Here is a 115,343-nt window from a genome sequence, read left to right as displayed (position 1 = left end):
TGCATTGACTTTATCAGGTATTCCTTTCTTGGGTCCAATTGCAGGTTGTCGCGTTGGTTATAAAAATGGCGAGTACATTTTAAACCCAACGTTATCCGAAGTTGAAGATAGTGAACTCGATTTGGTGGTTGCTGGTACAACTGAAGGCGTTTTGATGGTTGAATCAGAAGCTAAAGAATTAAGTGAAGAAGTGATGTTGGGTGCGGTTAATTTCGGTCACCAAGCAGGACAAGCTGTGATTGACGCGATTATTGCATTGGCTGAACATGCAGCGCGTCAACCTTGGGATTTAATTGAACCTACTGCTGAAGAGAAAAAATTAAAAACACGTGTTGATAAAGTCGGTCGTAAGATTTTAGCAGATGCTTATAAAGAAAAAGAAAAACAAAAACGATATGCTGCCCTTGGTGAAGCTCGTGCTAAAATTATTGAGAAGATCACCGAAGAAGAGTTGGATGCAGAAAAAGCTGTTTCTGTGATTGATAATCTTGAAGCAGATATCGTTCGTACATCAGTGTTAAAAACAGGTATTCGTATTGATGGCCGTGATTTAACAACGGTTCGCCCTATTATTGGTGAAGTTGGTATTTTACCAAGAACACATGGTTCTGCACTATTTACTCGTGGTGAAACGCAAGCATTGGTGGTCACAACATTGGGTACTGCTCAAGATGAGCAAATTGTTGATGCATTAGAGGGTGAACATCGTTCTAACTTTATGTTGCACTATAATTTCCCTCCATACTCTGTTGGTGAATGTGGCCGTATGGGTGCGCCTGGTCGCCGTGAAATTGGCCATGGCAAGCTTGCTTGGCGTGCAATTCGCCCTTTACTCCCTAATAAAGAGCAATTCCCATATACAATGCGTGTTGTTTCAGAAATTACCGAAAGTAATGGCTCATCTTCTATGGCAACCGTTTGTGGTACATCCTTATCCTTGATGGATGCTGGGGTTCCTATGGCTCGTCCAGTTGCAGGGATTGCAATGGGGCTGATCAAAGAAGATAAAGGCGTTGCAGTCTTAACCGATATTCTTGGGGATGAAGATCATCTTGGGGATATGGATTTTAAAGTTGCAGGAACAGACCAGGGTATCACCGCGTTACAGATGGATATTAAAATTACGTCTATTACGCCTGATATTATGAAACAAGCATTGGCACAGGCCAAAGACGGTCGTATGCATATTCTTAGTGAAATGGCTAAAGCATTAACGGAAAGCCGTGCTGAAATTTCTGAAAATGCACCTCATGTTATTATTATGAATATTCCAAAAGAAAAAATCAGAGATCTGATTGGCGCTGGCGGAAAAACTATTCGTGAGATTGTTGAATATGCGGGTTGTAAGATCGATATTGAAGATGATGGTACGATAAAAATTGCGGTTACTTCAAGTGATCAAGAAGCAAGAGCAAGAGAACGTATCGAAGCGATTGTTGTTGAGCCAGAAGTCGGTCGTGTTTACTCTGGTAAAGTTGTAAAAGTTGCTGATTTTGGTGCTTTTGTAAACTTTATGGGTGCACGTGACGGGTTGGTTCATATTTCTGAGCTTGCAGAAGGTCGTGTTGCCCGTACCAGCGATATTGTTAAAGTTGACGATATTGTTAAAGTTAAAGTGGTTGGTTTTGATGATCGTGGTAAGATTAAACTTTCTATGCGAGAAGTTGATCAAGAAACTGGAGCTGATATCAGCGAAAGCCTCCCTCCACGCGCGCCATCACCAAGCCGTAACAGAACAGATCGTCCTCAAAGAAGGTCATAAAATTAAAAAACTGGTGGGAAAAGGAATGAAAGTTTTTCTTTTTTCCACTAGAAAAAAATATTTTATATGAGTAAAAGACTTTACTTTAAGAATTTATGTTAGGTATTTGCATTGTGAGCTGGAGCAGTAATGAAATCAGTTAATCCAATTCTCATGGGTGGTAAAGAAGTTTTACCACTAATTGAAGGGGGCAAAGGGGTCGCAATTTCCACAGGTGTCTCTGCAGGGCATTGGTCTGCTGCTGGTGGTGTTGGTACTGTTTCTATCGTGAATGCAGATAGCTATGATGTTCATGGACATATTATTCCCCAGGTTTATCACAAAAAAACACGACGTGAACGTCATGAGGAATTGATACAATACGCAATTTCTGGTGGTATTAGCCAAGCTAAGATAGCACGTGAGATTGCAGGGCCTGATGCTCCTATTCATGCCAATGTAATGTGGGAAATGGGTGGGTGTGAGCCTGTTATTTCAGCAGTATTAGAGCAAGCCAAAGGAACGATTACGGGTGTTACCTGTGGTGCTGGTATGCCGTTCAGATTATCTGAAATTGCATCTCAATATGGTGTATATTATTACCCGATTATTTCTTCTGGCCGTGCGTTTAATGCGTTATGGCGCAGATCTTATAAAAAAAATCCTGAATGGTTGGGTGGGGTTGTGTATGAAGATCCTTGGCGGGCTGGCGGACATAATGGACTATCAAATAGTGAAGATCCATTAGTACCTCAAGATCCATTCCCAAGGGTTTTAGAGTTGAGACGCGTCATGCGTCAATATGGATTGGATAATACGCCTATTATTATGGCAGGAAGTGTTTGGTGGTTGTCAGAATATGAGGATTGGATCGATAATCCAGATCTTGGCCCGATTGCTTTTCAATTTGGAACGCGGCCTTTGTTAACCAAAGAAAGTCCTATTCCACAAGCATGGAAAAATCGGTTACGCACGCTAAAACAAGGTGATATTTATCTTAATCAATTCTCGCCAACTGGGTTTTACTCTTCTGCGGTTAAAAATAGCTTTTTGTTGGATTTAAAAGCACGTTCAGAACGTCAGGTTTCTTTTGCCAAAGAACCAGAAGGAGAGATGACTGTTCCTTATGAATATGGTGCACGTGGTCGTGTGATTTATGTGACCTCTACGGATCGTGAATATATTGAGCAATGGGAACAACAAGGGTTTACCCAACTTTTGTTAACCCCAGACAATACTTATGTTTTTGTAACGCCTGAACAAGCGAAATCTATTCAAAAAGATCAAGCTGATTGTATGGGTTGTTTATCCATGTGTCGTTTTTCTAATTGGTCACAACATGGCCCAGAATATACAACAGGGAATCGTCCAGATCCTCGATCCTTTTGTATTCAAAGAACATTGCAAGATATTGCACATGCTTCTGGTGACAATGCAGATTACATCGTTGATAATAATTTGATGTTCAGTGGAACTCAAGGTTGGCGTTTTGGTTCTGATCCATTTTATGCGAATGGATTTACCCCGACCGTCAAAGAGTTAGTTGACCGTATTTTAACGGGATATTAAAAACGTTTGCAAAGCCCTCTAATAATTTAGAGGGCTTTTTTGATATCGAACAATAAATTTGGCATTTAGGAAAAATAACTTTTTATTAGGGTAAAAAAAAGATAAATATATTTAAAATAAGTTCGATAAAATGAAGTTTATTACAGATAACACTTTTTCATTAAAACCTATTTTGAAATGGAACGGTTCATTTAGTGAGAAAAGTCGTGTTTTGATCAATGGACATCATACTCGTTATAAAGTTTATGGAGAAATTTTATATAAGTGCATTCAAGTTTATTCTTATTATTTATTATTTATAACTTATGAAGAGGATATGATATATGTATCGAATGTTTATTTGTTTAATAATAAAGAAAAGAAAATAGATAAAGCCAAAATTTATGCTTCTTATTTACAAGATGATTTAAATGCTCTTTTTGGTTTAATAGATGAAGACACATATTCTGGAGAGTTAACAGATTTTAAGTTTGTATCTTCTAATGAAATGACTTTTAAGTTTTTTAAAAGTATTTGGAAGTTAGAAATTTTAGAAAAACCACGTTGTTATTTATATTCAGATATGGATGATAGATCCTGTGGTCGTTTATTAGAAAGACCACCAGGATTAAGGACATATCTAAAATTTAATATTGTTCACAATTAATCCCTTTAGTTTTGCCTACAAACTGTATTTTAGTTCATAGGCAATATTAAAAAAAAAAGTAATTATTTTCTTAACGCGCGATTACCAATATCATTGCGCCAAATGCCATCTTTCCATTCAATTTTACGAACAGCTTGATAAGCAATCTCTTGGGCTTTAGCTAGATCATCGTGTAAGACAGAGACGCATAATACACGTCCCCCCGCAGCACAAAGTTCGTTATTATTCATAGTCGTTCCAGCGTGAAATACTTTGACATTCGGTAAAGCTTCTGCTGCTTCTATATTGGAAATAACACCACCTGTTGTTGGGGTTCCAGGATAGCCTTTGGCAGCCATGATAATACAAATCCCAGCTTGATCGGAAAATTTGATTTCTGATTGTGCAAGTTTGCCTTGGCTAAGGTTAAAGAGGATTTCCAGTAAATCAGATTGTAAACGGGGTAATAACACTTCGGCTTCGGGGTCACCAAAACGTGTATTATATTCGATAAGATATGGCCCTTTATCAGTCAGCATTAGTCCAGCAAAAATTACGCCACGGAACGGCGTTTCTCTTTGGCTCATTTCTTTGAGCATCGGACGCACGGTCAGATCAAGTGCGTGTTCTTGAGCAGCTTTATCAAAGAAAGGTGGAGGAGATACCGCACCCATTCCGCCTGTATTGGGGCCAGTATCGTCATCACCAATACGTTTATGATCTTGCGCAGCACCAATAAGCACGGCTGTTTCTCCATCACAAAATGCGAATAGGGAAACTTCTTCACCCGTTAGGAATTCTTCAATAACGACCTTGTGCCCAGCTTGTCCGAAAGCAGAGCCTCCCAGCATATCTTTAACTGTTTGTTCGGCTTCTGTAAAATCAGCGGCGATAATAACACCTTTACCTGCGGCCAAGCCATCAGCCTTGATAACAATTGGGAAAGTTTGTGTTTTAAGATAGGAAATTGCGGCATCACAATTGGTAAATTCTTGCCATTGAGCTGTTGGTATATTGGCAGCATCACAAACGATTTTAGTAAAGCTTTTACTGCCTTCTAATTGTGCGGCTTCTTGCGTAGGCCCTGCGCAGAGTATATTGACAGCATTACACGCATCGGTTAACCCTTTGACAAGTGGTAATTCTGGGCCAGGAATGACAAGGTCAACATGATTTTCTTGTGCAAATTTTATTAAATCAGTGATATTATCGACTTTGATATCAATATTTTTACCATATTGAGCAGTACCTGGATTTCCTGGTGCGATAAATAGCTCTGTAAGTTTTGGGGAACGGGCAATAGCCATGGCAATGGCGTGTTCTCTGCCTCCTGAACCGACCAGTAAAACTCGCATTGTGATTTCTTTCCTTTTTTATATTCTTTACTTAAGTAAGGTTTATCATATTTTATGTCTATGAATGACCAACTTTCTGATTCGATGACTGATAATATACCAGAATTTACCGTAGGGGATATCTCTACAGCGATTAAACGTATTTTAGAAGGGAATTTTTCACGGGTAAAAGTTCGTGGAGAAGTTACAGAGTTAAAGCAATATCCTTCGGGTCATATTTATTTTTCATTGAAAGATGAGCAAGGGAAACTGACCGCAATTATTTGGCGCTTTACAGCCGCCAAATTGAAAATGCAGCTGGAAAATGGAATTGAAATTGTTGCCACAGGTAAAATCTCTTCTTATGGTGAGCGTTCTTCGTATCAGTTGATTGTGGATCAAGTCGATTATGCAGGTGAGGGAGCAATGCTTGCCCGAATCGAAAAGCTGCGTAAAAAATTAGAAGAAGAGGGACTTTTTGCTCAGGAACGAAAACGGTTAATTCCTTTATTGCCTCAAACGGTTGGTGTGATTACTTCTCCCAAAGGGGCGGTTTTACATGATATTAAAACAACGATTGCACGGCGCTTTCCCAGAGACATTATTATTTGGCCTGTTGCTGTTCAGGGGGATGGAGCTGCAGAGCAAATTGCTTTAGCGATTGAAGGGTTTAATCAGTTTAACTCGGAAACGCCAATTTCTCGTCCGGATATTCTTATCGTTGCCAGAGGGGGTGGTTCTCTTGAAGATTTGATGGCGTTTAATGATGAACGCGTCGTCAGAGCGGCTGCGAACTCGCAAATTCCGTTGATTTCTGCTGTGGGGCATGAAACAGATACAACTTTAATTGACTTTGCGTCTGATCGTAGAGCACCAACACCGACGGCTGCTGCTGAAATGGCTGTGCCATCAAAAGCGGATATGATCGCAGGATTGATGCAATATACCACACGGTTAAGTAAAGGATTGATTCATCTTAATCAGGCTTATCGTTTGCAGCTTAATAAAGCAGTTGCTAAACTTCCTGATATTCCTACCTTACTGGCACAAAGTCGGATGCGTTTGGATGATCGTTCATATCGCTTGGATTTGGCATTGCCTGCTTTGGTGATGAAACGCCGTCATCGCTTATCGGCTATAAAACCTGTAGATCAATATGTTGTTGGTTTAATTCATCGTTTTAAAAATTATCTAGAAATGAATAAGATGCAAATGGCGTCCTCTTGGCGACATTATGTGCAACAGCAGAAAAGCGCACTTCCATTTTTTTCTGTATCAACTATTAAAACATTATCTAGAGAGAAAACCTTGCGTTTGGAAGGTTTATCTGCACGTTTAGAAGCGTTATCACCTCATGCTGTGCTGTCGCGCGGTTATGTGTTTGTTAAAGATAAACATGGGAATACGGTTACTCAAGCTAGGAAATTGAGGGCAGGTTCTGAACTAAACTTGATTTTTTATGACGGAGAAAAAACAGTTCGGGTTGTTAAAGAGCAAGATAAACGTCAAGAAATGTTAGATATATAATAATTATTTGATGTAATTTAGGACAGGTAATTGATTGATTAAGTGATCTTAAGAGGACAAATATAATTTTAATTTATATTATTTTGTTATAAAAGATTATTTTAAATCATACATATCCGATTAGATAATAAAAAAGCTCTTTATTTAAATCTGGAATTGTATAGTACATATAAAAGATTGAGATTATATTTTTGGTGTTAATAAATAAATAATATGGAAACATACTGGCAGGAACTATCTCTTGAGCAGATGGATAAAGAGCAATGGGAGGCTCTGTGTGATCGTTGTGGTCGCTGTTGTTTGCATAAATTACGTGATGAAGACACAAATGAAATTGCTTATACCAATGTTGCGTGTCGATTATTAGATACGCAAACAGGGCAATGTTCGGATTATTGTCGCAGAAAAATTCGTATTCCTGATTGCATTCAGCTGACTCAAGAAATGCTATCTGAAATTGATTGGTTGCCTCCTACATGTGCGTATCGTCTTGTTTCAGAAGGAAAAAATTTGCCTGAATGGCATTATTTGCGTTCTGGAAGTTTTGATACAGTCCATAGCTCAGGAATTTCCGTTAAGGGGCGCGTAATTAACGAACGAGATGCTGGTGATATAGAGGATTATATTGTTGATTGGCCAGCACAAGAATCGTAAGTTAAAGCAACATAAAGTGGCGGTTTAACCTTTACCCTTTGAAAATTTTAGTTTTTTTAATAGCAATAAAAAAAATTGTTTTTTTTGCAATTATTTATTTGACCTTTTAGATCTTCATGCTATTAATACCATACAAACATCAAGAGCGAGCTTGGCGGAATGGTAGACGCTCAAGACTTAAAATCTTGTGTCCAATTGGACGTGTGGGTTCAAGTCCCACAGTTCGCACCATTGATGTTTGTTTTAATCCATTGATAATACTAGTTTCATCAGGTTATACATAACCTAAGCTTGGGTTTTGTCAGATCAATTTATAAAATACGAAAATTCCGATATTTGCAAAAAGATCTCAAATAATTTCCTATATTAAAAAAATTTCTCATTATATTAAATAGTCGGAAAAAGTGTAATTCATTTTTTTAGTTATAAAAAATGACAAAGTTGCTGATAATTTAATATTGAACCTTATCGTTTAATGAATGAATAATTTGAAAGATTAAGACCTATATCAATCAAAGTAATGAAATTGATAACGATATTATAATATCATTCGAGGAATTACTGAGTTTTGTGGTGAAAAAGAACCTCATTATTCAACAGGGCTGGGCGCAAGAAATTGTAAATAGTTGATTGAGTAGCTGCCTGACAATAATGGCAGCAACGCAAAAAATAAAAAAAAGTATATTTACGATATTAAAATAAAAGAATTTTATAATAAAGCTGCCAATGTTTAAGATTAAATGGGGTCGCCTATTATAAAAAACAGTAATCTATACCCCATAATCTATTGTTAAAACTTAAATCTAGAATCTAAAATCTAGGGTTTCCATAACAAAAGCACCATTTTTTGCACCAGCATTTCTTATTGATTTAGACCCAATAAACCCTGCAAAATCATTCGTTAAAACAAGATGAGGCGCAATGGCATAAGCAAAGGTAAATTGAGGTAAAGCACCAACAAATCCGCCTGAAAAATTTTCTCTGAGGGGATAATTAATACCAATACCATAAATCGTATCATTAGTGCTTGCTCTCCACATCACAGGAGCATGAAGTTTAAGTAAAGTTTTTGGTGTTGGGTTATAAGTAATTAAAGGCCCTGTACTAATAACGTTAGATAAATTCATATAAAGAGTCATATCTTGATAATTGGCTGTTGGGAAATAAGGGGAGGCAAAATTATGAATAGCACCTTTTGTTTTTTTATAATTTCCCCCAGAGTAATAGTCACTTTGTAACCCTAGGGTTGGTTTACCTGCAATGTTTGTAAAAGTGTAAGAAAACAACGTATTGAATGCAAAAGCACTTACAGGGCGTGAATCTCCTCCTTTTGCAGGTCTGAATTCTCCTCCTTGATAGATACCAATGATTTCAAGGTTAATATCTCCAATATTTCCACCTATTCTTCCACCAATATTATCTCGGCGGCTTGATCCCTTTTGCCAACCTCCAATACTTGATGTTGGAATAGAGGCCGGTGTTCCACTGTATAAATATCCCATAAAGAAACTATCAACATAAAGCTGGCTTTTTTTCCCAAAAGCAGTAAATGTTGGTAGGGCTAAGCTTGCATATCCACCATAAAGTCGAGCATTCCAGCTGGGACCGTATCCAAAAATTTTTCTATCGGTTAAATCTGTTTGCCAAAAATCAAAAAGGTCAACGCGAAAACGCTCCCATATGGCGTAACCTCTGACTCCATCCCAACTTTGCCTGACGTTTGTAATTTCGCGTGGTGAGGTTAGAGATAGTGGAGCATCCACAAAAAATTGTCTTCCCCCCATAACCCCCATCTTAGCCCCAAGCAAGTTTACTTTTAACTCTAAAAAACCTTGTTGAAGATCAAGCCTTTTACGTTGAAAACCTGTTTGATATCCAAAAGTATTGCTGCCTCCAGCAACGGCATTAATAAGCTCGGCATATGCACGAACATGTTGGCCAATATGTAGATCAGCACCATATAAACTGCGTAAAAGAAGCTTATTAGAATTCTTTTTGGTTGTATATCCTAGATAAGGCTGAGAATCATAAACATAACGTAAACGCTCATTTCCATTTAAACTTAGCCAAATTGTACCAGAATCATTAAGAGGAATATATTTTAAGCGATTAAACCAATCTTTGTTTCTATTGGGGTCATTGCATAATCCACTCCAGTCTTCAGCCCAGCGCGCTTGTGCATATGGTGCATTATTTCCAAAACCATACCATGAATAGTTACCGACGGCACCAAAACCAGCAGCAGCTCCTTTATTATTGTTAAAGGCACTTCCCCAATCTGGATGCCTGCTTTCTCCATATTTTCCTGCAGCAGTAACAACTTTTTTACAACGCTTATCAATCAATGTGTTATCATCAATGGAACTATTAGCAGAGGAGCTTATTTTTGTAACGGTTTGTGCAAAGCTAGGTGAAAAAGAGATAAAAGTACAAGATAGCAATAAAGTGATTGTTTTTAATTTTTTATAAATAAGCATTTGGTTATCATTCATGATATAACGTCGCTTTTTAATTAGAGTAACTTTATCTTATCTTATCTTTTTAAATTTTTAATCCTATTGGCTTGAAGTGTATAAATTATAGTTATTGAGCACAGACAAACTATATACTTTTGAATAATACGAACTACCTATTTTAGTAATAGAATATTCAAGAAAAAAAAGACTATAATTAAATTTTTATTTTTATAGTAATAACCAAATGGATGATTCTCAATTAATACGATATAGCCGACATATATTATTGCCCCAAATTGATTTAAAAGGGCAACGAACGCTATTGAACAGTAAAATACTCATCATCGGCTGTGGGGGATTAGGGTGTGCTGTTATTCCTTTACTAGCAGCTGCGGGTATTGGGGGTTTAACTTGTGTTGATGATGACAAAGTGGATTTATCAAATTTGCAAAGGCAAACACATTATATACATGCTGATATTGGGAAATATAAAGCAGAGGTAATGAAAGCCTTTATACAAAAGCAAAATCAAGATGTACAAGTCCATACCATAACTCAAAGATTAATCGTAGATGACTTGATTTTATTATGTAAACAGCATGATATCGTAATTGATTGCAGTGATAATTTACAAACTCGACATAATGTTAATCAGGCGGCTTTTACCAGTAAAACTCCACTGGTATTTGGCTCAGCACTTCGTTTTGAAGGACAGTTAAGCGTTTTTAATAGTCGCAATATATCGTCTCCATGTTATGCTTGTTTATTCGATGGACAGGATAATGGGCAAGATAGTTGTTCTTTTTCAGGTGTTTTTTCGCCGCTGGTCAGCGTTATTGGTTCAATGCAAGCTGCAGAAGCTTTGAAAATTATTTTAAATATTGGCGATATTGTTACAGGAAGATTACTTCATTATAATGCATTAAATGCACAGTTTTACCAAGTTGCTTTTGATCGTAATCCTAGCTGTAAAATCTGTGGTCATTAATTTATATTTTATTAAACCCGTGTTCAAGTGCAAAAACAGCTGCCTGAACGCGGCTATGTATATTTAATTTGCGTAAAATATTTTGCACATGCAATTTGATTGTGCTTTCGGACAAATTAAAAAAACGAGCAATTTCTTTATTGCTGACACCTTTGGTTAACCATGCCAGAATTTCTTTTTCTCTTGGCGTTAATGTTTCGTACAGGTTATAAGGTTCATCATTATGTTGTTTTGAGGATTTAAATTGCCCAATTAACTTCGTTGTCATTTCAGGGGATAAGATATTATTGCCCTCTAATGTTTTGCGAATGCTATTTAATAAAAAATCGGTATCGATATTTTTTAATAGATATCCTTTGGCTCCAATTTTCATACATTCCAACAAATCTTCATCATCTTCAGAAACAGTTAAAATTAATATTTTTAAAGTAGGATCAGTATTTAATAATTGTTGTAATGTTTCTTTACCAGCCATAACAGGCATGTCAAGGTCAAGTAAAATAATATCTGGATGGAGGGCTCCAGCAAGTTTTACCCCTTGCAGGCCATCTTGTGCTTCACCAACGATTTCAAAATCTTTTTCAGTTTCGAGTAAAAATTTTAATCCCGAGCGAAAAAGAGCATGATCGTCAATTAATAAAATTTTGATTATAGGATGGGTCATAGTTATTTCCATTATTGTTGTGGAATTATTAATTCAATGGTTGTTCCATGTTGTAAAATAGAGGTTATATTAATGATTCCACAGGCTTTTTCAGTTCTTTCTTTCATGATAGATAAACCTACATGACTTAATTTTTTCTTTTTAATTATCTCTATATCAAAACCAATACCATCATCTTCGATACGCATAATAAAGTTTTTTCCATTTTCAAAAGTAACTTTTGCTTGGCTGCAAGAGGAGTGTTTGCGGATATTGGACAATGCTTCTTGCAAAATAAAAACAACTTGTAATTGTTGTTGTTGGGTTAGAAAAAAATGTTGATTTAGATTATTGGTTTCAATTGGTATTGAAGTTTGAGCTTTAAAACGTTTTAAGACTTTTTGAACGACTTCTTGAAAATTTTCAGTATGGTTGATTTTAGTTCTGAAATTTAAAAGGAGCTCTCTGACATCTTCATAGGATTCTTGGATACCTTTTTGTATGAAATTTAGATTTTGTAGAATTCTATTATAATCTTTTTGATTAATTGCTTTTTCTAGCATTTGCGTTTGTAAATTCAAAAAGGAAAGGGATTGCGCTATACTGTCATGTAAGCCTTGTGCAATCATATTTCTTTCTTCGAGAATAGCAAGTTGTTTTTCTTTTAGTGTAAGTTGTTGATTTTCTATAGAAATTGCTAATTGCTTGGTTAGTGTTTTAATTAAATAATGATTTTGATTTTCTTTTTCAGAAGAAGTTCTTGGATTCTTAAAATACAAAACAACCATTCCTATTTCATTATTATTATGCCAAATAGGAAAAATAACAAAATGGTCAAAAGCTGCTTCTATACAATTTGGAATTGAAAGGTCTAATTTATTTTGTTGTTTGGTTTGAATATATATAGGGTTTGGATTTTTAGGTAATACAGTTACATCAAAAAAACAATGTGAAGAAAAATAGCATTTTTTTACAATGTCTGATTGTTTTGGCAGTCCTTGACTATATAGAAAATCAAGAGAGGTCTTATCCTTATTAAGAACCCCGATAAAACCACCATCTGCATATCCTAGTGAAATGATTTTATTTAGAAAACTTTCTAAAATAGTATCTTGCATATGACTTTCATGTAAAAAAATTGTCATATCATACAGAATCGCAAGTTCGTGGTTTTTTTCTTCTAATGCAATTGTTTTTTGAGATACTTTTTGTTCAAGATTATTATATAAATCTTGTAAATTATCTGCCATTTTATTGAAACCAGCTGATACAACGCTAAACTCATCTTTGTTTGTAATAACGATACGTTCAGATAAATTGCCAATGCTTAATTGTTGAATGGCATTTTGTAAGCGTGTTAAGGGACTTATTACAAACTTATATAAAAGATAAATGGCAGAAAAAGCAGTAAAAATAACCATAATAATTAAGATGGTTTGTATAAATCTTAACCAAATAATATTTTGAGTATTTTGATTTTCAATTAATTTTACGAGTTGATTAATATACCCTACAAACTGATCTGCAACTTGTAACTCTTTTGGGGATAAAATAGTATTAAAAGCATAGGGCTTGTTTAGTAAGGGTAAGACATTTTTTTGATAATATTGTTCTATAACCTCTATTTGTTTATCAATTTTGGCATTATTTGGAAAAATAAAATTATTTCTGTCTGATTTTAACAAATTATTCAGAATAAATACAAAATCATTTTGTTCAGATTGTAATGCTTTTTGATGATCAGGTTGAGAAACTAAGGTAATCATATGATAGATTTTCATGCGTAAACTACCTGCATAATTAATATCTTTACCTGCATTTTCTAGCTGCCAAAGTAAGGTAAGAGCATATCCCGTAAAAAAAATAGCTCCTGTTACCCATACAATAATTGAAATGAGTAATTTAAGAGAGAGGCTATGTCGTCTTGATATTTTTTTCATCTCATTTTTTGTATGGTTAATTTTTTGAGTAACTGTCATATTTTATTTGATATAAGTGTTCGTCAGTATATTTAAAGTCAAGTTTCGATGTAAATTGATGTGTTCACGTTAATTATGTATCGGTATTAATAGAACCTGTTGGATCTTGGTCTTTTCTTTATTGTGGAGAATAAGGCAATAGCATAAGCAATTTTTTTTATAGATTACAAGATACCAATAAACCCAATAAAAAATTAATTAATAACTGAGAGATATTGTTACTCTTAATTTATTTTATACTTTTCCAACCATTATACTAAATATGAATTTTAATCTATAACATTAAAAACAATAACAAAAACTAGTCCGAAAGTACTAGATAATACCTAGCCAAGTATATGGTTTTTTTTGCCCCTTAGTTGAATAGGTTTACAATTTCAAATGTATTAAATTGATATGTAATTTTAAGCCAGAATAAGAAATATTAACTATATTGAATCTTTTATTTGGCAAATTACACAAGAAATTATCTTGTAATAGGAAATTATACATGTCCAAATATATAACCAACTGGGAGCCAGAAAATAAAGATTTTTGGCAAAAGCAAGGGAAAAAGATAGCAACAAGAAATCTATGGATTTCAGTACCAGCACTTTTACTTGCTTTTGTCGTATGGTCTTTGTGGAGTGTAGTTGTTATTTACTTACCCAAACTGGGGTTTAAGTATGATGCAAATCAGTTGATGTTATTAACTGCTTTACCTGCATTATCTGGTGCAACATTACGAATATTTTATGCATTTATGGTGCCTATTTTTGGTGGCAGAAAATGGACTTTTTTCTCTACTGCAACTTTGTTAATTCCCTTGGTATGGTTTGGAATAAGTGTTCAAAATCCAGATACAAGCTTTACAACAATGGCGATTATCGCCTTACTATGTGGTTTTGGTGGAGGGAATTTTAGCTCATCCATGGCCAATATTGGATATTTTTTTCCAAAATCAGAAAAAGGATATGCAACAGGGGTTAATGCTGGTTTAGGTAATATTGGGGTTTCCGTATTGCAATTTGCAGCACCTTTAGTGATCGGTATGGGTATTTTTGGTGCTTTTGGTGGTGATGCTAAAGCAATTGTACAGAATGGCCATGATACTTCTATCTGGATTCAAAATATTGGCTTTGTTTGGGTTCCATTAATTGTATTAGTTTTATTTTTTATTTTCTTTGGAATGAATGATCTTGCTTCTGCAAAAGCATCATTTTCAGATCAATCTGTTATTTTTGGTCGCAAAGATAATTGGATTTTATGTTGGTTATACTTAGGCATGTTCGGGTCTTTTATTGGGTATTCGGCTGTATTTCCAATGTTGGTTAAACACGAGTTTGCTAATATTGACCCACTAAAATATGCATTTTTAGGTCCGTTATTAGGATCGATTTTTAGAGTTGTTGGTGGAATGATTTCTGACAAAATTCGTGCCACTATTGTTACGCAGATTGCTTTTGTTGGTGTGGTTGTATGCACATTAGCTGTTTTATATTTCCTACCAGATCATGGGCAAGATGGAAATTTCATGGGCTTCTTTATTAGCTTTATGTTTGTTTTTGTTTTCGTTGGTTTAGGGAACGGATCTGTGTTTGCACAAACCCCTGTTGTGTTTGGTATATTTCATCGTAAGCTTGCAGCTCTCACAAATCAAAATACTGAAGAATCTGCCAAAAATGCTATTAAAGAAACAGGCGCTGTTCTTGGGTTTATGGGTGCAATTGGTGCTTATGGCGGGTTTATTATTCCAAAACTTTGCGGAACAACAGTAGCTTATACAGGATCTTTCTATTTAGCTTTTTGTTGTTTTATTGCTTATTACTGCACTTGTTTGTTGGTAAATTGGTGGTTTTACCTTCGTAAAAGCGCAGCAAGCGCATGTTAATTGGTATTATAGCTTAAGAATTGGAAAAAATTATGAGTCACTTATTAGATCGTTTATCCTTTTTTAAAAGAACTAAAAGTAATTTCGCCAATGGTCATGGTGCTGTTGTTCAAGAAGATAGAAAATGGGAGGACGCATACCGTCAACGTTGGCAACATGATAAAATTGTTCGTTCAACACATGGTGTGAATTGCACGGGTTCTTGTAGCTGGCAAATTTATGTAAAAAGTGGATTGATTACATGGGAAACGCAACAAGTAAACTATCCTCGCACGCGCCCTGATTTACCCAATCATGAACCCAGGGGATGTCCTCGTGGTGCTTCCTATAGTTGGTATGTTTATTCAGCTCAACGCGTAAAATATCCAATGTTAAGAGGGAGGCTTGCTCAATTATGGCGTGAGGTTCGCAAGAGTAAAGATCCAATTGCAGCTTGGGAATATATTAGTCAAACTCCAGATATTGCGAAATCTTATAAATCTCGTCGTGGTTTGGGAGGGTTTGTTCGTTCTAACTGGGATGAAGTGAACGAGATTATAGCAGCTGCTAATAGTTTTACAGTCAAAGAATTTGGTCCTGATCGTGTTGTTGGTTTTTCTCCAATCCCTGCAATGTCAATGGTTAGCTATGCTTCTGGTTCCAGATATTTGTCTTTAATTGGTGGTGTTCCTTTATCTTTTTATGACTGGTATTGTGACTTACCTCCTGCTAGCCCTCAAGTTTGGGGAGAGCAAACGGATGTTCCAGAATCTGCAGATTGGTATAATTCTACTTATTTAATGGTTTGGGGATCAAATGTTCCTATGACCAGAACCCCTGATGCTCATTTTTATACAGAGGTTCGTTATAAAGGTACGAAAACTGTTGCTGTATCTTCTGACTATGGTGAAATGGTTAAATTTGGTGATATTTGGCTTGCTCCTAAACAAGGTACAGATGCTGCCCTTGCTATGGCAATGGGGCATGTAATTTTTAAAGAGTTTCACTTAGATAAGCCTTCAGAATATTTTACAAATTATTGTCGCCAATATACAGATATGCCTATGCTGGTTATGTTGGACAATAAAGGCGACCATTACTTACCAAATTATTTCCTAAGAGCTAGTCATTTAGATGACAATTTAAATGAAAAAACGAACCCAGAATGGAAAACCCTAGTTATTGATGGTGCAACAGGGAATATTGTTGCTCCCAAAGGATCTATTGGGTTTAGATGGGGTGATGATGGTAAATGGAACTTGCAAGAGCAAGATAGTCAAGGAAGAGCTGTTGAAGCACAACTTTCCCTTTTAGATATGCATGATCAAGTTCTGGATGTTGCTTTTGATTATTTTGCTGGTGAGGGAAATAATGAGCAATTTGTGCGTAAAGTTCCTGTAAAAAAAATCAAATTAGCAGATGGGTCAGAAGCTTTTGTAACCACTGTTTTTGATTTGATGGCTGCAAATTACAGTATTGATCGTGGATTAGGAGATGGGGCAAAGGATTATTTTGATGATGTTCCTTATACACCTGCATGGCAACAAAAACATACTGGGGTAAAGCCAGAGCTTGTTATTCAAGTGGCTCGTGAATTTGCACAAAATGCAGACCAAACCCAGGGTAAAAGTATGGTTATTGTTGGGGCAGCCTTAAACCATTGGTATCATATGGATATGACCTATCGTGGTATTATCAATATGTTGATGATGTGTGGTTGTATTGGACAAAGTGGTGGGGGTTGGTGCCATTATGTGGGACAAGAAAAGTTAAGACCACAAACAGGGTGGACACCGCTTGCTTTTGGTTTGGATTGGTATCGCCCAGTACGTCAAATGAACGGAACCTCATTCTTTTATAATCATACCAGCCAATGGCGTCATGAAAAATTACATCTTGATGAAATTACCTCTTCAACAGCATTGAGTGATTTTGAAGGATTATCATTAATTGATTGTAATGCCAAAGCTGAACGGATGGGGTGGTTACCTTCTGCGCCACAATTAACAACCAACCCGTTACAAGTTACGCAACAGGCAATTGCTGCGTCAAAAGATCCAATTGCTTATGCTGTTGATGGGTTAAAAGATGGTTCATTGGACATGTCTTGTAATGATCCTGACAATCCAAAGAATTTTCCAAGAAATATGTTTGTATGGCGCTCAAATATATTGGGATCCTCTGGAAAAGGACATGAATATTTTCTGAAATATTTACTAGGCACACAAAATGCAGTGTTGAGTGAAGAGACACAATGTATTAAACCACAAGAAATCACAGTAAGACCTGCTGCTGAAGGCAAGTTAGATTTGATGGTTGTACTTGATTTCCGTATGTCCACGACGTGTTTATATGCTGATGTGATTTTACCAACAGCAACTTGGTATGAAAAAGACGACTTAAATACCTCAGATATGCATCCTTTTATTCACCCATTAAGTGAAGCTGTACAACCTTTATGGCAAAGCAAAAGTGATTGGGAAATCTTTAAAGGGATTTCCAAGAAATTCTCTGAATTAGCAGAAGATTACTTGGGTGTTCAAAAAGATTTAGTTTTAACCCCGTTAATGCATGATACGCCTCAAGAGCTCGGACAGCCTTTTGATGTTAAAGATTGGAAGAAAGGTGAATGTGATCCTATTCCAGGAAAAACAATGCCGGCAATGACGGTTGTTGAACGCAATTATAGTGCTGTTTACCAACAATTTACGTCTATTGGGCCTTTGCTCGAAAAAATAGGGAATGGTGGTAAAGGAATCAGTTGGGATACAAAACACGAAGTAGAAGTTTTACGTGGGCTAAATAAAACTGTTTCGGAAGGAATAGCCAAGGGGCAACCTAAGCTGGATACAGCAATTGATGCTGCAGAAATGATTTTGGCGCTGGCACCTGAAACAAATGGTCATATTGCGGTGAAGGCATGGGGTGCTTTGTCTAAGATTACAGGCTTAGATCATACACCATTGGCTTTACCCAGAGAGCATGACACTATTCGCTTTAGAGATATACAAGCACAACCTCGTAAGATTATTTCTTCTCCTACTTGGTCTGGTTTGGAAAGTGAAACTGTCAGTTATAATGCTGGTTATACCAATGTTCATGAGTTAATACCCTGGAGAACTATTACAGGGCGTCAACAATTTTATCAAGATCATCAATGGATGCGTGCTTTTGGTGAAAGCTTATGTGTATATAAACCTGCTGTTGATCTCAAGACGACAAAACAAGTATTGGGCAAACATGGAAATGGCAATACCGAAATTGTATTGAACTTTATTACACCACACCAAAAATGGGGCATTCATAGTACTTATTCTGACAATATTAGAATGCTTACTTTATCACGTGGTGGGCCTCATGTTTGGATTTCTGAGATTGACGCTAGAAAAGCTGGAATTGTTGATAATGATTGGATTGAGGCCTTCAACCTAAATGGCACTTTAACTGCAAGAGCTGTGGTCAGCCAACGTGTTCCAGAAGGAATGACCTTGATGTACCATGCTCAAGAAAAAATTATTAATGTTCCAGGCGCTGAAGTTTCTAAAAAACGCGGCGGTATTCATAATTCTGTGACGAGAACTGTTTTGAAACCAACGCATATGATTGGTGGTTATGCTCAGCTTTCTTATGGATTTAACTATTATGGAACGGTTGGTTCTAATCGTGATGAATTCGTGGTTATTCGTAAAATGAAAAATGTTGATTGGTTACAAGAAACCGCTGATTTAGCTCAACAAAATGTCAAAGCGTAATAAGAGGTCAGTATTATGAAAATTAGAGCACAAATTGGTATGGTGTTAAATCTGGACAAATGTATTGGATGTCATACTTGTTCAGTAACTTGTAAAAATGTTTGGACCAGCCGTGATGGTGTTGAATATGCATGGTTTAACAATGTTGAAACAAAGCCTGGTGTTGGTTATCCAAAAGAGTGGGAGAATCAAGATAAATATAATGGTGGATGGGTTTTAAAAAATAATAAGTTAAAACCTCGCCAAGGGGGTAAGTTAAAAATTATGGCAAATATATTTGCCAATCCAGACTTGCCTCAAATTGATGATTATTATGAGCCATTTACGTATGATTATGAACATCTACAAAATGCTCCTGATATGAAAACCCCACCAACGGCACGCCCTGTTTCTGTCTTAACTGGCAAAAAAATGGATAAGATTAAATGGGGGCCAAACTGGGAAGATGATCTTGGAGGTGAATTCTCTAAAAGATCAAAAGATGCACTGTTTGAGGGCATTCAAAAGGAAATGATGTCCACATTCGAAAATACATTTATGATGTATTTACCAAGATTGTGTGAACATTGTTTAAATCCAGCTTGTGTTGCAAGTTGTCCTTCTGGATCTATTTATAAACGTGAAGATGACGGTATTGTTTTGATCGATCAAGATAAATGTCGTGGTTGGCGTATGTGCGTTTCTGGATGTCCATATAAAAAAATTTATTATAACTGGGTTTCTGGAAAATCTGAAAAATGTATTTTCTGCTATCCAAGAATTGAGGGCGGTCAACCAACAGTTTGTTCTGAAACTTGTGTAGGACGTATTCGTTACCTTGGTGTTTTATTGTATGATGCTGATAAAATTGAAGATGCAGCTTCTGCTGAAGATCCAAAAGATTTATATCAATCTCAATTAGATTTATTTTTGGATCCTAATGATCCAGAAGTGATTGCTGAAGCATTGAAGCAAGGAATTCCACAAAGTTGGTTGGACGCTGCAAAGAAATCACCTGTTTATAAAATGGCAGTGGATTGGAAAGTTGCTTTCCCACTACATCCCGAATATCGTACATTACCAATGGTTTGGTATATTCCACCTCTATCTCCGATTCAATCAGCTGTTGAACAAGGCGTCATTGGGGAAAAAGGAATTATTCCTGGTATTAAAGAGCTACGTATTCCTGTTCGCTATCTTGCTAATCTATTAACAGCTGGCAAAGAAGAACCAATTGTTGAAGCATTAGAAACAATGATTGCAATGCGTCGTTACATGCGTAGCAAATCAGTTGGTTCTCAAGCAGATTTATCAACAATAGAAAATCTTCATGTATCTGAAGAACAAATTAATGAAATGTATCAAATTATGGCGATTGCCAATTATGAAGATCGTTTTGTTATTCCCTCCTCTCATAAAGAAATGGTTGAGGATGCGTTTAAAGATAAAGCTTCTTGTGGTTTTTCTTTTGGAAACGGATGCTCTGATGGCGTTAGTAAAGAAAATCTATTTGGTAAAAAACAATCTCCTATTATTTTCACAGATATGATGAATGATCGTAACCATAACAAAGAAAAAGAAAGTAATAGCTAATGGAAATTTTTAAAATCCTTTCAGTGCTTCTTTGTTATCCAGAGCAAGATCTTATTGATGCTGTTCCTGAGTTGGTTGCACGCTTGGAAAAACTAAAAATAGATCCTAATTTTCTTTCTCCTTTACTAAAAGAGTTAGGCGAGCAAGATTTGCTTGTTTTACAAGAAAATTATGTAAATATTTTTGACCGTAGTCGTAATCACTCTTTACATATGTTTGAGCATATTCATGGAGAGGATCGCATTCGCGGACAAGCTCTGGTTGATTTAATGAACGAATATAAAAATCATGGGTTTGAGCTTTCTGTGATAGATGAGCTTCCTGATTATTTACCTTTATTTTTGGAATATTTATCTGTTTGTGAAAAAAAACAAGCAATAGAACTATTAACATCAGCAATTGATGTCATTGGTCATATTGGTAAAAAGCTGCAAGAGACAAAATCTGCTTATATTGGTATTTTTTCACTCTTAGAGCAATATTCAACAGCAAAACCAGTTCCCTTGGTAACTCCTCCTATTCGAGATATGGATGAGGCATTAGAAAAATTTGGACCGAACATAGAAGGTGTAGAGCCTTTATTACAACCAAATGCTTGTAAAATTTGTCCAACCTATGATCAAAATAAAGGAGGAAGTCATGGATTATCTAGATAAATTTATTTTTGGAATTTATCCCTATATTGTATTAGTAATTTTTGTTGTTGGCTGCCTTGTTCGGTTTGAACGTGAACAGTATTCTTGGAAAAGTGATTCCAGCCAGTTATTATATCGTGGGCAATTACGTGTTGGCAGTATCTTATTTCATGTAGGCATATTAGGTTTATTTTTTGGTCATCTCGTAGGGTTATTAACCCCAGTGATTGTATGGGATACATTAGGGGTCAGCCACTCTTTAAAACAAATGGTGGCAATGACTGCTGGTGGAATTATGGGCAGCATGTGCTTTATTGGGTTGGTTATCTTAATACACAGACGTTTTTCTGTAGATCGATTGGTACAAAACAGCAACTGGCGTGATAAATTATTACTTTTATGGTTGTTTGTTACGTTATGTCTTGGGCTATCAACGATTGTTGTTTCTGCTCAACATTTAGATGGTCATGAAATGGTGCGTTTGATGACATGGGCACAACATGTAGTGACAGTACGTGGGGATGCAGCAAATTATGTTATGAACGCTTCTATTATTTTTAAAATTCACTTATTTATGGGAATGAGTTTATTTGCTATTTTCCCATTTACTCGACTAGTACATATTTTTAGTGGATTTGGGATGGTCACCTATATTACACGTAAATGGCAATTGGTAAGGCCTCGTTAATGTAAAGAGCAAATGAAAATTATGAAAAAATACTATTTTCTCCAAAGGGTTGTTCGACAATTTTTAGTTATAGCAACTATTCTTTTTAGTGGGTTACATTATGCGAAAGCAAATGAAATTAATGTTTCAGCTGCAATCAGTCTCAGTAATGCTTTTAAAGAAATAGCTGCTTTATATGAGGCAAAACACCCTATGGATAAAATTTTATTTAACTTTGGTGCTTCTGGCAGTTTGCTTCAGCAAATTGACCAAGGCGCACCAACGGATATTTTTGCTTCTGCTGATGAAGAAACCATGGATCAGGCTGTAAAAAAAGGCCTGATTATAGAGAATAGTCGAAAAGATTTTACTAATAATAGTCTTGTATTGATTGCTCCGATTCATAGTAATTTAGATATACACAATGCAGGAAATTTATTACAGCCTACCGTTCAAAAAATTGCTGTAGGTCAGCCAAAGATTGTTCCAGCAGGTAGATATACACAAAAATTTTTACAACAAAATCAGTTGTGGGATAAATTGCAAAATAAGTTAATTATTGGGCAAAATGTCAGACAAGTTTTGGATTATGTTGCGCGTGATGAGGTAAATGTTGGATTTGTTTACCACAGTGATGCTACGATTTTATCGAATAAGGTTAAAATCTTGCTAGATTTTCCTTTAAGCCATTCTATCCGCTATCCAATTGCATTGGTTAAACAAAAGACAGAAAATACAAAAGCTCAAGGGTTTATTGATTTTATTTTATCCTCTACAGGGCAAAATATTTTAAATAAATATGGTTTCACCAGTGTTTCTCGATAGAAAAATATAATGAATTTTGCTTGGGGTGCATTGTTTTTATCATTAAAAGTTGCTGGATGCTCAGTTGTTGTTAATTTTCTGATTGCTGTTCCAATTGGTTTTTTACTTGCTCGTAAAAAATTTGTTGGTAAAGAATTTTTAGATACAATTTTAACATTGCCTATGGTAATGCCGCCAACCGTTTTAGGATATTATTTATTGGTTCTTTTAGGTCGGCATGGCTGGGTTGGACAGATTTTAGAGATTTATTTTGATATTAATTTAATTTTCACATGGCAAGGGGCGGTAATCGCCGCAACAATTGTTACTTTTCCGTTGGTTTTTAAACCAACTCGAACCGCTTTTGAAAGTGTAAATCCTTGTTACGAGCAAGCGGCAAGAGTGCTTGGAGTATCAGATATTTCTATTTTCTTTCGAATTACCTTGCCACTTGCTTGGCGAGGAATTTTTGCAGGATTATTATTATCTTTTGCCAGAGCTTTGGGAGAATTTGGAGCAACCTTAATGGTCGCAGGAAGTATTCCAGGAAAGACAGAAACATTATCCATATCCATTTATGAAGCAGTTCAAGAGGGAAATGATCATGCTGCAAATATAGCTGTGATTATTTTATCTTTTGTTTGTATTGTTGTTTTATTTATTGCCAAAAAACTAACTGGCTATAAGATATTTTATTAAAGATTTAATATGAATTTTAATTGGAATATTCAAAAAACATTGTTGACCAATCAATCTTCTTTTCAATTAAACCTTGAATATGCTTCATCTTGCCAATCTATTGCGATTTTTGGTCCATCAGGTGCAGGAAAAACAACTTTAATTAAAATAATAGCAGGGTTAATGATCCCTGATGCAGGGTCTATTACAATTAAAAATAATGTTTTTTTTGACGATAAACAAAAGATTAATTTAAAACCACAACAAAGAAATTTAGCGTATTTTTTTCAAACTTATAGTTTATTTCCTCATTTGACAGTGCAACAAAATATTGCATTTTCTCTTAAAAAAGGGTTTTTAAATCCAGGCAAACACCGATATAATACAGAGGTTTCTGAGTTATTAGAACAGTTTGAATTATCGAATTTAGCGCATCAATATCCTCATGAATTATCGGGTGGACAACAACAAAGAGTTGCCTTGGCAAGAGCATTAATAACTAAGCCTAAACTTCTCTTACTTGATGAACCTTTTTCAATGTTGGATTATCAGTTACGCCAACGGTTACGTGTTGAAGTAAAATACATTCAACAGCAAATAAATTGTTTATTACTTATTATTTCTCATGATCCAGAAGATATAAATTTTTTTGCTGATGACGTTTTGTCTTTAAAGAATGGAAAAATGGAACGTTAAAGATTAAATACTTAGTGTGAAAATGTAGAATATATATAATTTTAAAATATAGTTTTGAGAACGGTCTGTATGATGCTCATAGATGATTTTGGTAGAAAAATAGATTACTTAAGAATATCTGTTACAGATCGTTGTAATTTAAGATGTAATTATTGTATTCCTAAAGGTTTTAAGGGGTTTGAAGCCTCTGATAATTGGATATCTACTGAAGAAATTTTAAGAATTGTTTATAATTTCTCTGTATTAGGAACACATCATTTTCGCCTGACAGGTGGAGAGCCTTTACTTCGCAAAAATATTGTCGAATTGGTGCGTGATATGAAGGCAATGGATCAGGTCAAAGATTTGTCTATGACAACCAATGCGACTTTATTGGCAGATAAAGCCGAATCATTATTTGAAGCAGGTTTGGATCGATTAAATATTAGTCTTGATTCTCTTAGCTCTAAACATATGGAGGAAATAACAGGAAGTAATTGTTTAGATACTATTTTGGCTGGGTTATCTGCAGCTAAAAAAGCAGGGTTTCAAAAGGTTCGCATTAATATGGTTGTGATGCCAGATCGTAACTTTGATGAAGTCGAGGAAATGCTACGGTTTTGTATTCAACATCAATATATTTTATGTTTGATTGAAGTCATGCCGATGGGCGAAAGTGGGCGGAGTACAGCTTCTGTCTATTTGCAAGAGAGCGTTAAAAAACTAGAAATAAAGTTTAACCTACAGCCAACAACCAAGAAAATCGGGAATGGGCCTGCTCGGTATTGGGAAACAGCAAGCGGGTTTGTTAATTTAGGATTGATTACCCCATTATCTCAGCATTTTTGTGAAACTTGTAATCGTGTTCGATTAACGGTAGATGGCACGTTATTGATGTGTTTAGGGCAAGACAATAGTTTTCAGTTGAAACCTTTTCTAAGAAATCAATGTAGCGATGAGGAATTACAAAATGCTATAATGCAAGCCATCAAGTTAAAACCTCAATCTCATGATTTCCTAGAAAAGCCAAAAAAAATCAACCGTATAATGTCAATGACAGGGGGCTGATTTATATTTTAGGTAAAAAGGCTTTGACGATTTTTTCGTCTGTTTCCATTCTTGGGCCGCCAATGACCTCTATGCACATTGGAACAGAAGCAAAAACACCATGAATTTTTATTTTGCCATTGTCGTCTTTAACGCCCTCTAAGGTTTCTTTGATAGCATTTGGACGACCAGGAAGATTCAAGATTAAGCTTTGCTTACGAATAACCCCAACTTGTCTGGATAGAATTGCTGTTGGCACGTAATATAAGCTTACTTGGCGCATTTGTTCACCAAATCCTGGCATAACTTTATCTGCAACAGCTAAGGTTGCATCTGGTGTTACGTCACGAATATAAGGGCCAGTTCCACCTGTTGTTAATACAAGAGGGCATTTTTCTTGGTCAACCAGTTCAATCAGTGTTTTCTCGATAAGATCTTGCTCATCTGGGATTAGATGCTCAACATATTCTTTGTCGTTTAAAACAGCAAGATCTAACCAATCTTTAAGTGCAGGGAGGCCTTTATCTTCGTAGATGCCTTTGCTGGCTCTGTCGCTGATAGAAATAAGACCAATTTTAATTTTTTCCATAATAAATACTCAGATGATTTTAAGTGTTAAAATTGTAAGAAAGAGGATAGACTTTGATATAGTCATTTTCATGCACCAGAGTATTTTCTGGTATTTCTGCCAAAGCATCAGCTTGTGTGAATGCGGAGAGCATGGCAGACCCTTGATGTGAAAGCAGCTTTACATAAAGTCCAGTTGCACTCGGTTGTAATTGAACCCTAAGAAACTCTTTGCGGCTTTGTGTTTTCTTGGTAGAGAATGTTGCTTTGGCCATGATGGCTTTTGGCATACATTGTTCAATATCAATTCCTGATAATCTTTTTAGGGCTGGAACGACGAGCTGTTGGAAAGTCACAAAGGTACTGACAGGATTTCCAGGAAGCATAAAGACCGTTGTGTTATCAATCTCTCCCCATGCGAAAGGTTTTCCTGGTTTGATAGCAAGTTTCCATAAAGTAAGCTTACCTAATTTTGTAATCGCTGTATGGACGTGATCTTCCTCCCCAACAGAAACACCACCTGAAGTGATAATAATATCTGCTTTTTGACTGGCATCACTTAGCGCTTGTTCTGTTGCTTCTTTGTTATCAGGTAAAGTGCCTGCATCAATGATCTGGTGAGGCGTTTGTTTTAACCATGATAACAATAAATAGCGATTAGCATCGTAAATTTTTCCAGCAGTTAGAGGTTCTTCTGGATTTAGCAGTTCATTTCCTGTTGAAAATACATAAATTGTTAATGGTTTAAATACAGGGATTTCAGCGTATCCTTGACTCGCCAGTAGTGCAATAACTGCAGGGGTAATATACTGGCCAGAAGATAGGAATACATCTCCTTTTTTTAACTCTTCGGCTTGATAGCGAATATTCTGCCCTTTTCTAAGTGTTGAAGTAACGGTTAAAATATTACCATTAACTTCAGTATTTTCTTGTTGAATAACAGCGATTGTTCCCTCTGGGATGGGGGCTCCTGTAAATATTCTTGCTGCTTCGCCAGTTTTTAAAGTCATTGATTGTGCTGTATCGCCTGCTGCAATACGATGAATGATTGTCCATTCTTGACATGCGTCAATATCACCGCCTAGAGCATAACCATCCATTGCACTATTGCTAAAAAAAGGGGTGTCATATTGGACGGTTAAATTTTCAGCTAAAATAAGGCGATCCGCTTCGGTTAAAGGAACAGTTTGTTTTGTTAAAGAAGGGGTGTTTTGGGTTAATAAATTATGGAGTGCTTGATAATAATCGAGCATGATAGGTTCCTATTGGTTTTGGTGAAGTGTTTTCATGTCATTCATATTTGTAAATGCATGCTCATCTTCAAAAACAGTTTTAATTGCATTATGTTTAAAAATCCAAGATTTCAAACTATAGTGTTGTTGCCTTAGATGCTCTGCTAATTGATTGTTAATTGTTGGCTTATATAAAAAGATGCTGGGGTGAATTTGGGATGGCGTTGCAGCATACGCGATCTCATGTTCTGCTTGATTATATAAAGCATTTGTTAATGTAGATACTAGATGAATGGGTAGGAAAGGGGTATCACAAGGTACAGTTAGAATGGCATCAGTATCTTGGGGAATAAAAGGAGTGGTGCTGAGAATACCAGCAAGAGGTCCTTTGTTTTGCCATTCAGTTTGATCCGAAATAACAGGAAACCCAAAGTTTTGATATGTTGAAATGTCCTCATTAGCACTGATGATGATGTGATCTAGTTGAGGGCGTAATTGTTGAATAACATAGTGAATAAGAGGTAAGTTATTGAAAGGAATGAGCCCTTTATTTTTCCTTCCCATACGTTGTCCCTCACCGCCTGCTAGGATAATGCCTGTAATAACAAGTTTTGGTTTCATGACGGAAGTTGCCAGCGTTTTTTTTGTTCTATGTCTGACTCTTTGGCTTTAACCCAACGAGATGTTTCATTTTGAAAAAATTCCTTTTTCCAGAATGGTGCTTCTGTTTTTAAATAATCCATAATAAATTGAGATGCTTCAAAGGCCGCTTTACGATGAGAAGCCGCAACCATAACCAGCACAATGCTTTCCCCTATGTTTAGTCTGCCGACACGGTGGATTACAATTGCACTTTCTATTGGCCAATATTCTTTTGCTTGTTGTAAAATACGTTCAATTTCCTGTTCGGTAACTCCAGGAAAATGTTCCAAATAAAGGTGGCTTAATGGTTCTTGTTCATCATACCCACGGACAATGCCTTTAAAACTGACGATTGCGCCACAATTATTAATTTGGATTTGTTGATCTAGAACTGGAATTTCTGCATCAAAAGGGGACTCTTGGATTTTTACCCAAAACATTTTTATCCTCCTGTAACGGGAGGGAGGATAGCGACTTCATCTCCTGAAGAAATGGGGGAAGTCTGATAAATAATTTTTTGATTAATGGCCAAGCGGAAAATATTTTGTTCAGAAAGGCTTTCTGCCCAAAAATCGCTGCGGGATCTTAAATAGGTTAATAAAGCTTGTGAATCGCCCTGTGGCCATTCTATTTGTTCTTCTTCAAGGTTTAAAATTTCTTTTAAAAATCCAAAATAACGAATTTTAATCATGGTTTCCTTCGTATCATATGTTTATGATGGTTAAAGCAAATTATAATAGGAAAAACACATGACTAAGTTATCTCATTTTGATGCTTCAGGGCAAGCGCATATGGTCGATATTGCGAATAAAGAAGCAACAAAACGTACAGCGATTGCTACTGGTACAATTATAATGTGTGCAGAGGCATTTCAATTATTAGAGTTTAATGCCAGCCATAAAGGAGATGTATTGGGGATTGCTCGTATTGCAGCAATTCAGGGGACAAAGATGACTGCCACTATTATTCCTTTATGTCATCCTTTGTCTTTAAGTCATGTGCATGTTGAGTTTTACAAAGATGAAATCAATTCAAGCGTCACCATTGAGGTCACTGCTGAAACGGTTGGTAAAACAGGTGTTGAAATGGAAGCTTTAACAGGAGCGTCTGCAGGGTTATTAACAATTTATGATATGTTAAAAGCAGTAGATAAAAAAATGATCATTCAAGATATTCATTTAGTTAAAAAGCAAGGGGGAAAAAGTGGAGAGTTTAATTTTTAAATTAGAACGCTGCACCTAATATACAAATCTCAATTTAACATAGAAATTCCGTCCTTGCTCTGGGTATCCTGCGGCGAGTTGATAGTTTTGATCAAGCAAGTTTTTAGCACCAACCCCAAGCTCTAGTTGATCTGTGACTTGATAGAGAGCATTTATGGATAGATTCACATAATGACCTGTTTTAAAGTAATCTATCCCTGTGCTATCAGTAGTCCAACGATTTGAGGCGATATCCAACGTGGGTAAAAATTGTAATTTCTTAATGGGTTTCCATGTCGCATAAACAAAGGCTTTATGTTTTGGCACATCAGTAGGGTGATAATTTTGAATATTGGGATCATTCAAGTTGCGATGAATATAGGTATAGTTACCACCCACTGATAAATTCTTTAAAATTTCAATTTCGGTAGAAATCTCGAACCCATAATAATCTCCGTGTCCTACATTACGGTTTTGGTTGACTGAAACACCTTCGTACAGCATCGGAAAAGCAACAATTGCATTGGTTAATTGAGAATAAAATAAAGCTGCTGTAATGTTAACTCGATTGAAATTATGACTTATTCCAATTTCATAATTTTTGGCTCGTTCTGGCTTTAATGCTGGGTTGGAAACTGCGCCACCAAAACGCGTGCTGAATCGCTCAAACAAAGAGGGAAATCTTACCCTATCGGAAAAACTGATATAAGAACTAGTTTTGGTATTTATTTGCCATGCTAATCTTGCCTGACCGTTCAAAGCGCCTTTGTTTTTGGTTGGATAAGAAATAATATTTTTTGTATCTGAGGAGAAACCCTCCGCTTGATCTAACTTTCGCCAATCGTAACTGCCTCCTGTAGTTAATTTTAACTCTGGTAGAATATAGAACGTATTTTCAAGGGCAGTACTATAACTTTCTTCGATTGATTTTTGGTTTGGTTGATTATATCCCCCAGGAAAATTTTGAGTATGTTCGTTATGTTGATCCAGACGGCCATAAAATGCAAAATTAAGTGAATCTCGCTGGCTGATATCCCATGTTAAACGTGTGTCCCCACCATATCCTACATCGTAGTAATAGCTGTTAAATGATTTTTTCATATTTTGAGTAGTCTGAGAAATATTATCAAAACTACGTAAAAGATTGTCAAATGTATTTCGATAAAGGCGGAATTTAAGGGTTAAATTATCTTTTAATTTTGTATTCGTCATAATTGATAATGAATCGATATTCCAGGTTGGCCATGACCAAACCTTTTGATATGACGGCGGGTCGATCGTGTTTAATGGAGCGTTTTTTTGTCCTTCTTGCCTAGTATAACTTAATACATACTCGTCGGTATCATTGGGGGTAATACCAATTTTTGTATTAATTCTCCAATCCAAAGAATCAGACAGTAATCGCCTACCTTTGCCTTGTGAGGCAGTTGGGGTATATTTAGATGATACATCTGTATGATCAATATTATTCTCATCAAAGCTGAATTGAGTATACCATTTTTCCTGACGAGTACCGATAAAGCCAAAAACATTATATCCACCATATTCAGCGTTATGGCCAAGATTGACGTTGCTTCGAACTTCGGCATCAATTTCCTTTTTTGGCTTACGGGTAACGAGGTTGATTAATCCGCCCATGCCATCTGGTCCATCAATGACTGAGGCATATCCTTTGCTAATTTGAATTTCACTAATATCAGGGGTTACGAAACGACCAAAATCTAGTCGATTATCATAAGGTAAATAAATCCTAATTCCATCAAGTAGCAAAGGGACCTGCAAACGACTGAAACCACGTACATAAATTGTACGTTCATTACGTGAGTTTCCTGTTGATCCTATATTGACACCAGGCAAAATATTAACAGCTTCATCTAATGTGTTTAAGTTCAGCTTATCCATAGCCTTTTGTGTTACAACAGAGTTACCAATGAGTGTTTTATTCTGTTTTCCATAGACTGTTATTTCCTCAGAAGATGGTTGTGGGAAATATGTCTTCACATCAGAAATATTTTTGTACTGATCATTCGAGGGAATTAATTTTTTATTCTTTTCTTTTGTTGATACAGAATCTGTATCTTTAGATCTTGTAGTTTCTTCTGCGATTGCATTAGAGGATGCAATTAAAAATAATGAACATGTCGAAATACAAAAAAATCTAAAAGTATTATTCATAATAATTCTACGTTCAAATAATTCGTTGGTGCATACTCTGAGATGTAATGAATATTATGTATATGGTTTCAGTCAATACACCAAAAGGATTAGTCCAAAAGGGGTATTTCCTATATTCATATTTTTTGTAAAATCGTTTTATATAAAAATATTGAAGGGTTTTTTATGTCATACCGTCATTATCTATTTTTACTTGTTTCATTCACAACTTATTTAGCTATAGGTTCTGCAACTGTATATGCTCATGAAGATCATTCTTGTACGCCACTTACTGGAAATTTGGCATCATGGAATAAACCTCTTATAGTAAAAACCTCTCAAACGATTGCAAATTTAAAACAAGCAAATCCTGTTCCTATTTCACAAACTGTTGAAGCCTCTTTGTTTCCTGCACGTTCAGTAGAATTTCCTGTTTCACCACAAGAGCGTGGAGGAAGTGTGAGTTTTGCGGGAACTTTAAAATTCGATATTACTAAGAAATCAACCTATCGCATTATTACTAATGGTCGTCCTTGGGTAGAAATTGTTCAAAATGGTAAAATTATAGACTCTAGTAAACATCAGCATGGTGAAAAATGTTGGGGAATGGAAAAAGTATTAGATTTTCCTCTTACTCCTGGTCGTTATGTGATTGAATTAACAGCTAATGGTAAAGAGACTATTAAATTCATGATTATCCCAGTCACTCAATAACCATTAAAAAAGCTAGCTTTGTTACAATGAACCTCAAAATAATATTCGCAACTTTTTGTATCATAGGCACAAGCACAGGCGCTTTGCTTTATGCACAACCAAGAAAAACAGAGATTCATTCAGCACAGGTTCCTGCTGCTCAAGAAAAAATAAAGCTGGGGCGTTATCTGTTTTATGATGGTGATTTGTCTAAGGATGGCAGCATGTCATGTGGCACCTGTCACAGGCAAAAACACGCCTTCACTGATGGAAATAAAACACATCCCGGAGTGAATAATGATGAGGGGATTTTCAATGTTCCTACATTGGGAAATATAGGTGAGTTCAATCATCTTACATGGGAAAATCAAAATGTAAGAACTCTTGAACAACATGCTGTTATTCCAATTACAGGAACTATTCCTGTTGAAATGGGAATGAATCAACAAGAAAAAGAAATTGAACGGCGTATTGCTGCTAATCCTTGTTATGTTGAATTGTTTAATAAGGCTTTTCCTGATGCTCAAGGGGATAGTAAAAACAAGGTTACCATAGATCACATTATACAGGCCATTAGTGATTTTGAGCGAACTTTAATTACAAATCAGAGTATTTGGGATACAAAAAAAGGATTCTCCTTTGAAATGCAACAGGGTGAAACAATCTTTTTTGGTAAAGGACAATGTACAAATTGTCATACGCCACCCCTTTTTACAGATCAAAAATTTTATAAGATTAATGATCACATAAAATCAGAAATTCGCACTCCAACTTTACGTAATATTGAATTAACGGCTCCATATTTTCACGATGGCTCTATAGCAACGATACAAGAGGCCATTATAGGTCACAGCCCAAGCAAAACGAATGTCCCAAAACTTTCTCAGCAAGAAATAAATGAATTAATCGCGTTTTTAAACTCTCTCACTGATCAGAAATTTATTACCAATCCTAACTTTTCACTTCCTCCAGCTGTTTGTGAAAAAACAAAAAGTAGTAAATAAAAAGTAATAAATAAATTGAGTGGGTCTATTATGATTGTTCTTTGTTAAAATAGTTACGTTTAAATTGTAAAGCGACAATTACCAATAAAATAAGAGCTGAGAGCTCTACAAAGGGCCTGATTACAGTTTTAAACGCAACAGAAGAGCTTAATCTAAATGTTGCAATTGCAACGGCTAAAGCAAGCTCAAAATTATTTACTGCTGCTCTAAAAGAAATTACAGTGGTAGTGGAGTAAGTCGCTCCTTTCCATTTGCTGATAAAAAACTTATTTTAAACATGGTGACAAAGCAAATAATTAAAGGTGTAGCAAGCCGTATTACCTCTAAAGGTAAGAGAATAACCCCATTGCTCTTGAAGGAAAACATAGCGACAAATCAGAATAAAAGGGTATTAAGGCTGAGTTGGGCCTATTTTTGGAATAATGTGATTTTGATACCAATGCTTGCATTTATAATTGATTAAAACCCTTTTCAATGCCTACAGAGTTATTATTTTGTCTTGTCTGGATTTAACTTGTTCCAGCGTATGGAGGTGAGCAAAGCAAGGATAATGAAAGCAGCCCCAATTAAGCCCGTTACAACTTCAGGGATTTCTTTACAGACGCTGGCGAACATTAATCCTGACAAAGCCAAGATCGCCCAAAAAGCACCATGTTCTAAATAGCGATATTTGGTTAAGGTATTTAACTGTACTAACATAATGGTCAAGGATCGTACAAACATTGCTCCAATACTGAGACCCAGTACAATAATAAATAAATTATTAGACAATGCAAACGCCCCAATAACCCCATCAAAGCTAAAGGATGCATCAAGGATTTCAAGATAAATAAATGTTCCTAAGCCAGCTTTGGCAACTGTCGTTGTTGTGTTTTCTTTTTCAAGTAAAACTCCCAAAGCTTCAACCAACACAAATACGATAATTCCAAAAATACCCGCAGTGATAAAAGTCAGAGCTTCTTCATTGGGGATGAATTTTGCAACCCCTAATAGAGACAAAAGTACAACGACGACTTCAATAGATTGGACTCTTGAAAATTTTGTTAAAAATTGCTCGATATATGCAACCCAATGTACATCTTTCTCTGCGTTAAAAAAGAATTTTAATCCGACTAGTCCTAAGAAAGAACCTCCAAATCCCATAATACCAATATGTGCCCCAGACAAAATCTGAGCATATTGACTAGGTTGTTCAATAGCGAGTTTTAAAGCGGAAATTGGATTAAGATGTGCTGCAATCCCCACGATAATCAATGGGAATAATAATCGCATTCCAAATACAGCAATTAAAATCCCCCAGGTTAAAAAACGTCTTTGCCATAATGGGCTCATATCTCTTAAAACCGTAGCATTCACCACCGCATTATCAAATGATAATGAGACTTCTAAGACACCTAAGATTGCACAGATAAACACGGTTGATAATGTACCTGATAACGTGCCCGTCATATTGTATCCAAGCACTGCGGCCAAGCCCAGGCAAATAAATGTAAAGACAAAAGAGCCTTTAAAATATTTCATTTGTGAATATCCAGTAAGTGAGGTCGATAAAAGTTGGTAATAAGCGTTTATTAATGAAATTACCAGCATTATTCACAATTTCTATCGTAATAGAATATTAAAGACGATTATTAAATTATAGAGAAATATAAAGATTTTGTATTTGTTTCTTATAATTTACATCTTATATACTATTTAAGAAGATTGAAAGAAAAGGTAAAATGGAAGATTATTTTTTATTAAAAAGCTTATCTCATGCTTTAATTGCATTACTACTAGGTATTATTTTAACTTTTACAGATCTTGTGTATATAGCAATGCATATTTATGTAGATGGTTATTCTTTGACTATTCCAATTATTCTAACAATTATAGGAATTGTTTTAATTGCTTGGTCGAGTTATCGGATTGCAATTATGGGGCGTGATAACGAAATATAATCGTTATCAGTGCTGTTATTGTTTAATAGCCTTTGCCCATATATTTTGTTGTTCCAAAGTAACCGGCAGTTCTGTTTTAGTGATATCCACTCCTTGCCATCCTGCACCTAATGCAGTGAATAAGTTAACAGCATCTTGGAAGCGATCTAAAATTGCAACTGCTTCTGCATTGGCAGCTGTGGTAGCTGTTCTTTGAGAGGTAAGAACGTCCAAATATCCTGTCAAACCCGCTTTATAAAGTTTTTGAGCGCGCTCTAAAGCTAATTGGCTGCTTAACTTTGATTTGTGCAACAGTTCTACATGCTCTGAATCATCACCCCATGCCGCGATGACATCTTCAACTTCTTTCAGAGCGTTTAGGATGGTTTGGCGATATTGTAACCTTGCTGCTTCTGCATCAGCTTGCGCACCTTTAACCTGGGCACTTAAACGACCACCATGTAATCCTGGAATGGACATGTTAATAAAGCTGCTTGATACTAAGCTGGCAATGTTAGCCATTTGACTGGTAAAAGAAGTCGTCGGCATTGCGCTCATATCAATAGAGAATTGTGGATAGAGTTGAGAAACCGCAACACCAATATTAGCTGTAGCCATTGCGTATTGCCGCTCTGCCATTCTAACGTCAGGACGGTTGGCAAGGGCAATGGAGGGTATAGAGGGTGGATAAGGAGGAAGATCAGGCTGAGGTTTTTCTTCTTTAAGTAAAGCCTCGGTTGTTCCTGGAACTTGCCCAATCAGAACGTCAATGGCATGTGTAATTTGTGTAATGCTGGTTTTAATTGGCTCTCTGGATGCTCTTTGAGCTTCCAACTCGGCCTGAGCTTGCGCTGTGCTTAGCGTTGTACCAGTACCTTCAAGATATTGTTTTTGGGCTAAATTGTAAACATATTGAGCAATAGCAACATTTTCATCTGCAATTCTAAGGCGAAGTTGCATATTGCGTAACGTTACGTAATTATTTGCCAATTGAGAAAGCATCGTTAATAAAATAGAGCGTCTTTCTTCAATAGAAACTTTAACAGCTTCTTCTTGAGATTGAACCATACGCCTTATTTGTCCAAAAGCATCAATCTGCCAACTGAAAGTGGCGCCATAACGTCTGATAGCAGCGTTATTCGCATTACCGTTTTGTGCAATGGTTTGCGATGTTGTATAGGAAGTTGTTTGATAGCCATATCCTGCAGAGCCATCTAATTGCGGGTACCAACTGGCTGCATTTTTATCTCTTAAGGCCTGAGCCGATAAGATACGTTGCCCCGCCGTTTTAAGATCATAATTATTATTGATGGCTTCTTCAACAAGGTGGTTTAACAACGGATCATGAAATTGTTCCCACCAACGTTTCATATCATTGGTTGCTTGAGCAATTTGTTCCGCGGTAGCAGGTTTTTTCCAAACTTTTTCTGTCCATTGGTCTGGGATCTTCATGTGATCTCGACGAAAATCAGGGCCGACTGTACATGCTGCTAATCCACATAAAAGAACAATTGGCATTGTATAACGAAGAAATTGTTTATACATAAAATTGTTCCTTATAAATGATTTTGCAACCATGAGGCCAAAATACCTCTGCGCCCTTTGGTTTCAGGGCCAATACTGACGGTTGCAGTCATACCAGCAGACAAGTGCATAGTATCAGGAACATGATCAATATGAATTCTAACGGGAATACGTTGGGCTAATCTGACCCAAGTAAAGATTGGGTTAACATTTTGCAATCCAAAAGCATCCGTATCAGCATTGGCATCATTAATACCGCGAGCAATACTGACTACATGCCCAGGCAGAATTTGTTTATATCCCATTAATTTGATCCGGGCGACGTCACCTACGTGAATACCCCACATCTTGGTTTCTTCAAAATATCCATAAACCCAAAAAGAATCGGCATCGACAACGGATAAATAGGATTGTCCTGTACTGACGTAATCCCCAACCCGCAGGTTCAAGTTGGTAATATAGCCATTAACAGGCGAGTACAAAATAGAGCGCTGCAAATTCAATTTAGCTTCGTCTAATGAAGCTTTTGCACTATCAACGCTGGCCTGCGCGGTTGCAACTTTAGTATTAAAATCTTCTTTTTCTTCAGTTGATACGATGCCTTCAAGCCCTTTACGACGCATTGCGTTACGACGTTGTAAGGTTAGGTTTGCTTCTGCATTTTCCAAGCTTGCCTGTGCTTGCTGAATAGCAATCCTGAAACGTGCAGGATCAATAATAAATAAAGGCTCGCCTTTACGGACATATTGGTTATCTTTAACAGGAACTTGAACAACAGTCCCAGCAACTTCGGGGGCGATTTTAACAACATAAACCCTGACCCGTCCGTCACGTGTCCATGGGGCAATCATATACGTATCCCAAAGGGTAACCCCTAGAATAATGGCAATGATAACAACAATAAGTGTTAAACTGATACGGATGATATTGCTAAGAGAAAACATGATATAGGATCAAAACTTATAGGAATAAAAGGGTTATACGTAAAGAATAAGCAAACATAGAATACAAAAATATAAGGCTACTTCAAACAAAGCAAGGTGCCAAAACATTTTTATTAAACCCGTTCTCCATAAAATAGAGCGTATAATCATTGTCACCACCAAGGCAAGCAATGCGTATACAATAAAAGGGGCAATAAAAATGCCAAAAAAATCAAATTCTGCGATCATTTCATAGGAACTAACAGGGTATTTTTATGGTTTTTTATAATATGAATTATTTCAAAAAAAGTAAGAATACAGTTTACAGACAACGTAACATAAGAAAAGAAGATAACTACGATAGAGGAAGTAATAGATAATAATCTACATATCTTTACTAGGAAAGATAATTGAAAAAAACTTGCGATAAGATTATGTATAAAAGACATAAGAAGCATCATAAAACTGTTTCGATATATCTGTTTTTTAAAAGGTGCAGATATATATTCCATTTTTCTAAATATACTATGCGAATAAGTCTTTGTTCTTTTTCAGTCAAGAGATTTTCATCACTTTTAGTTAATTAATTGACTTATTGTTTTGTTAAATGAAGCCACTCATCAAATATTTCATCTAAAGAAACAGAAGATTGTTGAGGGGAGATGGATTCTTGTGGAATGCTTGTGTGCCATATGCGATGTTTTGGATTAGAAGTGGAAAATGGATGTAAAGGATGTGTTTTTAGTAAATCATTAATCATTTTAATTCGATGTGTCTGTATAGTAACAGGAATACTTAATACAATGGGACTTTCAACGGTATTTTGATGTTGAAATTGAAAGTGTGATAATGGGTGCTGTTGTTGAAACGCATTGATACTTAGGACAGAGGCGCTGGTCATTAATACTTGGTTTTTATATAATAAAAAATTAGCTTCATTGGGAGTTGTCCACCAAACAATATAAGGACGAAGCTGATTTAATTTTTTAAAAGCGCGTAGAATCCCCGATGGGGTCGATAAAACCTCTATAACATCCTCAGAAGAGACCCCATCAGCTAATAGCGCGATGGATAAAGCACTAAGTGCGTCTTTTTGTAATCCTCTTTTTCCTGGATATTGTGTGATATTCCAAAAATCTTTCCAAGTAGGGTTAAAATGTAATTTTTGTGTATCCCATGCAAGAGCAATATGATCAGTGAATGTTTGAAAATCACATTGTTTATTATTAGACGATAGTAAATCATCATGAAGAGGTATTAGTAATCCTAGATTACATGCCTGTTCTGCTGTTTTTTTGTTTAATAGCAAAAGATCTATAATTTTATTATTTAATGAAAGTGCTTGTTGTAGTGTCTGAATATTACCATCCCAAGTGATGAAATGATATCTGTTTGAATATTTTTTAAAATAAAATTGATAACCATTTAATACACCTAAACTCGCTCTTTTTTCTCTGGTATTTCCAAAGCAAAAAGAAGGGGTTAATATTATTGAAACTAAAAATAAAAGCAAAAATCGATATGAGAACATGTAAAGTTTATAAATATTACGTGAAAATAATTTTTAAACTATAAATTGTTTATGTTAGTATGTAAAATTAATTTATAAAAAAACAAAGAAACATTCATTTTTTATATATAAATTATTAAAATATAGTTATACTAGGTTCGTAAGATAATTGTAATGAGTGTTTTGTTGTAAGTAATTGAGATTTTCAGTATTCAATATAAAGGAAACGGCAATGTTTTTTAGTAAAAAAGATAAGAAAAAAGTGGCTGCATTGCAAAAAAATGCACAAGAAGAAATCAAATCTTTGAAAAATCAAGTTGAAGAGTTGCTAAACGATCGTGTAACACCAGCAATTGTTCAAGCAGCGGATAAAGCTGATCAGGTTGTTCACAATACAAAAGAAATGACCGATCATCAAATTAAGCACGTTTCTGATAAAGTTCAATCAAAGCCTTTAATTGCTATTGTTCTATCTATCGTCATTGGGTATTTATTAGGAAGAGTTATTCGTTAATTTCATCCTAATTAGAAAGTGATTTTAAAAACCATGAAGATTGCTGAATACGGTAAGGCCGCAGTCGATGCTGAGGTTATGCTTCTTAAGAAAAAGTCAATTAGAATTAGCAAGCAAGTTATTTTATGTTTGGTTGGAGCTCTTTTTGGTTTATTTGCTTTGATTTCTATTCATGCCGTTGTGGCAGCACTTTGTTTGAGTTTGCTTCATACAGGATTTTTGGGAACATCTTTAATTGTTTTTGCTTTTGATCTTGTATGTATGTTGCTTTTATTTTTGTGCGCATTCAGACAAAGAATTGGTGAGGCAGAGATTGAGGCAAAAATTGTTCGTAATCATAATTTAAAAGAATTACGGAATTCGTTGGCTATTACAGCATTAATAGGTGCACTTAGTGGTCCTTTAGGTGGTTATCTACGAGGATTTATTTGGCAATTTATTAAAAAAATATTTGGAAAAAGTTAATTCTTAACGAGTATTATTGAGGTTATGAAGTAACCTTAATAATACTCTATAAATAATAGATTCATATTTATTATAACTTTATTAAGTTTTAATTGATTTATTTTCAACCTATGGTAGTAATTAATTATAAAGAACTATCTGGAGTAGATATAATGCATGTTCTTCTTATGGGCGAAATATTTTTTTCCGAACATGATTTCTATCAAGAGTTGAAGGCAACTGGTTTTTCTATCGATCGTGTCGGATATGATCCACAGATTTTGTCAGCCTCTCGGTTTTATGATTATGATATGATTATTGTTGAGCTAGATGCTTTAGACAAGCAGTTTTTTGCGACGATTAAGTTGTTAAGATCAATCAATGATAAACTACCCATGCTTGTTGTCTCTAAAAAAGCAGACGTAGAATTAAAAGTGCAAGCATTTCAAGCTGGAGTCGATGATTATGTTGTTATCCCTTTTGCGACGCAAGAGTTATTAGCTCGGTGTAAGGCTGTTTTAAGACGCTCAGATAAAGTTGTTGCTGATCGTATTATCAAGGTTGATCAATTACAGATCAATTTAGAAACACGTGAAGTTTTCGTGAATGGTAATATTGTTCGTCTAACGGGTAAAGAATATGCCATTTTAGAAATGTTGATTTTAAGACGTGGTGTTTTAATTAGTAAAATAACAATTTTAAATTATTTATATCCTGATGGTGTAGACGAGCCAGATATGAAAATTATTGATGTCTTTGTTTGTAAGCTTAGAAAAAAGCTACAAAATGCTGGTGCAGGAGATTTGATTTCAACCATGTGGGGGCAGGGCTATATTTTCCGTCAATCTAACCCTGCTGTAAAAGATAATTTGCATCAAGCATAATTATTAAGCAGTAAATTGTTCTGCTACAATCCTATCGGATAATTCATGTCCTGGATTAAATAAAATCTGAGATTTGATATATCGATTTTCTCTGACAAAAACTTTGGTAACATCTCTTATTTCTGTAAAGTCAGCAACAGCTGCAATAGGACGCTTTTGTTCTTCAATTGTTAAAAATTGAATTGAAGTATTAGATGGTAATAATGCCCCTCTCCATCGACGAGGGCGGAAAGGACAGATAGGTGTTAATGGTAAAAGGCCTGAGTTAAGCGGAACAATAGGGCCATGTGCTGATAAGTTGTAAGCTGTTGACCCGGCTGGAGTTGATACAATAATGCCATCACAAATTAACTCAGATAATCTTATTTCATCATTAGTTATAATTTGAATTTTTGCAGCCTGCCTCGTTTGTCGATAAAGGAAAATATCATTAAAGGCTAATGCTGTATGTGTTTTCCCGTCTGCCGTATAAGCGGTCATCGATAAAGGATGCAGACAGGTTGGTTGGGCTTCATGTAAAATAAGTGGCAAATCTTTTTCTAAGGTCACGATGGGATTGGTTAAAAAACCAACAGAGCCAAAATTAATACTATAAATAGGTATTTGATAATTCAGATAATTATGCAATGTTTCAAGCATAAAACCATCACCACCAATGCAAATGATGACTTCTGTATTATTAATATCTGAATTTCCATATTTTTTAATCAAGTTTCTTTTGTATTGTACCGCTTTTGGATTAGCTACAGATAAGAAATGTATTTTTTTTGGTGGATCAATTGGTGGCCACATAATATTTCCAAAATTAATTTAGATGAGTGCGTTATTATTTATATAAAGATATGTTGAACAAATGATTCTACAAAAAATATTTACAACGGAAAAACTATAATACTTAGTTTTTAAAATAATCATAGATAGGTAGACTAAATTAGTCCTTTTGGAAAGAAATAAAATATCAAAAACAAAAAATGATTATTAGGTATGGTTATTATTTATTAAGTCATTATAAATAACTAACTGTTACAAAATCTATTTGTAAGCACCGATAAAATACAATTTATAGTTTTATTTTTCAACCTTTAGTAAATATAATAAATATTTTTAATGTATATTTTATTTTTGAGATAAGTAGATCAAATTAAACTAACTATACTTGAATTTATTTTCCATTGCTGTTAATTATTAATTTATTAATATTCAGTTATTATTCAAATGAAATTTTTTTTTTGTTTAACAATTCTTTTCGCTATGAGAGTAAGTGTTTTTATGACTACAAATCAAGAATCTCCGAATCTTCATTCGAAAGAAAATAATACGGACTCTAGTTCAATTGATAAAAGAGTCGGGGGGCGGATTCGTTTAAGAAGAAGATTGTTAGGATACTCTCAAGAAAAATTGGCTTTAGCCTTAGGGCTTTCTTTTCAGCAAGTTCAAAAATATGAAAAGGGCAGTAATCGTGTAGGTGCTTCAAGGCTGTTTGATATTGCACAAATATTACAAGTGCCTATTAATTTTTTCTTTGATGAGTTATTAAACCCTATTTATATAGAAGAAAAAATATTACCTACAAACTCTACTTCTGCCGCTACAGCACAAGACGTAGAAAATATTATAGATGATACAATAGTTGATATGTCTTTATGTCATAATGAAAATACTTTCGATTTGATGAATAATAAAGAAACGACAAACTTGTTAAAGGCTTATTATGCTATTCAAGAACCAGAAGTGCGTCAAAAACTTTTACATTTAATTCATGTTATGGGTCATCAGAAATAAAACAAGTTATTCTCTGTGGAGAATTTTATCTGTTATAAAAGAAAAAGTTTTTTTTGCTTTAAATTGTTCTCTTAAAGCATCTTCATGATAATGATGTTGAACCCAAGTTAAAAAATTACTTTTACCGTGGGTTTCTTGAAAATAATAAACAAAAAACTGATCTAAAATTCCAGTTTTGGCTTGTTTAAAGTGACCATATTTCCAAGAAAGTTGGCTAATAGCCTTTTCTATCGTTTTATGCTCAAATAACATGATTAAAGCTGAGACCAAACCTGCACGATCTGCGCCAGATTTACAATGAATTAAAATTGGAAATTCGAGTGTTGGATAAATTGCAGCAAGATTCAAGATACGATCTTTATGAGGAGCGCCACGGCTTTCAAATGGTAAATCAAGCTGTGTTATCCCAAGTTGTTTTGCAGCATTACGAGATAAAGCATCTGATCCACAATCTCGTTGACCCCGTAGATTAACAATCGTTTTTATATGATATTTTTGCGAAAATTTGCGTAATCGGCTGGGCGTTGGATGGTTACAACGATATACTTTATTTGGGATTACGGTGTTAAAATTTGTCCATACCAGTCTAAAAATTGAATGATCAATAAATAGGCTGTCTAACCATGCTTTAAAATGGTCAGAGAAACGTATAAGGGATGGATCAAATGAAATTTTCTTGCTCATGATCCATCCTTATAGGATTTACATCTTACGTTCAACCTGTAAATGCTTTAACTCAGCAATTGCTTTTGCAGGGTTTAATCCTTTTGGACAGGTTTGCGTACAGTTCATAATTGTACGACAAGCATATAAACGCATAGAATCTTCTAACTCACTTAGACGCTCTCCAGCGTATTCATCACGGCTATCTGAAACCCAACGCATGGCAGCCAATAAAACTGCTGGGCCTAAATACTTGTCACCATTCCACCAATAAGATGGGCAGGATGTTGAACAACAAAAACATAAAACGCATTCATAAAGACCATCAAGCTTTTTGCGTTCATCTTCACTTTGCAAACGCTCTTTATCAGGTGGAGGAGGCGTATCTGCTTTTAACCAAGGATCGATTTCGCGTAATTGCGCATAGGGGCCACTAAGATCCGGGATAAGATCTTTGACTACAGGCATATGAGGCAAAGGATAAATTGGCACGTCAGAGTTAATATCTTTGATATATTTCAAACATGCCAGCGTGTTATGCCCGTCAATATTCATTGCACATGAACCACAAACCCCTTCGCGACAAGAACGGCGGAAGGATAGAGTGGGATCAATTTCATTTTTGATATAAATCAGTGCATCCAATACCATAGGACCAATTTTATCTAAATCAACTTCATAAGTATCTGTAACAGGATTACGATCATCGTCAGGACTCCAACGATAGATTTTAAACCGTTTAACGTTTTTTGCATCAGGCGCCGCATGGAAAGTTTTACCAACACCAATACGACTATTTTGAGGTAATCTTAATTCAACCATAATTTTATAACCTTTCTTTTCCTAGTATACCCGTTTTTTTGGTGGAAAGGTTTGAACCTCATCCGTCAGTGTGTTCATATGAACAGGACGATAGCTTAAGGAAACTTCACCCTTGTTATTAAGGAAAGAAACAGTGTGTTTTAACCAATCTTTGTCATCACGCTCTTCATAATCATCATGAGCGTGCGCACCACGGCTTTCTTTGCGAGCTTCAGCACTGACCATGGTTACGGTTGCATTGGCTAGAAGGTTTTCGAATTCAAGCGCCTCCATTAAATCTGTATTCCAAATTAATGATTCATCTGCAACAGAAATATCAGCAAGCTCAGGCCAAAGTTTTTCGATTTTCTCAACACCGCCTTTGAGGTTTTCATTATTACGGAAAACAGCTGCATGGCGTTGCATAGTGCGTTGTAATGAATCGCGCATTTGTGCCACTCTGGTATTGCCTTTGGCATATCGAAGCGCATCTAAACGTGCGATTGCGTCTTCACCAGCTTTTTCGGGTAATGGAGCAATATGGCTATTTGGTTTTACGATTTCTTTAGCACGTAATGCAGCAGCACGACCGAATACGATCAAATCAAGCAAAGAGTTTGTCCCAAGACGGTTTGCACCATGAACCGAAACGCAGGCAGCTTCACCAACGGCCATTAGGCCTGGAACTGTTGCATCAGGATTCTCTTTGGTTGGGCGGATAACTTCGGCATGGATATTGGTTGGAATTCCGCCCATATTATAATGTACGGTTGGTAATACAGGCACAGGATCTTTGGTTACATCAATTCCAGCAAAAACTTTTGATGTTTCAACGATACTAGGTAGGCGTTCATGTAAAATATCAGCACCAAGATGTTCCAAATGTAACATAATATGGTCTTTATTTGGACCACAACCGCGCCCTTCGTTAATTTCAACGATCATAGCTCGAGATACAACGTCACGAGAGGCAAGATCTTTGGCGTGGGGAGCATAGCGTTCCATGAAACGTTCACCTTCAGAGTTGGTCAGATATCCACCTTCACCACGACAACCTTCGGTTAATAGACAACCTGCTGGGAAAATACCTGTTGGATGGAATTGTACGAATTCCATATCTTGAGTTGGAATGCCAGCGCGCATTGCCATTGCATTACCGTCACCAGTACAAGTATGCGCAGAAGTACAAGATTGAAAAGCACGTCCATAACCACCTGTGGCAAGCACAACGAGATTAGCACGGAAACGGTGCATAGTGCCATCATCAAGGCACCAAGCCATAACGCCTTTACAAGCCCCTTTGTCATCCATAATTAAATCAATGGCAAAATACTCAATAAAGAATTCAACATCGTGTTTTAAGCTTTGTTGGTATAAAGTGTGTAAAATTGCATGCCCTGTTCTATCTGCGGCAGCACAAGCACGTTGCACAGGCTCTTTACCGAAATCGCGCATATGCCCACCAAAAGGACGTTGATAAATTCTTCCGTCTTCGGTGCGGGTAAAAGGAACTCCCATATGTTCAAGTTCATAAACAGCAGGAACCGCCTCGCGGCACAAATATTCAATAGCGTCTTGGTCGCCCAGCCAGTCTGATCCTTTGATGGTATCATACATATGCCATTGCCAATGATCCTCTGCCATATTTCCCAAAGATGCAGCAATTCCCCCTTGGGCAGCAGTTGTATGGCTGCGTGTCGGGAAAACTTTGGTAATACAAGCAGTTTTCAGCCCAGCAGCACCCATTCCTAGTGTAGCACGAAGTCCAGAGCCACCAGCGCCAACAACAATAACGTCATATGCATGATCAACAATGCGATAACTGCGTTGTGAAGGTAAGGTTATGGTATTCATTATTTAATATATCCTGTTTCTTTTATTTTTTTGATTATTTTTTTGCAGGGGCCAAAGCAAGCTTTAGAATGGAAATAACGGATAATAACCCCAAAAAGAAAGTTCCGCCTTTGATAATTAAGTCAAGGATAGTTTTGTTTTTACCACGAGAATAGTCGCTGGTGATGACTTGTAAACCCATTTGCATATGATGAAAGGTTAAGATCATCAAAGAAAGCAAAAGAACAGTATTAACAGGTTTACCAGCCCATTGCACAACAGTTTTATGGTCTGCATCAGCTAGTCTTAACATTTGAATGACAAACCAAATGGACAAAGGTGCACTGCCAATAGCGGTAAGGCGTTCTGCTTTCCAATGCTCAACAATATGGTGGCTGGCACCTAGTTGGCGCATACGACCTAAGTTCGAGCGTAAAATTTTTGGGTGATCGAAAGAATTAGTCACTAATATTTTCTCCTAAGAAAATAAGTAATAAATTAAAGAATTATGGATGTTGAGTGATAATATAATTAAAGAATTTATTACTTTTTCTTTTTACGTAAACGCTTGCCTATAATAATGGTCCATAACCCAAGGGTTAACGCAGTAATGCTGATAATATCTATTTTACTGTCTTTGTTAATTTCTTCTTTTTCCAAACGTTTAGCAGTGCTATCCCAAACTAGATGACGGATGCCTCGGATAAAGTGCAAAAAGAATGAAACAGAAAAACCAAAAAGAACCAGTTGCCCAGGAAAACTGCCTGTTAGTTTTTGAACTTTTTTAAAGGATTTAGGCCCCTTAGCAGCAGAAGCCAGCCATGCAACCATAATGGCTGATCCAAAAGATAAGGCAGCCCCTGTGACACGATTTAAAATAGACAGTGTCATTGACGGGATTGGTTTGTAAACTTGCAAATGTGGTGACATAGGTCGTTTTTTAAGAGAGCCGTCGCTGGTATGGCCAACATAAAAAGTTTCGCGTATATCCGACATAATTAATTCCTAATGTATCATTTTCGACATGGTGCCGAGAAAAACTATTTTGATGCCAAAGTATACCGCGTAATTAAATCGGTCTAGTCAATTAATTAGGAGAAACAGGTTTTTTTGATCAAAAAAATGATAATTTCTTGCATGAAAGATATTATTTGAGTTTTATCTAATTTATTTGATGATGTGACTGTTATTGTTCAATAATCTGATGAGGAAGCATTGCAGGTAATTGAGCAGTTATTTTTAAAACGTGAACCAACAAACAATGTAATATATAATATAAATAGTTCAGTGACTCATATTCCAGCACAAAATAATTTTTATATAATTATAAAAATATATGCTAGCTATAGATGGTTTTCAGACTAATTAGACAGTAAAAAAGGCGAGAATAAACTCGCCTTTAATTAATCTATAAACTTCTGAGGAGTAATTATTTTTTTGAAACTAAATTCTGTTCAACCATTGATTCTGCAATTTGCACAGTATTTAACGCAGCCCCTTTACGAAGGTTATCGGATACGCACCAAAAAGCTAAACCATTAGGAACGGTTGGATCAACGCGTAATCTGGAAACATAAGATGCGTCTTCACCAGCAGCTTCGATTTGGGTAACATAGCCTTCATCTTGGCGTTCATCGTACAAAATTACACCATCAGCATTACGCAGTGCTTTGCGCGCTTTTTCAAGATCAACAGGGCGCTCACACTCAATGGTGATTGCTTCACCATGACCAATGAAAACGGGAACACGAACACAGGTTGCAACAACAGCAATATCTGGATCCAGAATTTTTCTGGTCTCAACTGTCATTTTCCATTCTTCTTTGGTAAACCCATCATCCATAAATTTATCAATATGAGGAATACAGTTAAATGCGATTTGTTTGGTAAAATTACCGCGTGTAATGCTTTCTCCAATTAAAGAAGCTTTGGTTTGATTAAAGAGCTCATCCATCCCTTTTTTACCTGCACCACCTGTTGCTTGATAAGTAGAGACCACGACTCTTTTGATTTTAAAAAGCTCATGTAAAGGTTTTAATGCCACTACCATTTGAATGGTAGAGCAGTTGGGATTCGCAATAATATTCCGTTTTGCTTTTTTTAAAGCTTCTGGATTGACCTCTGGAACCACCAAAGGAACATCGGGTTCCATACGGAAATAAGAGGTGTTATCAACGACAATACATCCAGCTTCAGCAGCTTTGGGTGCATAAATGGCTGAAACAGAGGCTCCAGCAGAAGCTAATACGAAATCCCATCCCTTAAAGTCAAAGGTTTCAAGATTTTGAATCTTAAGAACTTTTTTATCGCCAAAAGAAATTTCTTTGCCAGTAGAACGAGGAGAGGCAAGCGCTGCAATATCATCAATTGGAAAGTCCCGTTCAGCAAGAATTTTTAAAATTTCTCTGCCAACAGCTCCTGTGGCGCCCATAACGGCTACGCGATAACCCATAGTTCTTTTATCCTTAGATTTAGGTTCTTAAATTTTAAAACGGAATTTAATACTTTACCTGTTTATTTTTGGATGTAAACGAAGAAAACCAAAATCATAAAAATAGATCACGATTGTAGGAGATATGCAAAAAAAACTATGAATTTTTATAGTTCCCTTTAAAAAGGAAAAGACAAAGTTTAACGAGTTTTGACCTAAGAATATAAAGAGTAGCGTATGAATTTGCCAAGCAATGTTTATCAGGCAAGAGTAAAGGCAGGAATTTTAAAACAAGATAATGCGCAACAAAATGTTGTTATGTTATTGGATCAGTTATGTAAATCATTATCCACGTATCAACCATCAGTGCATTCTAGTGGAGGTATGTTTGGCTCTTTTAAAAGTCTATGGCAAAAGCCTCTTCCCCCTCCAAAAGGGATTTATTTGGTAGGTTCTGTTGGGCGGGGTAAGTCTATGTTGATGGATCTTTTTTATGAGCAGGTTCCAGTTCAGCATAAACTTAGAACTCATTTTCATATCTTTATGCAAGATACTTACAAAAGATTTCATACGTTAAAACAACAATCGGGAAAAGGGGGCGATCCAATTCCTGATTTAGCCAAAGAGTTGGCGCAAAAAGCATGGTTACTTTGTTTTGATGAGTTTCAAATTAATGATATTGCGGATGCGGTTTTATTAGGGCGTTTATTTGAGCAACTTTTTGCACTAGGTGTTGTGGTTGTTGCGACCTCTAATGTAAAAATAGAGGGGCTTTTTCAAAATAGGCCTGGGTCTGATGCGTTTAAACCCTTTATAAAAGTGTTATCTCAACAAATGACTCAGATAGAACTGAATGCAGCCCAAGATTACCGTCTGGGTCGTCCCGAGGATGAAAAGCGTTGGTTGGTGCCTTGTAATCAAGAAAATAAAGAACGTTTAGATCATGTGTTTTTAAATGAAACTCATGGTCGGCCCGTCAAAGAAGAAACCTTAATGGTTATGGGTAGAGCACTTCATGTTCCTTGTGCCTGCGGGGTTGTGGCACGGTTTTCATTCCAAGATTTATGTGATGTTGCCTTGGGTGTTGGGGATTATTTGGTTCTTGCTCAACGCTTTAAAACAATTATTTTAGATGATATTCCACAGTTCAATCCTGAAAATATGAACGTTATAGAGCGTTTTACGATGTTAATTGACGTGTTATATGAGCAAAATGTTAAATTATATGTTTCTGCAGAAGCTGACTTAGAAGAGATTTATCGTAAAGAAGATCGCAGAGCTTTTTTTGAGCGTACAATTTCCCGCTTGAATGAAATGCAGGGGCAAAACTGGGGAATTACAATGCGGGGCCGCTAACTATTATTACCTTGTTCATTATAATGAGGTATATAAGCGGTTGCTAAAAGCTTAAAGTAAGGAAGAAAAAAGATGGCGATGAAAGATCATATTGCAAGTGTGTTCAGCGGATCGAACAGTGCCTATCTTGCGGATTTGTATGCACAGTGGGTAGAAGACCCTCACAGTGTTGATCCTTCATTTTCTGAATTGTTTGTGGCAATGGATGATGCCCAACATATTATCACCAAAGATGCCAGAGGGGCTTCTTGGTCTCCACGTCCTTTGACCGAAGTTGAGATTGAAGGAGATGAAGCGGTTAATACTGATGCTCCTAAAACCGAGAAATCTATAAAAGGACAGATCACTCAAGCCGCATATGATAGTATACGTGCTATACAGTTGATTAATGCTTATCGTGTTTTTGGACATCAATATGCACAACTTGACCCTTTACAACTTGAACAAAGACCTTTGGTTGTAGAGCTGGATCCTCAAAGATATGGTTTTACTGCTCAAGATATGAACCGTCTTATTTTTATAGGGAAAAATGCGGCTCCTTTTTTATCTAAAGAGATTCATCCGTTACGTGAAATTATTGCAGGATTACAGAAAGTATATTGTCGTTCTATTGCTTGGGAATATATGTATTTGCAAGATAATGAGCAGCGTCAATGGTTAAAACAAAAAATAGAGAAACTCGGTTCTGTTACGCTGGTTAGTGATGATAAGAAAAGAATCTTACAACAACTTACCGAAGCGGTGGGGTTTGAGGCGTTTTGCCAAAAAAGATATGTGGGGGTAAAGCGTTTTGGTCTTGATGGTGGTGAAGTAACGATTCCTGCATTGCATGCCTTAATTCGCCAGGCCGTTACGCAATATGATGTAAAATCAATTGCTATGGGAATGGCTCATCGTGGACGATTAAATGTATTAACCAATGTGATCGGTAAGCCTTTTGTTGCTTTGTTCCATGAGTTTTCGGGTGGTTCTTATAAACCAGATGGAATCCCTGGTGCAGCGGATGTGAAGTATCATCTGGGCTATCGTAAAAAAGTGGAAGTGGCAGGAAAAGAGGTGGAGCTTTCATTAGCTTTTAATCCATCTCATCTTGAAGCTGTTGGTGCGGTTGTCGAAGGGCAAGTTCGAGCAGAGCAAGATCGTGATCATCAAAAACATTTAGCTGTTCTTTTGCATGGTGATGCGGCTTTTGCTGGACAAGGGGTCGTATATGAGATTTTGGCAATGTCCCAATTGCCAGGTTATGAAACGGGTGGAACAATTCACGTTGTCACGAATAACCAAATTGGGTTTACAACACAACCTGATGTTGCGTTCTCAGGATATTATGGCACTGATGTTGGTAAAGTAGCGCGTGCACCGATTATTCATGTGAATGGGGATGATCCAGAGGCAGTTGTCAAGGTGATGCAATTAGCGGTGGATTTCCAAGCACAATTTGCAACAGATGTTATTATTGATTTGGTTTGTTATCGTAGGAATGGTCATAATGAATCAGACGAGCCTGCGTTTACACAACCTTTAATGTATCAAGCTATTCGTAAACGCGAAACAATTTACAAAATTTATGCAGATAAGCTTGCCCGTGAAGGGATTTTGGTCACATCAGAGAGTGAGAAAAATTGGAATTTATTTCAAGAATATTTGCAATCAAGTTATAAAGCTTCTGAAGATTACCGTGTAAATGAAATGCAATGGGTTACTTCAGAATGGCGAGAAATGAAATGGCGCGGCCAAGATCGTCAAGAAACGCCTACAGCTATTTCTGAGGAAATTGCACAAACAATAGGTAAGGCGCTTTCTTCTTATGCAGAAGGGTTTGAGTGTCACCCTAAATTAATACGTCAATTAGAGGCTAAGGCACAAATGTTTGCCAGTAAAGGCGGAATTGATTGGGCAACGGGTGAGGCTTTAGCATTCGGTAGTTTGTTGATAGAAGGCCATCCTGTGCGTATGACAGGTCAGGATTGCCAAAGGGGCACTTTCAGTCATCGAAATGCCGTATTATTTGATCAAATAACACAACAACCTTATATCTTATTAAACCATATTCAACCAGAACAGGCCAAGTTGGATATTTATAATTCATTTCTTTCTGAATTTGCCGTACTTGGGTTTGAATATGGTTATAGTTGCACCAACCCAAATACATTAGTGCTGTGGGAGGCTCAGTTTGGTGATTTTGCCAATGGGGCTCAGATCATCATTGATCAATTCATCAGTGCAGGTGAGAGTAAATGGTTGCAAATGTCTGGTCTGGTATTGTTATTGCCGCACTCTCAAGAAGGGCAAGGGGCTGAGCATTCTTCTGCTCGCTTGGAACGTTTTTTACAACTTTGTGGAGATGATAATATGCAGGTTTGTAATATCACAACGCCTGCGAATTATTTCCATGCATTACGCCGTCAGATGAAACGCAATTATCGTCAACCTTTGGTAATTATGTCTCCTAAATCTTTGTTACGACATAAATTGGCACAATCACCTTTATCAGCTTTTACAGATAATACATGTTTTATGCCTGTAATTAACGAGGTTGATCCAGTGGTTAGTGATAAGAGCAAAGTCAAACGGGTCGTTTTATGTTCGGGTAAAGTTTATTATGATTTATGGATGCGTCGTCTTGATATGCGCTGTGAGCTACAATTCGAACAAGTAGCTTTGGTACGTATAGAGCAGCTTTATCCTTTCCCAGAGCGTGAATTATCCGATATTTTGTCACAATATCCGAATGCTGAGATTGTTTGGTGTCAAGAAGAGCCCGAAAATATGGGGGCATGGAATTTTGTGGATCGTAAAATTGAAAAAATTTTACGAATACTTAATCATAAATCGCCTTGTGTACAATATACAGGAAGATTGCCTGCTGCCAGTCCTGCAACAGGATTATCTTCTGTTTATAAAACAGAGCAAGAAACTCTGATTGATGAGGCCTTAGGTCATAAAAAAGCTTAAATTTGTTACGATAAAAATCTATGCAAGACAGAATAAGAAAGTAAGTTAATAATGTCAGTAGAAATTAAAGTACCACAACTTGGAGAAAGTATCTCTGTAGCGACAATTGCTAAATGGTTGAAACAACCAGGTGAGCATGTTGAAATGGATGAAGCAGTTGTTGAGCTGGAAACAGATAAGGTAAGTGTTGAAGTGGCAGCACCCCAAGCAGGCGCTTTGGGCAATCATTTGGTTTCAGAAGGAGACGAGGTAGAGGTTGGTGCTATACTGACAACAATTGAGGCGGGTGGTTCTAAACCTGTGGCTGCACCAACAGCACCAAAGTCCGTAGAACCTCCTAAGGTCTTAGAGGTCGAAGCTCAGATAACAGAAACACATCAACCTATGCCTGCTGCACGTAAAATGATGGAAGAAAAACAAATTGCAGCATCTCAGATTGGGCATGGTACAGGTAAAGATGGCCGTATTACGCGTGATGATGTGGTTAATTTTGTTGCTGGTGGTGGTTCTAAACCAGCAGTTGCAAATGTTGCGGCGGTTTCTACACGTCGAGATGATCCTCGTGAAGAACGTGTAAAAATGACTCGCTTACGTCGTACAATTGCACGGCGTTTAAAAGATGCCCAAGAGACAGCAGCGATGCTGACCACTTTTAATGAAGTGAACATGTCTGCGGTTATGAAATTGCGTAGTCAGTATAAAGATGCATTTAATAAAAAACACGAAGGTGCGCGCCTTGGGTTTATGTCATTTTTCGTAAAAGCAACAATTTCTGCTTTACAAGAATATCCAGCTATTAATGCTCAAATTGATGGTGAAGATGTGATTTATCGCAATTTTGTTAATATGGGAATTGCGGTTGGTGGCCCTAATGGTTTGGTTGTACCAGTATTACGTGATGCTGATCAAATGAGTTTTGCGGACATCGAAAGCAATATTATTGGTTTTGCGCAAAAAGCTAAAAATAATCAGTTAAAGTTAGACGATTTATCAGGAGGTACTTTTTCCATAACCAATGGTGGAATATATGGGTCGTTGATGTCTACCCCGATTATTAATATGCCTCAATCAGGTATTTTGGGTATGCATGCGATCAAAGATCGCCCTATTGCTGAAAATGGTCAAGTGGTCATTCGTCCCATGATGTATTTGGCACTTTCTTATGATCATCGTATTGTTGATGGTAAAGAGGCGGTGAGTTTCTTGGTCCATATTAAGGACAGAATTGAGCATCCAGAGCGTTTATTACTTGATGTTTGATCATTTCATATATCCGATATTATTCTTATTGTAAAAGAAGGAAATTGATCCTGATGGCTGAGAAAATCGTAGTTCCTGTTCTAGGCGAAAGTATTACTTCTGCTGTTGTTTCTAAATGGTTAAAGCAACCAGGAGAGTCGATCAGTGCTGATGAAGCTTTGATAGAGTTGGAAACGGATAAGGTGAATGTTGAAGTTCCAGCCCCTGTTGCAGGGATCGTTGGGCAGCATCAAGTCGCTGTTGGTGATGAGGTTGCGGTAGGTGCATTATTGGTAACGATTGGAGATAAAGCTGAAGCTGGGGCTTCTATTAATACTGCGGTAGAGGTTCCCTCTGTTACTGAAGTAAAGCAGGAGTCTATTACTGCAAATCAAAATAATGATGCTGAATATGATTTAATTGTCATTGGTGCGGGCCCTGGTGGATACGTGGCGGCTATTCGTGCTGCACAGTTAGGCATGAAGGTGGCTTGTGTTGAAAAAAAGAAAACACTGGGTGGAACATGTTTAAATGTTGGATGTATTCCATCCAAAGCTTTGCTTTATGCTTCTGAACAATATGAAGCTGCGCACAAACAATTGGCTGATCTTGGTGTCATTGTCAAAGATGTAAAGCTTGATCTAGCCAAGATGCAATCTCATAAAGATGCTGTGATTAATGCCAATGTTGCTGGGATAGAATTTCTGTTAAAGAAAAACAAAATTACATGGTTAAAGGGTTCTGCAACGATTACAGCCCCAGGTCAAGTAAGCATTGATGGTAAAGAACATACAGCGCGTACCATTGTTATTGCGACAGGCAGTGAATCTGTATCTTTGCCTGACGTAGATGTTGATGAAAAGCACGTTGTTACGTCGACTGGTGCTTTGAGTCTTGAAAAAGTGCCAGAGCATATGGTTGTGATTGGTGGTGGTGTTATTGGTGTAGAGCTTGGCAGTGTATGGCATCGTTTGGGTGCCAAGGTGACTATTGTAGAGTATTTTGATCGTCTTTTGCCTGGTTTTGATAAAGAAGTATCTCTTAGTTTTGCCAAAATTTTAGAAAAGCAAGGAATGCAGTTGAAACTTGCGCATAAAGTTGAAAAGCTTGAGAGAAAAGGCAAAGAGTCCCAAATTACGATCAGCAATATTGGAGGTGATCACAAAGAAACCCTTTCTGCGGATGTAGTTTTGGTTTCAGTGGGTCGTAAACCGGTTACTCAAGGGCTAGGATTAGAAGCTTTAGGTGTGGATTTGGACGAAAAAGGACGTATTCAAACGAATGCACAGTTCCAAACCAATATTGCTGGGATTTATGCGATTGGCGACGTTATAGCTGGCCCAATGTTGGCGCATAAAGCTGAAGAAGAGGGTGTTGCAATTGCCGAGCTTTTGGCTGGGAAAAAACCGCATATTGACTATGGGCTTATTCCGGGTGTGGTTTATACTGACCCAGAAATTGCGATGGTCGGGAAAACCGAGGAAGTATTAAAAGCGGAATCTGTTGAATATAGTGTTGGTAAATTTCCATTTAGTGCCAATGGCCGTGCCAGAGCGATGAATCAAACTGAGGGCTTTGTTAAAATTTTGGCTGATAAACGTACAAACAAAGTATTAGGTGCGCATCTTATTGGTCCTCATTGCAGTGAATTAATTGCTGAGATTGTATTGGCAATGAATTTTGGGGCTTCTGCGGAAGATATTGCGTTAACTTGTCACGCGCATCCGACATTGACAGAATCGATCAAAGAAGCGGCTTTGGGAACACAGAAAAGATCAATTCACATGTAATCTTATAGAATATTGTTTTCTTTGCTTTTACATTCTATTAAGCTACATTTTTTAAAGTTTGACCGAATAGATTTAAGGAGAAGCAGGGATGAAGCATAGTGTTATTGCTGTCAGTATGATTGGTGGATTAGCCATCTTGGCACAAATACAAACGCATGCAGTCCCTGCTTCTTTTGATATCAGAGACGATATTAAAGGTCTGGAAGATAGTTTGCCTCAAAGTTCTATTCCTGATCCGCAAGCCAATCGTTCTTATGTTCATTTTTATGAATATGCTGATCCAAATATTTCTTTATTTAAGAAGGATCATGAATTGCATGGCTTGCCTCCTTTACCTTCTTTAACTGAAGAACAAGCCTATCAAGAGGCAGAAAAAATTACAGCACAGCTTAAAAAATCAGTGCCGAATGCTATTATTTATTCTGCTCAGCGTAATAAAAAATGGGTCGCTCTTGCCAAAGAAGAAATGGAGCGTAAAGGCCCTCCCGTCAAAAGAGCTCAGTTGTTGATTGTTGTTGATCGTAATCCCAAAGTGCAAGAGTTGTGTTTTGTCTTGGCTTTGCCTAAAGGGCAGGGGGAATGGAAAGCTTTGGGTGGAGGAAAGGTTTCTACGGGTAATACTGGGCGCAAGCTTTATTATATTACACCAACGGGTGTATTTTATAATACAATTGAGCGTATTGGTTATCGTGCTTTGGGCACCAAGAATAAAAATGGTATTCGTGGTAATGGTATCAAAGGAATGCGAGTTTGGGATTTTGGATGGCAGTGGGCAGAGAAAGGTTGGTTGCCAAACAGAGAAAAAGGACAAATTCGTTTAGAAATGCATGCAACAGATCCTGATTATTTAGAGCAACGTCTGGGGCATCCTGCGTCCGAGGGTTGTATAAGAGTTGCTACCAAAATGAATGAATTTATTGATCAGAATGGTATCATTGACGTGCTATATAATCAAGCAGCACACAAAGATAAGCGTTTTAGCTCAGTTTTGTTAAGACAACGACAATCAACTCCACTAGCAGGGGACAAGCTGGTTGTAGTAGATTCTTCTCAGAGTATTGATCTACAAGGTAACTAATTCATTCAAGATAAGTTTGGTTGTTTATGTTTTATGGTGCCTAATAATGTATGTAAGCAGCTTTGTTGTTGATAAATAAAAGATGGATTATGTACTGATTTCAGAATAGTCGCTAAATGGAGTTTTTCATTTTTATCAAGGCTAGGCGCCTTACAAATCATATCGATATTGTTTAATGTTGAATCAGTTAAGGATAAATTTTGTAAGATAATACTAGGATTGATGAATAACGCATGTGCTATTGCATGATTTAGCTGTGTTTTCAGTCTGGTAGGGGTATGAGGAAGAATATTGGGAATTAAATTAGCCCATTCTTTGTTACCTTTGTAAATTTCATGAATAATGTTTTTCCACTCGTAATAATTTGTAATTTGCTTTGCGATTAATTGTGGAGTTTGTTGATCTACCGTTTTGTAAGGTTGATTATAGGATAAAGTTTGCTTTTGCTGATATTGTTTAGTAGAGAAATGAGCAGCAAAATTTTTATTTTGATTAGTATAGTAATGTGTATGTGTGAGTACAACTATTAAGAATATTATAGGAAACAAAATTATTATGGATCGAACGAAGTGAAATAATGGTTTTTTCATAAGCTTTTCAATATAATCACATGAATAATAAAATTATTTAAATTGTTGGATTAAAAAATGGCAGAATAATGGTATAAACTTAGCAAAAGATTGTTTTTAATCTAAGCCATTTTTCTTGTTGCTAAATTAGAGGAGTAAAATAGGGATGCCTATACAACCAAAAGAAGCTGAAACCTTAGAAAGTTATTTACAAAAAAAATTAGGAAGTAATTGTTTGAAAGTAGTTTTGCCCAAACGTGTTGGGCAACCTGTCGAATTATGTATTCAAAATAGCAAAGCCTTAGAGTCAATTGGTACGATTTACCGTGATGAAGATGAAGGCGAAGTTTCTTATGCGATCTCTCTGACTGTTTTAGAAGAAGATTTGACTTAGGATAACTTTGTTTTATTGATCTGATTGTTTAAAAAGTTGGAAAGTACGCTGTTCTGAAAATCTAAAGGAGGTTACTTTCCACTTCCAATCTTCAAGGCGTAATGTCATTTGAATTGGGTCATCCTTTGCTTCTCCTGGAATTACGATCACTGCACGCAATGACGTTGGGGATAAAAAACGGATTTGAGTTGCCATAAAAGATTGTAATAATGCTCGAGCCGTTGATATATTTTGTCGAGATGCATCTTGTTTGATTCGATTAATAAATTTGGTTAAATTATCAGGGGTCAAATTGTGATCAACAGCGTTGGAAACCGCTGTGACCGCAAAAGAATTTCCAAAATCTGGCAAATCGTCCTCTGAAGAAGGGATGTTTTGAATTGCTTTGGCAAGGTCAATTTGTAGGTTGTTTTTGATCGAGTGCCAATCTAAATAGGTTAATAATTTTTTTGTATCATGCGTTTCAATGGCTTTGGTAATAGACCACAATGTCATATAAGGATATGCAATATAAAGTCCACCTAGAAAAGCGAGTATAAAAATAAGCTTCCATTTTTTTAAAAATGAAAAAAACATTGAGTATTCCTTGAGCGTAAAGTTATATCTTTTAAGGTGGCGATTATAATAAAATGAATATGTATGATGGTATAGCATATATTTTATCAAAAGGATGATATAGTAATATATACCAAAAGTGTTATAGTAATTCTGGTGAAAATGATACGATTTATAATCTTTTTACAAAAATCGATCTCTAGGATAATGGAATGTGTATATAAATAATCTTAAGATGTAATATTAACATTAGATCATTTTTATATTATTAGTAAAGAGGCCTATAAAATTATTTATTCACTTTTCGAAATAAAAAAATTTATATCTGTGAAAGATAGGATCGTATGAAATATTGTTTTTCTAAATACTCTATACCTAAAATTGTGACCCAATATAAAACTGGTGCAGCTTTTGTACTGGCTTTATTAGCTGGAGGTTTGACTTTTCCTTTTTCTGGACATGCACAAACCCAACAAGAAAAACAATATATACCTGCAGCCCCTGCATCATCTCAGGCTGTAACACCACAAAATGGTAATTTACCTGCGGTAAGTGGTAATGGGCAAATTCTTCCTTCTGCGGGGGATGCTGCTGAAAAAGGTGCTGTTTCTGGAAAACCCATACCTTATTTTTTGTCTCTACGCGCAGATGAAGTCAATATGCGAGCAGGGCCAGGATCACGTTACCCAATTATTTGGACGTATCATCGTCGCAATATGCCAGTTAAAGTCACAAGAGAGTTTGATATCTGGCGTTTAGTTGAAGATGCTGATGGTCAGAAAGGCTGGATTCAGCAAGCTATTTTATCTGGAGGCCGTTCTTTTATTATTTTAGGAGAGCCCCTTTCTGTTGGTCAGGAAGTTCCTGACCAAAACAAGGACAAGGATAAAGATAAAAAGAAAAGTGAACACATGGACAGTCGTATTGTTGGATATATTGCCGATGCTCAATCGATACAGCCAGGTAAAAACAGTATTATTGTCAGAGCTGAACCCAAAGATACAGCAGCACCTGTAGCTGTTTTAAAGCCAGGGGTTGTTGGTAATATTAAATCATGTCCATCAGGTTCACAGTGGTGCAATGTTGCCATTAAAGGATATAATGGTTGGATACCACGAGATAGTTTTTGGGGAATTACACCTCAAGAAGTGATTGAAGCACATTAAGTTATTTGAGAATCAATTTTTATCTATGTTTATTGTTATAAAAACAAAATAACTATGATTCATTAATTTAGAATATATAAGGAATTAGATACATGGCTGATAAAATTAATTTATTAAGAAGTCGTCGTACAAAGATTGTTTCTACTTTGGGACCAGCATCTTCAACAAAAGAAATGATCAAGACTTTATTTATCGCTGGTGTGGATGTTTTTCGCCTGAATTTTTCTCATGGTTCTCATGAGGAACAAGCTGCACGTTATCATATTATTCGTGAACTTGAAAAAGAGACAGGCAAAGTTATCGGTGTTCTTGCTGATATTCAAGGACCAAAATTACGCGTTGGTGATTTCAAAGAAGGTAAAGTTATCCTTAAAACTGGCGCAACATTCCGTTTGGATTTAGATAAAACCTTGGGAAATGAAGAGCGCGTTTGTTTACCTCATCCAGAAATTATCAATAGCGCAGAGCCTGGATGTCGTTTATTACTTGATGATGGTAAGCTATGTTTGATCGTTCGTAAAGTTGGTAAAGATTTCCTAGAAACAGAAGTTCTCGTTGGTGGTCCTTTATCTAATCATAAAGGGGTTAATGTTCCTGATATGATTTTACCAATTCCTGCATTAACTGAAAAAGATCATAAAGATCTTAAATTTGCATTGGAATTAGGGGTTGATTTCATTGGACTTTCTTTTGTTCAACGTCCAGAAGATGTTCAAGAAGCCAAAGATATTTCCAATGGTCGTGCGTGGATTGTGACCAAAATGGAAAAACCACAAGCAATGCAAAATATCGATGCGATTTTAGAATTAACTGATGGTGTGATGGTTGCTCGTGGTGATCTTGGGGTTGAAATGCCTCCTGAAGAAGTGCCATTGGCTCAAATTAAAATTATTCGTAAAGCACGTAGTTTGGGTAAACCGGTTATTGTTGCAACGCAAATGTTGGAAAGTATGATTAGTTCTCCTACACCAACACGTGCTGAGGCTTCTGATATTGCAACAGCTGTATTTGAAGGGGCGGACGCTGTGATGCTTTCTGCAGAAAGTGCTGCTGGTCAATACCCAAAAGAAGCTGTTGCTATTATGGATCGTATTATTTCTCGTGTTGAAAAAGACGAAGAGTGGCGTAAATTAATGGAAGCAACTCGTGAACAGCCTCGTCATAATGTTGCTGATGCGATTGTGGCTGCTGCTCAAACTATTTGTAATACTTTGGAAACACCTGCTGTTGTTGCTTTTACAAGAAGAGGAAAAACAGCTCAACGTATGTCAAGAGAACGTCCTAATTCAGTAATTTTCGGCGTAACACCTACAATGGATTCAGCAAGAAAGCTCGCTTTGGTTTGGGGTGTGCATCCATATCATTCTATTACAGTTGATAATCCAGCTTGTAGTGTTGAAGATATGGTATCAGAAGCTTCTCGTATTGTTGAAAGTTACCAAGTGGTGAAAAAAGGTGATCATATGGTTGTGATTGCTGGTATGCCTTTTGGTCAAGCTGGCAGTACAAATCTTATTCGTGTTATTGATATCAATTAATTAACCAGATTAAAAAAGAGAGGGGCTACTCCTCTCTTTTTGCATTCGCCTGTTTGGAATCCTCGATTGCTTTAATAGAATCCGCAATCATTGTATGGGTTATTGGTTTGCGAATAACAAAACTTTGTTCTTTAATAAATGATTTTAACATAATTGGTGTTTCCTCATATCCTGTAATAAATAAAATAGGAAGATCGGGATAATTTTCATTAATAGCGGACAAGAAATTTGTTTGTGCGTCAGATAGCAAGCGTGTATCAACAGCAATAAAACAAAAATTATTGCAGCTTTTTAATAAAGTAAAAGTTTCTTTTTCAGTTTGTGCGATTGTCATTGAATAGCCTAGATTTTCTAGGTTTTCACTTAGCAACATACATAAATGATTATCTTGTGAAATTAATAATGTTTTAAGAGTATTGGTTTTTGCAGGGTTATTATAGAGTTTTTGAATAATTAAAGGGCGGTAATAACGCGGCAAAAACAGGCTGACAATTGTTCCTGTTTTTGGGTCGGAATCAATGGTTAAATGTCCACTGGATTGTTTTGTAAAACCATAAGCCATAGATAATCCAAGTCCAGCACGTTTTCCCAAGGGTTTTGTTGTAAAGAATGGATCAGTGGCTCTGCTGATCATATCAGGGGACATCCCTGTACCATTATCTTGAATAGTAATAACAATATAATCATTAGGCTTAATAAATTTACGCAAATGATGAGCAGACGTAATTGTTATATTTTGTGTTTTAATTAAAATTGTTCCATTTGAAGCGTGAATAGCTTCGCAGGAATTTTTAAAAATATGTAAAATAGCATTTTTTAAATGTTCTGGATCACAGAATATAGACCAAATTTCGGGTTCAAGTTGTATTTGTATATTGCTTGTTTGTTTAATATTATCTTCTTTAATAAGATTATTAAAACTGTCGAGTAAAGCCTGTATTGTGTGGTTTGGATCAATGACATGTGGGACAAGCGTTTGCCTTCTGGAAAAAGAAAGGAGCTGATGTGTAATATCTGTAGCTTGTGTTGTGGCTTTTTGTGCGGCTTCAATGTAACGGGGTAACATATCAAGTTTATTTTGCTTGATGCGCATTTGCATAAGCTCTAGATTACCAATAATTCCAGCCAGTAATGTATTAAAATCATGGGCTAATCCCCCAATAAGTTGTTCTATTGTTTGTGCAGGGGAAAGATTTGCTTCATGTGTCTGTGTGATTATACTTAACATTCCCTGCACTTGGTTATTTTTATCCAGAATAGGGCTAAATGCTACTTCGATTTGTGTTTGTATAGAATTAGGGTTTTGTGTTCCTGGAATTTGATAATCCGTAGTGTAACGAATGGTTTCTTTTTGATAAATAGCACTAACAATTTGATTGAAATGTGCTTTACGTTCAGGCCACATTTGAATTAATGGTCTTCCAAGTAAAGCAGGGTGTTTGACGCCAATCAGTTTTGCATAGGCATCATTATATAAAGCAATATTTTGCTTTCCCCAATAAATGACCATTGGTAAGGATGTATTTAAAATCAAGGATAATAAGGCTTGCAAGTTTGGTGACCAAGAATCTGGATCACCCAAAGAAGTGTTATTCCAGTCAAAACTGTTAATCAGTTGTTTGACAGTTAATGGCTCTGAAATGAGTATAGTCTTTGTCATTACGATAACTTTGCGAGTTTAAACACTGAATTATTATAACATCAAAGTACAGGACAAATAGCCTCAATGGCTAGTTTATTATTCTATTTATTATTGCACTTGTTTGTTATCAATCAAGGATTTACGGATACGCCGCCCTTTTTGAATAGTTTCAGTGATATACTCTTCATCTTTCCATCTGATTGCTTTGGCCATAGCTTGAGCGTCTTCGGTAAAGCGTGCTAGCATTTCTAAAATGGCTTCACGATTATTAATGAATACATCACGCCACATGGTTGGGTCCGAGGATGCGACGCGTGTAAAATCCCGAAATCCAGAAGCTGCATAGTCAAGGACTTCAGACCTTGTTTCCTCTTCTAGGCTATCGGCAGTGTTACAAATTGTAAAAGCAATAAGGTGAGGTAAATGGCTGACAATGGCGCAGACTTTATCATGATGTTTAATGTCCAGGATGCGGGTATTAGAACCCATTTTTTGCCAAAATTCGGTAATTTTATCGATCGCCTCTTGGGTTGTGTTTGGAGTAGGAGTGATAAGGCACCAACGATTCTCAAACAAGCTTTCGAATCCAGCATCAGGACCAGAAAATTCGGTTCCTGCCATAGGATGCGTTGGAACAAAAACAACATCAGGAGGCAAATGCGGTTCAATAGCAGCAATCACAGATGCTTTGGTAGAGCCTGTATCGGTTAGGATAGCCCCTTTTTGTAAATAAGGTGCAATTTGCTTGGTCACTTCTCCCATAACACCTACAGGGACGGCTAAAATCACACAATCAGCATCTTTAACCGCAGTTTCAGGATCAGAACAAACTTCATCGGCGATTTGTAACTCTTTTACGCGATTACAAACATCTGGGTTATTATCATAAGCCACTGTATAAGTCGCAAGAGAACGATCTTTTTGGATACGTCTTAAAATAGAAGAGCCAATGAGCCCTGGTCCAATAACAGTAACACGATGGAATATTGAAGATGTCATGATGAGTAATCGATATAAAAAGGTTAAAAAGAACGAAGAGGCTAAGTTGACGTTACATCAAGTTTTTTATTTTTGTCAGGATTTTTTCGTAAATATTGAATCTCGCTGAATTGCCACAAAAGCAAAGCTGGAATACCGATAATTAAATCTCTTGCTCGGCGTAATATGGATAGGCCAAAAGATAATGAAGGATCAATTCCAAAAATGGCACCAATAAGAACATAGGCGCCTTCTTGGATACCAACACTGGCGGGAACAATAAATCCTATTGTTAAAACAACACAGACCAAAGCTTCAATGGTAATGGCTTCCATTAAGTTAATATCAGCACCCAGAAAGTGGTAACATATCCAAGTTCCGATACCGCTACCCATCCAACCAGCAAAATGAATAAAACAGCTATAGATGATTCGTGTGGGATTAGCCCAAATTTGATCTAGTGGTTCTTGTAACGATTCCGCACTGGATGCGATTTTACCATTCCATTGTTGGGCGATATTAGAGCTGAGTGAGTTGAAGATTTTTCGAAATAAGAGACTTCCTTGCCTTTGTGTCCAAATGAAAGGAATCAGTCCTAATATTAATAAAAGGATACTAAGAATAATAAACCATTTTAAGTTTACATGAATACCGAACAAAGGGAAGTCAGGTAAATGAGTATGATACCCGCCGATAAGTAGGGTAATAATTCCAATAATAATAAATAAAACCTGTCCCAGCGTTTCGGTTGTAATATCAACAATATTAGAGCTTATCCCTTGGGAAACTGATAAATCAGAAGGGTTTTTAATATATTTATATCCTTTAAAACAAACAGCACGTACTCCGAGGACAATGCCACCAATTTGTGAAAATGGTAAGCATGTTGCTGCAGATTCCCTTAGAGTTCTTGCCCAAAATAATCTGACCAACCCTAATTGTGGACAAATACAGTGCCATGCCCAACCCAGGACTACAATAATCATTAATTGCCATAAAGACAGGATTAAGAGCTTTCCAACACCTATGGAAAAGACGGACTTAAAGATACTGTCTGCACCTATCCAAGCTGCACCAGCAATAATGAGGCTGAGCCCCAAAAAGAATAGAATAATTGAAATTTTTTTCAAAATAGACCGTGTATCTTTGTAAAAGAGAAGTTATTATCTGATTTATTGGAATGCATAGTAATGATATAAAAGCCATTACTATTATGTTTGAATAACAGATTCAACGTTCTATGTGAAATTTTTATAATTTTGATCGGGGGCTTTATGACTACCTCAACTTTTATCACTGGGGTTACAGGGTTTGTTGGTTCAGCAGTTGCACGTAAACTGATTGAGAATGGACATCGTTTGAAAGTCCTGGCACGTCCCAGCAGTAATAAATCAAATTTACAGGGCTTGGACGCAGAAATTGTTGAGGGGGATTTATTGAACCCTGAAGCTTTTACGCAATCTTTACGTGGATGCAAATATCTGTTTCATGTGGCGGCAGATTATCGTCTGTGGGTTCCTGATCCCAAGCGCATGATGGAAATTAATGTTGAGGGAACACGCCGTTTAATGTTGGCCGCACAACAGGCAGGTGTTGAGAAGATCGTATATTGCTCTTCTGTTGCAGCGTTGGGATTGGTGGGCGACGGCAGTATTGCAGACGAGACAACACCTGTACATAAAATTATTGGTGTTTACAAACAATCAAAATATGAAGCAGAACAAGCGGTATTAAAATTAATTAAAGAAAATAAATTGCCAGCGGTTATTGTTAATCCGTCAACACCAATTGGTCCCAGAGATATTAAACCAACACCAACTGGTCAAATGATACTTGATTGTATCAAGGGAAAAATGCCAGCTTATGTTGATACAGGGTTGAATATAGTGCATGTTGATGATGTTGCTCAGGGGCATTTATTAGCTCTTGAAAAAGGTATCATTGGTGAAAAGTATATTCTTGGAGGTGAAAATATGTCTCTTCGAGATTTATTTGCGATGACCTCCAAGATTGCGAATGTCAGGCCTCCTTTGGTAAGGTTAAATCAAAAAGTTATATGGCCCGTGGCAGTGGTTTCTGAATGGATGGCTAATCAATTCAACATTCAACCGCGCGTTACGCGTGAGATGTTATTAATGTCATATAAGAAAATGTTTTTTTCTTCTGCAAAGGCAGAAAAAGAATTGGGATATACGCATAGACCTGCACATGAGGCAATAAAAGATGCGGTTGATTGGTTTCGCCAGCAAAGATATGTAAGCTAGTGCATGAGTTTGTTATTTATATATAAAGGGTTTACGAGTTAATTTACTAATTAGAGAATTTTAAAATTATGACTATTATTGCTATTTGCTCTTTTGTGATTTGGATTTATTTATTTTTTTTGCATGGACGTTTTTGGGGAAGAGGACCTATTTTACACTCTTTTCCTCAATCAACTTTAGAGACAATGCCTGAAAAATGGCCTGATATTTATGTGGTTATTCCCGCCCGAGATGAGGCTGAGACTATAGAATGTGTTACGAACTCTTTGCTCCATCAAGATTATGTTGGTGACTATAAGGTTCTCGTTGTAGATGATGCTAGTGTTGATCATACAGGCGATATTGTTAAAAATTATAAACAAAATTTACCAGCATCTTTTCAAAACCGTTTGGACGTTATTGAAACAACCGAACGTCCCGAAGGATGGAGTGGAAAATTATGGGCATTATCCACTGGGGTTGATTATATAAAAAAAAAATACACAACGGAAAATGCTTTTTTCTTTTTTACGGATGCAGATATAGAACATGAGCCATCTCATTTAACGACCTTAGCTTGTAAGGCGTTAAAGGATCAATTAGATCAAGTCTCTGAGATGGTTAAATTAAGATGTAAGAATCTCTATGAAAAAGCGCTTATCCCAGCTTTTGTTTATTTTTTTTGTATGCTTTATCCTTTTTCCAAGGTGAATAAAAAGAGTTCTCCTGTCGCTGCGGGTGCGGGGGGAACGGTTTTACTTCGTAGCCGTATGTTAACTAAAATTGGTGGTGTTGCAGCATTAAAAAATGCTTTGATTGATGATGTTACTTTGGCTTTTTTAGTTAAAAGGAACGGTGGTAATATTTACCTAGGGCATAGCAGTTTGGCTCGCTCATTAAGACCTTATGACAAATTAAGTGATATTTGGAATATGATTACACGCACAGCTTATGTGCAGTTGCGCTATTCTTTTGCTATGCTATTAGTGACAGTTATTTTAATGTCATTGATGTGGTTTGTTCCTTTTATACAAATATTAATAGCCCATGGAACAGCTCAAAAATTTGCAATTGTTACATATGTTATTTCGATTTGCTCTTTTATTCCAACTTTATCGAGATTCAACCTATCCTTTTTATGGATGATTGCACTGCCAATTGTGGCTTTATTTTATTTACTGGCAACGATTGGGTCTGCGTTAAATTATTACCTTGGCAAAGGAATGATGTGGAAGGGACGGGCTTATGTTACCCCTGCGATTGGGGGGGATAAAAAAGAATTACAAATCGAATTAGAAAATATGGTAAGCTCTGAACACAATAATCAAACTATAGAGCAAAAGGATAATTCATGACGGCTGCCAAGCAAAGTAAATCGTATTTATATGATTCTTCTCTTTGGGGGGATAAGGATGTTTCCTCTGGAAAAGCGGCCAAAGATGAAAATTTTCCTGTTGGCTCACTGTTAATTAGCCGTCAACTAAGGCCCCATGTGCAAGCATATTATGATTTTGCCAGGGTTATAGATGATATTGCTGATGCAGAAACGTTGTCTTCTGAGGAAAAAATTAACCGTTTAAATGCGATGGAAACTGTTGTATGTAAGGATGTCCCTGCGCCTGATCGTGCTGATGTTTTAACGGCTCGATATTTGTATAACAGTTTTATTGAAACGGGCGTTCCTGTTGATACAGCAACCGATCTGCTGATTGCTTTTCGTCAAGATGCGGTAAAAAATCGTTATGAAACTATGGATGAATTGATGCAGTATTGTTGCTATTCTGCTAATCCTGTGGGGCGTTTTTTACTTCATTTACATAAAGAGGGACCAGATACCTTTCCTGCTTCTGATGCATTATGTACTTCATTACAAATTTTAAACCATTTGCAAGATTGCAAGACAGATTTAATTAAATTAGATCGCTGTTATATACCTCTTGAGTTAATGAAAAAATATAATGTTAAGGTAGAGGATTTGCTTGCCCCTCAAATGAGTTTTTCTTTGAGAAAAGTATTTCACGTTTTATTAGATCATGTTGATGTGCTTAATAGAGAGGCTGAGTTTTTGCCACGATTAACACAAGATCGACGCTTGCGTCTAGAAGCAGCAGTCATCGTATATTTAGCCAAATTTTTGGCACAAAGATTACGGAATGAAGATCCTTTGGCGGCTGATGTTAAATTAAGCAAAAAAAATGTTTTATATTCTGTTTTAAAGTCATTTCGTTATTTTATGTAAAAATATGTGATGAGATAGATGATATTTGTTTGTATCCAATTAAAAGAAAAGGATATATAGCTTAAAGCTGTATGTTTTTTCAAAATTGACAGTTGTGCACTGAGTTTTATTGTCATTAAAGAAAGGTCTGATCAAATTATGCCTAAGCCGTTAGCTGAAGCAGCACAGATAATGGGGTGCAGCGCACTTGATTTGACTGAGGTAGAAAAGGTTGTTCGCAAATCCAAGACCTCTTTTGCTACGGGGATGCAAATATTACCCCCAGAGCGTCGTTATGGAATGTATGCGCTTTATAGTTTTTGTCGTATTGTTGATGATATTGCAGATGAAGACGGAGATGTCCCAACAAAACATCGTTTGTTACAAGAATGGCGTGACAGGCTTGATGGTTTATACGCAGGACAAGCTACAGATGCAGTTGAACGAGTATTATTAGCAACGATTCAGCGTTTTAATTTAAAGCAACAGGATTTTATCGATATCATTAATGGTATGGAGATGGATGTTGAACATCCTATTGTTGCCCCAGATGAACAGACTTTCGATCTTTATTGCGATCGTGTTGCTTCTGCTGTGGGTCGTCTGGCTGTACGTATTTTTGGTGATAGCTCTGATGCTGCCCAAAAAGTAGCGTATCATTTAGGCAGAGCTTTGCAAATCACGAATATTTTGCGTGATATACAAGAAGATGCAGAGCGTGGCCGTTTATATTTACCAAAAGAGTTGTTGGAACGCTTTCACCTTCCTTTAACACCCAAAGAATGTGTTAACAGCGTTTATGTTGATCATGTATGTCATATTTTGGCGTATAGAGCTTTGGATCATTTTAGGTTATCACGTGAGTTTATGGCACAATGTAGTCCAACGGCCTTACGTCCAGCCAAAATTATGGCAATTACGTATAAATTTTTACTGGCTAAGCAAAAAAAAGTTGGGTGGAAACCACCCTTTAAGAGAGTCTCTTTGTCTTTGATTGAAAAAATCGGAGTTGCAGGAATTGGAGTAATCATGAGTTATATTGGTTTGAAGAGATAGATTTTTGGGATGGCAAAAAAACATATTCATATTATTGGTGGCGGGTTAGCAGGGCTGGCAGCTGCGGTTTCTTTATCTCAAAGATCTGATGCTCAGGTTATTCTATATGAAAGCAGTCCGTCTTTGGGGGGCAGAGCACGTTCTTTTTATGATGCTAATCTAGATCGTACGATCGATAATGGTAATCATCTGATTTTATCAGGCAATGACGCTGTTTTTAAATATTTGAATTTAATTGACGCAACCAATAGTTTGACTGGATCTGGGTATCCTTTATTTCCTTTCGTTGATTTAGAAGAAGGAAAACGTTGGGATTTATTATTATCAAAAGGTCGTTTTCCTTGGTGGTTATTTTTTGCCAAACATCGCGTGCCAGATTTTAAATTTCCAGAATTGTTGGCGTTATGGAAATTATTAAAAGCAGATACTCAAAAAACTGTTGCTGATTGTTTGGTAAATGGACAGCTATCACGTCGGTTATTACAACCTTTTGCAGTTTCTGCATTAAATACGTCTTGTGATGCTGGCAGTGCTTTATTAATGGGCTCTGTGGTGCGTCAGTCTTTGATGAAAGGTGGGAAGGGATGTATTCCTTATTTTCCTAAAATAGGCCTTTCTGAAAGTTTCGTGCAGCCAGCAGTATCTTTGATTGCTTTGCAAGGTGGTATAATTAATACTAAATCAAGGCTTTCAGAGTTACATGTCCAAGACGGTAAGATTGATTATTTTATTATGAATAATAATAAAATAGATGTGGGCCCAGAAGATACTGTTATCCTAGCATTAAGTGCGCATGTCGCAGAGCAAATACTTGGTGCTGTTTGTCCTAAGGTTAAAGTTCCTAATCAATTTGAAAGTATATTAAATCTACATTACGCAGTAGATCCAAATTTGCGGATTAAAGGTAGTATAGATAAAGCTAAATTTGTGGGTGTCATTGGTGGTATAAGTGAATGGATTTTTGTAAGGCCTGGTGTCATTTCAATTACGGTCAGTGCGGCTAATCGTTTTACAGGATGTCAGCATGAAAATCTTGCCTCGTTAATTTGGCAAGAAGTTTGTGAGGTTTTATCTCCTGTTATAGAAACACCTTTACCTCAAGCCATTCCTAATCATCGTTTATTATGGGAAAAAAGGGCAAGCTTTGTTGCTACAGTTGAGCAAAATCATCGTAGGCCTTCTTGTTACACACCATATCAAAATCTTTTTTTGGCGGGTGATTGGGTTGCAACGGGGCTTCCTGCAACAATTGAGGGGGCTATTCGTTCTGGGTTTGGGGCTGCTGAAGCAGTTTTTTCTTCTAAAATCGTTTAAGAATATATATGATTATAATTGTTGAAAGATGTTCATTCGCTTTCAACACTTTGTATTGAATCAATAAAAAGGAAATATTTGACTATGCTGAATCATGTTGACTCTTTAGAAAAGCCAATAAAAGACGAAGCATTGGATCGTGCTATTTTGCAGGCACAAAATATCTTAGCAAATCGTCAAAACGAGGATGGACATTGGGTTTTTGAATTAGAAGCTGACGCAACAATTCCTGCAGAATATGTATTATTAGAACATTTTCTTGATCGTATTGATACAGAATTACAAGAAAAAATCGGTGTATATTTACGTCGAATTCAAGGGGATCATGGCGGATGGCCACTTTATTATGGTGGTAAATTCGATATTTCAGCCTCTGTCAAAGCATATTTTGCATTAAAAGCGATTGGCGATGATGTTGATGCACCGCATATGATACGTGCCAGAACGGCAATTTTGGCTCATGGTGGCGCGGAAACGGCAAATGTTTTTACACGTACTCAGTTAGCCTTGTTTGGTGAAGTCCCTTGGTATGCAACCCCTGCAATGCCTGTTGAATTGATGTTAATGCCAAAATGGGCTTTATTCTCAGTCTGGAATATGTCTTACTGGTCCAGAGCAGTGATTGCACCATTGGTTTTGTTGGTTTCTTTGAAGGGTAGAGCTGTTAATCGTTATAATATTCATGTTCAAGAACTTTTTATAACACCACCTGATCAAATTAAAGAATGGATTAAAGGTCCATTTCGTTCTCAATGGGGATATTTATTTAAATATCTTGATAAAGTTGTTCGTCCTATGGAAAAACTATTTCCTAGTTTTTTACGTAAACATGCACAAAAGAAAACAGTAGAATTTATTGAAAAACGTTTGAACGGCGAGGATGGATTGGGTGCGATTTATCCAGCAATGGCGAATTCTGTGATGGCATTTCGTTGTATGGGTATGCGTGATGATGATCCTCGCGCAGTAATTGCCTGGAAATCAGTAAAAAAACTGATGGTTGTCAAGGATGATGAGGCATATTGCCAACCTTGTGTTTCTCCAATTTGGGATACAGCATTGACAGGGCATGCCATGATGGAAACGGCTTCTGGTATTCGTGCAGAAGATCGTGAAAAAACAATGGATAAGCTTGCCAAGGCATCTAAGTGGTTAAAAGAGCGTCAGATTTTGGATGTAAAGGGCGATTGGGCAATTAATTGTCCAGATGTTGCCCCTGGTGGATGGGCATTCCAATATAATAACGATTATTATCCGGACGTTGATGATACTGCTGTTGTTGGGATGTTATTACATCGAGAAGGAAAACCAGAGCATCAAGAATCAATTGAACGTGCGCGTCATTGGATTATTGGAATGCAAAGCTCTAATGGTGGCTGGGGTGCATTTGATATTGATAATGATAAAATGCTGTTGAATCATATACCATTCTCAGATCATGGTGCATTGCTTGACCCACCAACAGTGGATGTTGCAGCACGTTGTATTTCTTTTCTTGCGCAATTGGGACATCCAGAGGATAAGGCAGTCATTGATCGGGGAATGAATTTTTTACGTGCTGAACAAGAGAGTTTTGGTGCGTGGTTTGGTCGTTGGGGAACGAATTATATTTATGGAACCTGGTCCGCATTATGTGCTTTCAATGCGGTCGGTATTTCTAATCAAGATCCCGCGGTAAAGAAAGCTGTTGATTGGTTGCTTTGTGTTCAACGTCCTGATGGTGGTTGGGGTGAAGGTGAAGAATCCTATGAAGGTGGTACTCCGGGACAATATCATACCAGCCTTCCTTCTCAAACGGCTTGGGCTTTGCTTGGATTAATGGCAGCAGGTCAACATAACCATCCAGCAGTACAAAAAGGTATTCAATGGTTGATGGAAAACCAAGAGGAAGATGGGCAATGGGATGAAAAACCATATAATGCGATTGGTTTCCCAAGGGTCTTTTACCTACGTTATCATGGATATCGTCAATTTTTTCCTTTATTTGCGTTATCTCGTTTTCGTAATCTACAATCTAGTAATACTGGTAAAGTCGAGGTTGGTTTCTAATGCAACGTATTGGTGTTTTGGTTGGAATGCAATCAGAGGCGAAGTTAGCTCGTCATTTATATCCAGCAGCTATTGAAGCAAGTGGTGCAACCAAAGAAGGTGCAAAATCTGCATTAAAGCGTTTGATTGCAGCAAAAGTTACCTCGATTGTGTCTTTTGGTTTCGCAGCAGGATTAGATCCGTTAATTAAAGCTGGAACGATTTTACTTCCTAATGTTATTCACGTAAGGGGTAAAGATTATGTTTCGGATCCTGCTTTACGGTTAAAGCTAGGTGCCGAAAAATCCCGAATTAAAGTTGGCGCTTTATTGCACAGCGATGAGATTATTACGGCATCTGCTGAAAAGCAAAAGCTTTTTGTGCAGACAGGTTGTGTGGCTCTAGATATGGAAAGTGGTATTGTTGCGCAATATTGTGAAGATCATAAAATCCCCTTTGCAGTTTTAAGAGTTGTTTGTGATTCTGCGGCAAGGGATTTGCCTCCGTTAGCTTGTTTGGCTTTATCTCATGACGGTAATTTAAAAATATCTCAGATGGCTAAGAGTTTACTTGTCAATCCAGCACAGATTTCTGGATTAATTAAATTAGGGGTGGATGCTGGACTTGCTTATAGGCAATTAAATAACTTTGTTCACCAAAAAAATATGTTTGAAAGTGTTTAATATTTTTAGAATATAGGCATTTATTGTTTTATTTTAAAAGATGATTGAGAATTCTGTCGTTAAATAGTGATAATTAAAATTGATAGAATTCTCAATCGATTATTTACTCAGAGAGTTTATTTTGCAAATAGTTCGGTCAAACGATTTAATGTTGTTGGAATATCGTCAATAACTTCGAATAGCTCTAGCATAGAGGGGTCGGCAAACCCTTCATCAACAATAGTTTTAAGTTGATTACAAACCGCTTCTGCCCAGTTTTGGATGTTTATAATAATAATTGGTTTTGTATGAAGATGAAGCTGTTTCCACGTTAAAATTTCAAAGAATTCATCAAAAGTTCCAATACCTCCAGGTAAACACAAAAAAGCATCAGCTTCATTATATAGGATTTCTTTACGTTGATGCATGTCTTCGGTAATAACAAGATCTTTAACGCGAGAATGTTGTCCTTCTTTTTTTTGTAAGAATTTTGGAATAATCCCTTTTACAGCACCATTCAAATCTAATACCGTATTAGAAACTGTACCCATAATACCAACATTTCCTCCTCCAAAAACGAGGCGGAAATTATTATGTACTAGCCCAATACCAAGATCCTTCCCCGCTTGTTCATAAGCAGGATGATTCCCTAGATGGGAACCACAAAAAACAGTAATAGAATGCGTATATGTAGACATTAATTTTAACTTTTTAATATTTGTTTTAATAAGATTGGGGAAGGTTACGATATTTTGATTGATAGTGCAAAATATAGGTTAAAATAGTTCCTGTAAGGGTAAAGACAGCTGCGCTAAGAAATAACCAATAATAACCCCAATGTAGGTGAATAAACCCTAATAATGGTCCGGCTATAAAAAGGGCTATATCAAGAAAAAGTCCAAAACAGGCAAGTGCCGAACCGCGATTTTCTGCACCTACGGTAGAAATAGCAATAATTCCTAAAGCAGGAAAAATCAAAGAAAATCCACATCCAGTTAGGCCTGCACCGATATAGGTGCCCACAACAGAATGACTAAATGCAATTAAGCATAATCCAATCGTTTCAACGCTCAAAGAAACAATAGAAACAATATATCCTCCAAATTTATCAATAGAGCTTTTAAAGATAAAACGGATAAGGACAAAACATCCTCCAAAAAGAGAAATAGCATAAGCAGACCCATTCCACCCATTATAAACGAAATATAATGCCATAAAAGCTTGGATACTGCCAAAGCCGATGGTTCCTAGTCCCAGACCTGCACCTGTAGGTAAAACGCGCATAAAGACTTTGGCAAAAGAAAGGCGCGGGGCGGTTGATGGGTTGGGGGGAATATTTTGAAAGGTTAATGCTAGTAATGCTCCTCCTGCGGCGAGAACTGTCGTTAAAATTGCAATACTATTTAGCCCTCCCCAAAAGCCAGGAAGTTTTGTAAGAAAAATTCCCAAAGGTGCTCCGATTGCCATTCCACCATAAGAAGTGACACCATTCCAAGAAATGACTTGAGTAGCATTTTCAACACCGACACGACTAATATTCCAAAGATTGGTTCCTGTGGATGCCCAACTTTCAGAAGCGCCCATACAAAAACGTCCTAGTATAATAATTAAAAGTGCGATTAATGGCTGACTGAGGAAGAATGAAGAACCAAGTGTAAATAATCCACCACAAGCACTGACAATAAGACCTATCACAACAGAGCTTTTAGCACCCTTGGTATCAATCCATTTACCTGCGCCTGGTCTGCTAAGGAAAGTTGCAATATATGCAATAGAAACAGCCATCCCAGCAATGACAGAGTTATAGCCTAGTTGTTGATTAACAAATAAAGGAATAACCGCAAAAGGCATTCCAACATTGATGTAACAAATCAAATTAAAAATAACAACAGCGAGGATTTTAAGCGTAATTTTACTGGGTTTAAGGCTATTAATAGGCATTTTATGGAGGCACAATTCTTCGATTTAATTATTATGTTGATTATAAAGATAGCTATAAGAGAGATTAGTTTATATTTTAAGTAAACAGCTACGATGATAAAATGATTGTGTGGATAAGGAAAGGAAATATTTGTGCAAACAATTTTAAGTGTTGTTGATCAAGGGCTACCCCAATCTTTGGATAAATTATTTGAAATTCTAAGAATACCCAGTGTTTCAGCTGATCCTGCTTATGTTCACGAGTGTCGAAATGCGGCGAATTGGTTTAAAAACTATTTAGAGTCTTTTAATTTTACAACTAAAATTTGTGAAACAGAAGGTCATCCTATTGTCTTAGCACAAGAGCTCTCAGCAACAAATGCGCCACATATTTTATTTTATGGTCATTATGATGTGCAGCCTGTTGATCCAATTGAGTTATGGAAGATACCTCCATTTGAGCCTTGTCTACGTAAAGATTCAGAAGGTCGTGAAATTATTCATGGCCGAGGTTCTTCTGACGATAAAGGACAGATTTTAACATTCCTTGAGGCTTGTCGCAGAATATACCAGCAAACAGGTCAGTTTCCTGTTCGTATTACCGTGATTTTAGAAGGTGAAGAAGAAAGTGGCGGGGAGCATTTGCCAGGTTTTCTTGCTGAACAAAAAGCAAATCTTCATCCAGATATGGCTTTTATTTGTGATACGGATATGGCAACACCTGATGTGCCAGCCATTACCGCAATGGTGAGAGGTTTGGTGGGTGAAGAAGTAACCATTTATGCAGCTAATCGTGATTTACATTCAGGCCTCTATGGCAATGCCGCGCGTAACCCTATTCAAGTATTAGCAGAGATCATTACCTCTTTAAGAGATGATCAAGGTCGTGTAACAGTGCCAGATTTTTATGAAGGTGTTCCAGAAATACCCGTTGATATTAGGACCAAATGGCAAGAAATTGGGAAAACGAATGACAACCTTTTGACTCCTATAGGATTAAAAGAGCCTGCAGGTGAAAAACAGTTTAATGCTATAGAGCAAACATGGTGTCGCCCTAGTTGTGAAATCAATGGGATAAGTGGTGGCTATGAAGGTGCGGGATTTAAAACGGTTATCCCTGCTAAAGCCACAGCAAAGATTTCTTTTCGTTTGGTAGGAAAACAAGATCCAATAAAAATTAGAAAGAATTTTCGTGATTTTGTCAGCAACATTATCCCAAAAGACAGTACAGTGGAATTTGAATCACACGGAGCCTCTCGGGCAGGAATGGTGTCTTTAGATGGCCCTGTCCTAGAAACTGTATGCAATGCTTTGAAAGATGAGTGGAATTGTGAAACAGCCATTGTTGGTAGTGGTGGGGCTATTCCTGTTGTGAATGATTTGCAAAAAATATTTGGAATAGAATCTTTTTTGGTTGGGTTTGCAAATGTGGATGATTGTATTCACTCCCCTAATGAAAAATATAATCTGCGTTCTTTTCACAAGGGGATACGTTCTTGGGTACGTATTTTATATGCATTACAAGAGGTAAAGTTATAACAATACGTCTAATAAAGGAGGTAAGTATTTTTCAAGCTTAACGCGTAAAGGCATTAAATAGGTGTGATTGTTTGTTTGTTTAATGAGGGTTAATGCGCGTTTAGCAAAAGCAATATTAGCTTCTAAGGTTGGTTCAAAACGATGGGGAAAAATGACACGATTAGTGACTTCCCAATAAGATTTCGATTTTGGACCAACGACTGGAGATAACCCCCAGAAAACAGTTTTTTCGTGTAGCCAATCCATACAGAGTTCCAGCAATTTTTCATCAAAGATAGGTTGTGTAAAAAAACCTGTTGCTCCCGAAGCTTCTTTCGATTCAATATATTCCAGCTCTTCTTTGGGAGAACGGCGATAAGGATCAAAAGCTGCATATAAAGTTAAGTGTGGCAGTTCTTTTTTATAACGGCGTAAAATCGTTTCTGTAGTATTGGGATAAGTAACTTTATGTAAATCAGCTGGTGGATCTCCTTGAATAATCAAAATTTCTTTAAGGTCGTTTTGATTATGTCCAGGTAACGGGGCATCAGGATTAATATCAATGGCTCTGATATGAGGAATAGTATTAGGGTATAAGGGTGCTGTAATATCGAAAGCTTCCCAACTTCGCAAAGGAAAACGCATTAAATCAGGAATATTAATCGTATCAGCAACGGGGAAGTATTGTTTGATTAATTGGGTATCGATCAAAAGGCTTTCATTGTCCCGAGGGATTAATTCAATTGAAATGCGTGTCATTTTTTATCCTTTATTGTTTGATTTATAGTATAAAGGTTTGATAATGACTGCAAGCCACCTTGATTAAGTTTATTTTTTATTACTAATGATGATAAAGAGTATTGAAATAGGTTTTTATTATGGTTTCCCCATATCTTCATTGTATGATGATGGTTTCATCATTTCATCACTTACCCCCTAATGTTTTACCTTCCATACAACAAGTGGAAGGGGGGCGTCCTAATCTGGTTTCCGAGAATAAAAATGGAACTCAAGATCTGGGGGTAATGCAAATTAATACAAGATGGATAGAACCACTAAAGCGTACCACAGGGGAAACTGGTGCGACAATTTATAAAAGATTGAAAGAAGATACCTGTTATAATATTGCAGTGGCAGGTGCTATTATGAAGTTGTATCTTCGTGAAACAAATGGGGATATGATGCAGGCTATTGGAAATTACCATTCTCATACTCCGTATTTAAATAATCAATACCAATTAAAAATTATTAAGGCATCCTACCAAACAAACGCTTCAGCTGTTTCTTTGGGTAATCATCTATCGCCTTATCAAAGACGCTTATTAAAAGCTAAACAAAAATCAAACAAACATTATAATCGAAAGATAAAAAAACGATCATAATGTTTGTTTGGTTGTAATAATTGTTAAACTTTTATTGCTTTTTTTCTTTTTTGAGCAAGAGCAGCAGCTTTGGTCTGAGGAGCGGGTTTTCTAACTGACTTTTTACTTGTTTCGGTTTTAGGTTTGGCTTCTTTTTTAATAATTTCCTTTAGATCAGGGGCAACCAATTCCTCTTTTGTGCTTTCAATATCTTGTGAAAGTTCAGTTTCTGAATATTCTTCTTCAACTAACTCAGTTTCAAGATCTTTATTTTCGTCTTGAAGAAAGATATCAAATATAATAGCGGGTTGAGGCGGTTGATGAGAAGGACGAGGTAATCTTCCTTCTGAAGCGCCATACAGAATATAATGGACGAAAGGATTTAAATGGCATGATACAATATCAGGATAAGTTGTTAAATAAAAATCAGTATCAAAAAAACGATTAGGATTACGCCTTTCTTTATATCCAAAGGCCAGATAATGTTCTAAAGGGTCACAATTGGCTGCTGCTACATCTTGGTAAGTGGCTAAATACCAAGCAGAGTCAAATAAAAGAGAGAGAGTTTCAATTTCAGACATCGCTATTTTTGATCCGTTAATAAAGTTGTAGTTGTAACGATTAATTTAATTTTGTTGGTTCATAGATGGATAGCGTAATATTACTTTACAAGGTTTTCGACGTCAGTTTGTATAATTTTTATTACGAAATGCATTTTATATGCTTTTCAGTGGCACTTAACGTATTGTGTAATAAACATGATATTGTGACTGGTCCCACGCCTCCTGGAACAGGGGTAATCTTGCTGGCAATGCCTAAAGCCTCTTGAAAATTAACGTCTCCAACTAATTTTAGTTTTCCACTCTCTGTAATAATACGATTTATTCCTACATCGATAACCACTGCACCTTTTTTAATCCAAGAACCTTTAACAAGTTCTTTACATCCTGTCGCAACAATTAGAATATCTGCTTGTTGAGCAAGTTCAGCGGTATTACGTGTATCAATATGGGCTATAGTTACCGTACACCCTTGATTTAAAAGTAGTTGAGCCATCGGTTTTCCCATAAGATTAGAAGCACCAATTACCAAGGCATTTAATCCGCGTAGATTAGGTAACTCTTGTTGTAATAACAGTAAGCATCCTAAGGGGGTGCATGGGATAAATCCATCCATATGTCCAAGACTTACTTTCCCTGCATTATAAACGGTTAATCCATCAACGTCTTTTTGGGGTAAAATTGCCTGGATAATAGGGTCTGGATTTAGATGTTTAGGGAGCGGCAATTGTACCAAAATACCATGAATATCAGGATCATTATTCAATCTATGAATCAGGTTTAACAACTCCTGCTGGGTCGTTGTTTCTGGTAGTAAGTGCATAAAAGAACGCATACCCACTTTATGTGTTTGTTTTGTTTTATTACGAACATAAACTTCACTGGCTGGGTCATTACCAACAAGAATGACAGCAAGGCCAGGGGTTATGCCAGTCGTCTTTTGTAACTCTGCGACTTTGGATGCGACATCTTTTGTCATTTTCTCTGCAAAAGCTTTGCCGTCAATTAGTTGTGTTTTTATAGGTGTATTCATGATGTTTAATCTTTAATAAATTTAAAGAATTTAATATAAAAAGTAATTATGTCTTAGAAATGGCTTTGTTTTTATTTATATTTTTGATTAAAAGTTATAGTAACATTTTTACTTTAATACAGCTTTCTCTCTTAAAGTATCAAGAGTTTTATTAATAAAAATCATAAATAACTGATAATGAAACATTATCAGTTATTTATTATATTCTAAGATTACAATTTTATGAGAAATTATGTTGTTTTTTTGTTTCTTTTGGCTTGTTCTTTTTGGTCCCACTCTTCCGCAATTCCTGCAACAATACCATTGCCTAAAACACTAGTCGCTGTTCTTGCCATATCAAGGAATTGATCAACGGCTATAATTAAGGTCATTCCTGATGCGGGAATACCAAATCCAGGCATAACGGATTGTAGCATAACGGTTGAAGCCCTAGGAACCCCTGCGATCCCTTTGCTACTGATCATCATGACTAGTAACATCATGATTTGTTTATCCCAAGGCATATCAATATGATAAATTTGTGCAATAAAAAGAGCAGCAAAAGAGAGGAAAACCATTGTTCCACAGAGATTAAATGTATAACCTAATGGCAAAACAAAGCCAGAAATTTTCGGTGAAACACCAAATTTAGTTAGTTGTTCTAATGAACGAGGATACGCTGATTCACTGCTGGCTGTTGCAAATCCAATCATAATAGGTTCAGAAATATAAGACAATAAACTAAATATTTTTTTGCCTAATATTAAGTATCCTGTACCAATAAGTAAGGCCCACATAATAAGCACAAGAACGTAAAATTCAAATAAAAATATACCATATTGTGGAATAATTTGTATGCCATTTTTGGTTGAAATCGAAAGTAAAGAAGCAAAAACAACCAAAGGAACAATTTTCATAACCATATCAGTGATTTTTAACATGACTTTGGCTAAAGCATCAATACCATCGCGTAAAACTTGTGCAGATTTTCCAGGTAGTTTTGCCAGAGCTAGCCCAAAAAATAGTGAGAAAACAACTACCTGTATGATTTTATCATTTTTAACCATTGCACCAATGATACTGTCTGGCACAATATGCAGAATGAATTCAACAATATTAAAATGATAGTTAGAGTGTACATCTGTAATAGGTGGGGGATTTTCCATAAAGCCTACACCAGGTTTAACAATATTGGCATAAACCATACCCACAGCTAAAGAGATAAAAGAGGCTGCTATAAACCACAAAACGACTTTAATACCAATAGTTTTGAAAGTGCTGGTATCTTGAACATTGCTGATTCCAGAAATCAAAGTAGCCAGAACCAATGGTCCAACAATCATGCCAATTAATCTTAGAAAAATTTGGACGATTAGATTTGCAGTTTCTATAATAAAAGTACTTAGATCCGTAGTCTGCGTAATAAGGACATATTTACCATAAGTATGACAGATAATACCCAAAACAAGTCCGGATATCATAGCAATTCCGATAATAAGTGAATGTCTTAATAAAGAATTGGATGAAGATGGAGGAGTGTGTTCGGCTTGTTCTGTTGCCATACTTTATATACCTTTATTAAGATTAAGTGTCTTAGAAAACTATAAATTAAAATTTAAATGTCAAATTAATCTTTTACTACGCAATAAACAAAACGCAGCAATAGTGACCATACATTTTATTTCACCAGTTTCTATCATCTTTTCAAATTGTATTAATGGTACCGTATGGCAAGTCATATTTTGTTCAGTGGCTTCACGTTTTGTTGTGTGCTGTGTTAAATTTGTTGCCAAGAATACATGACCTTTTTGGGTAGAATAACCAGCACCTTGATAAAAACTGCCTGCGTGAATCATGTTTTTTGCACGAAGTCCTGTTTCTTCTTCTAATTCTCCAGCAGCAACCATTTCAGGAGTGGCATCAGGTTTTAATTCCCACATACCCATAGGTAATTCCCACATAAATTCACCAACAGGGTATCGATACTGGCGAATAAGGGTAACCATTTTCTCGCTATTTTCATTGTTCAAAGGTAAAATAACAGCAAATTCATTGCGCTCTACAACACCGAACATTCCGTCTAAATGATTAGGATATTTGATAATATCTTCTCGTATTTTAAGCCAGCGATTTTCATACGCAATTCTAGATGATATAGGTGTAATCCCTCCAGCATCAGGTTGGCCAATAATCTTGTTTGCAGTCATAATTACATATCCTGTCATGATGATAAGAAGGGAGGGGTATACCTAAAAATTTTATTCAGAGATAGTTTCTTTTTTTTCTTTCCACATATTGTAAAAATCAATACGTTGTAAAATAACAGGGGGTAAGTTTGCATCTTTGGTGGTGTTTAAAATTATATTTCTGATTTCAGGAAATAATAAATCAGGTGTATTCACCATTAAAAGTTCCTCTAGATTAGAAGTTTCCAATGCTGGAAAAGTAACCAGTGCAGCATATTGTAGGTGTAGAGAAAAAATAGTTACCGCGTCTTCATCTTGAGAATTTTGATTTGTACTAACACAAGAGATAAAAACAGTTACATCAAAATTGGCTTCCCCTTCAATGAGCTGTTGAGCATTGACATCTACAGTAACGGTTAAATTCGGAGAAGAGGGCATATTTGTAAAAATATGAGGAGCATCAGGCGTTTTAAGGCTTATTTCTTTGATATATTGTGTTTTAAGAATAAGGTCTGATAATTTTGTTTTTGGGAGTGTTTGTTCATTGTCAGGCATGGTAATTATTTCTCTTAATAATAGTAGTAGTATAAATTGTTCTCTATTAGGTATATAGCAAGAATTACGCTTAAGTTAAAACTAAAGAATTTATTTTACGATAATTTTGTTTTTAATAAAAAACCTAAAGCAGGTAAAGGCTTCCAATTCTTGGGTAATTCTGATTGATGAACGGTGGTAACGTAATATTCAGGGATGGGTTGTTGAGCACTGATTAAAAGTTGCTTGTAGGCCTGAACTTCTTTTTGTCTCCATATACAATCCTCTATAGCTTGTTGATGAGAGCTATAGATATTTGTCACATATCTTTTCCCTTTAAGATAAAAAGCAGTTGCCCATAGTTTATTTTTACTGATCGTTTTTGCGAAGGGGATAATCTTGCTCATAATTTTTAAATCTTTATTTTGTTGAATATAATAGAGATTAAAATTGATTTCTTAAAGTTTAAGATTACTATTTATAATTTTCTTATAAAAAATTGCTTATATATCTACAAAGATATATTATATACTATTTTGTAAGCGATACCTAATTGAATAATTAAGGAGATCTTTGTAAGTGTTGCGTTTAATAATTGTTGTACCGTTTTTAGCGGTTCTGGGTGTTTTTTTATTATTTAATGAAGAACCTGTACAAATGTATTTTCCTTTACTAAGTTGGAAGATATCTATTGGAATTTTCGCTTTATTATTAGGTCTAGCTTCTTTTGTGATTGGGGCTTTGACGATTTTTATTTCACTGGTAAAACAGTGGCGCAAAGTGAGAGCGGCAAATAAACAAATACTAGAGTTAGAGAAAAAATTAAATGAGTTGCGTGAGCAATATATTAATAATTTAACTCAACCTGTTCCTGGGCATACCCCTGCTCAAGCACCTCAAGACTCTGTTACTGTGATTGGGCAGTCAGCAGAAAAAGATGCAGAAGTATTGACATTAAGTAAATAGTAAAAAAATGGCAAAAGATACTGGATTAATCCTTGCGCTTGATACCAAAGACCTTACTCAGGCAAAGAAATGGGCAGCAATTGCTGATGCTACGGGTCAAATGATCAAAATCGGTATGGAGTTTACCTATGCTTGTGGTTTTGACGCTATAATGCAGCTAGCTAAAGGCAGAAAGATTTTTCTTGATCTAAAGCTTCATGATATTCCCAATACAGTTGCATCAGCAATTGCTAGTTTGGCACTTGTGAAACCTGCGATGCTTACCATTCATGCTTCGGGTGGCAAGGATATGATTGCTGCTGCACGAAAAGCAGTTAATGAACATTTCTCAAGTGAAAATAAACCCATTTTACTGGCTGTGACGGTGTTAACCAGCATGACCCAAGAGAATTTAAATTCTATTGGAATTGAATCCTCTCCTTTAGAACAGGTGTTATTATTGGGAAAAATGGCTTTGGCAGCAGGGGCAGATGGCCTGGTATGTTCTCCTCAAGAGGTTTCATATTTACGTCAGCATTTGGGCGAGGAAGTTATTTTAGTTGTTCCTGGTATTCGCATGCAAGATGCGGTTGCTGATGATCAGCAACGTATCATGACACCATCACAAGCCCATCAAGCAGGTGCCAGTTGGATCGTGGTTGGCCGTCCAATTACCAGAGCAGATAATCCTATGGCTATGGCAAAACGTATTATGCAGGAATTACAAGGGTAACAATGTGTCGGCGATTAAGGTCTGTGGCATCAAAACAGCTGAAACTTATGATTTACTCTTAGAACTTAATGTAAATTGGGCAGGTTTAGTCTTTTATCCACCTTCACCTAGGTATATTACTCTGGATCAAGCACGTCAGTTGCCTGATTATAAAAATCATGGATTATTAAAAGTAGGGTTATTTGTCAAACCCACTTTGGACGATATTGCCAAAGTGCTGGATCATGTGCATTTGGATATTTTGCAGTTATATACATCAACACAAATGATTAAGACTATTCGGAATCATTTTGGGTTACCTGTATGGTTGGCTCAGGGCATTCGAACGGTTTGTGATCTTCCAGATAATTATGACGTTGATGGGTTGGTGATCGAAGCACCCTCTCATCAATCTGATTTGCATCCTGGCGGAAATGGTCGAACTTTTGATTGGCAATTAACCTCTGGATGGCAAGCGCCACGGCCTTGGTTATTGGCTGGGGGATTAACACCAACGAATGTTACTCAAGCAATTAAACAATCTGGTGCTAGAGCTGTTGATGTATCCTCTGGTGTAGAACGTCAAAAAGGTGAGAAAGATCATGCTTTAATTCGAGAGTTTGTTGGAAATATTAATAATTTTGATTTTTAAAAAGGAGCAATATAATGCAGAGTGATCTTAGTCATCCATTAAAAACGATTGAGTTTTTTATTGAGAGTAAAAATTCAAAATTAAACATTGAAAATGTTAATGCCTTAATAAAGAATATAGAAGGGGTGATATCTGTTGAGGTTCATTCTTCATCGGGGCAAGTTACAACTGCATTAAAAGATGATTCTTTGTTCGATAAAAAATTTATTGAGATACAGAGGGCTCTTTTAATAGCAGGCTATACAGTAAAGATAAAAAATACTGATGGTGTGCAAGCTGTTTTATTCTTTGGAACAATGGCATTAGGATTTTTGTTTGTAGCTGTTGTTATAACGCTTTGGTACTATTTTGGTTCTTTGCCGTCTTGGGTTTAAAATATTTTATCAAGACAAATAAAAAAGCTTCTTACTTAGTATTAGGTAAGGGGCTTTTTTTTAATTCTAATATTCTTTAAGATCAAGAGTAATGAACGTTATAAAGTGTAGATCAAGCCGTCAAACTATTTGCTTGCTAAGGTAATGAACGAGTTTGTAATCTCTTTCTAAGATTGTTGCTTTATTGCGTTTTAAGCACCAAAGATTATAAATTTTTTCGTCGTATTTCATGTTTAATATTATTAGGTTCTTTTATTATGAATTCTCAATTTTTCCCTGATCCCTTTGTAAAATTACAAAAGAATAATATTCATCTGGAACCATTATCTTTGGTTCATGAAGAAGGATTGCAACAAGCATGTAAAGATGGTGAGTTATGGAATCTAAGAATTACCTCAACCCCTCATTATTCTCAAGTAAATCATTATATTCAAACAGCATTAGAAACAAGAAAACGCTTTGCTTTTGCAGTGATTAATAGCGAAAAAAAACAGGTAATTGGAACGACTAGTTATCATGATATTTTACCAGATGTTCAACGATTGGAAATTGGATATACATGGTATGCCAAGTCAGTGCAAAAAACGAGCGTGAATACAATTTGTAAATTGTTGTTACTGGAATATGCTTTTGAGCATTTACAAGCAAAAACGGTTGGATGGCGCACGGATATTTTTAACTTAAAAAGCCAACGGGCAATTGAACGGTTAGGTGCAAAAAAAGATGGTATTATCCGCGGAGATGCTTTGCGTAAAGATGGTACTATTCGGGATACAGTGATGTATAGTGTGGTTGCTGGTGAATGGTTAAATATCAAAGAACATTTAATTGGTTTACTAGAGCGTAGGTATTAAAGTAGTTCTGTATAAAGCTTGATTTTTTTATTTTTGAAATAAAAACCCCTTAATAAAGTTTAAGAGGTTTTCTTGCTTAAACTAATTCATATCCCTCTTCTTCAATCGCAGCTTTAAGCGCTGCATGATCAGGATTTCCTTTTACGGTAACGGTTTTTGCATCTAAGTTAACAGTTGCCTCATCAACATTTGGAAGATCTTCAACAGCCTCTTTAACTGCTTTGGCACAATGTTGGCAGGTCATACCTTCAACTTTATATGTTTGCATTATCTTAACTCCGTTATTAAATTATAAATATGATAATAAGAATTATTTGTATATTAAGCTATAAAAACGGGACGAAGTAAAGATGTCTGATGAATCCTCTATGACACAAATGGTTGACTTTTCAATTTCAGGAATGACCTGTGCCTCGTGTGTAAGGCGTGTTGAAAAAGTAATCAAAAAAGTTGAGGGGATAGATGAGGTCAGTGTAAATTTAACATTAGAGCAAGCCAGAGTTGGTTTGCATGATCCCAAGTTATTGCAACAAAAAATCGGTGAAATAGAAACTGCTGTTACAAATGCGGGCTACAAAGCAACATGGATTAATCCAGAACAAAAATTAGAAGATCATTCAGAATCTGATCAAAACAAAGATTTTTGGCAATGGGTGATAGCTGGGGCATTTTCATTGCCTTTGGTCATTTCTATGATCATGGATATGGTTCATCCAGGATGGATGTTGCCGGGCTGGATACAGTTTGCGTTGGCGACCCCTGTGCAGTTTTGGTTGGGCAGGCATTTTTACGTTGCAGGGTTCCGTGCAGTTAAAGCAGGTGCGGGGAATATGGATTTGCTGGTTGCGTTGGGCTCTAGTGCTGCTTGGATTCTTAGTACAGTTTTACTAATAAATTATTACTTTTCCCCCACAACGCACATGGAGCCTCATTTATATTATGAGAGTTCTTCTTTAATTATTACTTTTATTCTGTTTGGTCACTGGTTGGAAAAAAGGGCCCGTCACAAAGCGGCATCCTCTATCCGAGCATTACAAGCATTGCGTCCTGATACTGTTTGTAAACTTGTGAATGATGAGGAGGTAATTGTATCCAGTGATGTAATGATGGTGGGTGATTTTGTTGTTGTGCGCCCAGGTGAACGTATTCCTTGTGATGGTATTGTTTCTGAAGGGGAAAGTGCGGTTGATGAATCAATGTTGACGGGTGAGGCTGTTCCTGTTGAAAAAGTCAAAGGAGATGGTGTTACAGGGGGATCTTTGAATGCAAATGGTCGACTAGTTATTCAGGTGGAAAAAACAGGTAAAGAAACGCGCCTAGCAAGCATTGTCCAATTGGTTGAAAATGCCCAAGCATCTAAAGCTCCTATTCAAAAACTGGTTGATCGTATTAGTGCTGTTTTTGTACCTATTGTTATCATTGTAGCTTTGATTACTTTTTTTGGTTGGTGGGCGAATGGGTATCTGGTTGAAGGATTATTACATAGTGCAGCAGTCTTAGTAATTGCGTGTCCTTGCGCTTTGGGGTTAGCGACACCAACAGCACTGGCTACAGGATGTGGGGCTGCGGCGCGTTCGGGAATCTTAATTCGTGATGCCGAAGCCTTAGAGAGAGCAGCGCATATTCAAGTTGTAGGATTTGACAAAACAGGAACACTGACCCAAGGAAAATTATCGGTTGTTTTGGTTGTCCCAGCCAAAGATTTTAATGAACTACAGGTTTTAAAGTGGACTGCCAGTTTGTCTTTAAGTAGTGAGCACCCTTTGGCTAAGGCATTACTTCATAAAGCACAAGAGGAAAATTTAAGCTTAATTACTCCAGAATCTTTTCGAGTGATCAAAGAGCAAGGTAGAGGTATTAGTGGCCTAATAGATGGAATCCCTTATCTTTTTGGTAACCAAAAAATGCTGGAAAGTTTTGGTCTGGCGGCAAATTTATTGCCTATGGATGCTCAAGGGGCAACGCTTTCTTGGCTCGTTCGTTATCATAATAACCAGTATGAGTTATTGGGCGGGGTGGCTTTTGAAGATCATCTTCGTGAAGGGGCAAAAAAAGCTATTGCTGAGTTACAAGCCAAGCAGGTTGAAGCTGTCATCTTAACAGGAGATAATGCACAGGCCGCGCAAAAAGTGGCTGATGCGGTGGGGATACACGAATTTTATGCTAATTTAAGTCCTGAAGATAAACAGACTTATATTGTAAAATTAGGTCAAAAAAACGGTCAAAAACGCTCGGTTGCAATGGTTGGGGATGGGATTAATGATGCACCTGCTTTGGCTGCTGCGGATCTGGGTATTGCGATTGGAGAGGGCACGGATGTTGCTGCTGAGGTCGCAGGCGTTGTCTTAATGCGTAACCATCCAGGATTAGTTGCCGCTACCATAGACATTGCTCAAAAAACCCGTAAGCGGATTAAAGAGGGTTTGTTTTGGGCTTTCTTCTATAATATTATCGGTATTCCTTTGGCGGTCTTTGGATTACTCAGTCCCGCGGTAGCTGGTGGAGCTATGGCGCTTAGTAGTGTCTGTGTTGTAATGAATGCCTTGCGGTTGTTGCGTTGGAAAGCCCATATTTAATCAATCAGAAGTTTGCCAAGAGCATGGTAAAACGATAATGAAAGTGATTAATAGCAATATATTTTGGCAAATAGCAAAGGTGATAAAGCGTATGATTGGTAGGCTAAGATAATGATCAGAAAAACTGCTCTAGTAATTCTTGCACTTTTAGGTATGTTAATACTGTCTTATAGTGCTTTCGCGCTTCAACCTGATGAGATTAAAACAACCGAGCAAATGAATGCTCGATTGGATTTCTTGTATGGATCTCATGATAAATATCATGCCTTTATTGATCAATTAAAGAAAGATGTTGCACAAGAAAATAAAAAAGCTGTGGCAGGTGTTGTCAAATATCCTTTAAAAGTAGATATCCAAGGCAAGCGCATAGCAATTCAAAACCAACAGCAATTTATTCAATATTACGATAAAATCATAACGCCTAAGATTAAGCAAGCTGTGACTGATCAACAATTTGTTGGGATATTTGCCAATTATCAAGGGATTATGTTTGGCAGTGGTCAAATTTGGCTTTCTGGGATTTGTTTAGATAAAAGTTGTAGAGACCCTAAAAAATTAGTGGTTCGTATCATTGCGATTAATAACTGAAATGGCTTTATTTACAACTCGCATTTGCTTTATCAAAAAATGCTTTTACAGATTGTTCCTGATAATCTGTTTTTTGTTTGTCAGTAAAGTTTTTATATTTAGGATAAGCATTGATTTCGTCGGCCCTGTTAAGAATTGCTTCGGTCGAGTAAAATGCCATATCATCAAGAGGCTTTGGTTGCCCCATTGCTCCTGAGATGGCGCGCATTGGTTGAATGATGTGAGGTAAGCACTTCATCTCCCAAGATACATTGCTCATAATCATTACTGTCTTTAGGGGTTTGTTGATAACAATTCTGTATACGGTTTGCTGTTACTCTAAGCCCTTTGATCGTTTTATCACAGAAACTAGGGCCAAATTTCTTTACAACAGCATCAATAGTTGTATCAATCATCTTTTCTGATTTATCAGTAGCTATCGCAGTGAGTGGAAGAGAAATAAAAGATAAAATAAGTATAGTTTTTTTCATGACAAATTTCATTTATTAAAAGAAATAATTATATATTAATGCGGTATAACTCATAATCAACACATAATAACAAGCCATAACAAAAATAACAGGATCTTGGTTTTAATCAAGATCCTCTAACTTAAACAGATGCGTTAACGTTTTGATCCGCGATTTGTAATCCCAGTTTCTTGAACAGTGTTAAATCACTGCTTTTTTCTGGATTAGGACAGGTTAATAGACGTTGTCCAAGAAAGATCGAGTTAACGCCAGCTAAATAACATAATGTTTGCATTTCAGCACTCATTTCTGTGCGCCCAGCAGCAAGGCGTACGTAACTTTTTGGCATGACGATGCGAGTGACTGCAATGGTGCGTACAAAATCCAAAGGATCAATGGTTTCGGCATTTTCCAAAGGTGTCCCTTTTACTCGGATAAGCAAATTAATGGGAACGCTTTCTGGATGTTTAGGCAGATTTGCAAGACTTTTAATCATGCTGGCACGATCAATTTCATCCTCGTTCATTCCTAATATTCCACCACAACAGACTTTGATGCCTGCATCTCGAACAAAAGCCAACGTATCCAAACGATCTTGATAGGTGCGTGTAGAGATAATCTTTTCGTAATGTTCTTCGGAAGTATCTAAATTATGGTTATAATAATCTAGCCCAGCTTTTTTAAGTTTTAATGTTTGCTCTAGATTTAACATGCCTAAGGTAACACAAGTTTCAAGGCCGAGCTCTTTGACCCCTTCAATCATTGCACAAACAGTTTCAAGATCATGATCTTTGGGTGAACGCCAGGCGGCACCCATACAAAAACGTGTTGCGCCTTCGGCTTTTGCTTCTTGTGCTCTTTTTAGAACTTCATCAACGGCCATTAAACGATCAGCTTTGATTTTTTCTTCATGTTTTGCACTCTGGGGACAATAAGCACAATCTTCAGGACATCCGCCACTTTTAATAGAAAGCAGAGTCGATACTTGTATTTTTGTAGGGTCAAAGTGAAGGCGATGTGCCGATTGGGCTCTGAACATTAATTCAGGTAAAGGTAAAGCAAAAAGAGCGGTTACTTCCTCTTTGGTCCAATCATGGCGAATAGGAAAAGCCTCTGTGGTTGTAAGATCGTCAGAGGGGGGTTCGTGGGCAAGCATTGGGATATCCTTAAATGATATGATGTTGATTTGCTTTGATCAAATAGTGCTTTATATGGTTTTAAGATAACTTAAGAAAATATTTATTAAAATAAATAGCTAAAATAAAGTAAAATATAAAATATATGTTTTTATAGGCTAAGGGATAGTAAAATTTAATTCATTCTATATAAGGCTAGTTTTATGACTAAGATATATAAAGTTAGTAATAAAACGGGCAGAGGGTTGTATGAATCGGTTGATTATAATTCAGCAAAAAGGATGTTTAGGGATTTTAACCTTAAATCGTCCTAAAACATTGAATGCAATCAATGCAGAGCTTCAGCAAGAGATTATTACCAAGTTAGAAGATTGGAAAACTAATCGTTTAATAAAATCTGTTGTTATTAACAGCTCTCATTCAAAAGCTTTTTGTGCAGGTGGTGATATTCGCCAAGTAGCTTCTTTCGTAAAAGCAGGTCAGTATGAACAGGCTGTTGATATATTTTTACATAATTATCAATTGGTTGATTATATTGCTCATTACCCCAAACCTATTATTAGTATAATGGATGGTATTACGATGGGGGGAGGGGTTGGTATTGGTTGTTTTTCCTCTCATCGAATAGTTACAGAACGTGCTGTTTTGGCTATGCCAGAGGTTAAAATAGGTCTTACTCCAGATGCAGGCAGTAATTGTTTATTTGCTAAATCACCTGGTTATTCTGGGTTGCGTATGATGTTAACAGGAAAATCATTTCATGCAGAAGAAGCTGTTATTCTTGGTTTTGCGGATTATATAGTTTCTTCCTCTATTATTCAGGTTTTGTTAACACAGCTTGAAAAAAGAGAGGTTGATGATGTTCTTGGTTCTCTAAAACGTGATAAAGAATACAAACCAGCTTTATTGCAAGAAATTAATACAATTTATAATTCCCCTGATGTTGAAACTATTATTGCTAGATTAAAGCGAAGCCAGCTGTCTTGGGCTAAAGAAGATTTAAAAGAAATTTTGAAAGCTTGTCCTTTTTCTTTACAGGTTACTTATCAAGCTTGGCATAAAAAACCTGCTAATTTAAGGAATGCTTTGCAACAAGATTTAAATATTATCAGTCATTTAATATGGTGTCCTGATTTTATAGAAGGGGTCAGGGCTAGCGTTATCGATAAAGATCGTTGCCCCCAGTGGGATAAAACGCCTGTTTCCCCTCAAAAAGTTGAGACCTGCTTTGTTTCGTCTTATAAATTATACGCTTAATTATTTTCGATATTTTCTTTTGCCCTATAGCTTTCAAAATTATATAGTTTAAAGAATAAAAATATCATTAATTTTCAAGGTATGAAATTATGAAACATTGGGATATTGAGCAAATCAAATGGGATCGGTTTGATCCGTCTCTTATTGATCCAAAAATTGTGCCTTTAATCAAAGCGGCTTCGGTGGTTGAGCGCAACAGCGTAGATTATACAGTTTATTTAAATAATGTCTTTGCCCATGATACCGAGTTGATGGAACTGTTCCAACAATGGGAAACAGAAGAAGTTCAACATGGTGAGGTATTGGGTCGATGGGCGATGATGGCTGATCCAAATTGGGATTATCATAAAAGCTTTGATCGATTTAAAGATTTTTATAAAATTGACCTGAACACCGATAACTCTATTCGTGGTTCTTATACTGGAGAGTTCATTGCTCGTGCAATGGTAGAGGTTGGGACATCATCATATTATAGTGCTTTGGCAGATTATGTAAAGGAACCCGTATTAAAGGAAATTTGTCGTAAAATTGCAGGGGACGAGTTTCGTCATTATAAATTATTCTATGATTGTATGAAACGATTTTTGTATCAAGATAATTTATCAAAATGGGCGCGTGCAAAAATTGCATTGGGGCGTATCGTTGAAAGTCAAGATGATGAATTAGCATCAGCATATCATATTACGAATGAACCCGAGGGAATGCCCTATAATCATAAACGTTGTATAGCACTTTATATGGATAAAGCGGCGCCATTATATCAACGTCATCACGTAACGCGTGTCGTGAATATGGTGTTTAAAACAATTGGCTGGATGCCTTCGACAAAGTTTCAAGAATTTTTTGCCAAAGTGATGATGACGATCATAAAGTTTCAGCATAAATCATATTCCAAACAAATTTCGGGCTTAGTTTAAAGTCCATAAGTATCAATTTTAAAAGCGAGGTAGAGACACAGTGGATCAAGAATGTTTGGCATTAGGTTTTTTTGATATTCCTGTTCATGAAGCAGCAGCAGCAGCTGTTTTGCGTGTATTAGAGGCTCATGGCATTATGGATATAGAGCTGATCACAGGTGAAAATGCAGCTATGTTCCAAGAGTTGAGTTCTGGAGGGATAGATATATTCACGACGCTATGGACACCTGATGTGCATCAAGATACGCTAAATTCTGCTTCTTCTATGAAAGCTATTGGAAATTTATATCAACCCTCTTTATTCCTTGCTTTACCAACAAAATTCAAAGATCGAGCGACTTTTATTGACCAATTGGGGTTACTCTCTGAAATTGATCGACAGGTTACTGTGCCAGAAACTATTTATAATCGTTTACAGTTGGTTTTTGAAAGTTACGGGTTAATAAATGCAGGGTATAGTTTAAAAGCCATCCCTGATGAAGAGGCGATCAGTCAATATAAAGATATTATGAGTTCTCAAGAGAATAAAATAATAGCCTTATACTCCCCAAGTTTTATCGAAGATTCCGATATGATGTATAAATTGCAGGATCCCAAGAATTTATTAAGTGAGGAACAAAAGGCCGTAATTTTGGTTAAAAAAGATCTTATTGATTCTTTGGGGGCTGACTTGATTGATGAGCTTGAAGAAATGACTCTGGGAAATCAAGTGATTAAACTTATGGAACAAGCAATGCGTGTTGATGGTATGGATGCACATGAAGCTGCAGAAGCTTGGCAACGTGGAAAGTTGGTAGTAAGAACATAATGACAACAGAACATGATCAACAAGATATCAGTCTTGCACAACAATACGAAGCGTATCCTTACCCAGAACGTAATCCACTAGATGAGAAGAAACGTCTATTTATTGGCAGTCCTAGTCATTTGAACGAGATTGATTATTGGGTTTTTGGTGGTTACAGAAAAGCAACAGACCCATTGAGAATATTAGTTGCTGGATGTGGCACTGGGGATGCAGCCATTATGATGGCTCAACAAATAAGCCGTCAAAATTGTGCTGGTGAAGTAGTTTGTCTTGATCGTGCCGAGGCTGTTTTAAATATTGTCAAAGAACGTGCTAAGGTGCGTGAGTTAACAAACTTACGCTTTGTGCAGGGGTCTATTTTTGATTTGCCTAGTCTTGATCTGGGCAAGTTTGATTATATTGATTGTTGCGGCGTATTGCACCATTTACCTGATCCTGACAAAGCATTACGTATTTTAAAAGGGACATTGAATATTGGTGGTGGCATAGGTTTAATGGTTTATGCTCCACATGGTCGTACTGGCGTATATATGCTTCAAGATGCGCTTTCATATCTTGCTCCAATTCAAGAAAAACCAGCTCAACGTTTAGAGATGGCGAAACGGATTATGCGTCATCTTCCGCAAACAGCGTGGTTGCGTGCTAATCAAAATTTTGGCGATCATTTAACAGGTGGTGATGCTGGGTTGTATGACTTGCTCCTTAATCCAAGAGATCGTGCTTATACTGTTGATGCGTTGTGGGATCTTATTCAGCAAACGGGTTTTGAAATTAATGCCTTTATTGAGCCTGCTCGTTATGATCCCAAATATCTCATTACCGATCCTAAATTCCGTGAAAGAGTAGAACAACTTGATTTGCGTACGCAAGCGGTTGTTGCCGAAGGGTTGGTAGGCAATATGGCAACACATGTTGTTTATATTCGTAGGTCTGAAGATGAGTTATCTTTTGTGGACCCATTAGATCTAGAATCGATTCCTTTTATGCGGGAAATGCCAGGAGACATCTTGGCCAATCAAATATTACCCTCTAATTTACTGCCATTTTCTTTTGGTACATTAACAGTGATGATTCCATTGCCTGCTCAAGCCAGGGGATTTTTGGGCCTCATTGATGGGAAGCGTTCTTTGGGTGAAATTATAGAAGTTGTTCGAGCTAGAGGTGTGCCAGAGAAAAAAATATTGCCATTGTGGCAAGAAACCTTTGAAAAATTACGATCTATTAACCAATTATTTGTCAGAGTTTCTGAATGAACAGGCAGCCGATCCTTGTTTTTGGTGCAGCATTAAAAGCGGATGGAACGCCACAAAATGTTTTGATTGCCAGGGTTAAGGCTGCGGTTGCCTATGGAAATTCATCCTTGTCATCTTTATATATTGTCACTGGTGGAAATCCAAAACAAGGAATAACTGAAGCAGAAATGATGAAGCGTCTTTTGATACAAAGTGGCGTAAATGAAGATCAGATTATTTGTGAAGATAAAGCAGCTAAAACAATTGAATCTGTTATTTTGTGCAGTGCTTTATTAATTAAATTGGGTTTCTCACAAAAGAAAACGCGTATTGTTGTTGTTTCAAATGCATATCATCTGCCTCGATGTTGTTGGTTGCTCTATTTATCAGGGTGGCGTACGCGCTCTGTGGCAGCATTAGGAAATGCTTCTCGAAATTTTTATAAATGCTGGAGCTGGCGTTTACGTGAAATTCCTGCAATAGTATGGAATAGTTTTCGTATTTTACTTTATTGATTTTGGTTTTTAATAATTTATTATTTTATAGTTGAATTTAGGAATAATTAATGACGGTTTGTGCTTTTCTTTTCCCTGGTCAGGGTAGCCAATATGTTGGAATGGGTAAAGAGCTTGCTAAAGCTTTTCCGATAGCACGTGAGGTTTTTCAAGAGCTTGATGAAACTTTAAAACAACCTTTATCTAAAATAATGATGGACGGACCAGAGGATGAGTTGATGCTGACGCAAAATGCTCAGCCCGCATTAATGGCGCATTCAATGGCTGTAATTCGTGTTTTGGAAAAAGAGGCAGGGTTAAATCTTGCTCAAAATATAGCTTTTGCAGCAGGGCATTCTTTGGGAGAATATTCTGCTTTATGTATGGCAGGTGTATTAGATTTTGCGACAACAGCATCCTTGTTACGTTTGCGCGGAGATGCCATGCAAAATGCGCTTACCAAAGGTACGGGCGGAATGGCAGCGCTACTAGGTACAGATATGGAGCAAGCCCAAATGATTTGCCTTCATAGTAGTGAACCTAATTCTATAGTTGCTGTTGCAAATGATAATGGTGCAGGTCAGGTGGTTATTTCTGGGCATATTGATGCGATTGATCGTGCAATAACTTTTGCAGCAGAACAAGGGATTCGCAGAGTCGTTAAGTTGACCGTTTCAGCACCTTTTCATAGTCCCTTGATGCGCCCAGCAGCAGAAAAAATGCAAGAGGCACTCTCTGATACTTTGTTAAAACCGTATAATTGTTCTGTTTTGGCAAATGTAACTGCTCAACCTTATACGAGCCTTCCAGAAATTCAAGAACTATTGGTTAAGCAAGTAACAGCACCAGTTCGTTGGGCCGAGACAATGCAGTTTATGATCGATAAAGAGGTAGAAGTTTTTTTTGAAATAGGGTCAGGTAAAGTATTATCCAATCTGATGCGCCGTACTGCCAAAGATCGTCAAGTATATTCCATAGGGGAACCTGCTGATATTGATCAATTTGTTTCTATTTTTTCAAATTCTAAAAGCTAATCAGAGGAATTGTTATGTTTAGATTAGAAGATAAAGTTGCATTAGTTACCGGGGCATCTGGTGGTATTGGTAGTGCTATTGCAAAAGCATTGATTGTTCAAGGGGCAAAAGTTGTTTTGTCAGGCACCAGAGAAAGTGTGCTTAAAGAGGTGCAACAACAGTTGGGTGGCGAAGAAAAAGCTAAAATCCAAGTGGCGAATTTGACAGATTCAGAATCTGTCGCTGCGTTAATCCCCAACGCTGAAACTCTTTTTGATGCTCCTATTGATATTTTGGTAAATAACGCGGGATTAACCAGAGATGCATTGGCATTGCGAATGAAAGAGGCTGATTGGCAAACTGTTTTAGATGTGGATTTATCAGTTCCTTTTCGTTTAAGTCAGATTGCGGTTAAAGGGATGATGCGTCGTCGTTATGGACGTATTATAAATATTGCCTCTATTGTGGGTGTAACAGGCAATGCAGGGCAAACTAATTATTCTGCTGCGAAAGCAGGGCTGATTGGGATGAGTAAATCTTTGGCTTTAGAGGTGGCCAGTCGTGGAATCACAGTAAATGTGGTAGCCCCTGGCTTTATTGAAACGGCCATGACCGATCAATTGGCAGAAGCACAACGCGACAAACTATTGGAAAAAATTCCTTGTACGCGTATGGGTAAAGTTGAAGATATTGCTGCAGCTGTTATTTACTTGGCTTCTGATGAAGCACAATGGGTTACAGGTTCAACACTTCATGTGAATGGAGGGATGGCAATGATTTAAGCAACCAGGTGTTGTAAAAATCATATATTGACGTTATCTTAATAAAGAATTATTGGGTTACTTATAGACTAAGGATATGTAAATATTAAGTTTGGCTTGGCTATTTATCATTAATGTGATATGCCCCTTGCTGATATGTTGCATAATAAAGATTTGCTATGACAGCAAGCCTTTGAAATATAACAGAGTTAAGACCACTATAATCATTGCTTATAACAAGCAGAAGGAATTAAATTAGATGAGCGATATCGCCGATAAAGTTAAAAAAATCGTTGTTGAACATCTTGGTGTTGAAGAAGCAAAAGTAACACCAGAAGCTTCTTTTATTGATGATTTGGGCGCAGATAGCTTGGATACAGTTGAGTTAGTTATGGCTTTTGAAGAAGCATTCAGTGTTGAAATTCCAGAAGATGCAGCTGAAAAAATTGCAACTGTTAAAGATGCTATTGATTATATCGAAAAACAAAAGCAATCAGCTTAGTTTTCAAGATAATTACACTTAATTTCAAGAGGCGTATAGGTTAACCAGATGGCAGAAAATAAATCAATTTTTCAGCGTCGAGTAGTAGTTACTGGTATGGGGATCGTTAGTCCTCTTGGAATTGGTATTGATAACGTATGGAATCGTCTGATTGCTGGTCAAAGCGGTATTAACGCTATTTCCAGCTTTGACGCATCTAACCTTCCTGCCCGTGTTGCGGGTGAAGTGCCTGTCGGGACGAAAAGTGAAGGTAAGCTGGATCTTGGGGAATGGATCCCCGTTAAAGATCAAAAAAAGATGGATCGTTTTATTCATTTAGGTCTTGTTGCAGCGATGCAAGCTGTTGAGGATTCTGGATGGATGCCACAAACAGAAGACGAACGTTGTGCGACAGGCGTAATGATTGGTTCTGGTATTGGTGGATTACAAACGATTTATGAAGCCTCAGTGAAGGTTCATGAAGGAGAAAGCCGCCGAATTTCTCCGTTTTTCATACCATCTTCTTTAATTAATTTAGTTTCAGGCTATGTTTCTATAAAATATGGCTTTAAAGGTCCTAATCATGCTGCTGCAACGGCGTGTGCTTCTGGTGTTCATGCTATTGGGGATGCGAGCCGATTAATTGCTTTGGGTGATGCTGATGTAATGGTTGCTGGTGGTGCCGAAGCTGCAGTGTGTCCGTTGGGAATCGCTGGTTTTGCTTCTGCAAGGGCATTATCAACGGGATTTAATGATACCCCAACAAAAGCTTCTCGTACTTGGGATAAGGACAGAGATGGTTTTGTTATGGGTGAAGGTTCAGGCATTGTTGTACTAGAAGAATATGAACATGCCAAAGCGCGTGGTGCAAAGATTTATGGAGAAGTTATTGGATATGGAATGTCTGGTGATGCCTACCATATTACTGCACCAGCCGAGGGTCATGATGGTGCTTATAGAGCAATGCGTGCAGCTATTAAAAATGCAGGGATTTCAGTCGAAGATATTAACTATGTTAATGCTCATGGAACCTCTACCAAAGCTGATGATTTAGAGCTAGAGGCTGTTGAACGTCTTTTTGGTGATGCTGGAAAAAAACTAGCAATGTCATCCACTAAGACATCTACGGGTCATTTATTAGGTGCAGCAGGGGCAGTAGAAGCAATTTTCTCATTACTTGCTATTCGTGATAATGTTGTGCCGCCCACGTTGAACCTTGATAACCCATCACAGGAAACTGTTATCGATCGTGTCGCACATGAAGCTCAACAACGCCAAGTGAATATTGCTTTATCAAATAGCTTTGGTTTTGGTGGAACAAATGCTTCTTTGTTGTTTAAAAAAGTTTAAAAAATAACTACTTCAAGGATAATCAGTATGCGTAAATTCGTCATTGTTTTGGGCGCGTTGCTGGTTTTCCTTGGGGTTGTTTTTGTCTTTGGTAAAAGTATTTATTCTAAACCAGGAATATTAGAAGCAACTAAAAATGTTGTTATTCCAAAAGGAAATACTAATACTGTTTTAAGCCATTTGCAAAAAGAGCGTGTACTTGCTCAAGGTTTTCTTAATAAATTTGTTTTTCAAGCCGCTGTTCGAATAACGGCGGATCAGGGTGCATTACGTGCAGCTGAATTTTCTATTCCTAAGCAAGCTTCTATACAACAAATTTTACAAATTTTGCGTCATGCAAAGCCTGTACAACATGAATTAATGATTCCTGAAGGATTAACTAGATATCAAGTTGTAGATTTAATCAATCAAGCCCCTTTTTTAGTAGGAAAGATAGAGGTTCCAGCGGAGGGGAGTATTTTACCACAAACATATGCATATGAGTTTGGCTATTCTAGAGAAAAGCTATTGGCACATATGCAAGATGCTCTACAAAAAACTTTAAATCAGGTTTGGAAAGATAGAAAGCCCTTAGAGGCAGTTAAAACGCCGCAAGATTTATTAACCATTGCATCTATTGTGGAAAAAGAAACAGCTGTTTCTAGGGAACGACCAATGATTGCACGTGTTTTTATTAATCGTTTGCAAAAAAAGATGCGGTTACAGTCTGACCCTACAGTAATTTATGCTTTAACTGATGGTCATGGTAAACTAGATCGATTGTTGACGCGAAAAGATTGGGAAATAGAAAGTCCTTATAATACTTATTGGACGGATGCCTTACCTCCAACTCCAATTTGCTCTCCTGGTAAAGCAGCTTTAGAGGCTGTCGCGCATCCTGCAGATGGGAATATGATATATTTTGTTGCTAATGGAACAGGAGGGCATAGTTTTTCAAGTTCTTTAAGTGAACATAATCATAATGTTGCTTTGCGTAAGCAAAAAAAATAGCCAAGACTACCTTGGCTATCGATCAAATTAATATTTTTTTGTAGCTGGGGGTGGTGCTAGATTTTCTGATTTTATGCTGCCACTACCTCCGCTAGGTGCCAGTTTAATGGCACCAGAATCTATGTCATTGTTATCACTATCATTTTTTTTGCTTACGTTTGTTTTTGTAGCTTTTGTTGATGTAGTTGCTTCGCTGCTCAGTTTCATTAAAATTCGACGCAGCGGATCTGCCCCAGAATTATTGACGCGCATAGCAATTACAATGTCTTCTGGCCCTACAGTTTCATTGTAATAATTATGATTAGATTTACTGTTGATTTTAAGCTTAGACCCTTTCAAAGAAGCACCGGCAAATAATCCAGAACTTTTTTGAATTGTATAAATATTGGATGCACCACTATCAGCACTGCTATTGGCGTTTGCAGCCGTTGCAGCAGCAGCGGCACCCATTGTAAATTGGCTATCTAAAAGAGAGCGTAAGCTGGTCTCGTTCATAATAAACAGCATAATTTCTGTATTTTCGACACCTAGTTGTATTCCAAAAGACCCACTGGACATCTGATAAAATGCAGGGCTAGACCAAGAGCCTTGCGCATCTCTGGATAAAAGAACACATTTTCCACCAGAGCCACCAAAAACTAGAGAAATATGCGTAATAGATGGACATATCATGACAGCTCTTGCTTCTTTAAGTCTATTATAAAGCTTGTCATCAGTAGAGACACCACTATAAATGTCTTGAACGGCCAAGGTTGCATGATCAACTAGGGATTGTTCTGATTTTGTGCTTGCATATGCGCCATTTCCCAACATCAGGCCAAGGGTTGCGGTAAAGCAAAGAGAAAGATATTTATAAGAATTAATGTGTTTCATCTTTTAAAATAACGTAAATAAGGTTCAAGATAATATGAATTAAGAAGAACTTAATGGCATATTTATGGTGCTTGATAGTAAATCAGCTAAACCAGGGGCTGCGGTTAATAAAGGTGTTGGTTGATGTAATCCCCCGTCTTTTAAGAATGGAGAAACTTTTGCTCCTGCTTCTTGCAGTAAAACCAGTGCCGCAGCAACGTCCCATAAATTAATAGACATTTCAAAATGCCCATCCAGCCTGCCGCTTGCAACATCGACCAAAGACATTGTTCCTGATCCTAGGGTGCGGATCATAGCACCTGTTTCAAGAATAGCATTGGCGTATTTTAAAAAATCTTCTTTTTTACTGACGTGACTCCAACCTAATTCCACCATAGATATTTTAGGATCGGTAACTGGTGAAGCGTGGATTTGTTTACCGTTCATAAAGGCACCATGTCCAAGTCTAGCAGTGTAAAATTCTTTTACAGGTGGTGCTGAAATAATACCTAATATTGGGGTATTGCCTTCCATGAGCCCCAAGGAAACACACCATCGGTTACGGCCTCTGGCATAATTCGATGTACCATCAATTGGATCAACAATCCATCTTAAAGCACCAGTTCTTGTTTCACCTTCTTCTTCACCTTGAAACCCATCTTCAGGAAAAAGTTTTTTTATTTCAGCAGAAATAAAGGCTTCAACCTTGCCATCAGTTTCAGTTAACCAGTCTTGTGCATGTTTCAGCGATCCTTGAGGGCCTCCTGGAGGAGGGCGCATTGTCAAGGCCATTTCAGCGGCTTTTTGAACAATAGCTTGTGCTGCTTCAAAGCGATGAGAAAGGGCGTCCGTCATAATAAGTTAACCTTCAAGATGAGCATTTCAAAAAAATATAGAATGGAAGTAATCATTATATATAGTTTCTGTTATGCTAAAAAAATGTTAAAAGTGAATGAAATTTACAAGTTCATTTTGAATAAATGATGGCGTATATCAATTTTAAACATAAAGTTTATGCTTTTTAAAGTTGGATATCAATAGAAGATAGGTGTTTAATAGAAAAACACTGTGTTAAATTAAATATTGAGAAGGAATAAATAATGTCACAAGAATTTAAATTAATCGCCACGCTAGATTTAAAACAAGATGCATGGGAAAAGATCTCTGCTGTTGTTAATGAATGTGTTGCTTTAACCCGTCAAGAAGAGGGTAACCAATTTTATGCAGCTCATTTTGAACGAGGCAATCAAAATCGTGTTGTATTTATTGAGCATTGGGCCAATCAAGAAGCTTTTGATTTACATATGCAAACAGATCATTTTTTAAATCTTTCTAAAACGGTTGAGCCTTACTTAGAGCGTCCTATGCAAATTTTGTTTTTAACCGAGATTAAAGAGTAATAGGGTTATTAAGCGTGTCGATTTATGAGACAGATATCTGGCGTTTAGGCATTATCAAAGCGCCAATGGCTGAGGTCGTGACAAAAGGCGTTGATCATGTGCATTGGCTGGATGAAGAACCAGCCTTTCAGTTTTTAGCAGATCCTTTTGGTTTATGTTTAGATGAAAAACTTTACGTTTTTGCAGAAAGTTATAATTACAGGGATCGGCACGGACGTATAGAAGTCCTGGTTTATAATAAATCAATGCAGCTGTTAGATAGAGCCTTGGTTCTTGAGGAAGCTTGGCACTTGTCTTATCCAATTTTAATAGAAGATAAAGGCAATATCTATATGTTGCCTGAGGCATTTAAATCTGGAAAAACGACATTATACAAAGCGACTTTATTTCCTTATCAATGGCAACCAGTTCAAGAATTTTCTTTCCCAGACATTGTTATTGATCCGAGTGTCTTTTTCCATAATGGTCTTTGGTGGATGTTTTATACGCCTGCCGATTCAGGTTATAGTCGTCAAAGTGTATTATCTGTTGCGTATTCTGAAAGTCTAGTAGGTCCATGGCAGTTACATCCATGTAATCCTGTTCGAATAACACCCTCTAGCTCTCGACCAGGGGGTAGTGTTTTAGTAATTAATGGTGACATTATTTTACCAACCCAAGATTGTACAAAGACTTATGGAGGAAGTTTATCTTTTCTGAGAATATCAAAATTAACACCAGATGATTTTGAAGCTCATGTTATAAATCAATTATTTCCACAGGCTTCAATATTTCAAGATTACTGCCAAGGTGTTCATACATTAAGTGCTATGGGGGAATATACTTTGATCGATGCCAAGAAGATGGCAGTATCTCCAATAGAGCGATTAAAGATAGATATTGGTTATCACGTAAAAAAGAAATTGGGATTATTGCGGGGCTTATAATTTTGAGCAAATAAAAGATTAGCGTTATTAATATTGCATATTTTATGTAGATGTAAAACTTTGCATACGGTTAAAAACTTCAAATCCGATCGTATTAAAACGTTTTGTTGAAAATTGTGTGATTACGGTTTCTCTGGCTAGCTGTCCCATCGCATAAAGATCTTGTGGTTGAAGAAGCAACTTGTATAACGCATCAGCTAACGCAGACGGATTCTCTGGAGAAATAGTTAGGCCTGATTTATGGTTTTCAATAGTAAAAGGTAACTCACCAACAGCACTGGCTACGACAGGTAACCCAGCTTGCATAGCTTCATGAGCAGCAACACAAAAACCTTCTGAACGAGAAGGCTGAACATAAAGGTTATATTGGGAGAGAGTTTGCGCCACACAAGAGGTAAATCCCATTAACTCAATATGGTTTTGTAATTGATATTGATGGATAAGATTATATAAATTTTTATATTCAATCCCTTCCCCATAAATAGAAATATGATAAGCAGGAACGTTTGAGTATTGATTTAATAAATGACAAGCTTGGATTAAAATATCATAGCCTTTGACAGGATGTAATCGTCCCATAGAAACGATTTTTACAGTATGATCTGATTGGCAAACTTTTGCCTTCAAAACATTTGGATTTGCCTTGAAAATAGGCCAAGTCATTATTTTTTCTTTAGGAATATGTAGGCGTTGTTGTGTAAATTGTGTAACTCTTTGAGAATCACCTAACCATAATTTAGAGAAAGAGCGAGTTGTTTTGAGAAGTCGAAGATTCCAAGGTTTTAAATAGGCTGCATGTTGCCAACTTATAACTGGAATATTGTGTCTCAATCCTACAAGTTGCCCTAACAAAGTGGCTCTGGTTAAAGAGGTCCATAAGTGAGTAGGTTTATAGTTGCGAATCTGCTGGTTAAGCCAAAGTAATGTTTGAAAGTGATCTTTGATACCACCCTCTCTTATTGAGACAGGTATATTTGCTTTGTGTATAGCAGGTAAAGCTTTACCATTTTTTTGCGTCAAAGCAAAGACTTTCACCTCAGCGCCATAGTCACGCATCAAAGACAAAATAGAAGGGACGGGAAAGGCTGCTCCACCACCTTCAAGAGAGTTAATAATATATGCGATGCGCATCAAAGCATTTAATCTTGAATAAGTTTATTTACGAGAATTAAATCTTCGGGTTTGTCGACATCAACAGCGGCTTGCCCCCAAGGCATAAATATAAAATGTGTTTTCGCTTTGGTTAATTTATAAATTCTTTTTTTAAGTGCATTGCGCGTAAGGCATTTTAATAGATACCGTAAAATAATTGGGTATCCTAACAAACATCCCATTTTGATGGGTTTTTTACGATGTTGCTCAAGTTTTTGCCATAATCGTGCGACTTGTATGGCTTGGGGTGTTCTGAATAAGAATAAGTTACATCCTGAAAAAGAACCATCAGCAAGATTGATATAAGTTCTTTTTGTATCGGGCACGTCGGCTTCGATTTGCTCTTTTAATGCAACACCAACAGCAACATCACATTGTGCCCGTTCTGCTTCTTTTAAGAAAAAATCAGCCCATTCAGGCTTTAATAACGGATTATCGGCTGTTGTTACTAGTAAAGGAGTCCCTAATTCCTTAATAGCCTCAATTACACTGTCACTGGGGCCAAGAGCCGCAGGTAAATAGTGAATATATTCAGGTAGGATATCTTTGACAATTGATTTGTTTTCAATAATAACAGCAATTTTGTCAACTTGGCTGATTTGAGACAAAGCTTGGACGACGTAATGAATCATTGGTCGTCCCAATATAGGAAGAATAGCTTTGTGAGAAACGTGGGCTTGTTTTGCCAGAGGATCTTGTTTGCCTTCTCTGGATCCAGCTAAAATTAAAACATTAACAGTTTCACGTTTCATATTTTATCCTAAGCAGCCTTTTGGTTTTCTTCAGCTGCGGCTTTTTTCTGACCACGAAAATTAGAGCCTGCAGGGCGATCACGAGGGGGGGCACCCGTTTTAAGCATTACCCAAGGATAGTGTTCAGCCTGTTTTATATCATATCCCATGTTGAATACGGTTGGGCTACGAGTACGACTTTTTGCATCTTCATAATAAGTCCCAAATAGCTTATCCCAAAAATAATTAGTAATCCCGTAATTGCCTTTTTCATCATGAAAATGGTGTAAAACGTGGACTTGTTTAATATGAAGAACATATTTTGATTTTGGTTTATACCCAAGATGTTGAATACAATGGAAAAATTCATAAAAGCAAGACATGTAAAGAGCAGTTCCTATTGCAGCAAAAAAGCCAGGGAATCCACCAACAAGGTATCCCAGTCCACCTGGAACAATTAAAATCGTTGGAAGTGTATTCAAAGGAGAGCCAAATAAAACATTTAATAGATGTGGGTCTTGATGATGATCAAAATGGATTCTTTTCCATAATGAAGCTGTCCATTTGATACGATATAAAATAGAAACATGCATAATCCAGCGATGGATAATATACCAAATCAAAGGGAAGCCAAAAATCATTAACAAAACGGCACTAATAACGGGAACCCATCCTGTGAATGTATAGTAAACACCCACAATACTGGCGAGAATAAGGCCAAAATAAAGCAAAATGGTGCCGTGTGTTAGATAGGCGACCCATAATTCTTTTAAGTTCATTTTACCTAGATCGTAGCTGCGCCCAGATTTGAGATCTTTATTGCGCATGATTTCGAGAATAGATTGGTTTTTCATGGTTTTTCTTCAATCATTAAAATAATAGCACTCATTGCAAAGATGAATATTAAGAGCGAAGGAATGACTGCTAACGGTGCAGGCAATGTCCCAGCTTTACCTAAAGCTCGTAGAACTTCCTGAAAAATAATAAATAACAATCCTGCTCCTAGACAATATATAGGCAACCAACTTTTTAATCCAGCTCTCGGTGGGATAAATATGACTGGTATGGCGACGATTAACATTATTATAAATGTAAAAGGCAAAAATAATCGTGCCCATATGGTTGTTTTAATTATATTTGTTGGGGTACGAAAAGGTTCGGCCTTATCAGATAATTGTAAAAACATATTATGGAGAGTTTGTGGCAATGAGGGCATAGAAAGGTTTATCAAAGTACGAGGTGTTAAAGAAGTTTCCCAGATTTTATCCTCTGGTTTGGTAAGATCTGTATATTCAAGAGGTGTTCCTGGTGCAATATGAAGTACTTTGGCATTAACAAGAGTCCATTGTTTATTTTTATATTCTGCTGTCTCCGCGGTATAAATAGCTTCGAGGTGAGATAAATCTTTACGTTTATAAATTGTTAAACCAGATATGGTACTACCACCATAAGCAATATAATTAACACTTATAATATCTAAACCTTGATAAAAATAAAATTCTTTATCCTGCTGAGGAGTTAGGTTGGTTTTATTCCACCAAATTGCTAAATTTAGTTCTGTTTTCGGTGTAATATAGTTATGAAAAATAAAACAGATGACACCAAGTAACAAAGTTGCAGGTAATAGTTTTTTTATCAGCCCCACAGTTGATAATCCAGCTGAACGTAAAATAGTGATCTCACTGTTTAAAGTCAGCTGCGTTAACATAACAATGGATCCAATTAACATACTTAAAGGTAGAACAGAACTAAAAAGTAAAGGTAAATGGAGCCCCATATAATGGACTATTCCTTTCCATCCTAAATGTCTTTCTAAAATAGGAGACATTTGTTCAAGAAGGGTTAAGGCTTCCATAATTATGGTTAATATCAGTGCAGACCCTAAAACTGTACTTAATAGTCGTGCAGAAAGATAAATAATCAACTGATGTTGTTTAAACATATTTTTCATTATTTACCTATAAGACTAGCGGGACGTTTTAATAAAAAGTTGAAAGAAAGTCCTAAAGAACCACTTTTAAAACGTAATATAGCGCAACAAAGAATGAAAAAAAGGAACAAAGGCAGCCATAAAGCAATCAGTGCTGAGTGATGCCCAGATGCAACCAATTCAGATCCTAATTGTTGAATATGATCATATGTTACTAAAGTTACTGCAGCAATTAATGGTGCCCCCCAATTACGTTTTTTACGTTTTTTAATAATGGCTAACCCTGTTGCTAGAAGGGGGATGCATAAAATTGATAATGCCCTTACAAGGCGAAAGTGAAATTCTGCTTTAATATCTAATATTTTAATTTTGCCCGTCGATACGTCAACAAAATTAGTAGGATGTCGTAACCGTTGATAAAGCTCGACAATAGTTAGTTCTCTTTCATCATCTCCACGATTGCGAAAGATAACCTTCTTTCCTTCTTGTTTTAGTTGTTTTTCTGCCTGCGTAAAATCAGTAATATTATTTTTACCGTTTGAGGTTAAAGTCAAGTTTTGCCCATTGTATAAATTTAGCTGTATTTTAGAACGGTTGTCAGCTGTATAAAATGTACCTGTTTTAGCAATAATAATATGTTCGATTGGTTTTTTTTTCTCATTAAATGTTTTTTGACGAATAAAAACACCAGATAAGTGTGTGCCGTGATCTGTAGCTTGGTCTACAACCATCACAAGATTATCGCTTGGTTTAACAATGGTATGGCTTTGTATATTGGGAACCCAACCAGCATGCGACGCGTAAAAATAAGCAGCACGAAAATCATAACGTGCATAAGGTTGGATGTAACCATATAAAATAATACATGAAATACTAACCACGATTCCACTTAAGATATAAGGGCGCGAATAACGTAACAAGGAAATCCCAGAACTCAATAAAGCATCAATTTCGTTGTTAATGCTCATTTGCCGCACACTGGAGAAAACAGCAACACAAAGTGCTGCTGGAATAGCTAATCCTAGATAATGGGGAACAAGATCAGCAAGTAATCCTAAAAAAGTACTAAGAGGGCTGTTATCTGAAGCCAGTAGATCAAGCAATACAAGTAACCGTGCAAGCATTAATGCTGCAAGGATAATCCCAAGTGCAATTAGAAATGTCGGTAATGCCAGATATATACAATAATGATCCAAAGTTCCAGGAATAGGACGAGACCAAAAAAAATTTTTATGATGTGAGGATGAGTTATTATTTGACAAGGGGAGAAACTAAAGTTGGTGGTTTAGATAAAAGCAAGATTTTTCGATAAATTGTTGGTTTTTATCTATAGATCTGACTGAAAAATTAACGTGAAGGTGATCATTATGGGAGTCGATAACAATTTTTCGCCATGCAGCCTGTCTTTGCATACGAACTGCATTTGATGACGCCGAGGCAATCCCCAGCATTGGAATATTGGTATTAAGAAACTTTTGCGTCGTAGTTTTATGAGTATGGCCATACAGAATCATTTCTGCGCCTTCTTCAAGAATGATTTCTTTTAATTTACTTCTGTTTCTCAAAGCTTTTCTTTCTTTGGTAATACCAGAGACAGGGGGGTGGTGTAACATAACAATACGGAATAATTTCTCTTCTTTTGCTTTGTGTAAAGCTTCTTTAATACGTTCTAATTGATTTTGATCAATATATCCACTGGCAAAAAAAGGTAATGTTGGAACAGCAGTAGAGATTCCAATAATCGCCGTTGTATCTGTTTTTGTAATGGTTGGATAATCATCCTGACGATATGCCTTTGTCCAAGGGGTCCAATAGGCATGTGTATTATACCATTGTGTTTGAACCAAACAATCATGATTTCCTGGCACAACGCGAATATTCGGAAAAGATAATTGATGTAACCAGTCTGCGGCTTGTTTAAATTCTTCTGGCAAAGCAAGATTAGTTAAATCTCCCGAAATTAAAACAAGATCGGGCTGATTGGCTTGCATATCTTGAATGACAAGATCAAGATTCTTCTTTTGTAAAATTAACCGCCTCTTTTGCCAAGATAAGAAGCTTAAAAAACGTTTATTACAAAGGGATAGCTTTGAAAATTGAAGCGTCTCTATAGGTAAATGAAGGTCAGAAATATGAGCAATCGTAAAGCGTTTCAAAAGTAACTATCCTTTAGCTGATGATCTTTCAATCATAATAATATATAAGTTTGCCAGAATATAGTTGATTTTTTTATTGAATTTTTCATAAAAGACAAAAGAAGTATATATAAAGCGTTTAATATATACGAATGTTTTATTACGATGCTTCTGTCTGAAAAACAAGATCTATAGAATGTTGGAAACAGTTTGTGACCCAAAAAATTGCTTTGATTAGAAATCCAACCAGTCGACTAAATCAAAATAAAAACCCAGATTTCTCGGAATTTGCGTCAAGTTGGCTAGGACATCGCTATTGTGTGCCAAACACCATAGAACAATTAAATAGTATGCTGTCTCAATATGCATCAGAGAATATAGAATGTATTATTGTTGATGGTGGGGATGGAACGATCAGTCAGGTGATGACGGCTATTTATCATGCTTATCCACCAGATAAGTTACCGAAACTGGTTATTTTGCCTTCGGGTAATACTAATTTAATTGCCAAAGATATAGGTTTTGGGATTCGTGGAATGGAAGCATTACAACGAGTTAAAATTTTATCGGAAAGAGAGCGTTTAATTAACTCTGTACAACATCGTCATGCATTAAAAATAGAATGGTTAGACTCTTCAAGGCCAGCTGTATTAGGGATGTTTTCAGGTACTGCTGCTTTTACGAGAGCGATTAATATAGCCCATGATCCAAAAATTCTTAAGAATTTTGCTCATGATTGGGCTGTTGGTATTACAATTCTTTTTGCCTTGCTAAAGTTATTTGCGCCTAAAACACGGGACTTGTGGTTAAAAGGTGAGCCTTGCCAGATACAATATGACCAACAGGAAGTTACTAAAGAGAATAGTTTTTTATTTTTAGCGACAACATTACAAAGCCTTTCCAGTGGTATGTGGCCTTTTTGGGGAGGGAAATATGATGATCAACGGTTACATTATCTAAATGTGAACGCTTATCCTTCTAAACTTATATCTGCATGTTTTACGTTATTGCGTGGAAAGACTCCAATGTGGTTGCGTAATAGCCCTTCCTATCAAAGTGGAGTTGCACAGCGAATCGCTATGAATATTCAACAAGAGATTATTCTTGATGGCGAGCATTATGATACAGGGGATAATCATGAGGTTTATTTCTCGGTTGGCCCTGAATTTTCTTTTGTACGTTTATAGTTGTTCCTTATGTCGATGACCATACTTTCAGATATCGTTACTCAACTGAATACTATACCCACATGTGTCTTTAATTTTATTAAATCCATTATAAAAGAGAGGAACCCTATAGGAGTTCTGTATTATGGGTCGAGTTTGTGGAAGCAAGATTTAACAGGGTTATTAGATTTTTATATTGTATGTGAAGATCTAAGTGATTGGTATAATGACAAAACGGGCCGCTATTTTGCTAATGTGCTGTTACCTCCTAATATCGAATATCATGAATATAAAGAAGGCGAGGTTGTTTTAAGGGCTAAAGTAGCGATTCTATCGTTAAAGCAGTTAAGGCAAGCAACAGGATTGCAATCCATTGATACCACTATGTGGGCACGGTTTTGCCAACCTGTTAAAATTATGTGGAGCAGGAATGATCAAGCTTGCCAAGATTTGTTTGGCTGTCTCGTTCGTGCTGTCGCAACCGCTAGTTGGTGGGCTGCATATTTGGGTCCCAAAGAAGCAAACGGTGAAGAATTTTGGTGTAATTTATTTGCGCATACCTATAGTGCAGAATTACGAGTAGAAGCAAAAAATCGTCCTATGTCTATTTTAGAGAATAGAGAAGATTATTTTATTCAGTTGTTAGAAGTCGGTTGGAAAGGGTTATCGATTCCTTTTCAACACTCACAAACAAACTATTTTACAGTAAATATTTCGGATAAAGAGCGACAAACTGCTTATAAAAAATGGAACTTTAGGAAAAAAATGGGTCGTCCTTTGAATATTGCACGACTTATGAAGGCAGCATTTACATTTCAAGGTGGTGCTGAATATATTGCTTGGAAAATCAAGCGACATCAAGGAATAGATTTGAATTTAACACCGTTTCAAAAGAAACATCCTTTAATCAACGCACCCTGGATTCTAATAAAACTTTATCGCCAGGGTGTTTTTAACCGTTAATTTTTTTTCAAAGGAACGCCCACATCTTGAGCGGCTTGGATATAGATTTGTACAAGCTTGTCAATTTGTTCAGTTGTATGTGCAGCAGCAATACTTGCGCGCAATAATGGGCGACTGTCAGGCGTTGCAGGAGGCAGGCTGAGGTTTATATATGCCCCCAACTCTAACACTCTATTCCAAAAACGAGAGGCTTGAACAAGATCTTCTAAAATTACAGAGATGACAGAGCTAATATCAGGTCCTGTTAAGAATCCCGCACTTTGTAATGCATGATAGAACCGAGATGCATTATCCATTAGTTTATGCATTAACTCAGGATGATTTTTGATAATCTCCAGATTAGCTTTGGTTGCAGCAATTACTTCAGGAGGTAAAGACGCTGTAAACATATAAGGTCGAGTGCAAAGGCGTAACAGATCCATTTGTGGATGATCTGAAACACAATATCCACCAACGGTACCTAGACTTTTAGAGAATGTACCAACGGTAAAGTCAATATCCGCTTCTACTTGATCTCGTTCAGCAATTCCACGGCCATGTTCACCAAAAATACCAAAAGAATGTGCTTCATCAATCATTAAATAAGCATTTTCTTCTCTTTTAACTTGGGCAAATTCTTTTAGTGGAATAACATCACCAAACATAGAGTAAACGCCTTCGACGACAACCAGCTTAATGCCAGGAATATCGCCAAGCCTGCGCATACGTTTGCGCAAATCATCAGCGTCATTATGGCGAAAGCGAATAATCTGAGCTTGGCTCATACGACTGCCATCATAAATACTTGCATGACAATCAGCATCTAGGAACAGATAATCGTCTTTTCCTGCAAGGGTAGAGACCATACCCAAAGTTGCTTGATATCCTGTAGAGAACACCATACAAGAACGACGATTAAAAAATTTTGCTAAATCTTGTTCTAATTCTTGATGTAAAGAATAAGTACCATTAGCGATTCGTGAACCTGTCGTGCCAACCCCATATTGCATTGCTGCATCTGCAGCAGCATGACGTGCAGCATCTGATTGGCTGAGGCCAAGGTAATTATTTGTGCCAAACAGCAAAGTTTCTTTACCATTAATGATTCCGATTGTAGCCGAAATCATCTTTTCAATCGTAGTACCAAAAGGATTATGTTCTGATATAGATGAGAGATGTGCAAAGGCAGTTTCAAGCGTTTTAAATTTGGTAAAAATATCCATAAAAATTGAGCTTTTTACTTTAATGAAATAATGGCTTCGGCAAGATCACGAATTGTGCGAACGTCTGTTAAACGATCCAAAGGAACAGAGACATCCAATTTGTCTTCAATTTCCATAACAAAATTCATAACAGCCAACGAATCGAATTCTAGGTCTTCGATAATTTTGCTATCTGGAGTTATATTACGTGGAACTTTTGGATTTTCCATGAGTGTTTCTATAATCGTTTGAGAAACGCTTTCAATCGTTTCAGTCATGACGGCATACCCTTTATAATTAGATTATATTAATAATGGCTGATTATTTTTAATTCTACAACCAGCCTTTTGATCAAAAGCTTAGGCGCTTATATTAAACTCTCCATCCAATAACATTTTGCGCGCACGTGCTCGGGTCAGTTTCCCTGATGATGTCTGAGGTAAACTATGCGGAGGAACTAGGATTACAGAGACTTCAACCCCGTGTTGACGTCTGAATAGATTGACCATTTCTTCTTGCAATGTTTGACGGTCTTGAGGATCAAGAAAGCGACATTGTACTAATGCTACGATGGATTCGTGCTCATCGGTATCTACAGAAAAAACAGCAACATCACGACTTCTGAGTGCTGTAAAATGATGCTCTGCGGACCATTCTAAATCTTGAGGCCAAATATTACGTCCATTAATAATGATTAGATCTTTTTCACGTCCTGTAATCACTATTTCATTATTTAACATATAGCCAAGATCACCAGTTCTCAACCAACCATCAGCACTTAAAATACGTTTGGTTTCTTCTTCTTGATGAAAATAACCTTTCATCAAGCTGGGTCCACGAACGAAAACGCTTCCAACATGACGTTCTGGTAAAATATTTCCTTGCTCATCACGGACTTCCATTTCATGGCCAGGTAAAATAGGGCCACATAATACAAACGTGCGAACACTTTGATGAGGATCGTTGCAAGGTTTAGCAATTCCATCTGTTTCGAGAATATGCAAATCAACTGTATCTGTTTTTACCCCAGTATCCAAAGGAGCAAAGGTTAAAGCCAGTGTTGCTTCAGCCATACCATAACTGGCGACAAAAGCTTTTGGACTGAAACCATATTGTGCATATTGTATGGCAAATTGTTCTAGAATATGAGACCGGATCATGTCACCGCCGATTCCAGCAGCTCTCCAACTTGAAAGATCTAGCTCCATAGTTGATGTGGGTGCTCGGCGTGCACAAAGCTCAAATCCAAAAGATGGACTGTAAGATAAAGTGCCTTTGTTGCGACTGATAATATCTAACCAAACAAGCGGCCTTCTGGCAAAATCTCTTGTTGGGAGTAGATCAATACTTAGTTGACAGGTTACTGGAGTAATGAAAAAACCAACTAATCCCATATCATGATAAAGAGGTAGCCAAGAAACGCAGCGATCGCCAGTTTCTCTGACCACTAAACCATATTTTGCAATGGCATATACATTTGCCAGACACGCTTTTTGTGTCACAGCAACACCCATTGGGAAACGTGTGCTGCCAGATGAAAATTGTAAATAAGAAATATCATCACTATCAATAATTGGTAATTCAATATCTTTATCAGCTTTGATAGCCATAAGTTCTTCAGGAGTACCACCAAAACATAATGAGAACCCATCAATAATTTCTGGTGTCCAACTTTGTATGGTTTGTGCGGTGATGACTGCCTTAGCTGTGGCATTGTGTATCATGCCACGTAATGTATTAATATATGCAGATTTGCCAGCAAACGCTACAGGTAAAGGCATAGGAGCAGGGATAAGACCTGCATATTGGCAAGCAAAAAAGATGCGACTGAAATCGCTATCGCTTTCTGCAATAACAGCAACGCGATCCCCTTTTTTAAGGCCAAGAGTTAATAGTTTTCCAGCTGTTTCTTTGGCTTGTTCTTTTAACAAAGAATAAGGAAGTGATTCTAATAAAACTCCTTTGGCTGAATAAAAATTAATTCCAGACTGACCTTGTGCTGCATAATCTAAAGCCTCAGCAAGAGAAGTAAATTCACCTAGACGTCGCTTTAAGCCAGATTCAGTCGGAGTTGGATAATTTGCTATTTCCACAATTAAAATTCCACCAAGTTTATACAAACAATTGTTATACTCTGTTTATCTTACGCTTTTTTTAGATAATCAACAATTGCTTTTGCCCCAATGTGTGCAGTGGGACAGTTTAATGTTCCAAATGTATTGCGTATATAATCTTTTTGTAAATGAAGAAAGTTTTTTTGTAAGGTAAATGCTTTATTGATTTTTTCAATAATATGATTAGGCGAGGATATAACAGGTCCCAAAGCCCAAGATTGATAATTTTCATCACGCTTCCAGTGAATATTATGAGCGTTTAAAAATACACATGGTCTTAATTTAATCAGGAATTCATATAATTGGCTACTGACATCTCCTAAATATAAATCTGCTGCAATTGTATATGTCATATCTATGCTACGTTCACTTCCAAGATCAATTAAAATATGAGGATGCTGTTTGTAAGCTGCAAAAACCTCGTAATCTTTCGGTGATGGGGGATAAAACAGTCTAAAGTGTGGAGCAAAAATAAGGTTATAGTGATTTTGCTCAGCGAATTGTTTTAAGATTTTATGTCCAAATTTATGCCAAGAGGATAAATGTCGTTTAAAGTGCGGGTTATACAAAATGGTAGGTTTATCATTGTTGAATAAAACAGGTTGAGGTTGCTTCCTTAATATATGAACGATGTCAAATTTCGCGTACACCCCTGTTTGGTATCGTCCAGGATGAAGAGAGTCTTGTTGTAGTAATCTTTGTTCAATCTTTTCACCTGCCATCAGGATAAAATCAAATTTACGCACATCTTTTGCGAACCCGACTGCTCTATCTCCTGCACCATGACGAGTCCATATGAGCTTCGGTTTGGTAATTCCAAATTGCTTTAAGTAAAGGGAGGTTCTCTCAGGGACAATAATAGCTGAAAATTTTTGAAAGAGATCACGGTTTAAATACAATGTTAGCAATTTTAAAATTGCATTGGTTCCATGCAGCTTAATTCTTTTACGAATAAGACTTGGAAGGGAAAAAAGATGATAATGCAAATTGGTGTTGGGATATAAAGCAATAATAGACTGAATATAATTTAAGTGTTCATGAGTAGTGCATGCAATATGCACTTCGATATTAGGGTGTTTACGTGCTATCTCAATCGCAATCGGCAGCGAGTGTAAAGTTTGATGAGGTTGAGCAATATAAGAAAACAAAAGATTCATTAAAGATTAAAACCTTTATTAAGGTTAATGTCTGAACTTATAAAATTTAAAATTTTGTCAAAATTATAGAAAAACGAAAAAAAATTAAAAAAATTAAAAATAAGGGTTGATTAGTTATAATCTTTTGTGTAGATAAGTCTTCACGCCGACGATGTTAGCGTAAAATACTTTCCGACTGAGTGTTGGGGTGTTCATTGACAAGTAAATAGGATGAGAAGGGGATATGCTGGTAGCGTATTTGTCTTGGGACTGAGAGAT

113 protein-coding genes and 1 tRNA gene (1 of these 114 running past the window's edge) are annotated in these 115,343 nt (G+C 36.7%); 62 read left to right on the top strand and 52 right to left on the bottom strand.

Annotated elements, in window-relative coordinates; genetic code table 11:
- The 3 genes from pnp to COMX_RS07565 all read left to right on the top strand — a co-directional run.
- On the top strand, positions 1–1,762 hold the 3' portion of the coding sequence (gene pnp, locus COMX_RS07575; RefSeq protein ID WP_034339509.1) for a polyribonucleotide nucleotidyltransferase. 407 nt of this gene lie to the left of the window's left edge; 1,762 of the gene's 2,169 nt are visible here — the last part of the coding sequence; its start codon lies off the left edge, out of view; the stop codon is at positions 1,760–1,762.
- Positions 1,763–1,891: 129 nt separating this feature from the next.
- Positions 1,892–3,310 carry an NAD(P)H-dependent flavin oxidoreductase gene (locus COMX_RS07570; protein ID WP_034339506.1) on the top strand — a complete coding sequence of 473 codons (1,419 nt, stop codon included), beginning with the start codon at positions 1,892–1,894 and terminating at the stop codon, positions 3,308–3,310.
- A gap of 130 nt (positions 3,311–3,440) precedes the next feature.
- Positions 3,441–3,956, top strand: coding sequence for a hypothetical protein (locus tag COMX_RS07565; RefSeq protein WP_034339503.1), 516 nt, complete (start codon positions 3,441–3,443; stop codon positions 3,954–3,956).
- Between the two features lie 62 nt (positions 3,957–4,018).
- Here the strand turns inward: COMX_RS07565 and purD are convergent, their stop codons facing one another.
- Positions 4,019–5,290 carry a phosphoribosylamine--glycine ligase gene (purD, locus tag COMX_RS07560; RefSeq protein ID WP_034339500.1) on the bottom strand — a complete coding sequence of 424 codons (1,272 nt, stop codon included), beginning with the start codon at positions 5,288–5,290 and terminating at the stop codon, positions 4,019–4,021.
- 60 nt (positions 5,291–5,350) lie between these two features.
- Between purD and xseA the strand changes: the two genes are divergently transcribed.
- The 3 genes from xseA to COMX_RS07545 all read left to right on the top strand — a co-directional run bounded on the left by xseA (position 5,351) and on the right by COMX_RS07545 (position 7,681).
- Positions 5,351–6,796: an exodeoxyribonuclease VII large subunit gene (gene xseA, locus COMX_RS07555; RefSeq protein ID WP_034340157.1), complete on the top strand. Its 1,446-nt coding sequence runs from the start codon at positions 5,351–5,353 to the stop codon at positions 6,794–6,796.
- Positions 6,797–7,009: 213 nt separating this feature from the next.
- Entirely contained in the window at positions 7,010–7,450 is a 441-nt protein-coding gene (locus tag COMX_RS07550; RefSeq protein WP_084051562.1) for a YcgN family cysteine cluster protein, read from the top strand.
- Between the two features lie 145 nt (positions 7,451–7,595).
- A tRNA-Leu gene (locus COMX_RS07545) sits at positions 7,596–7,681 on the top strand.
- A 572-nt stretch (positions 7,682–8,253) separates the two neighbouring features.
- On the opposite strand, the gene COMX_RS07540 is transcribed toward COMX_RS07545, so the two are convergent.
- The gene (locus tag COMX_RS07540; protein WP_034339496.1) at positions 8,254–9,942 is read right to left on the bottom strand and encodes an alginate export family protein; all 1,689 of its coding nucleotides are present in this window, start codon (positions 9,940–9,942) and stop codon (positions 8,254–8,256) included.
- Between the two features lie 208 nt (positions 9,943–10,150).
- On the opposite strand from COMX_RS07540, the gene COMX_RS07535 reads away from it, so the two are divergent.
- The gene (locus tag COMX_RS07535; protein ID WP_034339494.1) at positions 10,151–10,894 is read left to right on the top strand and encodes a HesA/MoeB/ThiF family protein; all 744 of its coding nucleotides are present in this window, start codon (positions 10,151–10,153) and stop codon (positions 10,892–10,894) included.
- 1 nt (position 10,895) lies between these two features.
- Here the strand turns inward: COMX_RS07535 and COMX_RS07530 are convergent, their stop codons facing one another.
- Together COMX_RS07530 and COMX_RS07525 are read right to left on the bottom strand one after the other, a co-directional pair.
- Positions 10,896–11,558 (bottom strand): response regulator, encoded by a 663-nt coding sequence (locus COMX_RS07530; protein WP_034339492.1) that lies wholly within the window; start codon positions 11,556–11,558, stop codon positions 10,896–10,898.
- An 11-nt stretch (positions 11,559–11,569) separates the two neighbouring features.
- Entirely contained in the window at positions 11,570–13,477 is a 1,908-nt protein-coding gene (locus COMX_RS07525; RefSeq protein ID WP_161631859.1) for a histidine kinase, read from the bottom strand.
- Positions 13,478–14,006: 529 nt separating this feature from the next.
- On the opposite strand from COMX_RS07525, the gene COMX_RS07520 reads away from it, so the two are divergent.
- From COMX_RS07520 to moaA, 9 genes are all read left to right on the top strand, one after another.
- On the top strand, positions 14,007–15,386 hold the full coding sequence (locus COMX_RS07520) for a NarK family nitrate/nitrite MFS transporter (protein WP_034339486.1): 1,380 nt from the start codon (positions 14,007–14,009) through the stop codon (positions 15,384–15,386).
- A gap of 32 nt (positions 15,387–15,418) precedes the next feature.
- The gene (locus COMX_RS07515) at positions 15,419–19,117 is read left to right on the top strand and encodes a nitrate reductase subunit alpha (RefSeq protein ID WP_034339483.1); all 3,699 of its coding nucleotides are present in this window, start codon (positions 15,419–15,421) and stop codon (positions 19,115–19,117) included.
- Between the two features lie 15 nt (positions 19,118–19,132).
- Positions 19,133–20,689 carry a nitrate reductase subunit beta gene (narH, locus tag COMX_RS07510; protein WP_034339481.1) on the top strand — a complete coding sequence of 519 codons (1,557 nt, stop codon included), beginning with the start codon at positions 19,133–19,135 and terminating at the stop codon, positions 20,687–20,689.
- On the top strand, positions 20,689–21,345 hold the full coding sequence (narJ, locus tag COMX_RS07505) for a nitrate reductase molybdenum cofactor assembly chaperone (protein WP_034339478.1): 657 nt from the start codon (positions 20,689–20,691) through the stop codon (positions 21,343–21,345). Before narH ends, narJ begins: the two co-directional genes overlap by 1 nt.
- Positions 21,329–22,012 (top strand): respiratory nitrate reductase subunit gamma, encoded by a 684-nt coding sequence (narI, locus tag COMX_RS07500; protein WP_034339475.1) that lies wholly within the window; start codon positions 21,329–21,331, stop codon positions 22,010–22,012. The genes narJ and narI overlap by 17 nt, the downstream gene beginning before the upstream one ends.
- 21 nt (positions 22,013–22,033) lie before the next feature.
- Positions 22,034–22,816, top strand: coding sequence for a molybdate ABC transporter substrate-binding protein (gene modA / locus COMX_RS07495; protein ID WP_034340155.1), 783 nt, complete (start codon positions 22,034–22,036; stop codon positions 22,814–22,816).
- 9 nt (positions 22,817–22,825) lie between these two features.
- On the top strand, positions 22,826–23,494 hold the full coding sequence (modB, locus tag COMX_RS07490) for a molybdate ABC transporter permease subunit (protein ID WP_034339473.1): 669 nt from the start codon (positions 22,826–22,828) through the stop codon (positions 23,492–23,494).
- A gap of 9 nt (positions 23,495–23,503) precedes the next feature.
- Positions 23,504–24,169 (top strand): ABC transporter ATP-binding protein, encoded by a 666-nt coding sequence (locus COMX_RS07485; protein ID WP_034339469.1) that lies wholly within the window; start codon positions 23,504–23,506, stop codon positions 24,167–24,169.
- A gap of 69 nt (positions 24,170–24,238) precedes the next feature.
- Positions 24,239–25,216 (top strand): GTP 3',8-cyclase MoaA, encoded by a 978-nt coding sequence (gene moaA / locus COMX_RS07480; RefSeq protein ID WP_235176833.1) that lies wholly within the window; start codon positions 24,239–24,241, stop codon positions 25,214–25,216.
- 1 nt (position 25,217) lies between these two features.
- Here the strand turns inward: moaA and mog are convergent, their stop codons facing one another.
- Genes mog through COMX_RS07455 form a run of 5 tightly spaced genes read right to left on the bottom strand, consistent with a single transcriptional unit; the run spans position 25,218 to position 28,327 of the window.
- Positions 25,218–25,784, bottom strand: a complete 567-nt coding sequence (gene mog / locus COMX_RS07475) for a molybdopterin adenylyltransferase (RefSeq protein ID WP_034339464.1) — start codon at positions 25,782–25,784, stop codon at positions 25,218–25,220.
- 19 nt (positions 25,785–25,803) lie between these two features.
- A complete protein-coding gene (locus tag COMX_RS07470) occupies positions 25,804–27,015 on the bottom strand; it encodes a molybdopterin molybdotransferase MoeA (RefSeq protein ID WP_034339462.1) in 1,212 nt (403 codons plus the stop codon).
- Between the two features lie 9 nt (positions 27,016–27,024).
- Positions 27,025–27,615 (bottom strand): molybdenum cofactor guanylyltransferase MobA, encoded by a 591-nt coding sequence (gene mobA / locus COMX_RS07465; RefSeq protein ID WP_051462014.1) that lies wholly within the window; start codon positions 27,613–27,615, stop codon positions 27,025–27,027.
- The gene (locus COMX_RS07460; RefSeq protein ID WP_034339459.1) at positions 27,612–28,076 is read right to left on the bottom strand and encodes a molybdenum cofactor biosynthesis protein MoaE; all 465 of its coding nucleotides are present in this window, start codon (positions 28,074–28,076) and stop codon (positions 27,612–27,614) included. Before COMX_RS07460 ends, mobA begins: the two co-directional genes overlap by 4 nt.
- Before the next feature lie 2 nt (positions 28,077–28,078).
- Positions 28,079–28,327 (bottom strand): MoaD/ThiS family protein, encoded by a 249-nt coding sequence (locus tag COMX_RS07455; protein ID WP_034339456.1) that lies wholly within the window; start codon positions 28,325–28,327, stop codon positions 28,079–28,081.
- Between the two features lie 58 nt (positions 28,328–28,385).
- On the opposite strand from COMX_RS07455, the gene moaC reads away from it, so the two are divergent.
- The gene (moaC, locus tag COMX_RS07450; RefSeq protein ID WP_034339453.1) at positions 28,386–28,859 is read left to right on the top strand and encodes a cyclic pyranopterin monophosphate synthase MoaC; all 474 of its coding nucleotides are present in this window, start codon (positions 28,386–28,388) and stop codon (positions 28,857–28,859) included.
- 15 nt (positions 28,860–28,874) lie between these two features.
- On the opposite strand, the gene COMX_RS07445 is transcribed toward moaC, so the two are convergent.
- The gene (locus tag COMX_RS07445) at positions 28,875–31,013 is read right to left on the bottom strand and encodes a TonB-dependent receptor plug domain-containing protein (RefSeq protein ID WP_051462013.1); all 2,139 of its coding nucleotides are present in this window, start codon (positions 31,011–31,013) and stop codon (positions 28,875–28,877) included.
- A gap of 165 nt (positions 31,014–31,178) precedes the next feature.
- Here COMX_RS07445 and COMX_RS07440 point away from each other — a divergent pair, with 165 nt between their 5' ends.
- Together COMX_RS07440 and COMX_RS07435 are read left to right on the top strand one after the other, a co-directional pair.
- Positions 31,179–31,706, top strand: coding sequence for a hypothetical protein (locus COMX_RS07440; protein ID WP_051462012.1), 528 nt, complete (start codon positions 31,179–31,181; stop codon positions 31,704–31,706).
- 26 nt (positions 31,707–31,732) lie between these two features.
- Positions 31,733–32,689, top strand: a complete 957-nt coding sequence (locus COMX_RS07435) for a cytochrome-c peroxidase (protein ID WP_235176831.1) — start codon at positions 31,733–31,735, stop codon at positions 32,687–32,689.
- A gap of 489 nt (positions 32,690–33,178) precedes the next feature.
- Here COMX_RS07435 and COMX_RS07430 read toward each other — a convergent pair whose 3' ends face one another.
- Positions 33,179–34,210: a DUF475 domain-containing protein gene (locus COMX_RS07430; protein ID WP_034339450.1), complete on the bottom strand. Its 1,032-nt coding sequence runs from the start codon at positions 34,208–34,210 to the stop codon at positions 33,179–33,181.
- Positions 34,211–34,410: 200 nt separating this feature from the next.
- Here COMX_RS07430 and COMX_RS07425 point away from each other — a divergent pair, with 200 nt between their 5' ends.
- Positions 34,411–34,629: a hypothetical protein gene (locus COMX_RS07425; RefSeq protein ID WP_034339447.1), complete on the top strand. Its 219-nt coding sequence runs from the start codon at positions 34,411–34,413 to the stop codon at positions 34,627–34,629.
- Positions 34,630–34,644: 15 nt separating this feature from the next.
- Here COMX_RS07425 and COMX_RS07420 read toward each other — a convergent pair whose 3' ends face one another.
- From COMX_RS07420 to COMX_RS10735, 4 genes are all read right to left on the bottom strand, one after another.
- Positions 34,645–36,153: an efflux transporter outer membrane subunit gene (locus COMX_RS07420; protein ID WP_051462011.1), complete on the bottom strand. Its 1,509-nt coding sequence runs from the start codon at positions 36,151–36,153 to the stop codon at positions 34,645–34,647.
- An 11-nt stretch (positions 36,154–36,164) separates the two neighbouring features.
- Positions 36,165–37,076: an efflux RND transporter periplasmic adaptor subunit gene (locus tag COMX_RS07415; RefSeq protein WP_034339445.1), complete on the bottom strand. Its 912-nt coding sequence runs from the start codon at positions 37,074–37,076 to the stop codon at positions 36,165–36,167.
- Positions 37,077–37,109: 33 nt separating this feature from the next.
- On the bottom strand, positions 37,110–37,304 hold the full coding sequence (locus COMX_RS07410) for a DUF1656 domain-containing protein (protein ID WP_034339443.1): 195 nt from the start codon (positions 37,302–37,304) through the stop codon (positions 37,110–37,112).
- 343 nt (positions 37,305–37,647) lie between these two features.
- On the bottom strand, positions 37,648–38,586 hold the full coding sequence (locus COMX_RS10735) for an extracellular solute-binding protein (RefSeq protein WP_051462010.1): 939 nt from the start codon (positions 38,584–38,586) through the stop codon (positions 37,648–37,650).
- Positions 38,587–38,797: 211 nt separating this feature from the next.
- On the opposite strand from COMX_RS10735, the gene COMX_RS07400 reads away from it, so the two are divergent.
- The 3 genes from COMX_RS07400 (at position 38,798) to COMX_RS07390 (ending at position 40,407) form a co-directional block, all read left to right on the top strand.
- Positions 38,798–39,079 (top strand): hypothetical protein, encoded by a 282-nt coding sequence (locus tag COMX_RS07400; protein WP_051462009.1) that lies wholly within the window; start codon positions 38,798–38,800, stop codon positions 39,077–39,079.
- Positions 39,080–39,112: 33 nt separating this feature from the next.
- Positions 39,113–39,544 carry a hypothetical protein gene (locus COMX_RS07395; RefSeq protein ID WP_034339440.1) on the top strand — a complete coding sequence of 144 codons (432 nt, stop codon included), beginning with the start codon at positions 39,113–39,115 and terminating at the stop codon, positions 39,542–39,544.
- A 152-nt stretch (positions 39,545–39,696) separates the two neighbouring features.
- Positions 39,697–40,407, top strand: coding sequence for a response regulator transcription factor (locus COMX_RS07390; protein ID WP_034339437.1), 711 nt, complete (start codon positions 39,697–39,699; stop codon positions 40,405–40,407).
- Between the two features lie 3 nt (positions 40,408–40,410).
- On the opposite strand, the gene COMX_RS07385 is transcribed toward COMX_RS07390, so the two are convergent.
- On the bottom strand, positions 40,411–41,199 hold the full coding sequence (locus COMX_RS07385; RefSeq protein ID WP_034339435.1) for an NAD kinase: 789 nt from the start codon (positions 41,197–41,199) through the stop codon (positions 40,411–40,413).
- A gap of 477 nt (positions 41,200–41,676) precedes the next feature.
- On the opposite strand from COMX_RS07385, the gene COMX_RS07380 reads away from it, so the two are divergent.
- Positions 41,677–42,189, top strand: coding sequence for a helix-turn-helix domain-containing protein (locus COMX_RS07380; protein ID WP_051462008.1), 513 nt, complete (start codon positions 41,677–41,679; stop codon positions 42,187–42,189).
- A gap of 6 nt (positions 42,190–42,195) precedes the next feature.
- Here COMX_RS07380 and COMX_RS07375 read toward each other — a convergent pair whose 3' ends face one another.
- From COMX_RS07375 to COMX_RS07350, 6 genes are all read right to left on the bottom strand, one after another.
- A complete protein-coding gene (locus COMX_RS07375) occupies positions 42,196–42,873 on the bottom strand; it encodes a fused DSP-PTPase phosphatase/NAD kinase-like protein (RefSeq protein WP_051462007.1) in 678 nt (225 codons plus the stop codon).
- A gap of 18 nt (positions 42,874–42,891) precedes the next feature.
- Complete coding sequence (locus COMX_RS07370) at positions 42,892–43,674, bottom strand: succinate dehydrogenase iron-sulfur subunit (RefSeq protein ID WP_034339433.1); 783 nt, start codon at positions 43,672–43,674, stop codon at positions 42,892–42,894.
- Positions 43,675–43,695: 21 nt separating this feature from the next.
- Entirely contained in the window at positions 43,696–45,507 is a 1,812-nt protein-coding gene (gene sdhA, locus COMX_RS07365) for a succinate dehydrogenase flavoprotein subunit (RefSeq protein WP_034339430.1), read from the bottom strand.
- A gap of 34 nt (positions 45,508–45,541) precedes the next feature.
- On the bottom strand, positions 45,542–45,952 hold the full coding sequence (sdhD, locus tag COMX_RS07360) for a succinate dehydrogenase, hydrophobic membrane anchor protein (RefSeq protein ID WP_034339427.1): 411 nt from the start codon (positions 45,950–45,952) through the stop codon (positions 45,542–45,544).
- A 77-nt stretch (positions 45,953–46,029) separates the two neighbouring features.
- Positions 46,030–46,482: a succinate dehydrogenase, cytochrome b556 subunit gene (gene sdhC, locus COMX_RS07355; RefSeq protein WP_034339425.1), complete on the bottom strand. Its 453-nt coding sequence runs from the start codon at positions 46,480–46,482 to the stop codon at positions 46,030–46,032.
- Between the two features lie 433 nt (positions 46,483–46,915).
- Entirely contained in the window at positions 46,916–47,938 is a 1,023-nt protein-coding gene (locus tag COMX_RS07350; protein WP_034339421.1) for an aspartate-semialdehyde dehydrogenase, read from the bottom strand.
- 216 nt (positions 47,939–48,154) lie between these two features.
- Between COMX_RS07350 and zapE the strand changes: the two genes are divergently transcribed.
- The 5 genes from zapE (at position 48,155) to COMX_RS07325 (ending at position 56,335) form a co-directional block, all read left to right on the top strand.
- Positions 48,155–49,273, top strand: coding sequence for a cell division protein ZapE (gene zapE, locus COMX_RS07345; RefSeq protein ID WP_034339419.1), 1,119 nt, complete (start codon positions 48,155–48,157; stop codon positions 49,271–49,273).
- Between the two features lie 72 nt (positions 49,274–49,345).
- Positions 49,346–52,228 (top strand): 2-oxoglutarate dehydrogenase E1 component, encoded by a 2,883-nt coding sequence (locus COMX_RS07340; protein WP_034339414.1) that lies wholly within the window; start codon positions 49,346–49,348, stop codon positions 52,226–52,228.
- A gap of 51 nt (positions 52,229–52,279) precedes the next feature.
- Positions 52,280–53,488 (top strand): 2-oxoglutarate dehydrogenase complex dihydrolipoyllysine-residue succinyltransferase, encoded by a 1,209-nt coding sequence (odhB, locus tag COMX_RS07335; RefSeq protein ID WP_034339411.1) that lies wholly within the window; start codon positions 52,280–52,282, stop codon positions 53,486–53,488.
- Between the two features lie 53 nt (positions 53,489–53,541).
- On the top strand, positions 53,542–55,257 hold the full coding sequence (gene lpdA / locus COMX_RS07330) for a dihydrolipoyl dehydrogenase (RefSeq protein WP_034339408.1): 1,716 nt from the start codon (positions 53,542–53,544) through the stop codon (positions 55,255–55,257).
- A gap of 88 nt (positions 55,258–55,345) precedes the next feature.
- Complete coding sequence (locus tag COMX_RS07325) at positions 55,346–56,335, top strand: L,D-transpeptidase (RefSeq protein ID WP_034339405.1); 990 nt, start codon at positions 55,346–55,348, stop codon at positions 56,333–56,335.
- Between the two features lie 5 nt (positions 56,336–56,340).
- Here COMX_RS07325 and COMX_RS07320 read toward each other — a convergent pair whose 3' ends face one another.
- Positions 56,341–56,883, bottom strand: coding sequence for a hypothetical protein (locus tag COMX_RS07320; protein WP_152534194.1), 543 nt, complete (start codon positions 56,881–56,883; stop codon positions 56,341–56,343).
- A gap of 187 nt (positions 56,884–57,070) precedes the next feature.
- Here COMX_RS07320 and COMX_RS07315 point away from each other — a divergent pair, with 187 nt between their 5' ends.
- The gene (locus COMX_RS07315; RefSeq protein ID WP_034339400.1) at positions 57,071–57,298 is read left to right on the top strand and encodes a DUF3126 family protein; all 228 of its coding nucleotides are present in this window, start codon (positions 57,071–57,073) and stop codon (positions 57,296–57,298) included.
- 12 nt (positions 57,299–57,310) lie between these two features.
- Here COMX_RS07315 and COMX_RS10730 read toward each other — a convergent pair whose 3' ends face one another.
- The gene (locus COMX_RS10730) at positions 57,311–57,874 is read right to left on the bottom strand and encodes a DUF2939 domain-containing protein (protein ID WP_051462006.1); all 564 of its coding nucleotides are present in this window, start codon (positions 57,872–57,874) and stop codon (positions 57,311–57,313) included.
- 323 nt (positions 57,875–58,197) lie between these two features.
- On the opposite strand from COMX_RS10730, the gene COMX_RS07305 reads away from it, so the two are divergent.
- Together COMX_RS07305 and pyk are read left to right on the top strand one after the other, a co-directional pair.
- Positions 58,198–59,019, top strand: a complete 822-nt coding sequence (locus COMX_RS07305) for an SH3 domain-containing protein (RefSeq protein WP_051462005.1) — start codon at positions 58,198–58,200, stop codon at positions 59,017–59,019.
- Positions 59,020–59,111: 92 nt separating this feature from the next.
- The gene (gene pyk, locus COMX_RS07300) at positions 59,112–60,557 is read left to right on the top strand and encodes a pyruvate kinase (RefSeq protein ID WP_034339396.1); all 1,446 of its coding nucleotides are present in this window, start codon (positions 59,112–59,114) and stop codon (positions 60,555–60,557) included.
- A 25-nt stretch (positions 60,558–60,582) separates the two neighbouring features.
- Here pyk and COMX_RS07295 read toward each other — a convergent pair whose 3' ends face one another.
- The 3 genes from COMX_RS07295 to COMX_RS07285 form a co-directional block, all read right to left on the bottom strand.
- Entirely contained in the window at positions 60,583–62,217 is a 1,635-nt protein-coding gene (locus COMX_RS07295) for a PAS domain-containing sensor histidine kinase (protein WP_034339394.1), read from the bottom strand.
- A gap of 90 nt (positions 62,218–62,307) precedes the next feature.
- Positions 62,308–63,198: a prephenate/arogenate dehydrogenase family protein gene (locus COMX_RS07290; protein ID WP_034339392.1), complete on the bottom strand. Its 891-nt coding sequence runs from the start codon at positions 63,196–63,198 to the stop codon at positions 62,308–62,310.
- Positions 63,199–63,239: 41 nt separating this feature from the next.
- Positions 63,240–64,307: a lysylphosphatidylglycerol synthase domain-containing protein gene (locus tag COMX_RS07285; protein ID WP_051462004.1), complete on the bottom strand. Its 1,068-nt coding sequence runs from the start codon at positions 64,305–64,307 to the stop codon at positions 63,240–63,242.
- Positions 64,308–64,451: 144 nt separating this feature from the next.
- On the opposite strand from COMX_RS07285, the gene hpnA reads away from it, so the two are divergent.
- The 7 genes from hpnA to COMX_RS07250 all read left to right on the top strand — a co-directional run bounded on the left by hpnA (position 64,452) and on the right by COMX_RS07250 (position 72,719).
- Positions 64,452–65,441, top strand: a complete 990-nt coding sequence (hpnA, locus tag COMX_RS07280) for a hopanoid-associated sugar epimerase (RefSeq protein ID WP_034339391.1) — start codon at positions 64,452–64,454, stop codon at positions 65,439–65,441.
- 68 nt (positions 65,442–65,509) lie between these two features.
- A complete protein-coding gene (locus COMX_RS07275) occupies positions 65,510–66,775 on the top strand; it encodes a glycosyltransferase (RefSeq protein ID WP_235176829.1) in 1,266 nt (421 codons plus the stop codon).
- Positions 66,772–67,659 (top strand): squalene/phytoene synthase family protein, encoded by an 888-nt coding sequence (locus tag COMX_RS07270; protein WP_034339385.1) that lies wholly within the window; start codon positions 66,772–66,774, stop codon positions 67,657–67,659. Before COMX_RS07275 ends, COMX_RS07270 begins: the two co-directional genes overlap by 4 nt.
- A gap of 138 nt (positions 67,660–67,797) precedes the next feature.
- Positions 67,798–68,694, top strand: coding sequence for a presqualene diphosphate synthase HpnD (hpnD, locus tag COMX_RS07265; RefSeq protein WP_034339382.1), 897 nt, complete (start codon positions 67,798–67,800; stop codon positions 68,692–68,694).
- A 9-nt stretch (positions 68,695–68,703) separates the two neighbouring features.
- Positions 68,704–70,008 (top strand): hydroxysqualene dehydroxylase HpnE, encoded by a 1,305-nt coding sequence (gene hpnE / locus COMX_RS07260; RefSeq protein ID WP_034339378.1) that lies wholly within the window; start codon positions 68,704–68,706, stop codon positions 70,006–70,008.
- 84 nt (positions 70,009–70,092) lie between these two features.
- Complete coding sequence (gene shc / locus COMX_RS07255; RefSeq protein ID WP_034339375.1) at positions 70,093–72,057, top strand: squalene--hopene cyclase; 1,965 nt, start codon at positions 70,093–70,095, stop codon at positions 72,055–72,057.
- A complete protein-coding gene (locus COMX_RS07250; RefSeq protein ID WP_034339371.1) occupies positions 72,057–72,719 on the top strand; it encodes a phosphorylase family protein in 663 nt (220 codons plus the stop codon). Before shc ends, COMX_RS07250 begins: the two co-directional genes overlap by 1 nt.
- A 116-nt stretch (positions 72,720–72,835) precedes the next feature.
- On the opposite strand, the gene COMX_RS07245 is transcribed toward COMX_RS07250, so the two are convergent.
- Entirely contained in the window at positions 72,836–73,396 is a 561-nt protein-coding gene (locus tag COMX_RS07245) for an LOG family protein (protein WP_034339368.1), read from the bottom strand.
- Positions 73,397–73,421: 25 nt separating this feature from the next.
- Positions 73,422–74,639, bottom strand: coding sequence for an MFS transporter (locus COMX_RS07240; protein WP_034339364.1), 1,218 nt, complete (start codon positions 74,637–74,639; stop codon positions 73,422–73,424).
- Positions 74,640–74,771: 132 nt separating this feature from the next.
- Between COMX_RS07240 and COMX_RS07235 the strand changes: the two genes are divergently transcribed.
- Positions 74,772–76,157, top strand: coding sequence for a M20/M25/M40 family metallo-hydrolase (locus COMX_RS07235; protein WP_084051558.1), 1,386 nt, complete (start codon positions 74,772–74,774; stop codon positions 76,155–76,157).
- On the opposite strand, the gene COMX_RS07230 is transcribed toward COMX_RS07235, so the two are convergent.
- Positions 76,152–76,895 carry a methylenetetrahydrofolate reductase gene (locus tag COMX_RS07230; protein WP_034339358.1) on the bottom strand — a complete coding sequence of 248 codons (744 nt, stop codon included), beginning with the start codon at positions 76,893–76,895 and terminating at the stop codon, positions 76,152–76,154. The genes COMX_RS07235 and COMX_RS07230 overlap by 6 nt on opposite strands.
- 119 nt (positions 76,896–77,014) lie before the next feature.
- On the opposite strand from COMX_RS07230, the gene COMX_RS07225 reads away from it, so the two are divergent.
- Complete coding sequence (locus COMX_RS07225) at positions 77,015–77,518, top strand: lytic transglycosylase domain-containing protein (protein WP_084051557.1); 504 nt, start codon at positions 77,015–77,017, stop codon at positions 77,516–77,518.
- A 23-nt stretch (positions 77,519–77,541) separates the two neighbouring features.
- Here the strand turns inward: COMX_RS07225 and COMX_RS10725 are convergent, their stop codons facing one another.
- The 6 genes from COMX_RS10725 to COMX_RS07195 form a co-directional block, all read right to left on the bottom strand.
- Positions 77,542–78,078, bottom strand: a complete 537-nt coding sequence (locus COMX_RS10725; protein WP_051462003.1) for a hypothetical protein — start codon at positions 78,076–78,078, stop codon at positions 77,542–77,544.
- Between the two features lie 121 nt (positions 78,079–78,199).
- Positions 78,200–79,090, bottom strand: a complete 891-nt coding sequence (folD, locus tag COMX_RS07215) for a bifunctional methylenetetrahydrofolate dehydrogenase/methenyltetrahydrofolate cyclohydrolase FolD (RefSeq protein WP_034339355.1) — start codon at positions 79,088–79,090, stop codon at positions 78,200–78,202.
- 230 nt (positions 79,091–79,320) lie between these two features.
- A complete protein-coding gene (locus tag COMX_RS07210; protein WP_235176827.1) occupies positions 79,321–80,631 on the bottom strand; it encodes a dicarboxylate/amino acid:cation symporter in 1,311 nt (436 codons plus the stop codon).
- 60 nt (positions 80,632–80,691) lie between these two features.
- Positions 80,692–81,276 (bottom strand): NUDIX domain-containing protein, encoded by a 585-nt coding sequence (locus COMX_RS07205; protein ID WP_034339353.1) that lies wholly within the window; start codon positions 81,274–81,276, stop codon positions 80,692–80,694.
- 51 nt (positions 81,277–81,327) lie between these two features.
- Positions 81,328–81,810, bottom strand: coding sequence for a protein-export chaperone SecB (locus COMX_RS07200; RefSeq protein WP_034339351.1), 483 nt, complete (start codon positions 81,808–81,810; stop codon positions 81,328–81,330).
- Between the two features lie 95 nt (positions 81,811–81,905).
- Positions 81,906–82,196 carry a hypothetical protein gene (locus COMX_RS07195; protein ID WP_034339349.1) on the bottom strand — a complete coding sequence of 97 codons (291 nt, stop codon included), beginning with the start codon at positions 82,194–82,196 and terminating at the stop codon, positions 81,906–81,908.
- Between the two features lie 172 nt (positions 82,197–82,368).
- Here COMX_RS07195 and COMX_RS07190 point away from each other — a divergent pair, with 172 nt between their 5' ends.
- The 5 genes from COMX_RS07190 (at position 82,369) to COMX_RS07170 (ending at position 85,326) form a co-directional block, all read left to right on the top strand.
- Positions 82,369–82,755 carry a lipopolysaccharide assembly protein LapA domain-containing protein gene (locus COMX_RS07190; protein WP_034339348.1) on the top strand — a complete coding sequence of 129 codons (387 nt, stop codon included), beginning with the start codon at positions 82,369–82,371 and terminating at the stop codon, positions 82,753–82,755.
- Between the two features lie 7 nt (positions 82,756–82,762).
- Positions 82,763–83,467, top strand: a complete 705-nt coding sequence (gene pyrF, locus COMX_RS07185; RefSeq protein WP_034339346.1) for an orotidine-5'-phosphate decarboxylase — start codon at positions 82,763–82,765, stop codon at positions 83,465–83,467.
- A gap of 4 nt (positions 83,468–83,471) precedes the next feature.
- Positions 83,472–84,098: a phosphoribosylanthranilate isomerase gene (locus tag COMX_RS07180; RefSeq protein WP_034339344.1), complete on the top strand. Its 627-nt coding sequence runs from the start codon at positions 83,472–83,474 to the stop codon at positions 84,096–84,098.
- A 14-nt stretch (positions 84,099–84,112) separates the two neighbouring features.
- Positions 84,113–84,472 (top strand): hypothetical protein, encoded by a 360-nt coding sequence (locus tag COMX_RS07175; RefSeq protein ID WP_034339341.1) that lies wholly within the window; start codon positions 84,113–84,115, stop codon positions 84,470–84,472.
- 257 nt (positions 84,473–84,729) lie between these two features.
- Positions 84,730–85,326: a GNAT family N-acetyltransferase gene (locus COMX_RS07170; RefSeq protein WP_034340118.1), complete on the top strand. Its 597-nt coding sequence runs from the start codon at positions 84,730–84,732 to the stop codon at positions 85,324–85,326.
- 76 nt (positions 85,327–85,402) lie between these two features.
- Here COMX_RS07170 and COMX_RS07165 read toward each other — a convergent pair whose 3' ends face one another.
- Positions 85,403–85,594, bottom strand: a complete 192-nt coding sequence (locus COMX_RS07165) for a heavy-metal-associated domain-containing protein (RefSeq protein ID WP_034339338.1) — start codon at positions 85,592–85,594, stop codon at positions 85,403–85,405.
- A gap of 82 nt (positions 85,595–85,676) precedes the next feature.
- Between COMX_RS07165 and COMX_RS07160 the strand changes: the two genes are divergently transcribed.
- Positions 85,677–87,902: a heavy metal translocating P-type ATPase gene (locus COMX_RS07160; protein WP_051462002.1), complete on the top strand. Its 2,226-nt coding sequence runs from the start codon at positions 85,677–85,679 to the stop codon at positions 87,900–87,902.
- Between the two features lie 111 nt (positions 87,903–88,013).
- A complete protein-coding gene (locus tag COMX_RS07155; protein WP_051462001.1) occupies positions 88,014–88,490 on the top strand; it encodes a hypothetical protein in 477 nt (158 codons plus the stop codon).
- A gap of 7 nt (positions 88,491–88,497) precedes the next feature.
- Here the strand turns inward: COMX_RS07155 and COMX_RS07150 are convergent, their stop codons facing one another.
- The 3 genes from COMX_RS07150 to bioB form a co-directional block, all read right to left on the bottom strand.
- The gene (locus COMX_RS07150) at positions 88,498–88,677 is read right to left on the bottom strand and encodes a hypothetical protein (RefSeq protein ID WP_034339335.1); all 180 of its coding nucleotides are present in this window, start codon (positions 88,675–88,677) and stop codon (positions 88,498–88,500) included.
- Entirely contained in the window at positions 88,655–88,960 is a 306-nt protein-coding gene (locus COMX_RS07145) for a hypothetical protein (RefSeq protein ID WP_034339332.1), read from the bottom strand. Before COMX_RS07145 ends, COMX_RS07150 begins: the two co-directional genes overlap by 23 nt.
- A gap of 121 nt (positions 88,961–89,081) precedes the next feature.
- Positions 89,082–90,095, bottom strand: coding sequence for a biotin synthase BioB (gene bioB, locus COMX_RS07140; RefSeq protein ID WP_034339330.1), 1,014 nt, complete (start codon positions 90,093–90,095; stop codon positions 89,082–89,084).
- A gap of 229 nt (positions 90,096–90,324) precedes the next feature.
- Here bioB and COMX_RS07135 point away from each other — a divergent pair, with 229 nt between their 5' ends.
- From COMX_RS07135 to mltG, 10 genes are all read left to right on the top strand, one after another.
- Positions 90,325–91,332: an enoyl-CoA hydratase/isomerase family protein gene (locus COMX_RS07135; RefSeq protein ID WP_051462000.1), complete on the top strand. Its 1,008-nt coding sequence runs from the start codon at positions 90,325–90,327 to the stop codon at positions 91,330–91,332.
- 89 nt (positions 91,333–91,421) lie between these two features.
- Entirely contained in the window at positions 91,422–92,249 is an 828-nt protein-coding gene (locus tag COMX_RS07130; protein ID WP_034339327.1) for an acyl-ACP desaturase, read from the top strand.
- A 40-nt stretch (positions 92,250–92,289) separates the two neighbouring features.
- Complete coding sequence (locus COMX_RS07125) at positions 92,290–93,057, top strand: glycine betaine ABC transporter substrate-binding protein (RefSeq protein WP_034339324.1); 768 nt, start codon at positions 92,290–92,292, stop codon at positions 93,055–93,057.
- Positions 93,057–94,310 carry a class I SAM-dependent methyltransferase gene (locus COMX_RS07120; RefSeq protein WP_034339321.1) on the top strand — a complete coding sequence of 418 codons (1,254 nt, stop codon included), beginning with the start codon at positions 93,057–93,059 and terminating at the stop codon, positions 94,308–94,310. The genes COMX_RS07125 and COMX_RS07120 overlap by 1 nt, the downstream gene beginning before the upstream one ends.
- Positions 94,307–94,804: a YdcF family protein gene (locus tag COMX_RS07115; protein ID WP_034339319.1), complete on the top strand. Its 498-nt coding sequence runs from the start codon at positions 94,307–94,309 to the stop codon at positions 94,802–94,804. Before COMX_RS07120 ends, COMX_RS07115 begins: the two co-directional genes overlap by 4 nt.
- A gap of 50 nt (positions 94,805–94,854) precedes the next feature.
- On the top strand, positions 94,855–95,817 hold the full coding sequence (gene fabD / locus COMX_RS07110) for an ACP S-malonyltransferase (protein WP_034339316.1): 963 nt from the start codon (positions 94,855–94,857) through the stop codon (positions 95,815–95,817).
- Between the two features lie 14 nt (positions 95,818–95,831).
- The gene (gene fabG / locus COMX_RS07105) at positions 95,832–96,578 is read left to right on the top strand and encodes a 3-oxoacyl-[acyl-carrier-protein] reductase (protein ID WP_034339314.1); all 747 of its coding nucleotides are present in this window, start codon (positions 95,832–95,834) and stop codon (positions 96,576–96,578) included.
- 238 nt (positions 96,579–96,816) lie between these two features.
- Positions 96,817–97,059: an acyl carrier protein gene (locus tag COMX_RS07100; RefSeq protein ID WP_008854809.1), complete on the top strand. Its 243-nt coding sequence runs from the start codon at positions 96,817–96,819 to the stop codon at positions 97,057–97,059.
- A gap of 48 nt (positions 97,060–97,107) precedes the next feature.
- Entirely contained in the window at positions 97,108–98,388 is a 1,281-nt protein-coding gene (fabF, locus tag COMX_RS07095) for a beta-ketoacyl-ACP synthase II (RefSeq protein WP_034339308.1), read from the top strand.
- A gap of 27 nt (positions 98,389–98,415) precedes the next feature.
- Positions 98,416–99,378, top strand: a complete 963-nt coding sequence (mltG, locus tag COMX_RS07090) for an endolytic transglycosylase MltG (protein WP_034339306.1) — start codon at positions 98,416–98,418, stop codon at positions 99,376–99,378.
- 27 nt (positions 99,379–99,405) lie between these two features.
- Here mltG and COMX_RS07085 read toward each other — a convergent pair whose 3' ends face one another.
- Complete coding sequence (locus COMX_RS07085; protein ID WP_084051556.1) at positions 99,406–100,251, bottom strand: lipid-binding SYLF domain-containing protein; 846 nt, start codon at positions 100,249–100,251, stop codon at positions 99,406–99,408.
- Between the two features lie 39 nt (positions 100,252–100,290).
- Complete coding sequence (locus COMX_RS07080; RefSeq protein WP_034339303.1) at positions 100,291–101,085, bottom strand: inositol monophosphatase family protein; 795 nt, start codon at positions 101,083–101,085, stop codon at positions 100,291–100,293.
- A gap of 245 nt (positions 101,086–101,330) precedes the next feature.
- Between COMX_RS07080 and COMX_RS07075 the strand changes: the two genes are divergently transcribed.
- Positions 101,331–101,630, top strand: a complete 300-nt coding sequence (locus COMX_RS07075) for a putative quinol monooxygenase (protein ID WP_051461999.1) — start codon at positions 101,331–101,333, stop codon at positions 101,628–101,630.
- Positions 101,631–101,644: 14 nt separating this feature from the next.
- Positions 101,645–102,556 (top strand): glucosamine inositolphosphorylceramide transferase family protein, encoded by a 912-nt coding sequence (locus COMX_RS07070; RefSeq protein WP_034339301.1) that lies wholly within the window; start codon positions 101,645–101,647, stop codon positions 102,554–102,556.
- 42 nt (positions 102,557–102,598) lie between these two features.
- On the opposite strand, the gene COMX_RS07065 is transcribed toward COMX_RS07070, so the two are convergent.
- Genes COMX_RS07065 through COMX_RS07040 form a run of 6 tightly spaced genes read right to left on the bottom strand, consistent with a single transcriptional unit; the run spans position 102,599 to position 108,525 of the window.
- On the bottom strand, positions 102,599–103,687 hold the full coding sequence (locus tag COMX_RS07065; protein ID WP_034339299.1) for a glycosyltransferase: 1,089 nt from the start codon (positions 103,685–103,687) through the stop codon (positions 102,599–102,601).
- 8 nt (positions 103,688–103,695) lie between these two features.
- A complete protein-coding gene (locus tag COMX_RS07060) occupies positions 103,696–104,460 on the bottom strand; it encodes a nucleotidyltransferase family protein (RefSeq protein ID WP_034339297.1) in 765 nt (254 codons plus the stop codon).
- Between the two features lie 8 nt (positions 104,461–104,468).
- Positions 104,469–105,293: a sterol desaturase family protein gene (locus COMX_RS07055; protein WP_235176825.1), complete on the bottom strand. Its 825-nt coding sequence runs from the start codon at positions 105,291–105,293 to the stop codon at positions 104,469–104,471.
- On the bottom strand, positions 105,290–106,390 hold the full coding sequence (locus COMX_RS07050; RefSeq protein ID WP_051461998.1) for an LptF/LptG family permease: 1,101 nt from the start codon (positions 106,388–106,390) through the stop codon (positions 105,290–105,292). Before COMX_RS07050 ends, COMX_RS07055 begins: the two co-directional genes overlap by 4 nt.
- On the bottom strand, positions 106,390–107,631 hold the full coding sequence (locus COMX_RS07045) for an LptF/LptG family permease (RefSeq protein ID WP_084051555.1): 1,242 nt from the start codon (positions 107,629–107,631) through the stop codon (positions 106,390–106,392). The genes COMX_RS07050 and COMX_RS07045 overlap by 1 nt, the downstream gene beginning before the upstream one ends.
- A 9-nt stretch (positions 107,632–107,640) precedes the next feature.
- A complete protein-coding gene (locus tag COMX_RS07040) occupies positions 107,641–108,525 on the bottom strand; it encodes a metallophosphoesterase family protein (protein ID WP_051461997.1) in 885 nt (294 codons plus the stop codon).
- A gap of 191 nt (positions 108,526–108,716) precedes the next feature.
- Here COMX_RS07040 and COMX_RS07035 point away from each other — a divergent pair, with 191 nt between their 5' ends.
- Both COMX_RS07035 and COMX_RS07030 read left to right on the top strand, forming a co-directional pair.
- Positions 108,717–109,691, top strand: coding sequence for a diacylglycerol/lipid kinase family protein (locus COMX_RS07035; protein ID WP_034339295.1), 975 nt, complete (start codon positions 108,717–108,719; stop codon positions 109,689–109,691).
- A gap of 9 nt (positions 109,692–109,700) precedes the next feature.
- Positions 109,701–110,633 (top strand): hypothetical protein, encoded by a 933-nt coding sequence (locus tag COMX_RS07030; RefSeq protein WP_152534193.1) that lies wholly within the window; start codon positions 109,701–109,703, stop codon positions 110,631–110,633.
- On the opposite strand, the gene spt is transcribed toward COMX_RS07030, so the two are convergent.
- The 4 genes from spt to COMX_RS07010 form a co-directional block, all read right to left on the bottom strand.
- Positions 110,630–111,835, bottom strand: coding sequence for a serine palmitoyltransferase (gene spt, locus COMX_RS07025; RefSeq protein WP_034339291.1), 1,206 nt, complete (start codon positions 111,833–111,835; stop codon positions 110,630–110,632). The genes COMX_RS07030 and spt overlap by 4 nt on opposite strands.
- A 14-nt stretch (positions 111,836–111,849) precedes the next feature.
- Positions 111,850–112,092 carry an acyl carrier protein gene (locus COMX_RS07020; protein WP_034339289.1) on the bottom strand — a complete coding sequence of 81 codons (243 nt, stop codon included), beginning with the start codon at positions 112,090–112,092 and terminating at the stop codon, positions 111,850–111,852.
- An 81-nt stretch (positions 112,093–112,173) separates the two neighbouring features.
- The gene (locus COMX_RS07015; protein ID WP_084051582.1) at positions 112,174–113,907 is read right to left on the bottom strand and encodes a fatty acyl-AMP ligase; all 1,734 of its coding nucleotides are present in this window, start codon (positions 113,905–113,907) and stop codon (positions 112,174–112,176) included.
- A 50-nt stretch (positions 113,908–113,957) separates the two neighbouring features.
- On the bottom strand, positions 113,958–115,085 hold the full coding sequence (locus tag COMX_RS07010) for a CDP-glycerol glycerophosphotransferase family protein (protein ID WP_034339285.1): 1,128 nt from the start codon (positions 115,083–115,085) through the stop codon (positions 113,958–113,960).
- Positions 115,086–115,343 lie beyond the last annotated feature (258 nt).

Origin of the sequence: Commensalibacter papalotli (ex Servin-Garciduenas et al. 2014), from assembly GCF_000527695.1 — a bacterium.
GTDB lineage: Bacteria > Pseudomonadota > Alphaproteobacteria > Acetobacterales > Acetobacteraceae > Commensalibacter > Commensalibacter papalotli.
The sequence above is the reverse complement of the archived record's forward strand: the minus strand, read 5'-3'. Positions and strand labels throughout refer to the sequence as shown.

What these genes read in the sequence shown, in the direction of transcription:
- COMX_RS07570 (WP_034339506.1), top strand. Translation starts at nt 1,892, where the DNA reads ATGAAATCAGTTAATCCAATTCTCATGGGTGGTAAAGAAGTTTTACCA.
- COMX_RS07565 (WP_034339503.1), top strand. Translation starts at nt 3,441, where the DNA reads ATGAAGTTTATTACAGATAACACTTTTTCATTAAAACCTATTTTGAAA.
- purD (WP_034339500.1), bottom strand. Translation starts at nt 5,290, where the DNA reads ATGCGAGTTTTACTGGTCGGTTCAGGAGGCAGAGAACACGCCATTGCC.
- xseA (WP_034340157.1), top strand. Translation starts at nt 5,351, where the DNA reads ATGAATGACCAACTTTCTGATTCGATGACTGATAATATACCAGAATTT.
- COMX_RS07550 (WP_084051562.1), top strand. Translation starts at nt 7,010, where the DNA reads ATGGAAACATACTGGCAGGAACTATCTCTTGAGCAGATGGATAAAGAG.
- COMX_RS07540 (WP_034339496.1), bottom strand. Translation starts at nt 9,942, where the DNA reads ATGAATGATAACCAAATGCTTATTTATAAAAAATTAAAAACAATCACT.
- COMX_RS07535 (WP_034339494.1), top strand. Translation starts at nt 10,151, where the DNA reads ATGGATGATTCTCAATTAATACGATATAGCCGACATATATTATTGCCC.
- COMX_RS07530 (WP_034339492.1), bottom strand. Translation starts at nt 11,558, where the DNA reads ATGACCCATCCTATAATCAAAATTTTATTAATTGACGATCATGCTCTT.
- COMX_RS07525 (WP_161631859.1), bottom strand. Translation starts at nt 13,477, where the DNA reads ATGAAAAAAATATCAAGACGACATAGCCTCTCTCTTAAATTACTCATT.
- COMX_RS07520 (WP_034339486.1), top strand. Translation starts at nt 14,007, where the DNA reads ATGTCCAAATATATAACCAACTGGGAGCCAGAAAATAAAGATTTTTGG.
- COMX_RS07515 (WP_034339483.1), top strand. Translation starts at nt 15,419, where the DNA reads ATGAGTCACTTATTAGATCGTTTATCCTTTTTTAAAAGAACTAAAAGT.
- narH (WP_034339481.1), top strand. Translation starts at nt 19,133, where the DNA reads ATGAAAATTAGAGCACAAATTGGTATGGTGTTAAATCTGGACAAATGT.
- narJ (WP_034339478.1), top strand. Translation starts at nt 20,689, where the DNA reads ATGGAAATTTTTAAAATCCTTTCAGTGCTTCTTTGTTATCCAGAGCAA.
- narI (WP_034339475.1), top strand. Translation starts at nt 21,329, where the DNA reads ATGGATTATCTAGATAAATTTATTTTTGGAATTTATCCCTATATTGTA.
- modA (WP_034340155.1), top strand. Translation starts at nt 22,034, where the DNA reads ATGAAAAAATACTATTTTCTCCAAAGGGTTGTTCGACAATTTTTAGTT.
- modB (WP_034339473.1), top strand. Translation starts at nt 22,826, where the DNA reads ATGAATTTTGCTTGGGGTGCATTGTTTTTATCATTAAAAGTTGCTGGA.
- COMX_RS07485 (WP_034339469.1), top strand. Translation starts at nt 23,504, where the DNA reads ATGAATTTTAATTGGAATATTCAAAAAACATTGTTGACCAATCAATCT.
- moaA (WP_235176833.1), top strand. Translation starts at nt 24,239, where the DNA reads ATGATGCTCATAGATGATTTTGGTAGAAAAATAGATTACTTAAGAATA.
- mog (WP_034339464.1), bottom strand. Translation starts at nt 25,784, where the DNA reads ATGGAAAAAATTAAAATTGGTCTTATTTCTATCAGCGACAGAGCCAGC.
- COMX_RS07470 (WP_034339462.1), bottom strand. Translation starts at nt 27,015, where the DNA reads ATGCTCGATTATTATCAAGCACTCCATAATTTATTAACCCAAAACACC.
- mobA (WP_051462014.1), bottom strand. Translation starts at nt 27,615, where the DNA reads ATGAAACCAAAACTTGTTATTACAGGCATTATCCTAGCAGGCGGTGAG.
- COMX_RS07460 (WP_034339459.1), bottom strand. Translation starts at nt 28,076, where the DNA reads ATGTTTTGGGTAAAAATCCAAGAGTCCCCTTTTGATGCAGAAATTCCA.
- COMX_RS07455 (WP_034339456.1), bottom strand. Translation starts at nt 28,327, where the DNA reads ATGATTAAAATTCGTTATTTTGGATTTTTAAAAGAAATTTTAAACCTT.
- moaC (WP_034339453.1), top strand. Translation starts at nt 28,386, where the DNA reads ATGACTAAGTTATCTCATTTTGATGCTTCAGGGCAAGCGCATATGGTC.
- COMX_RS07445 (WP_051462013.1), bottom strand. Translation starts at nt 31,013, where the DNA reads ATGAATAATACTTTTAGATTTTTTTGTATTTCGACATGTTCATTATTT.
- COMX_RS07440 (WP_051462012.1), top strand. Translation starts at nt 31,179, where the DNA reads ATGTCATACCGTCATTATCTATTTTTACTTGTTTCATTCACAACTTAT.
- COMX_RS07435 (WP_235176831.1), top strand. Translation starts at nt 31,733, where the DNA reads ATGAACCTCAAAATAATATTCGCAACTTTTTGTATCATAGGCACAAGC.
- COMX_RS07430 (WP_034339450.1), bottom strand. Translation starts at nt 34,210, where the DNA reads ATGAAATATTTTAAAGGCTCTTTTGTCTTTACATTTATTTGCCTGGGC.
- COMX_RS07425 (WP_034339447.1), top strand. Translation starts at nt 34,411, where the DNA reads ATGGAAGATTATTTTTTATTAAAAAGCTTATCTCATGCTTTAATTGCA.
- COMX_RS07420 (WP_051462011.1), bottom strand. Translation starts at nt 36,153, where the DNA reads ATGTATAAACAATTTCTTCGTTATACAATGCCAATTGTTCTTTTATGT.
- COMX_RS07415 (WP_034339445.1), bottom strand. Translation starts at nt 37,076, where the DNA reads ATGTTTTCTCTTAGCAATATCATCCGTATCAGTTTAACACTTATTGTT.
- COMX_RS07410 (WP_034339443.1), bottom strand. Translation starts at nt 37,304, where the DNA reads ATGATCGCAGAATTTGATTTTTTTGGCATTTTTATTGCCCCTTTTATT.
- COMX_RS10735 (WP_051462010.1), bottom strand. Translation starts at nt 38,586, where the DNA reads ATGTTCTCATATCGATTTTTGCTTTTATTTTTAGTTTCAATAATATTA.
- COMX_RS07400 (WP_051462009.1), top strand. Translation starts at nt 38,798, where the DNA reads ATGTTTTTTAGTAAAAAAGATAAGAAAAAAGTGGCTGCATTGCAAAAA.
- COMX_RS07395 (WP_034339440.1), top strand. Translation starts at nt 39,113, where the DNA reads ATGAAGATTGCTGAATACGGTAAGGCCGCAGTCGATGCTGAGGTTATG.
- COMX_RS07390 (WP_034339437.1), top strand. Translation starts at nt 39,697, where the DNA reads ATGCATGTTCTTCTTATGGGCGAAATATTTTTTTCCGAACATGATTTC.
- COMX_RS07385 (WP_034339435.1), bottom strand. Translation starts at nt 41,199, where the DNA reads ATGTGGCCACCAATTGATCCACCAAAAAAAATACATTTCTTATCTGTA.
- COMX_RS07380 (WP_051462008.1), top strand. Translation starts at nt 41,677, where the DNA reads ATGACTACAAATCAAGAATCTCCGAATCTTCATTCGAAAGAAAATAAT.
- COMX_RS07375 (WP_051462007.1), bottom strand. Translation starts at nt 42,873, where the DNA reads ATGAGCAAGAAAATTTCATTTGATCCATCCCTTATACGTTTCTCTGAC.
- COMX_RS07370 (WP_034339433.1), bottom strand. Translation starts at nt 43,674, where the DNA reads ATGGTTGAATTAAGATTACCTCAAAATAGTCGTATTGGTGTTGGTAAA.
- sdhA (WP_034339430.1), bottom strand. Translation starts at nt 45,507, where the DNA reads ATGAATACCATAACCTTACCTTCACAACGCAGTTATCGCATTGTTGAT.
- sdhC (WP_034339425.1), bottom strand. Translation starts at nt 46,482, where the DNA reads ATGTCGGATATACGCGAAACTTTTTATGTTGGCCATACCAGCGACGGC.
- COMX_RS07350 (WP_034339421.1), bottom strand. Translation starts at nt 47,938, where the DNA reads ATGGGTTATCGCGTAGCCGTTATGGGCGCCACAGGAGCTGTTGGCAGA.
- zapE (WP_034339419.1), top strand. Translation starts at nt 48,155, where the DNA reads ATGAATTTGCCAAGCAATGTTTATCAGGCAAGAGTAAAGGCAGGAATT.
- COMX_RS07340 (WP_034339414.1), top strand. Translation starts at nt 49,346, where the DNA reads ATGGCGATGAAAGATCATATTGCAAGTGTGTTCAGCGGATCGAACAGT.
- odhB (WP_034339411.1), top strand. Translation starts at nt 52,280, where the DNA reads ATGTCAGTAGAAATTAAAGTACCACAACTTGGAGAAAGTATCTCTGTA.
- lpdA (WP_034339408.1), top strand. Translation starts at nt 53,542, where the DNA reads ATGGCTGAGAAAATCGTAGTTCCTGTTCTAGGCGAAAGTATTACTTCT.
- COMX_RS07325 (WP_034339405.1), top strand. Translation starts at nt 55,346, where the DNA reads ATGAAGCATAGTGTTATTGCTGTCAGTATGATTGGTGGATTAGCCATC.
- COMX_RS07315 (WP_034339400.1), top strand. Translation starts at nt 57,071, where the DNA reads ATGCCTATACAACCAAAAGAAGCTGAAACCTTAGAAAGTTATTTACAA.
- COMX_RS10730 (WP_051462006.1), bottom strand. Translation starts at nt 57,874, where the DNA reads ATGTTTTTTTCATTTTTAAAAAAATGGAAGCTTATTTTTATACTCGCT.
- COMX_RS07305 (WP_051462005.1), top strand. Translation starts at nt 58,198, where the DNA reads ATGAAATATTGTTTTTCTAAATACTCTATACCTAAAATTGTGACCCAA.
- pyk (WP_034339396.1), top strand. Translation starts at nt 59,112, where the DNA reads ATGGCTGATAAAATTAATTTATTAAGAAGTCGTCGTACAAAGATTGTT.
- COMX_RS07295 (WP_034339394.1), bottom strand. Translation starts at nt 62,217, where the DNA reads ATGACAAAGACTATACTCATTTCAGAGCCATTAACTGTCAAACAACTG.
- COMX_RS07290 (WP_034339392.1), bottom strand. Translation starts at nt 63,198, where the DNA reads ATGACATCTTCAATATTCCATCGTGTTACTGTTATTGGACCAGGGCTC.
- hpnA (WP_034339391.1), top strand. Translation starts at nt 64,452, where the DNA reads ATGACTACCTCAACTTTTATCACTGGGGTTACAGGGTTTGTTGGTTCA.
- COMX_RS07275 (WP_235176829.1), top strand. Translation starts at nt 65,510, where the DNA reads ATGACTATTATTGCTATTTGCTCTTTTGTGATTTGGATTTATTTATTT.
- COMX_RS07270 (WP_034339385.1), top strand. Translation starts at nt 66,772, where the DNA reads ATGACGGCTGCCAAGCAAAGTAAATCGTATTTATATGATTCTTCTCTT.
- hpnD (WP_034339382.1), top strand. Translation starts at nt 67,798, where the DNA reads ATGCCTAAGCCGTTAGCTGAAGCAGCACAGATAATGGGGTGCAGCGCA.
- hpnE (WP_034339378.1), top strand. Translation starts at nt 68,704, where the DNA reads ATGGCAAAAAAACATATTCATATTATTGGTGGCGGGTTAGCAGGGCTG.
- shc (WP_034339375.1), top strand. Translation starts at nt 70,093, where the DNA reads ATGCTGAATCATGTTGACTCTTTAGAAAAGCCAATAAAAGACGAAGCA.
- COMX_RS07250 (WP_034339371.1), top strand. Translation starts at nt 72,057, where the DNA reads ATGCAACGTATTGGTGTTTTGGTTGGAATGCAATCAGAGGCGAAGTTA.
- COMX_RS07245 (WP_034339368.1), bottom strand. Translation starts at nt 73,396, where the DNA reads ATGTCTACATATACGCATTCTATTACTGTTTTTTGTGGTTCCCATCTA.
- COMX_RS07240 (WP_034339364.1), bottom strand. Translation starts at nt 74,639, where the DNA reads ATGCCTATTAATAGCCTTAAACCCAGTAAAATTACGCTTAAAATCCTC.
- COMX_RS07230 (WP_034339358.1), bottom strand. Translation starts at nt 76,895, where the DNA reads ATGACACGCATTTCAATTGAATTAATCCCTCGGGACAATGAAAGCCTT.
- COMX_RS07225 (WP_084051557.1), top strand. Translation starts at nt 77,015, where the DNA reads ATGGTTTCCCCATATCTTCATTGTATGATGATGGTTTCATCATTTCAT.
- COMX_RS10725 (WP_051462003.1), bottom strand. Translation starts at nt 78,078, where the DNA reads ATGTCTGAAATTGAAACTCTCTCTCTTTTATTTGACTCTGCTTGGTAT.
- folD (WP_034339355.1), bottom strand. Translation starts at nt 79,090, where the DNA reads ATGAATACACCTATAAAAACACAACTAATTGACGGCAAAGCTTTTGCA.
- COMX_RS07210 (WP_235176827.1), bottom strand. Translation starts at nt 80,631, where the DNA reads ATGGCAACAGAACAAGCCGAACACACTCCTCCATCTTCATCCAATTCT.
- COMX_RS07205 (WP_034339353.1), bottom strand. Translation starts at nt 81,276, where the DNA reads ATGACTGCAAACAAGATTATTGGCCAACCTGATGCTGGAGGGATTACA.
- COMX_RS07200 (WP_034339351.1), bottom strand. Translation starts at nt 81,810, where the DNA reads ATGCCTGACAATGAACAAACACTCCCAAAAACAAAATTATCAGACCTT.
- COMX_RS07195 (WP_034339349.1), bottom strand. Translation starts at nt 82,196, where the DNA reads ATGAGCAAGATTATCCCCTTCGCAAAAACGATCAGTAAAAATAAACTA.
- pyrF (WP_034339346.1), top strand. Translation starts at nt 82,763, where the DNA reads ATGGCAAAAGATACTGGATTAATCCTTGCGCTTGATACCAAAGACCTT.
- COMX_RS07175 (WP_034339341.1), top strand. Translation starts at nt 84,113, where the DNA reads ATGCAGAGTGATCTTAGTCATCCATTAAAAACGATTGAGTTTTTTATT.
- COMX_RS07170 (WP_034340118.1), top strand. Translation starts at nt 84,730, where the DNA reads ATGAATTCTCAATTTTTCCCTGATCCCTTTGTAAAATTACAAAAGAAT.
- COMX_RS07165 (WP_034339338.1), bottom strand. Translation starts at nt 85,594, where the DNA reads ATGCAAACATATAAAGTTGAAGGTATGACCTGCCAACATTGTGCCAAA.
- COMX_RS07160 (WP_051462002.1), top strand. Translation starts at nt 85,677, where the DNA reads ATGTCTGATGAATCCTCTATGACACAAATGGTTGACTTTTCAATTTCA.
- COMX_RS07155 (WP_051462001.1), top strand. Translation starts at nt 88,014, where the DNA reads ATGATCAGAAAAACTGCTCTAGTAATTCTTGCACTTTTAGGTATGTTA.
- COMX_RS07150 (WP_034339335.1), bottom strand. Translation starts at nt 88,677, where the DNA reads ATGGGGCAACCAAAGCCTCTTGATGATATGGCATTTTACTCGACCGAA.
- COMX_RS07145 (WP_034339332.1), bottom strand. Translation starts at nt 88,960, where the DNA reads ATGAAAAAAACTATACTTATTTTATCTTTTATTTCTCTTCCACTCACT.
- bioB (WP_034339330.1), bottom strand. Translation starts at nt 90,095, where the DNA reads ATGCTTGCCCACGAACCCCCCTCTGACGATCTTACAACCACAGAGGCT.
- COMX_RS07135 (WP_051462000.1), top strand. Translation starts at nt 90,325, where the DNA reads ATGAATCGGTTGATTATAATTCAGCAAAAAGGATGTTTAGGGATTTTA.
- COMX_RS07130 (WP_034339327.1), top strand. Translation starts at nt 91,422, where the DNA reads ATGAAACATTGGGATATTGAGCAAATCAAATGGGATCGGTTTGATCCG.
- COMX_RS07120 (WP_034339321.1), top strand. Translation starts at nt 93,057, where the DNA reads ATGACAACAGAACATGATCAACAAGATATCAGTCTTGCACAACAATAC.
- COMX_RS07115 (WP_034339319.1), top strand. Translation starts at nt 94,307, where the DNA reads ATGAACAGGCAGCCGATCCTTGTTTTTGGTGCAGCATTAAAAGCGGAT.
- fabD (WP_034339316.1), top strand. Translation starts at nt 94,855, where the DNA reads ATGACGGTTTGTGCTTTTCTTTTCCCTGGTCAGGGTAGCCAATATGTT.
- fabG (WP_034339314.1), top strand. Translation starts at nt 95,832, where the DNA reads ATGTTTAGATTAGAAGATAAAGTTGCATTAGTTACCGGGGCATCTGGT.
- COMX_RS07100 (WP_008854809.1), top strand. Translation starts at nt 96,817, where the DNA reads ATGAGCGATATCGCCGATAAAGTTAAAAAAATCGTTGTTGAACATCTT.
- fabF (WP_034339308.1), top strand. Translation starts at nt 97,108, where the DNA reads ATGGCAGAAAATAAATCAATTTTTCAGCGTCGAGTAGTAGTTACTGGT.
- mltG (WP_034339306.1), top strand. Translation starts at nt 98,416, where the DNA reads ATGCGTAAATTCGTCATTGTTTTGGGCGCGTTGCTGGTTTTCCTTGGG.
- COMX_RS07085 (WP_084051556.1), bottom strand. Translation starts at nt 100,251, where the DNA reads ATGAAACACATTAATTCTTATAAATATCTTTCTCTTTGCTTTACCGCA.
- COMX_RS07080 (WP_034339303.1), bottom strand. Translation starts at nt 101,085, where the DNA reads ATGACGGACGCCCTTTCTCATCGCTTTGAAGCAGCACAAGCTATTGTT.
- COMX_RS07075 (WP_051461999.1), top strand. Translation starts at nt 101,331, where the DNA reads ATGTCACAAGAATTTAAATTAATCGCCACGCTAGATTTAAAACAAGAT.
- COMX_RS07065 (WP_034339299.1), bottom strand. Translation starts at nt 103,687, where the DNA reads ATGCGCATCGCATATATTATTAACTCTCTTGAAGGTGGTGGAGCAGCC.
- COMX_RS07060 (WP_034339297.1), bottom strand. Translation starts at nt 104,460, where the DNA reads ATGAAACGTGAAACTGTTAATGTTTTAATTTTAGCTGGATCCAGAGAA.
- COMX_RS07055 (WP_235176825.1), bottom strand. Translation starts at nt 105,293, where the DNA reads ATGAAAAACCAATCTATTCTCGAAATCATGCGCAATAAAGATCTCAAA.
- COMX_RS07050 (WP_051461998.1), bottom strand. Translation starts at nt 106,390, where the DNA reads ATGAAAAATATGTTTAAACAACATCAGTTGATTATTTATCTTTCTGCA.
- COMX_RS07030 (WP_152534193.1), top strand. Translation starts at nt 109,701, where the DNA reads ATGTCGATGACCATACTTTCAGATATCGTTACTCAACTGAATACTATA.
- spt (WP_034339291.1), bottom strand. Translation starts at nt 111,835, where the DNA reads ATGGATATTTTTACCAAATTTAAAACGCTTGAAACTGCCTTTGCACAT.
- COMX_RS07020 (WP_034339289.1), bottom strand. Translation starts at nt 112,092, where the DNA reads ATGACTGAAACGATTGAAAGCGTTTCTCAAACGATTATAGAAACACTC.
- COMX_RS07010 (WP_034339285.1), bottom strand. Translation starts at nt 115,085, where the DNA reads ATGAATCTTTTGTTTTCTTATATTGCTCAACCTCATCAAACTTTACAC.